The sequence below is a fragment of the Arthrobacter sp. TRD_SC_6 genome (assembly GCF_055361185.1).
Window position 1 is genome coordinate 730,691 of the sequence record NZ_CM143953.1, and the last position, 115,343, is coordinate 846,033.

105 protein-coding genes, 2 pseudogenes and 2 riboswitches (2 of these 109 running past the window's edge) are annotated in these 115,343 nt (G+C 62.7%); of the genes and pseudogenes, 31 read left to right on the forward strand and 76 right to left on the reverse strand.

The window, feature by feature from the left end; all coding sequences use genetic code 11:
• Positions 1-261: the 3' end of an MFS transporter gene (locus ACWA1U_RS03585; RefSeq protein ID WP_463723982.1), read on the forward strand. The gene continues 1,269 nt to the left of window position 1, outside the view; the window shows 261 of its 1,530 coding nt (coding positions 1,270-1,530); its start codon lies off the left edge, out of view; the stop codon is at positions 259-261.
• 45 nt (positions 262-306) lie between these two features.
• On the forward strand, positions 307-1,053 hold the full coding sequence (locus ACWA1U_RS03590; RefSeq protein ID WP_463723983.1) for a copper homeostasis protein CutC: 747 nt from the start codon (positions 307-309) through the stop codon (positions 1,051-1,053).
• Positions 1,054-1,074: 21 nt separating this feature from the next.
• On the opposite strand, the gene ACWA1U_RS03595 is transcribed toward ACWA1U_RS03590, so the two are convergent.
• Positions 1,075-1,719, reverse strand: a complete 645-nt coding sequence (locus ACWA1U_RS03595; protein WP_463723984.1) for a DUF3105 domain-containing protein — start codon at positions 1,717-1,719, stop codon at positions 1,075-1,077.
• 58 nt (positions 1,720-1,777) lie between these two features.
• The gene (locus ACWA1U_RS03600; RefSeq protein ID WP_463723985.1) at positions 1,778-2,437 is read right to left on the reverse strand and encodes a DUF305 domain-containing protein; all 660 of its coding nucleotides are present in this window, start codon (positions 2,435-2,437) and stop codon (positions 1,778-1,780) included.
• Between the two features lie 129 nt (positions 2,438-2,566).
• Between ACWA1U_RS03600 and ACWA1U_RS03605 the strand changes: the two genes are divergently transcribed.
• Genes ACWA1U_RS03605 through ACWA1U_RS03615 form a run of 3 tightly spaced genes read left to right on the forward strand, consistent with a single transcriptional unit; the run spans position 2,567 to position 5,474 of the window.
• Entirely contained in the window at positions 2,567-2,878 is a 312-nt protein-coding gene (locus ACWA1U_RS03605) for a metal-sensitive transcriptional regulator (RefSeq protein ID WP_463723986.1), read from the forward strand.
• Positions 2,879-2,918: 40 nt separating this feature from the next.
• Positions 2,919-3,143 (forward strand): heavy-metal-associated domain-containing protein, encoded by a 225-nt coding sequence (locus ACWA1U_RS03610; RefSeq protein ID WP_463723987.1) that lies wholly within the window; start codon positions 2,919-2,921, stop codon positions 3,141-3,143.
• 42 nt (positions 3,144-3,185) lie between these two features.
• The gene (locus ACWA1U_RS03615) at positions 3,186-5,474 is read left to right on the forward strand and encodes a heavy metal translocating P-type ATPase (protein ID WP_463723988.1); all 2,289 of its coding nucleotides are present in this window, start codon (positions 3,186-3,188) and stop codon (positions 5,472-5,474) included.
• Between the two features lie 3 nt (positions 5,475-5,477).
• Here ACWA1U_RS03615 and ACWA1U_RS03620 read toward each other — a convergent pair whose 3' ends face one another.
• From ACWA1U_RS03620 to ACWA1U_RS03635, 4 genes are all read right to left on the reverse strand, one after another.
• Complete coding sequence (locus ACWA1U_RS03620) at positions 5,478-6,527, reverse strand: LacI family DNA-binding transcriptional regulator (protein ID WP_463723989.1); 1,050 nt, start codon at positions 6,525-6,527, stop codon at positions 5,478-5,480.
• A 26-nt stretch (positions 6,528-6,553) separates the two neighbouring features.
• Complete coding sequence (locus ACWA1U_RS03625) at positions 6,554-7,375, reverse strand: carbohydrate ABC transporter permease (protein ID WP_463724937.1); 822 nt, start codon at positions 7,373-7,375, stop codon at positions 6,554-6,556.
• A gap of 79 nt (positions 7,376-7,454) precedes the next feature.
• Complete coding sequence (locus tag ACWA1U_RS03630; protein WP_463723990.1) at positions 7,455-8,408, reverse strand: carbohydrate ABC transporter permease; 954 nt, start codon at positions 8,406-8,408, stop codon at positions 7,455-7,457.
• Between the two features lie 52 nt (positions 8,409-8,460).
• Positions 8,461-9,771 carry an ABC transporter substrate-binding protein gene (locus tag ACWA1U_RS03635; protein WP_463723991.1) on the reverse strand — a complete coding sequence of 437 codons (1,311 nt, stop codon included), beginning with the start codon at positions 9,769-9,771 and terminating at the stop codon, positions 8,461-8,463.
• A gap of 200 nt (positions 9,772-9,971) precedes the next feature.
• Here ACWA1U_RS03635 and ACWA1U_RS03640 point away from each other — a divergent pair, with 200 nt between their 5' ends.
• Positions 9,972-12,074, forward strand: a complete 2,103-nt coding sequence (locus tag ACWA1U_RS03640) for a beta-galactosidase (RefSeq protein WP_463723992.1) — start codon at positions 9,972-9,974, stop codon at positions 12,072-12,074.
• A 63-nt stretch (positions 12,075-12,137) separates the two neighbouring features.
• On the forward strand, positions 12,138-13,757 hold the full coding sequence (locus tag ACWA1U_RS03645; protein WP_463723993.1) for a glycoside hydrolase family 53 protein: 1,620 nt from the start codon (positions 12,138-12,140) through the stop codon (positions 13,755-13,757).
• A gap of 46 nt (positions 13,758-13,803) precedes the next feature.
• On the opposite strand, the gene ACWA1U_RS03650 is transcribed toward ACWA1U_RS03645, so the two are convergent.
• The 9 genes from ACWA1U_RS03650 to ACWA1U_RS03690 form a co-directional block, all read right to left on the reverse strand.
• The gene (locus ACWA1U_RS03650) at positions 13,804-14,781 is read right to left on the reverse strand and encodes an EamA family transporter (RefSeq protein WP_463723994.1); all 978 of its coding nucleotides are present in this window, start codon (positions 14,779-14,781) and stop codon (positions 13,804-13,806) included.
• A gap of 106 nt (positions 14,782-14,887) precedes the next feature.
• A complete protein-coding gene (locus ACWA1U_RS03655) occupies positions 14,888-15,463 on the reverse strand; it encodes an HhH-GPD-type base excision DNA repair protein (RefSeq protein ID WP_463723995.1) in 576 nt (191 codons plus the stop codon).
• 31 nt (positions 15,464-15,494) lie between these two features.
• On the reverse strand, positions 15,495-15,926 hold the full coding sequence (locus tag ACWA1U_RS03660) for a DUF1761 domain-containing protein (protein ID WP_463723996.1): 432 nt from the start codon (positions 15,924-15,926) through the stop codon (positions 15,495-15,497).
• A gap of 177 nt (positions 15,927-16,103) precedes the next feature.
• Positions 16,104-17,552: an aldehyde dehydrogenase (NADP(+)) gene (locus ACWA1U_RS03665; protein ID WP_463723997.1), complete on the reverse strand. Its 1,449-nt coding sequence runs from the start codon at positions 17,550-17,552 to the stop codon at positions 16,104-16,106.
• 6 nt (positions 17,553-17,558) lie between these two features.
• Positions 17,559-19,022 (reverse strand): FAD/NAD(P)-dependent oxidoreductase, encoded by a 1,464-nt coding sequence (locus ACWA1U_RS03670; RefSeq protein ID WP_463723998.1) that lies wholly within the window; start codon positions 19,020-19,022, stop codon positions 17,559-17,561.
• Positions 19,012-19,314, reverse strand: a complete 303-nt coding sequence (locus ACWA1U_RS03675; RefSeq protein WP_463723999.1) for a (2Fe-2S)-binding protein — start codon at positions 19,312-19,314, stop codon at positions 19,012-19,014. The genes ACWA1U_RS03670 and ACWA1U_RS03675 overlap by 11 nt, the downstream gene beginning before the upstream one ends.
• On the reverse strand, positions 19,311-20,456 hold the full coding sequence (locus ACWA1U_RS03680) for an NAD(P)/FAD-dependent oxidoreductase (RefSeq protein WP_463724000.1): 1,146 nt from the start codon (positions 20,454-20,456) through the stop codon (positions 19,311-19,313). Before ACWA1U_RS03680 ends, ACWA1U_RS03675 begins: the two co-directional genes overlap by 4 nt.
• On the reverse strand, positions 20,453-21,415 hold the full coding sequence (locus ACWA1U_RS03685) for an ornithine cyclodeaminase family protein (protein WP_463724001.1): 963 nt from the start codon (positions 21,413-21,415) through the stop codon (positions 20,453-20,455). Before ACWA1U_RS03685 ends, ACWA1U_RS03680 begins: the two co-directional genes overlap by 4 nt.
• A complete protein-coding gene (locus tag ACWA1U_RS03690; RefSeq protein WP_463724002.1) occupies positions 21,412-22,413 on the reverse strand; it encodes a proline racemase family protein in 1,002 nt (333 codons plus the stop codon). The genes ACWA1U_RS03685 and ACWA1U_RS03690 overlap by 4 nt, the downstream gene beginning before the upstream one ends.
• A gap of 131 nt (positions 22,414-22,544) precedes the next feature.
• Between ACWA1U_RS03690 and ACWA1U_RS03695 the strand changes: the two genes are divergently transcribed.
• On the forward strand, positions 22,545-23,501 hold the full coding sequence (locus tag ACWA1U_RS03695) for a dihydrodipicolinate synthase family protein (RefSeq protein ID WP_463724003.1): 957 nt from the start codon (positions 22,545-22,547) through the stop codon (positions 23,499-23,501).
• Positions 23,502-23,677: 176 nt separating this feature from the next.
• Here ACWA1U_RS03695 and ACWA1U_RS03700 read toward each other — a convergent pair whose 3' ends face one another.
• From ACWA1U_RS03700 to ACWA1U_RS03715, 4 genes are all read right to left on the reverse strand, one after another.
• Positions 23,678-24,370: a GntR family transcriptional regulator gene (locus ACWA1U_RS03700; RefSeq protein WP_463724004.1), complete on the reverse strand. Its 693-nt coding sequence runs from the start codon at positions 24,368-24,370 to the stop codon at positions 23,678-23,680.
• A 140-nt stretch (positions 24,371-24,510) separates the two neighbouring features.
• The gene (locus ACWA1U_RS03705; RefSeq protein ID WP_463724005.1) at positions 24,511-24,852 is read right to left on the reverse strand and encodes a hypothetical protein; all 342 of its coding nucleotides are present in this window, start codon (positions 24,850-24,852) and stop codon (positions 24,511-24,513) included.
• 36 nt (positions 24,853-24,888) lie between these two features.
• The gene (locus tag ACWA1U_RS03710) at positions 24,889-25,479 is read right to left on the reverse strand and encodes a hypothetical protein (RefSeq protein WP_463724006.1); all 591 of its coding nucleotides are present in this window, start codon (positions 25,477-25,479) and stop codon (positions 24,889-24,891) included.
• Between the two features lie 64 nt (positions 25,480-25,543).
• Positions 25,544-26,881: an MATE family efflux transporter gene (locus tag ACWA1U_RS03715; RefSeq protein WP_463724007.1), complete on the reverse strand. Its 1,338-nt coding sequence runs from the start codon at positions 26,879-26,881 to the stop codon at positions 25,544-25,546.
• 79 nt (positions 26,882-26,960) lie between these two features.
• Here ACWA1U_RS03715 and ACWA1U_RS03720 point away from each other — a divergent pair, with 79 nt between their 5' ends.
• The gene (locus ACWA1U_RS03720) at positions 26,961-27,314 is read left to right on the forward strand and encodes a hypothetical protein (RefSeq protein ID WP_463724008.1); all 354 of its coding nucleotides are present in this window, start codon (positions 26,961-26,963) and stop codon (positions 27,312-27,314) included.
• A gap of 2,046 nt (positions 27,315-29,360) precedes the next feature.
• On the opposite strand, the gene ACWA1U_RS03725 is transcribed toward ACWA1U_RS03720, so the two are convergent.
• The 5 genes and pseudogenes from ACWA1U_RS03725 to ACWA1U_RS03745 all read right to left on the reverse strand — a co-directional run bounded on the left by ACWA1U_RS03725 (position 29,361) and on the right by ACWA1U_RS03745 (position 34,918).
• The gene (locus ACWA1U_RS03725) at positions 29,361-29,600 is read right to left on the reverse strand and encodes a hypothetical protein (protein WP_463724009.1); all 240 of its coding nucleotides are present in this window, start codon (positions 29,598-29,600) and stop codon (positions 29,361-29,363) included.
• Positions 29,601-29,874: 274 nt separating this feature from the next.
• Entirely contained in the window at positions 29,875-30,030 is a 156-nt protein-coding gene (locus ACWA1U_RS03730) for a hypothetical protein (protein ID WP_463724010.1), read from the reverse strand.
• Between the two features lie 205 nt (positions 30,031-30,235).
• A pseudogene (locus tag ACWA1U_RS03735) lies at positions 30,236-30,733 on the reverse strand (RHS repeat protein); the annotation flags it as partial.
• Between the two features lie 563 nt (positions 30,734-31,296).
• Positions 31,297-33,786 (reverse strand): RHS repeat domain-containing protein, encoded by a 2,490-nt coding sequence (locus tag ACWA1U_RS03740; RefSeq protein WP_463724011.1) that lies wholly within the window; start codon positions 33,784-33,786, stop codon positions 31,297-31,299.
• Positions 33,787-34,291: 505 nt separating this feature from the next.
• Complete coding sequence (locus ACWA1U_RS03745) at positions 34,292-34,918, reverse strand: TetR/AcrR family transcriptional regulator (protein WP_463724012.1); 627 nt, start codon at positions 34,916-34,918, stop codon at positions 34,292-34,294.
• A gap of 92 nt (positions 34,919-35,010) precedes the next feature.
• On the opposite strand from ACWA1U_RS03745, the gene ACWA1U_RS03750 reads away from it, so the two are divergent.
• Complete coding sequence (locus ACWA1U_RS03750) at positions 35,011-35,460, forward strand: GNAT family N-acetyltransferase (RefSeq protein WP_463724013.1); 450 nt, start codon at positions 35,011-35,013, stop codon at positions 35,458-35,460.
• A 41-nt stretch (positions 35,461-35,501) separates the two neighbouring features.
• Here ACWA1U_RS03750 and ACWA1U_RS03755 read toward each other — a convergent pair whose 3' ends face one another.
• From ACWA1U_RS03755 to ACWA1U_RS03765, 3 genes are all read right to left on the reverse strand, one after another.
• A complete protein-coding gene (locus ACWA1U_RS03755; protein WP_463724014.1) occupies positions 35,502-36,347 on the reverse strand; it encodes a Fic family protein in 846 nt (281 codons plus the stop codon).
• A gap of 2 nt (positions 36,348-36,349) precedes the next feature.
• Positions 36,350-37,087 carry a helix-turn-helix domain-containing protein gene (locus tag ACWA1U_RS03760; protein WP_463724015.1) on the reverse strand — a complete coding sequence of 246 codons (738 nt, stop codon included), beginning with the start codon at positions 37,085-37,087 and terminating at the stop codon, positions 36,350-36,352.
• 123 nt (positions 37,088-37,210) lie between these two features.
• Positions 37,211-38,092: a DUF4031 domain-containing protein gene (locus ACWA1U_RS03765; RefSeq protein WP_463724016.1), complete on the reverse strand. Its 882-nt coding sequence runs from the start codon at positions 38,090-38,092 to the stop codon at positions 37,211-37,213.
• Between the two features lie 153 nt (positions 38,093-38,245).
• On the opposite strand from ACWA1U_RS03765, the gene ACWA1U_RS03770 reads away from it, so the two are divergent.
• Genes ACWA1U_RS03770 through ACWA1U_RS03780 form a run of 3 tightly spaced genes read left to right on the forward strand, consistent with a single transcriptional unit; the run spans position 38,246 to position 40,251 of the window.
• Positions 38,246-39,352, forward strand: a complete 1,107-nt coding sequence (locus ACWA1U_RS03770) for a WD40/YVTN/BNR-like repeat-containing protein (RefSeq protein ID WP_463724017.1) — start codon at positions 38,246-38,248, stop codon at positions 39,350-39,352.
• The gene (locus ACWA1U_RS03775) at positions 39,352-39,639 is read left to right on the forward strand and encodes a MoaD/ThiS family protein (protein ID WP_463724018.1); all 288 of its coding nucleotides are present in this window, start codon (positions 39,352-39,354) and stop codon (positions 39,637-39,639) included. The genes ACWA1U_RS03770 and ACWA1U_RS03775 overlap by 1 nt, the downstream gene beginning before the upstream one ends.
• A gap of 42 nt (positions 39,640-39,681) precedes the next feature.
• The gene (locus ACWA1U_RS03780) at positions 39,682-40,251 is read left to right on the forward strand and encodes an MOSC domain-containing protein (RefSeq protein WP_463724019.1); all 570 of its coding nucleotides are present in this window, start codon (positions 39,682-39,684) and stop codon (positions 40,249-40,251) included.
• A 19-nt stretch (positions 40,252-40,270) separates the two neighbouring features.
• On the opposite strand, the gene dnaB is transcribed toward ACWA1U_RS03780, so the two are convergent.
• From dnaB to ACWA1U_RS03855, 15 genes are all read right to left on the reverse strand, one after another.
• Positions 40,271-42,886, reverse strand: coding sequence for a replicative DNA helicase (gene dnaB / locus ACWA1U_RS03785; protein ID WP_463724020.1), 2,616 nt, complete (start codon positions 42,884-42,886; stop codon positions 40,271-40,273).
• 513 nt (positions 42,887-43,399) lie between these two features.
• Positions 43,400-43,801, reverse strand: coding sequence for a TFIIB-type zinc ribbon-containing protein (locus ACWA1U_RS03790; RefSeq protein ID WP_463724021.1), 402 nt, complete (start codon positions 43,799-43,801; stop codon positions 43,400-43,402).
• A gap of 309 nt (positions 43,802-44,110) precedes the next feature.
• Entirely contained in the window at positions 44,111-44,560 is a 450-nt protein-coding gene (gene rplI, locus ACWA1U_RS03795; RefSeq protein WP_463724022.1) for a 50S ribosomal protein L9, read from the reverse strand.
• Positions 44,561-44,574: 14 nt separating this feature from the next.
• A complete protein-coding gene (rpsR, locus tag ACWA1U_RS03800; RefSeq protein ID WP_005273147.1) occupies positions 44,575-44,814 on the reverse strand; it encodes a 30S ribosomal protein S18 in 240 nt (79 codons plus the stop codon).
• Between the two features lie 100 nt (positions 44,815-44,914).
• Entirely contained in the window at positions 44,915-45,472 is a 558-nt protein-coding gene (locus ACWA1U_RS03805) for a single-stranded DNA-binding protein (RefSeq protein WP_463724023.1), read from the reverse strand.
• A 53-nt stretch (positions 45,473-45,525) separates the two neighbouring features.
• On the reverse strand, positions 45,526-45,831 hold the full coding sequence (rpsF, locus tag ACWA1U_RS03810; protein WP_463724024.1) for a 30S ribosomal protein S6: 306 nt from the start codon (positions 45,829-45,831) through the stop codon (positions 45,526-45,528).
• Between the two features lie 167 nt (positions 45,832-45,998).
• Positions 45,999-47,300, reverse strand: a complete 1,302-nt coding sequence (locus ACWA1U_RS03815; protein ID WP_463724025.1) for a M18 family aminopeptidase — start codon at positions 47,298-47,300, stop codon at positions 45,999-46,001.
• Between the two features lie 13 nt (positions 47,301-47,313).
• Positions 47,314-47,997, reverse strand: coding sequence for a response regulator (locus ACWA1U_RS03820; RefSeq protein WP_463724026.1), 684 nt, complete (start codon positions 47,995-47,997; stop codon positions 47,314-47,316).
• Positions 47,994-49,250, reverse strand: coding sequence for a sensor histidine kinase (locus tag ACWA1U_RS03825; RefSeq protein WP_463724027.1), 1,257 nt, complete (start codon positions 49,248-49,250; stop codon positions 47,994-47,996). Before ACWA1U_RS03825 ends, ACWA1U_RS03820 begins: the two co-directional genes overlap by 4 nt.
• Positions 49,251-49,274: 24 nt before the next feature.
• Positions 49,275-50,171 (reverse strand): ABC-2 transporter permease, encoded by an 897-nt coding sequence (locus tag ACWA1U_RS03830; RefSeq protein WP_463724028.1) that lies wholly within the window; start codon positions 50,169-50,171, stop codon positions 49,275-49,277.
• Between the two features lie 2 nt (positions 50,172-50,173).
• Positions 50,174-51,121, reverse strand: a complete 948-nt coding sequence (locus tag ACWA1U_RS03835) for an ABC transporter ATP-binding protein (protein WP_463724029.1) — start codon at positions 51,119-51,121, stop codon at positions 50,174-50,176.
• A gap of 307 nt (positions 51,122-51,428) precedes the next feature.
• The gene (locus tag ACWA1U_RS03840) at positions 51,429-51,932 is read right to left on the reverse strand and encodes an endonuclease domain-containing protein (RefSeq protein ID WP_463724030.1); all 504 of its coding nucleotides are present in this window, start codon (positions 51,930-51,932) and stop codon (positions 51,429-51,431) included.
• 278 nt (positions 51,933-52,210) lie between these two features.
• Positions 52,211-53,377, reverse strand: coding sequence for a YncE family protein (locus ACWA1U_RS03845; RefSeq protein ID WP_463724031.1), 1,167 nt, complete (start codon positions 53,375-53,377; stop codon positions 52,211-52,213).
• Between the two features lie 87 nt (positions 53,378-53,464).
• The gene (locus tag ACWA1U_RS03850) at positions 53,465-54,307 is read right to left on the reverse strand and encodes an ABC transporter permease (protein ID WP_463724032.1); all 843 of its coding nucleotides are present in this window, start codon (positions 54,305-54,307) and stop codon (positions 53,465-53,467) included.
• On the reverse strand, positions 54,304-55,308 hold the full coding sequence (locus ACWA1U_RS03855; protein ID WP_463724033.1) for an ATP-binding cassette domain-containing protein: 1,005 nt from the start codon (positions 55,306-55,308) through the stop codon (positions 54,304-54,306). Before ACWA1U_RS03855 ends, ACWA1U_RS03850 begins: the two co-directional genes overlap by 4 nt.
• 344 nt (positions 55,309-55,652) lie before the next feature.
• On the opposite strand from ACWA1U_RS03855, the gene ACWA1U_RS03860 reads away from it, so the two are divergent.
• Positions 55,653-56,426, forward strand: a complete 774-nt coding sequence (locus tag ACWA1U_RS03860) for a hypothetical protein (RefSeq protein WP_463724034.1) — start codon at positions 55,653-55,655, stop codon at positions 56,424-56,426.
• 22 nt (positions 56,427-56,448) lie between these two features.
• Here ACWA1U_RS03860 and ACWA1U_RS03865 read toward each other — a convergent pair whose 3' ends face one another.
• Positions 56,449-57,414 (reverse strand): acyl-CoA thioesterase, encoded by a 966-nt coding sequence (locus ACWA1U_RS03865; RefSeq protein WP_463724035.1) that lies wholly within the window; start codon positions 57,412-57,414, stop codon positions 56,449-56,451.
• Positions 57,415-57,417: 3 nt separating this feature from the next.
• On the reverse strand, positions 57,418-58,026 hold the full coding sequence (locus ACWA1U_RS03870) for an LURP-one-related family protein (RefSeq protein ID WP_463724036.1): 609 nt from the start codon (positions 58,024-58,026) through the stop codon (positions 57,418-57,420).
• A gap of 205 nt (positions 58,027-58,231) precedes the next feature.
• On the opposite strand from ACWA1U_RS03870, the gene ACWA1U_RS03875 reads away from it, so the two are divergent.
• On the forward strand, positions 58,232-58,651 hold the full coding sequence (locus ACWA1U_RS03875; protein ID WP_463724037.1) for a hypothetical protein: 420 nt from the start codon (positions 58,232-58,234) through the stop codon (positions 58,649-58,651).
• Positions 58,652-58,751: 100 nt separating this feature from the next.
• Here the strand turns inward: ACWA1U_RS03875 and ACWA1U_RS03880 are convergent, their stop codons facing one another.
• From ACWA1U_RS03880 to ACWA1U_RS03900, 5 genes are all read right to left on the reverse strand, one after another.
• A complete protein-coding gene (locus tag ACWA1U_RS03880) occupies positions 58,752-59,930 on the reverse strand; it encodes an MFS transporter (protein ID WP_463724938.1) in 1,179 nt (392 codons plus the stop codon).
• Positions 59,931-60,021: 91 nt separating this feature from the next.
• Positions 60,022-62,898 carry an FAD-binding and (Fe-S)-binding domain-containing protein gene (locus tag ACWA1U_RS03885; RefSeq protein ID WP_463724038.1) on the reverse strand — a complete coding sequence of 959 codons (2,877 nt, stop codon included), beginning with the start codon at positions 62,896-62,898 and terminating at the stop codon, positions 60,022-60,024.
• Positions 62,899-62,904: 6 nt separating this feature from the next.
• Positions 62,905-63,819 (reverse strand): N-acetylmuramic acid 6-phosphate etherase, encoded by a 915-nt coding sequence (murQ, locus tag ACWA1U_RS03890; RefSeq protein ID WP_463724039.1) that lies wholly within the window; start codon positions 63,817-63,819, stop codon positions 62,905-62,907.
• Positions 63,812-64,714 carry a MurR/RpiR family transcriptional regulator gene (locus tag ACWA1U_RS03895; RefSeq protein WP_463724040.1) on the reverse strand — a complete coding sequence of 301 codons (903 nt, stop codon included), beginning with the start codon at positions 64,712-64,714 and terminating at the stop codon, positions 63,812-63,814. The genes murQ and ACWA1U_RS03895 overlap by 8 nt, the downstream gene beginning before the upstream one ends.
• A 252-nt stretch (positions 64,715-64,966) precedes the next feature.
• Entirely contained in the window at positions 64,967-66,649 is a 1,683-nt protein-coding gene (locus tag ACWA1U_RS03900; protein WP_463724041.1) for an ABC-F family ATP-binding cassette domain-containing protein, read from the reverse strand.
• A gap of 94 nt (positions 66,650-66,743) precedes the next feature.
• On the opposite strand from ACWA1U_RS03900, the gene ACWA1U_RS03905 reads away from it, so the two are divergent.
• The 3 genes from ACWA1U_RS03905 to ACWA1U_RS03915 all read left to right on the forward strand — a co-directional run bounded on the left by ACWA1U_RS03905 (position 66,744) and on the right by ACWA1U_RS03915 (position 69,914).
• Positions 66,744-67,274, forward strand: a complete 531-nt coding sequence (locus ACWA1U_RS03905; protein ID WP_463724042.1) for a P-loop NTPase family protein — start codon at positions 66,744-66,746, stop codon at positions 67,272-67,274.
• 561 nt (positions 67,275-67,835) lie between these two features.
• Positions 67,836-69,005: an RtcB family protein gene (locus ACWA1U_RS03910; RefSeq protein WP_463724043.1), complete on the forward strand. Its 1,170-nt coding sequence runs from the start codon at positions 67,836-67,838 to the stop codon at positions 69,003-69,005.
• A 123-nt stretch (positions 69,006-69,128) separates the two neighbouring features.
• A complete protein-coding gene (locus ACWA1U_RS03915) occupies positions 69,129-69,914 on the forward strand; it encodes an SDR family oxidoreductase (RefSeq protein ID WP_463724044.1) in 786 nt (261 codons plus the stop codon).
• A gap of 124 nt (positions 69,915-70,038) precedes the next feature.
• Here ACWA1U_RS03915 and ACWA1U_RS03920 read toward each other — a convergent pair whose 3' ends face one another.
• The 10 genes from ACWA1U_RS03920 to ACWA1U_RS03965 all read right to left on the reverse strand — a co-directional run bounded on the left by ACWA1U_RS03920 (position 70,039) and on the right by ACWA1U_RS03965 (position 83,245).
• Positions 70,039-70,818: a methylenetetrahydrofolate reductase gene (locus ACWA1U_RS03920; RefSeq protein WP_463724045.1), complete on the reverse strand. Its 780-nt coding sequence runs from the start codon at positions 70,816-70,818 to the stop codon at positions 70,039-70,041.
• A complete protein-coding gene (locus ACWA1U_RS03925; RefSeq protein WP_463724046.1) occupies positions 70,819-72,192 on the reverse strand; it encodes an L-serine ammonia-lyase in 1,374 nt (457 codons plus the stop codon).
• Complete coding sequence (gene gcvT, locus ACWA1U_RS03930) at positions 72,189-73,298, reverse strand: glycine cleavage system aminomethyltransferase GcvT (protein ID WP_463724047.1); 1,110 nt, start codon at positions 73,296-73,298, stop codon at positions 72,189-72,191. The genes ACWA1U_RS03925 and gcvT overlap by 4 nt, the downstream gene beginning before the upstream one ends.
• A gap of 8 nt (positions 73,299-73,306) precedes the next feature.
• The gene (gene gcvP / locus ACWA1U_RS03935; RefSeq protein ID WP_463724048.1) at positions 73,307-76,120 is read right to left on the reverse strand and encodes an aminomethyl-transferring glycine dehydrogenase; all 2,814 of its coding nucleotides are present in this window, start codon (positions 76,118-76,120) and stop codon (positions 73,307-73,309) included.
• A 50-nt stretch (positions 76,121-76,170) separates the two neighbouring features.
• Positions 76,171-76,275: riboswitch (glycine riboswitch) on the reverse strand.
• A 1-nt stretch (position 76,276) separates the two neighbouring features.
• Positions 76,277-76,379: riboswitch (glycine riboswitch) on the reverse strand.
• A gap of 77 nt (positions 76,380-76,456) precedes the next feature.
• Positions 76,457-77,518 carry an FAD-dependent oxidoreductase gene (locus ACWA1U_RS03940; RefSeq protein ID WP_463724049.1) on the reverse strand — a complete coding sequence of 354 codons (1,062 nt, stop codon included), beginning with the start codon at positions 77,516-77,518 and terminating at the stop codon, positions 76,457-76,459.
• A 61-nt stretch (positions 77,519-77,579) separates the two neighbouring features.
• On the reverse strand, positions 77,580-78,482 hold the full coding sequence (locus ACWA1U_RS03945; RefSeq protein ID WP_463724050.1) for a DNA/RNA non-specific endonuclease: 903 nt from the start codon (positions 78,480-78,482) through the stop codon (positions 77,580-77,582).
• 375 nt (positions 78,483-78,857) lie between these two features.
• Positions 78,858-79,136 (reverse strand): NUDIX domain-containing protein, encoded by a 279-nt coding sequence (locus ACWA1U_RS03950; protein WP_463724051.1) that lies wholly within the window; start codon positions 79,134-79,136, stop codon positions 78,858-78,860.
• A 94-nt stretch (positions 79,137-79,230) separates the two neighbouring features.
• The gene (locus ACWA1U_RS03955) at positions 79,231-80,685 is read right to left on the reverse strand and encodes a phytoene desaturase family protein (protein ID WP_463724052.1); all 1,455 of its coding nucleotides are present in this window, start codon (positions 80,683-80,685) and stop codon (positions 79,231-79,233) included.
• A 2-nt stretch (positions 80,686-80,687) separates the two neighbouring features.
• On the reverse strand, positions 80,688-81,782 hold the full coding sequence (locus tag ACWA1U_RS03960) for a lipid II:glycine glycyltransferase FemX (protein WP_463724053.1): 1,095 nt from the start codon (positions 81,780-81,782) through the stop codon (positions 80,688-80,690).
• Positions 81,779-83,245 carry a hypothetical protein gene (locus tag ACWA1U_RS03965; RefSeq protein ID WP_463724054.1) on the reverse strand — a complete coding sequence of 489 codons (1,467 nt, stop codon included), beginning with the start codon at positions 83,243-83,245 and terminating at the stop codon, positions 81,779-81,781. Before ACWA1U_RS03965 ends, ACWA1U_RS03960 begins: the two co-directional genes overlap by 4 nt.
• Before the next feature lie 178 nt (positions 83,246-83,423).
• Between ACWA1U_RS03965 and ACWA1U_RS03970 the strand changes: the two genes are divergently transcribed.
• Positions 83,424-84,509 carry an inositol-3-phosphate synthase gene (locus ACWA1U_RS03970; RefSeq protein ID WP_463724055.1) on the forward strand — a complete coding sequence of 362 codons (1,086 nt, stop codon included), beginning with the start codon at positions 83,424-83,426 and terminating at the stop codon, positions 84,507-84,509.
• A gap of 100 nt (positions 84,510-84,609) precedes the next feature.
• Here the strand turns inward: ACWA1U_RS03970 and ACWA1U_RS03975 are convergent, their stop codons facing one another.
• Entirely contained in the window at positions 84,610-85,224 is a 615-nt protein-coding gene (locus tag ACWA1U_RS03975; RefSeq protein WP_463724056.1) for a MerR family transcriptional regulator, read from the reverse strand.
• Positions 85,225-85,303: 79 nt separating this feature from the next.
• Between ACWA1U_RS03975 and ACWA1U_RS03980 the strand changes: the two genes are divergently transcribed.
• Positions 85,304-85,792, forward strand: a complete 489-nt coding sequence (locus ACWA1U_RS03980) for a DUF2306 domain-containing protein (RefSeq protein WP_463724057.1) — start codon at positions 85,304-85,306, stop codon at positions 85,790-85,792.
• 4 nt (positions 85,793-85,796) lie between these two features.
• Here ACWA1U_RS03980 and ACWA1U_RS03985 read toward each other — a convergent pair whose 3' ends face one another.
• The 6 genes from ACWA1U_RS03985 to ACWA1U_RS04010 form a co-directional block, all read right to left on the reverse strand.
• On the reverse strand, positions 85,797-86,990 hold the full coding sequence (locus tag ACWA1U_RS03985) for a glycine C-acetyltransferase (protein ID WP_463724058.1): 1,194 nt from the start codon (positions 86,988-86,990) through the stop codon (positions 85,797-85,799).
• 11 nt (positions 86,991-87,001) lie between these two features.
• The gene (gene tdh, locus ACWA1U_RS03990) at positions 87,002-88,045 is read right to left on the reverse strand and encodes an L-threonine 3-dehydrogenase (protein WP_463724059.1); all 1,044 of its coding nucleotides are present in this window, start codon (positions 88,043-88,045) and stop codon (positions 87,002-87,004) included.
• A gap of 107 nt (positions 88,046-88,152) precedes the next feature.
• A complete protein-coding gene (locus tag ACWA1U_RS03995; RefSeq protein WP_463724060.1) occupies positions 88,153-89,841 on the reverse strand; it encodes a formate--tetrahydrofolate ligase in 1,689 nt (562 codons plus the stop codon).
• Positions 89,842-89,949: 108 nt separating this feature from the next.
• Positions 89,950-90,726 carry a phosphatase gene (locus ACWA1U_RS04000; protein ID WP_463724061.1) on the reverse strand — a complete coding sequence of 259 codons (777 nt, stop codon included), beginning with the start codon at positions 90,724-90,726 and terminating at the stop codon, positions 89,950-89,952.
• A gap of 36 nt (positions 90,727-90,762) precedes the next feature.
• Positions 90,763-92,010 carry a D-inositol-3-phosphate glycosyltransferase gene (gene mshA / locus ACWA1U_RS04005; RefSeq protein ID WP_463724062.1) on the reverse strand — a complete coding sequence of 416 codons (1,248 nt, stop codon included), beginning with the start codon at positions 92,008-92,010 and terminating at the stop codon, positions 90,763-90,765.
• A 257-nt stretch (positions 92,011-92,267) separates the two neighbouring features.
• On the reverse strand, positions 92,268-92,582 hold the full coding sequence (locus ACWA1U_RS04010) for a hypothetical protein (RefSeq protein WP_463724063.1): 315 nt from the start codon (positions 92,580-92,582) through the stop codon (positions 92,268-92,270).
• A gap of 470 nt (positions 92,583-93,052) precedes the next feature.
• Here ACWA1U_RS04010 and ACWA1U_RS04015 point away from each other — a divergent pair, with 470 nt between their 5' ends.
• Positions 93,053-94,213 (forward strand): DUF418 domain-containing protein, encoded by a 1,161-nt coding sequence (locus ACWA1U_RS04015; protein ID WP_463724064.1) that lies wholly within the window; start codon positions 93,053-93,055, stop codon positions 94,211-94,213.
• Here the strand turns inward: ACWA1U_RS04015 and ACWA1U_RS04020 are convergent.
• A complete protein-coding gene (locus ACWA1U_RS04020; protein ID WP_463724065.1) occupies positions 94,191-94,838 on the reverse strand; it encodes a histidine phosphatase family protein in 648 nt (215 codons plus the stop codon). The genes ACWA1U_RS04015 and ACWA1U_RS04020 overlap by 23 nt on opposite strands.
• The gene (locus ACWA1U_RS04025) at positions 94,835-96,283 is read right to left on the reverse strand and encodes a CCA tRNA nucleotidyltransferase (protein ID WP_463724066.1); all 1,449 of its coding nucleotides are present in this window, start codon (positions 96,281-96,283) and stop codon (positions 94,835-94,837) included. Before ACWA1U_RS04025 ends, ACWA1U_RS04020 begins: the two co-directional genes overlap by 4 nt.
• A 149-nt stretch (positions 96,284-96,432) precedes the next feature.
• Between ACWA1U_RS04025 and ACWA1U_RS04030 the strand changes: the two genes are divergently transcribed.
• The 5 genes from ACWA1U_RS04030 to trxA all read left to right on the forward strand — a co-directional run bounded on the left by ACWA1U_RS04030 (position 96,433) and on the right by trxA (position 101,855).
• Positions 96,433-96,963, forward strand: a complete 531-nt coding sequence (locus ACWA1U_RS04030) for an NUDIX hydrolase (protein WP_463724067.1) — start codon at positions 96,433-96,435, stop codon at positions 96,961-96,963.
• A 49-nt stretch (positions 96,964-97,012) separates the two neighbouring features.
• Positions 97,013-98,752 carry a murein biosynthesis integral membrane protein MurJ gene (gene murJ / locus ACWA1U_RS04035; protein ID WP_463724068.1) on the forward strand — a complete coding sequence of 580 codons (1,740 nt, stop codon included), beginning with the start codon at positions 97,013-97,015 and terminating at the stop codon, positions 98,750-98,752.
• A 90-nt stretch (positions 98,753-98,842) separates the two neighbouring features.
• Positions 98,843-100,366, forward strand: coding sequence for an ABC transporter substrate-binding protein (locus tag ACWA1U_RS04040; protein ID WP_463724069.1), 1,524 nt, complete (start codon positions 98,843-98,845; stop codon positions 100,364-100,366).
• 114 nt (positions 100,367-100,480) lie between these two features.
• Positions 100,481-101,515: a thioredoxin-disulfide reductase gene (gene trxB / locus ACWA1U_RS04045; RefSeq protein WP_463724070.1), complete on the forward strand. Its 1,035-nt coding sequence runs from the start codon at positions 100,481-100,483 to the stop codon at positions 101,513-101,515.
• Positions 101,516-101,531: 16 nt separating this feature from the next.
• Positions 101,532-101,855 (forward strand): thioredoxin, encoded by a 324-nt coding sequence (gene trxA / locus ACWA1U_RS04050; RefSeq protein WP_463724071.1) that lies wholly within the window; start codon positions 101,532-101,534, stop codon positions 101,853-101,855.
• A gap of 1,871 nt (positions 101,856-103,726) precedes the next feature.
• Here the strand turns inward: trxA and ACWA1U_RS04055 are convergent.
• From ACWA1U_RS04055 to rpmH, 8 genes and pseudogenes are all read right to left on the reverse strand, one after another.
• Positions 103,727-105,046, reverse strand: a complete 1,320-nt coding sequence (locus ACWA1U_RS04055; protein WP_463724072.1) for a ParB/RepB/Spo0J family partition protein — start codon at positions 105,044-105,046, stop codon at positions 103,727-103,729.
• A gap of 93 nt (positions 105,047-105,139) precedes the next feature.
• Positions 105,140-106,153, reverse strand: coding sequence for a ParA family protein (locus ACWA1U_RS04060; RefSeq protein WP_463724939.1), 1,014 nt, complete (start codon positions 106,151-106,153; stop codon positions 105,140-105,142).
• Between the two features lie 180 nt (positions 106,154-106,333).
• Entirely contained in the window at positions 106,334-106,987 is a 654-nt protein-coding gene (gene rsmG, locus ACWA1U_RS04065) for a 16S rRNA (guanine(527)-N(7))-methyltransferase RsmG (RefSeq protein ID WP_463724073.1), read from the reverse strand.
• A 36-nt stretch (positions 106,988-107,023) separates the two neighbouring features.
• A complete protein-coding gene (locus ACWA1U_RS04070; protein ID WP_463724074.1) occupies positions 107,024-107,578 on the reverse strand; it encodes a Jag family protein in 555 nt (184 codons plus the stop codon).
• Between the two features lie 62 nt (positions 107,579-107,640).
• A pseudogene (gene yidC, locus ACWA1U_RS04075) lies at positions 107,641-108,576 on the reverse strand (membrane protein insertase YidC); the annotation flags it as partial.
• Positions 108,551-108,904, reverse strand: a complete 354-nt coding sequence (gene yidD, locus ACWA1U_RS04080; RefSeq protein WP_463724075.1) for a membrane protein insertion efficiency factor YidD — start codon at positions 108,902-108,904, stop codon at positions 108,551-108,553. The pseudogene yidC and the gene yidD, both read right to left, overlap by 26 nt.
• Positions 108,901-109,275 (reverse strand): ribonuclease P protein component, encoded by a 375-nt coding sequence (gene rnpA, locus ACWA1U_RS04085; protein ID WP_463724076.1) that lies wholly within the window; start codon positions 109,273-109,275, stop codon positions 108,901-108,903. Before rnpA ends, yidD begins: the two co-directional genes overlap by 4 nt.
• 66 nt (positions 109,276-109,341) lie before the next feature.
• Positions 109,342-109,479: a 50S ribosomal protein L34 gene (gene rpmH, locus ACWA1U_RS04090; protein WP_022892375.1), complete on the reverse strand. Its 138-nt coding sequence runs from the start codon at positions 109,477-109,479 to the stop codon at positions 109,342-109,344.
• A 456-nt stretch (positions 109,480-109,935) separates the two neighbouring features.
• On the opposite strand from rpmH, the gene dnaA reads away from it, so the two are divergent.
• From dnaA to ACWA1U_RS04115, 5 genes are all read left to right on the forward strand, one after another.
• The gene (gene dnaA / locus ACWA1U_RS04095) at positions 109,936-111,351 is read left to right on the forward strand and encodes a chromosomal replication initiator protein DnaA (RefSeq protein WP_463724077.1); all 1,416 of its coding nucleotides are present in this window, start codon (positions 109,936-109,938) and stop codon (positions 111,349-111,351) included.
• Positions 111,352-111,842: 491 nt separating this feature from the next.
• The gene (gene dnaN / locus ACWA1U_RS04100; protein WP_463724078.1) at positions 111,843-112,967 is read left to right on the forward strand and encodes a DNA polymerase III subunit beta; all 1,125 of its coding nucleotides are present in this window, start codon (positions 111,843-111,845) and stop codon (positions 112,965-112,967) included.
• Positions 112,968-113,007: 40 nt separating this feature from the next.
• The gene (gene gnd / locus ACWA1U_RS04105; protein ID WP_463724079.1) at positions 113,008-113,895 is read left to right on the forward strand and encodes a phosphogluconate dehydrogenase (NAD(+)-dependent, decarboxylating); all 888 of its coding nucleotides are present in this window, start codon (positions 113,008-113,010) and stop codon (positions 113,893-113,895) included.
• A gap of 14 nt (positions 113,896-113,909) precedes the next feature.
• Positions 113,910-115,085: a DNA replication/repair protein RecF gene (gene recF, locus ACWA1U_RS04110; RefSeq protein WP_463724080.1), complete on the forward strand. Its 1,176-nt coding sequence runs from the start codon at positions 113,910-113,912 to the stop codon at positions 115,083-115,085.
• Positions 115,069-115,343, forward strand: the beginning of a protein-coding gene (locus tag ACWA1U_RS04115; RefSeq protein ID WP_463724081.1) for a DciA family protein. Its footprint extends 325 nt past the window's final position; only the first 275 of its 600 coding nucleotides appear in the window; it begins with the start codon at positions 115,069-115,071; the stop codon falls past the right edge of the window. The genes recF and ACWA1U_RS04115 overlap by 17 nt, the downstream gene beginning before the upstream one ends.

Sequence of the window (115,343 nt, forward strand, 5' to 3'; positions counted from 1 at the left end):
GGCAGCATCCTCCTCGCCTCCTACCAGCAGAACCTCGCGCTCCCCGCGGGGCTGAGTGCAGAACAGGGCACGACGGCGACAGAAACGCTGGGCGGCGCCGTGAACGTAGCGTCGGAGTTGCCTGCCCAGACCGGATCCGTATTGCTTGAGTCCGCATTCCACGCCTTCGACAGCGGCGTTGTGCTGACCTCGGCGATCGGGGCGGCACTCATGGTGGCCGCAGCGGGGCTCGCCTTCTGGACCCTGCGGACTCCCCGCTAGCGCTGGCAGGCTGGATTTCCCGGCCGACTGCGTACGCTGAAGAGGATGAAGCCAACACTGGAAATAGCAGTCCATGATGCAGCGGGCGCGCGGATCGCCTTGGAGCACGGTGCGGACAGGGTAGAGCTGTGTGCCGCACTCCGCATGGGTGGCCTGACGCCGTCGATCGCCACCATCGAGCAGGCGGTTGCGGTGGGCATTGGGGTGCATGTACTCATCCGCCCCCGCGGCGGCGGATACGTCTACACGCCGGGCGAGGTGGACCTGATGATCGCGGACGTCAGGTACGCCATGCGCGCGGGGGCGGCCGGCGTCGTCGTCGGGGCGTTGACACCTGGGGATCAGTCGCTGGACGTCGAGGTTATTGACCGCCTTCGCGATGCCGCCCGGGCGGAGAATTCTGCGGCCGAGGTCACGGTGCACCGGTGCGTGGACGTTCTCCTGTCCGGAGGTGCCGGTCCCGCTGAGCTGGTAGCGCAGCTGCGCGGGCTGGGCGTCGACCGTGTGCTGACTTCAGGCGGTGCGCCGGCGGCCGGAGAAGGCACCGCCGTGCTGCGGCGGTTGCGGATTCTTGCAGCGGGTTCGCCCCAGATCCAGGCCGGAGGCGGCGTGCGGGTTGCTGACATTCCCGGCTTTGCCGGGCTCGACGGCGTTCACCTCTCAGCCCGTGTATCGCACCTTCAGGGAGGTCCGGCCCCGGCGGCGGCGAAGAGGACTACGACGTCACGAGTGCGGAACTGGTTGCAGAGGCGGCCGCCGCCCTTAAATAGAATCGACTCTCCAATAGATTGAAGAGTCGATTCAGGTGGTTCTCTAGGCGGAAGGGTCTAGCGCCCCACTGCAGGATGCGCCGGGCTCGCGGGTCTGCTCACCCTGGACGTACCTGGCGAGGAACGCGCGCAGGCGGTCATCGTCAGCTGAATCCACGCCCAGCTGCAGACCCCAGGCCGACGCCATGATCGGGGACTCCTGGCCTTCGTACGGGCTCAACAGGACGTACGTCCGGTCACCGACGACGTCAGTCAAGGCATCGATCTCGGACTGAGGGAGGTCGGACTGGTACGTGATCCACACAGCGCCGTGCTCCATCGAGTGCACAGTGTTCTCGTTCGGGATGGGCTGGGTGTAGACGCCACAGTTGGTCCAGATTGCACTGTGGTCGCCGCCGACGGGAGGCGCCTGCTCATACTCCACCGGACCCTCGACGTGGTTGAAGGAAGTGACGTCAATGGTTTCGACACCCTCAATGTCCTGTGATGCGAGCGCGTCGATGCGGTCATTCTCCTGAACCTGCTGCACGATCACCAGGCTCACGGCCACGATGATTGCCACAATGACCAGCGCGATCCCACCGAAGATGAACGAGTTCCGCTTACGATCACTGGCCCGCTGCTTGGACTGAATCTCTGCCAAACGGGACTGCCGGTCCAGGTTCTCCTGTGCTCGCTTCTTGTTCAACGCGCTGATTCCTTCTGTGTCTACGTGGGGTTGGGGTCTAATCTACCGGGCTGGAAGCCTAGAGCTGTTCCAAGAGGCCTTCCATGGCCGTAATCTCCGTGGCCTGACCGGCTGCCATCTTCTCGGCGAGCCCCCGCACTGCCGGGTCCCCCGCCAGGTCGGCTCCCGCCTGCGCCATGTCGACGCCGGCCGTGTGGTGGTCGATCATCAGCTCGAGATAGAGGCGCTCGGCGTCTTCGCCGGTGGCGTCGGAAAGAGCTTCCATCTCCTCGGGAGTGGCCATGCCCGGCATGAGCCCCTCGGAGGTGAGCATGTCCCCTCCTGTACTACCGGCGTCGTTGTCGTTGCTGTGCGCATGCGCACTCCCGGCCATCCATGCCATCCGCTCTGCGTCGCTGCTCTGCGGCAGTCCCCACTCCTCGAGCCAGCCGAACATCTGGCCGATCTGGTGCTGCTGGGTCATGGCGATGTCGTACGCGATGGTGCGGATGACGACGTCGTCGCTTTTGTCCCGTACGATGCGCGACATCTCCACGGCCTGGGAATGGTGCACCTGCATATCGCGGGAAAAGCCTGCGTCAGGGCTGGTGTTGCCCGGGTGCTGCGGTGCCGCTGCTACGCGCCCGGCGGTGAACGCGAGCGCAAAGAGACCGGCGATGGCCAGCAAGCCTAGTACGAGGAGGACGCGCTTTTGCCACGCCTCAAGGTTGAGGGTCATGAGGGAATGCCTTTCGTGTCTTCGTATCTAACGTAAGGCATGCCGCGAATCGTTCCCGCACGATACCCCTAGGGGGTACTTGACTGATACCCCCAAGGGGTATAGGTTAGAGGAGTCGAAGGAGAAATCATGACGCAAACAACCACCGAGCATGGCTACACCGCTGATAAAGAGGCCTATCTCAAACGGCTCAAGCGCATCGAGGGACAGGTGCGCGGAATCGCGCGGATGGTGGAGGAGGACAAATACTGCATCGACGTCCTCACCCAGGTATCCGCTGTCAACAAGGCCCTGCACGCGGTGAGCATCGGGCTCCTTGAGGAGCACATTGCGCACTGCGTTGTCGGCGCCGCAAATGAGTCACAGGCCTCCGGGAACCCCCGGGCGGTCAATGAGAAAGTGCAGGAAGCCTCGGCGGCCATCAGCCGGCTGCTGCGCTGAATCCTTTCGTCGTAATTCACAACCCCATAAGGAGAACACCATGAGCACCACTACCGTCAGCATTTCGGGAATGACCTGCGGCCACTGCGTTGACTCGGTCACTGAGGAAATCAAATCGATCAACGGCGTCCAGGACGTCACCGTGGAACTGAACAAGGGCGGGGTCTCCACCGCAACCGTCACCTCCGAGGGTGACCTTGACTCCGAGCAGATTGGCGAGGCCGTCGCGGAAGCCGGATACCTCGTCGTTTCCAACGACGCGTAAGTAAAGGCGGGCCCAGCCCGCTCATGAGAAGGAAGGACTGCCATGACCACCGAGCCAGCAACAGCGAAAACCACCCGAACCGTGGAACTGAATATCGAGGGCATGACCTGCGCTTCCTGCGTAGGCCGTGTGGAGCGCAAGCTGGGCAAGCTCGACGGCGTTGAGGCCAGTGTGAACCTGCCGCTGGAATCGGCGGTCGTGACAGTTCCGGACCACATCTCCGACCAGGACATCGTGGACACCGTGAACGCCACCGGCTACACGGCGCGCCTGTCGCGTCCACAGCACACCGGCCCGTCGGTCGAGGGCGAGCCTGCCGCGGACGGGCTCGAAGGTGAGCACGGCTCCCACGACCACATGTCCCACGGCGGGACCGCATCGCAGCTCAGGCCGCGGCTGATCACCGCTGCAATCCTTACGGTGCCGGTCTTCCTGATCTCCATGATCCCCGCACTCCAGTTTGCGCACTGGGGTTGGGTGGTTCTCGCACTGACCACGCCGGTGGTCACGTGGTCCGCGTGGTCCTTCCACAAAGCTGCTGCGATCAACGCGCGCCACTTCGCCTCCACCATGGACACGCTCGTGTCGATCGGCGTGACCGCGGCCTACCTGTTCTCGCTGGGTCAGCTGATCGCGGACCCGATGATCACCGCACACGCTGGCATGGACATGGCCGGCATGACCGAGCATTCGCTGTACTTCGAGGTTGCCGCCGTCGTCGTCACCTTCCTGCTCCTCGGACGCTACCTCGAGGCGAACGCCAAGAAGCGTGCCGGGGATGCGCTGAAATCACTCCTTAACCTGGGCGCGAAGGATGCCGCCGTGCTGCGCGAGCAGGACGGCGAGCGCGTCGAGGTCAAGGTGCCGGCGTCGTCGTTGGTCCATGGTGACGAGTTTGTTGTCCGGCCCGGCGAGAAGATCGCGACGGACGGCTTTGTGGTCGAGGGTCGCAGTGCAATCGACACTTCGCTCATCACGGGCGAATCCGTGCCGGTGGAGGTTGGACCGGACAGTACGGTGACGGGCGCCACCATCAACACCTCCGGGCGGCTTGTTGTCCGTGCCACGCGCGTGGGCAGTGAGACCACGCTCGCACAGATGGGCCGGCTGGTCAGCCAGGCCCAGAGTGGCAAGGCACCGATTGCCCGGCTGGCGGACCGCATCAGCGCCGTGTTCGTGCCGGTGGTTCTGGTGATCGCCGTCGTGACTTTCCTCCTGTGGGCTGTGCTCGCCGGTGACATCCAGGCCGCGTTTACCGCCGCCGTCGCCGTGCTGGTGATCGCCTGCCCGTGCGCGCTGGGGCTCGCCACACCTACCGCTCTCCTGACCGGCACGGGCCGTGGAGCCCAGCTGGGCATCCTGATCCGCGGACCGCAGGTCCTCGAGGACACCCGCACCGTCGACACCATCGTGCTGGACAAGACCGGCACGGTGACGAGCGGGCAGCTCGCGGTGACGGACGTCGTCGTACTCGGTTCGCGGAGCCGCGAGGACGTACTCAGCCTCGCTGCCGCCGTCGAGTCCGCGAGCGAGCACCCGATTGCCCACGCCATCGCGGCGGCCGTTCCCGGGCACCCTCCGGTGACCGATTTCGTGAGCTCAGCGGGCGGGGGCGTGCGTGGCGAAGTTGGCGGCGCCGTCGTGCTGGCTGGGCGGGTTGGCTGGCTGGAGGAGAACGACGTCGACATCACCGACGCCCACCGTTCGGCTCTCGCGGCGGAACAGGAAGCGGGCTCCACCGCGATCTGGGTTGCCGTGGACGGCGACGTTGCCGGGCTGATCAGCCTGCAGGACACCGTGAAGGAGTCCTCGGCTGCTGCGATCGCGCGGTTGAAGGAGCTGGGGCTGCGGCCGATGCTCCTCACCGGCGACAACGCGGCCGTTGCGCGGAAGATCGCCGCGGAAGTGGGCATTGCTCCCGAGGACGTGATGGCCGACGTGCTGCCCGAGGGGAAGGTCGACGCCGTGAAGCGGCTTCAGGCCGCGGGCGCCACCGTGGCGATGGCCGGTGACGGCGTGAATGACGCCGCAGCACTGGCCCAGGCGGACCTTGGGATCGCGATGGGATCGGGTACCGACGTCGCCATCGAGGCGGCTGACCTCACCGTGATGGGCAACAGCCTCGAGCAGGTGGCCCAGGCGATTGAGCTGTCCCGTAAGACGCTCGGAACCATCAAGAGCAACCTGTTCTGGGCGTTCTTCTACAACACAATCGGCATCCCGATCGCCGCACTCGGTCTGCTGAACCCGATGGTGGCCGGGGCCGCGATGGCTGCCAGCTCCGTGCTGGTGGTGGCGAACTCGCTGCGGCTGCGGCGGTTTGGGAAGTAGCCCCTACGCCAACTCCCGGATTTGGCGTACGTCCGTCTCGGTAGACTCCCGCACCACCAGCTCCGTCGAGAGGATCATTGCTGCAGGTTTCTCACCAGCAATGACCTTCAGAAGCAGCTGGGCCATCTCGTGGCTGATGCGGTTGAACGGTTGCTGCATGGTGGTGATTGTCGGCGTACTGGAAGTAGCCACCGGTGAGTCATCGAAGCCGGCCACCAGGATGTCGCTCGGTACCCGTCTACCTGATGCGGTAATTGCATCGATTGCTCCTCGGGCCATCAGATCGTTTGCTGCGAAGACGGCATCGATCTGGTGGCCCGTCTCCAGAAGCTCCATCATCGCGGCGTACCCACTCTCACGGCTGTAATCGCCTTGGGCGACCAGGCCCTGGTCGAAGGCATCGCCGAGCTCTTCCTGGTATCCATTCAGCCTGGAGATGCCTCCTGAAGTGTCTTTCGGGCCCGCTATCGTAGCGATTCGGGTGCACCCTGTGCTCTTGAGGTATGCCACCATCTCACGGGCGCCGTTGAAGTCATCTGCCGTGACGTAGCCAATTTTCCGCTCATTACCAAGCGGGACACCACAGGCGATAACGGGCACCCCGGCGAGATAGATGTCGTCCACGAGCGAGTGATCCTGCGAGTGCGAAGACACCAGGAGCACGCCGTCCACGTGTCCCCCGAGGATGAAATCTTTCGCTCTGCGCTGTTCATCCGGTGACCCAGCCATGATCAGCACCAGCGATACATCATTCTCAGCCAGGCTCTTGGCCGCTCCGCGCATGAGAATCGAGAAGTTCGGGTCCTCGAAGAGCCGTTCGTGCGCTTCGCCCAGCAGGAATGCCACGGTGTTGGCTTTACGCGTGGCAAGGCTGCGCGCGTGAGGGTTGGCGCGAAACCCGGTCTTCTTGATCGCCAGGTTCACCGCAGCCTGTGCATCGGGGCTCACCCAATGGCCTCCATTGAGGACACGGGAAACCGTTCCGCGCGAGACTCCTGCCGCCTTCGCGACATCATCGATGGTCGGACGCTTGCGTTCTGTTGCGTTGGACACTTTCACAGCCTAACTTTCCTTCACTGCTAGGCCTTGACGGCGCCAGCGGCAAGATCGACCCGCCAGAACCGCTGAAGCAGCAGGAACATGGCAATCAGTGGAACCACCGAAAGCAGCGCACCCGTGACAACGAGGGTGTAGAGGGCAGGAACTGAGGCGCCCTGATTGAGCAGGCCATTAAGTCCCACAGTGATAGGGAACAGAGTGTCGTTGCCGAGCATGATGTACGGGAGCATGAAATTGTTCCATATCGCCACAAACTGGAAGAGGAAAATGGTGACCAGGCCCGGGAGCATCATTGGCATGGCCACGCGAAGGAAGATCCCCATCTCGCGTGCCCCGTCCGTGCGAGCTGCTTCAACGACGTCGGTGGGGACAGCTGCAGCGGCGTAGATGCGCGCAAGGTAAATACCGTAGGGGCTAATGATCTGAGGCAGCAGCACTGCCCAGTAGGTGTTGGTTAGTCCCACCTGCGCGAGCAGGAAGTATTGCGGGATGGCGAGGATGACGCCGGGAACCAACACTCCCATCAACAAGATATTGAAAACCACGCCTTTTCCAGGGAAGTTGAATTTGGCGAGGACGTAGCCGGTCAACGCGGACACAAAGGTGGAAGCGATGGATCCGACACCCGCATAGAGGGCAGTGTTGAGCATCCAGCGCCAAAAGAGTCCGTCCCGGTAAGCAGTGAGCTCGGCAATGTTGTCGAAGAGGTGCGTGCTAGGGATGAGCGTGAAGGTCGAGAAGAGCTCTGAGGCGTCCTTGGTGGAAGCCATTAGCACCCAGAAAACGGGGAAGAGACAGTAGACGGCCCCAAGTAGCAGGATGAGGGTCGCCAGCGGGCTCATTCTGCTACGGCGCTTACCGGGAGCCGCCTCCTGATCGGGCGCCACCTGCTGCGGGGGATTTATGGTGTTCACGGCCATGTCAGTCTTCCTGTCCGAAGGCGCGCTTTTGGACTACGCGTAGGAATATGAACGAGATGGTGAGGGTTGCAGCGGCGATGATGACCGACGTCGCCGCTGCCGAGTAGATGTCATCGCGAGTGAACGCATCGCGATATACCTTCATCAGCGGGGTCCAGGTGGAGGAGAGGGTGTTGGTCAGTGGCCTGAGCGTGGTTGGCTCGGCAAAGACCTGCAGGGTTGCGACGATGGAGAACAACCCCGTCATGATGAGTGACGGCGTCACGATCGGAATCTTCATACGCAACGCGATCTGGAGGTCGGATGCGCCGTCGAGCTTTGCGGCTTCGTAGATATCCGACGGAATCGCCTTGAGCGAGGTGTAGATGACAATCATGTTGAAGCCCACACCACCCCAAAGCGCGATGTTCGCAATCCCGAAGATCACCAGCTCCGAGGAGAGAATTCTTGGAACTTCCCACCCGAGACGCTCAAAAATGAAGTAGAAGGGGCTGACGGCCGGCAAATACAGGAACCCCCATAGAAGGGAGCTGATGACGGCCGGCACGGCGTAAGGAAGGAAGATGCTGACACGGGAAAATCCGACGGCGCGTGCCCGCCTCGAATCGAGCAGCAGCGCGAAGAGGAGCGCCAGCCCCAGCATGCTGGGGATCAGGATGAGCCCGTACAAAAGAACCCTGCCCACACTGGCAGCGAACTCCGGATCCATTGCCGTCACATAGTTTTCAAAACCCGCAAAAACCTGTTTGCGGGAGTTGGAACCAAGGCCCAGTCCGGACACCTCGGTTTTCTGGAAGCTCAGGTACACCGTGTAAATAATCGGTGCGGCCATGAAGAGAACGAACAGTATGATCCCCGGTGCGAGCATGAGGTAAGGCGTGGTCACCCGCGTTCGGAAGTTGTTCGACCGGCGTGATGCCCGCTGTGCCGCTTTCTTCCCAGTCACCATTGTCATGGAATGAACCTTTCAGGAGGCGCCGCAGCTTCCGCTGCGGCGCCCGAGCGAATTACTTGACGTTGAAGCCGGCGTCTTTCAGATCATTGATGGTGATCTCCTGCATCGCCTTGACAGCGTCGAGGAACGCGGACTGCTTCTTGGCGTCTGCTGCTTTAGCGAACTCGTCGTTGTAGGCGCTGAAGGCTACGTTGACGTTTGGGCCGTAGGTGAACGGCTGCACCGCCTCGGATGCTGCAGCGGCGATCTCGTAGTAGTCGTCCTGGTTACTGAAAAACTCAGGTGATTCGGACAGCGCGGCCTCGGCCTGCTCGGTAGCTGCCGGATAGACGCCCACTTCACCGGCGAGGGCCTCAACAGCCTCGGGAGCAGTATTGAGCCATACCGCGAACTCCGTCGCTGCTTCCTGGTTCTCCGACTGCGAGGTGACGGCGGTGGATGAGCCACCCCACGAACCATTGGCAGCTGCGCCTTCCTCCCATTGAGGCATGGGGGCTGCGCGCCACAGTCCGGCGGTGTCAGCCGCATTGCCGCCAAGCACGCCTGGAGCCCAGACAGCGCCGAGCCAGCCAACTTGTGAGCCGTCATTGAGCCCAGCATTCCACTCGGGGGTGTACATAGGCTTGTTGTCGATGACACCCTCTTCGACCAACCCGCCCCAGTACTCGGCTACCTTATTTGTGGGTTCTGCATCCACGTTGACGCCCCACGCGTCGCCGTCAATCTCCCACCAGGAGGCGCCGGCCTGCTGTGAAAGCCCGGTGAACCACCCTGCGTCGGCGGCGGAGAAGGTGCCCAGGAACCGCGACGGATCCGATTCGTTGACTGCGCGTGCCACCTCTGCGTACTCGTCCCAGGTGGTGGGAGCTTCAAGTCCGAGCTCCTCGAAGATGTCTTCGCGGTAAAAGAACATCATGGGTCCCGCATCCTGCGGGACGGCGTAGACGGCTTCGGAGCCGAGGGTGACCGAAGACCAAAGACCTTCCGGGAACTCCGTGGCGGCCTCACTTGCACCAGCTGAAATATCTGCCAGCGCATCGGATGAAACCAGGGTGGGAATCTTCTGGTACTCCGCCTGGATCAGGTCAGGGGCACCGCTGCCCGCGTTAATCGCCGTGAGGAGCTTCGTGATCACGGGATCGCCGCCGTCCTGCTTCGCGACGGTTACCTGAACGTCCGGATTCTCGTCGTTCCAGATTTCAACGACTTTCTCAATGTTTGGGGCCCATGCCCAGAACGTGAGCTCAACGGGCCCGGATGCCTCGCCCCCGCCTCCCCCATCGCTTGAAGCACCGCATCCAGTGGTCAGTAGTGCTATTGCTGCTGCGAGAGCGGCTGCCCCTGCGCGAAATGGCTTGCGCATTTCGTCCTCCTTGTCGAAAAGCCTGGGTGTTGCACGCTCATGCCGACACCGGCGTCCGCTGTACAACTACTGTGAGCGGTTCCAGTAAGACACGTCCCTGCAGCTCATGTCAACAGCTGATATTGAGTGTTTCGGGTCTTCCGGTGGCAGTCGTGCGTGTGCTACAACTGGGAGCGCACACAGTCGAAGGGGATTTATTCATGTCGCTAGATCAACGAGCCGAGACGGACGCACCATTGCGGCCTTCGACCGAGCGCGCAGCCGGCCAGCACGCTCGTGTTGAACCCAACCCGGAACTACAGGAACGCACCTGGCCGGCCGGCTCCAAGGCTCTTCGCTATGGTGGCGACTACAATCCCGAGCAGTGGCCGCGGGAGACCTGGCTGGAGGACATCGCTCTCATGCAGGACGCGGGAATCAACCTCGTCAGCATTGGAATCTTCTCCTGGGTACTCCTGGAACCCCGCGAGGGCGAGTTTGACTTCAGCCTCCTCGACGACCTTATGGGCCTTCTCGAGGCGGCTGGCATCGACGTCGACCTCGGAACGCCCACCGCGGCGCCACCCGCATGGTTCTGGAGAAAGTATCCGCAAGCGCGCCCGGTTACTCGAGACGGCGTGCCCCTGGGACATGGTTCCCGTGGCATGGGCAGTCCCAGTTCCCCTGAATATCGGAAGTGCGCAGCCCGCATCACCACCGAGTTGGCCCGCCGTTATGCCAACCACCCAGCCCTCCGGATGTGGCACGTACACAACGAGTACGGTGCACCCGTCAGTGAGTGCTACTCGGAACACTCAGCAGCAGCTTTCCGGGTTTGGCTCCAGACACGCTACGGCACTCTCACCGACCTCAACGCGGCATGGGGTACCACCTTCTGGGGCCAGCGGTATGGCGAATGGGATGAAATCGACGCCCCACGCACTTCCGCTTCAGTGGTCAACCCCGCGCAACGGCTCGACTTCAAACGCTTCACCTCCGATGCCCTGCTGGACTGCTTCGTGATGGAGCGTGACATCATCAGGTCGTTCTGCCCGGACAAGCCCATCACCACCAACTTCATGGCCAGCAACTGCCCGTCGGTGGACTACTGGAAGTGGGCACGGGAGGTCGACATCGTCGCCAACGACCACTATCTCCTAGCCGAAAGCACCGAAAACCACATTCTGCTGGCCCTCGACGCAGACCTCACCCGCTCCCTTGCCCGCAACAACCCGTGGATGCTCCTGGAGCACTCCACCTCGGCCGTGAATTGGCAGCCTCGCAACGTTGCCAAACAAGACGGTGAGATGGCGCGCAACAGTTTCAGCCATGTGGCGCGTGGAGCAGATGCCATCATGTTCTTCCAGTTCCGGGCTTCGCGCTTCGGTGCTGAGAAGTTCCATTCGGCAATGCTGCCCCATGACGGAACCTCCTCCCGCATCTGGCGTGAGGTGACCCAGCTCGGCGAATCACTGGCATCACTCTCCGAGGTTCGAGCCTCACGGGTGCGCGCCAAGGTCGCAATCCTCTGGGACATCGAGTCCTTCTGGGCGCAGGACCTTGAGTGGCGTCCATCCGTAGACCTGAATCACCGTGAACGCATTGAGGCGTTCCACAGAGTGCTATGGAATCAGGGAGTCACGACTGACTTCGCGCATCCCGAGCAGGATCTTTCCGGCTACGACCTTGTTCTGGCACCAGCCAGTTATGCCATCTCTGACACTGCCAAGGCCAACCTGGAACGGTATGTCTCCTCTGGCGGGAACCTGGTGGTCTCCTACTTCTCGGGAGTGGTCGATCACCAGGAAACCGTTCCCCTAGGTGGCTACCCTGGGCAGTTGCGCGACCTGCTCGGCTTGACCGTCTCTGAGTGGCTGCCGCTGCGCGAAGGTGAATCCACCCGTCTCACTAATGGGGCAACAGCTGATGCGTGGACAGAGGACATTGTGCTGAACGGTGCGGAAGTACAAGCGCACTACGTGGACGGTCCGGCCGCAGGAAAGCCCGCGTTGACCCATCACCTCTTTGGCATTGGATCCACTTGGTACATCTCCACCCGGCTTGACCCTGAGGCCCTGGCTGAACACCTGGGTGAAATCCTGGGCACCCTCGGAATCCACCCCGATTTCGAACTTCCTGCCGGCGTCGAAACGGTCACACGCTCCAACGACACCGATTGCTTCAGCTTCTTCATAAACCACCTGGATGAAGAAGTAGCGCTGCCTCTCACCGGACACGACCTGCTCCGCGGGACAGCAGTTTCCGGCAACGGCACCGTGGAACCGGGCGGCGTCACCATCATTCGCCACCCGCGCACCGTCTGACCCACCCGAGGTCAGCCAAATCCAAAAACAGCACCACAAAGCAGCACCGTCAAGGAGGACGAAATGCAGAACCCATCACCATCCCTTACACGCCCCACCGCAATATTAGGTGCGTGCGCGCTCGCCGCAGTAGCGGTAACCGGGGGTACGGCGCTTGCCGCCGCTGCGCCCACCCAGGCGGCTGACGCCGTCGTCGTGAATTCCGGCTTTGAAGCGGGGTTGGAAGCCTGGCGCACTACGGGGCGCCCCGGCACCACCAAGATCGAAACCGACGACGACGGCACCCACCTCACGCAGTGGCTGGAAAAGAAGGGAAGCGCGACGACGTCACAGCGCCTCACGAACGTTGGGAAGGGCTGGTGGACAGTCTCAGCACGCGTGAAGTCGGGCGGAGGGCTCGAGTCCTCCCGGATCGGGTTGCGCAATTGCGGCACCGACGGTGAAACAGTCATTCCCTCCACGGTGCAGGACAACGGCTGGCTCCACATCGCTGCAGACGCATACGTCACCAAACCGAACTGTGAAATTTTTGTTGAAACCAGGGGTCCTGCCGGCTCCTGGGTGAACGTCGACGACGTCACGCTCACCTCCGGCGAGGTCGAGCGAACCATCCGGGGCGCCGACTTGTCGGGACTGGCGAAAAACGAGGACTTTGGCGCGCAGTACTTCGTCAAGGGAAAGTCGGTTGACGCCGTTACGGCCTTCGCTGATGCAGGAGCCAATATGGTGCGTCTGAAAGTCTGGGTCGATCCGGCCGACGGCTACAACACCACACCGCAGGTTGTCGCTTCCGCGAAACGCGCAAAAGCAGCCGGCATGCAGGTCCTCATCGACTTCCACTACAGCGACCGCTGGACTGATCCCGGCGCACAGGGAATCCCCTCCGCGTGGGTTGGCCTGACACCCGCGGCAGTCTCGGAGAAACTGTACGACCACACACATGACGTACTGACCGCCCTCAAGGACGCTGGCGTCACCGCTGACGCAGTCCAGGTGGGCAACGAGATCAATCCGGGAATGCTCTGGCCGCTGGGACAGACCTGGGATGTGTTCCCTGACGACGGTGTCAACGGCGCCCAGTGGGATAACCTGGCAGACTTCCTGTCGGCCGGTGCCCGGGCGGTGAAGGATGTTGACCCGTCCACCGATGTAATCCTGCACCTCACCAATATCAACAACGGGCTGGGCAGCCTGACGTGGTGGTTTGACGAAGTCACTGCGCGCGGCGTCGAGTTCGACACCATTGGCCTTTCCTACTACGGCTTCTGGCACGGGTCCATGGCCGACCTGCAGGGTGCCATCACCGGATTGTCCAGCCGCTACGACAAGGATGTGCTGGTGGTCGAAAACTCCTACCCATTCACGCTGGAAGACGATGCGGTGGATCCGTGGGAAAACGTCATCGATCTGGAGAGCGAATTGATTCCGGGCTACCCCGCCACGCCGGAAGGGCAGGCAGCGAACTTCCGTGCGGTGCAGGACGTCGTGGCGTCGGCCCCAGGCGGGCGAGGGGTTGGCGTGGTGGCCTGGGAGCCGGCGTGGACAGCGGTTCCCGGTAGCGGCTGGGACCCGGCCGATCCCACAACCGGCAATGCCTGGGAGAACCAGGCGATGTTCGACTTTGACGGGCGGGCTCTTCCTGCGCTTGACGAGTACGCTCCGGACGCCGACAGGCGCCATTAAAGTGGTGCGGGACCGGCGTGTTGACGCCGCCGGTCCTGCACTCCCATCAGCTGCGGTGGATTGTGGGCAGGGGCTCGACGACGTTGGGCTGGTCGATCGGGTCGGCTGCCTCCGGCGCGCGTCGGAGCTCATCAACGCGAACCAGGATCACTCCCCCGACGATCAGCGCTCCGCCGAGCAGCTGCACAGGCGAGGGCAGTTCGCCAAGAATCAGCCACGATGCGAGGACGGCAAACATCACCTCGGTGAGTCCCACGAAGGATGCCACCTTCGACCCCAGGCCGCGCGCCGCGAAGATCCCGGTCACATAGGACAGCACTGTGGAAATCAGGACCAGCCCGAGCACCGGAACGAGCCAATGCAGTTCCCAACCGGCGAGGGTGACATCCCGGAACTCGAAGGTGAAGGGCATGACGCCTACCAGCCCGAAGAGCAGGATGGTCAGCGCGCCGACCACCATGCCTCCGCCGGCCATGATGAGGGGCGGCAGGTCGTCGTCGGCTTTGGCGGACATGATGAAGAAGACGGCAAGGCAGACGGCGGCGCCCAGCCCGTAGAGGACGCCAATCGGGTCGAGCCGCTGGTCGCCGGTGAGGTCGAGCACCAGAAGGAGGCCGAGCATCGCGACTACTGATCCGATGGTAGTGAGCCTGCTCGGCGCCTTGCGGGACCGGAACCACAGCCAGCCAACGATCAGCACAGGGGCGAGGTATTCCAGCAGGAGGGATACGCCGACCGACATCCGCTGCACAGCGTTGAAGTAGAGGAACTGGCAGAGGGCAATGGCCGTTGCGCCGTAGATGACGAGCGTCCAGCCGTTGCGGCGCAGCGTCCCCCAGCGCCCTCGCAGGCTGAGCAGCACCGGGATGAGCAGCACGAGCGCCGCGCCACCGATCCTCAGTCCAACAGCGGCGCCGGGGCTCCAGCCGATCTCCAGAAGCGACTTCGCGAAGGGACCGGAGACTCCAAACGCTGCCGCCGAGAGGATAGCGAACCAGAGTCCGGTGGCTGTTCCGCGTCGCATTGCCAAGCTCCTACTGTCATAACCAAAACATGATGATGGTAATGACGATAGATCCAGCAGGCGTTATGGGTCAAGATGCACTTAGCTCATTACGCGCTGAATCGAGTTACTTGGCCTTCGCAGCAGCCTTCGCGGCGCGCTTGGTCTCGCGCACCTTGCCCAGCGACTCCGGATCGACGATGTCCGCCACCGACCGGTAGCTGCCCTCCTCGCCGTACGCCCCAGCGGCCTCCCGCCAGCCGTCACCGTTGAATCCGTACCGTTTGCCGAGCAGGGCCACGAAGATCTTCGCCTTCTGCTCACCGAACCCGGGAAGTGCCTTCAACCGCTTGAGCACCTCGCCGCCGTCGGGCTCGCCGCGGGTCCAGAGTGCAGAGGCGTCGCCGTCGTACTCGTCGACGACGGCCCTGCAGAGTGCCTGCACGCGCGCCGCCATATTGCCCGGATACCGGTGCACGGCGGGAGGGGTGCGGCACAGTTCGACGAAGGCGTCGGCGTCGTGCTCGGCAATGGCCTCAGCGTCGAAGCTACCGAGCCGCGCCTTGATCTTTCCGGGGCCCGCGAAGGCTGTTTCCATGGCCACCTGCTGGTCCAGGAGCATGCCGATCAGGAGCGCGAGGGGGTCATTGGACAGCAGCTGGTCGGCGTCGCTGTCGCCGGTGATGTTCACTGTGGGAGCCATGGCATCAATGCTAGCGACACGGCCGCTCAGGCTACGCTCCGCTGATGCCGAACAGCCCGATGATGAGGGCCATCACGAGGTACGTGACAAGCTCGTGGGCGCAGTTCAGGACCGTGAGACCGGCGGGCCGGCCCTCAAAGGCGTCGTGTGTGATGAACCGCGACGCCGTGAAGCCCGCCCACAGGATCACCGCCGTGACGAGCGTGTTGACCAGGAAGTTGCCACCATAGAACTCCTGCGCGATTGCAGCACCGCCAGCCAGCACCCACGCGCTGACGAAGCTGACAACCAGCGTGATGAGGATGGGGCGGATGGCGTCCTTCGAGTTGCCGCTCGGATTCACCTTCGCGACGCGCATCCAGTAGTTGCCGAACACCTTCGGCGTGTACCAAACGGCACCGACCACCATCGTGGACAGGGTAGCCAGCAGAACGGCGAGGACATTGATTTCGGGGACGGCCACGGTGCCTCCTTGGGCTTGGAACAGTACTTACGCGAAGTGTAGCCCCGGCGAAATAACGACGACGACGGCACGTCGCCTCAGCGCATTGGGCCGAGCCACGCGTTGCGGACACATGACAGAGTCGTTGCGGTGTCATGTGTCCGGAACGCGTTGGTTTGACCGGAAGGCGTCGCTAAATCAGAGCTGCCCGTTGATCCGCTGCGGGACGCCGACCGGGTTGGCATCCTGCAGCGCTTCGGGCAGCAGGTGCTGAGGGAAACCCTGGTAGGCGACCGGCCGCAGGAAGCGGTTGATCGCCGCCGTACCGACGGAGGTTGAGCCGGGTGAAGTGGTCGCGGGGTACGGGCCACCGTGCTGCTGGGCGTAGGTGACGGACACGCCGGTTGGCCACTGGTTCCACAACACCCGGCCCGCTTTTTTGGCGAGCAGGCGGACCAGTTCGGCGACGTCGTCGTCCTCTTCGCCCTGGATTGTGGCAGTCAGCTGGCCCTCAAGCACCCGCGCGGCTTCGAGCAACTGCGCTTCGTCGTCGTAGGAGACAACCAGTGCCGTTGGGCCGAAGCACTCCGCAAGCAGCGCTTCAGGCTGCTCGATCAGGGCGCTGACGCTGGTGTGGAGCAGCGTCGGAGCGGGCGGATCGGCCACGGCGTCCTCCGCGCGGACCAGGGCCTGAACCGAGGTATGACCTGCAAGCCCTTCCAAAACCTTCACGTAACCGGACTGGATGCGGTCATTCAGGAGCTTCGCGGGTGCCGGAAGTTCTGACTGGCTCAGCCGCTCGGCAATGCCGGAATCGGCCGGCACCAGCAGCACCCCGGGCTTGGTGCAGAACTGGCCGGCGCCCATGGTGAAGGACCCGGCGAAGCCGGTGGCGATCTCCTCAGCCCGTGCGGATGCGGCCGCACGCGTCACGAACGTGGGGTTCACGCTGCCCAGCTCGCCAAAGAACGGGATGGGCTCGGGACGGGAATTCGCGAGGTCGAAAAGCGCACGGCCACCGGGAATGGAGCCGGTGAACGAGCCCGCCTTCACGCGCGGATCAAGCAGCGCGTCGCGACCTGCATCGATACCGTGAATGATCGAGAACAGGCCGTTAGGCGCGCCGGCGGCTTCAAGAGCACCGATGACGACGTCGGCCGTGGCAGCCGAGAGCGCCGGATGCCCCGGGTGGGCCTTGAGAATCACGGAACAGCCCGCTGCGAGCGCCGACGCGGTGTCCCCACCGGCGACGCTGAAGGCGAAGGGGAAGTTGCTTGCCGCGAAGACCACCACGGGACCGAGCGGCTCGAGCTGGCGGCGCAGGTCCGGGCGGGGTGCTCCCATCGGCCACTCGGGGTCGGCATGGTCGATGCGGGCGTCCAGATAGGTGCCCTCCGCAAGAACTTCCGCGAAGAGCCGAAGCTGGAAGGTGGTGCGCTTCAGTTCACCCCGAAGGCGTGCTTCCGCGAGGTGGGTTTCCTCCTGCGCCAGCGGTACGAGCTGCTCGACGGCGGCATCGAGCGCGTCGGCGACAGCGTTCAGGGCAGCGCCCCGGGTTGCAGCAGCTGTAGCTCCCCACAGGTCCGAGGCCGCAGCTGAGTCCGAAATCAGGGCCTCCAGCTGGCCAGTTGTGGTGTCCGATGTCATCGTCGTTTACCCTTCCGTTCGAAGTTCTTCGGTCAAATCAAGCGCGGCGAGGTCCGCGAGCGATGCCGGCGCCGCCATCGTCCGCTTGCCAAGGGCCCGGAGGTCCGCCGCCGTCGTTTCCCGCCCGCACAGCCCCGCCGTGATACCCGCGACCGCATAACCACAAACGCGTCCCTGGCACCATCCCATTCCCGGGCGGGCCAGCAGTTTCATGGTTCGTGGGTCCTGTGCTCCCAGTTCCCGCTGCGCGTGGGCGAGGTCGCCGTAGGAGACTTCCTCGCACCGGCATACGGTGGTTTCCGGAGTCAACCACTCGGTCCAGTCTGCAGGAACCGGATGCGCGGAGTGCATCGCTGACGCGAAATTGCGGAAACGTGCTATTTTTCGCTGGAGTCGGGTGACGGCTGCGGCTGAAACCGTCCGGCCGGCGTCGTTTGCGGCGCTCAAACCCGCCAGCCGCCCCTCGGCCACGGCCATCAGGGCGCCCCCGACGCCCGTCGCCTCGCCAGCAAGGTACACGCGCTCGACGTCGGCGCGCTGGCGATCGTCAGCCACCGCCACGAGTGAACCGTCAACATCCTTGCGCGTCCCCGAACCGACCATCAGCGGCAGCTCGAGCGACGGCGTGAAGCCCCAGCCCAGCGCTACCAGATCCACGTCGAGCCTGCGTTCGCCGCCCGTCATTACGCGTCCGGTCGAATCCACCCGTGCGATCGTCACGGCTTCCACGGCATTTTCCCCGTGGATGGCGGTGATGGCGGTGCGCATGCGGTGACGGATCCGGTGCCTGGCCAGCAGTGCGGCGTACTGCGCACCCTCTATCCCCTTTGAGGGCACCCGCGCGGCCGAGCCAATGTGCGGCAGCCACCCTGTCAACGACCCCGCCTCAAGGATTCCGACGACGGCGGCGCCCGCCTCAGCAAGGCCCGTCGCCACGGGAAGCAGGAACGGGCCGGTTCCGGCGACGACGGCGTGGCGCCCCGCGAGCGTGTTGCTCCCCTTGAGCAGCGCCTGCACTCCGCCGGCGGCCATCACGCCCGGCAGGTCCCAGCCCGGGATGGGCAACTGGCGGTCATACCCGCCCGGGCACAGCACCAGTCGTTCAACGCGTACGACGCCGGCACCCACCTCGGGCACCGAGGCGTGCGTGGCGTTGGTACGCAGGTTGAAACCCTCCGCCGCCCGGTCGATGAGCCATACCTGCGTGTTGGTCAGATACCTTGTCCGTCCGGCATCCCGGTCAGCGTAGAGGCTCGCCCGGAGCTTCTCGAACGTCTTCCAGTCGTGGTGACCCGCGTGGTCCGCATCAGGAACCTGCTGCTCGTCGGCGTGACGCCAGTACTGGCCGCCCGGCTGGGAAGATGCGTCGATCAGGACCACTGAGAGACCGGCTTCGGCTGCGGTGACCGCAGCGGCAAGGCCTGCCGGGCCGGCGCCTATCACGCCGACGTCGTACTGTTCAGCGCCCATCGCCCTCCCCCTCTCCCGGGTCGGAAACGGCTTCTAAGTCAGGGACAGCGCAGCCGTCTGATTCGAGCGCCATACCGTCCCGGGCAGGGACCAGACAGGCCCGCTGGTTGGGTTCTCCGTCGACCGTGATCAGGCAGTCAAAACACACGCCGATGCCACAGAACAGCCCGCGCGGCCGGCCCTCCTTGCGGGTGGTACGCCAGGAGGTGATCCCGGCACCAACCAGGGCCGCTCCGGCGGTCTGGCCCGGTTCAGCCTTGATCGGCCGGCCGTTGTAGGTCAGTTGGCTCATACCCGTGCCTCCTCAAAACGCTCCGGTGCGAACGGCGGCAGCGGCAGCCCCGGCGTCGTGCCGATCAGCGCCTCGGCAATGAGTTTCCCGGTGCCGGCGGACAGCCCGATGCCGGCGCCTTCGTGCCCGGCGGCATGCCACAGGCCCGGGGCGCGGGGATCAGGACCGATCACGGGCAGGTGATCCGGGCAGTACGGCCGGAACCCGTGATAATGGCGCATAACCTTCACACCGGCGAGCATCGGGAACAGCGCGATGGCTCTGGCTGCGAGCGCCTGGAGCACCGCCACCGACACCTCGGAGTTGAACCCGACGCGCTCCCGTGAGGAGCCGATCAGCACCGTCCCGCTGTCGGTACCCTCGACCACAGGCGAGGTCTGCAGGGCGGCGTCGGAACTGGCGACATTCTCAACGTACTCGGCGGCGTAGACCTTGTGCCGGATAACCAGCGGCAACGGCTCGGTCACCAGCACAAATCCGCGCCGCGGCAGGACCGGGAGCACGACGCCGGCCAGTTCAGCCACAGCCCCGGCCCAGGTTCCAGCGGCGTTCAGGACGGCCCCGGCGCTGACGTCACCTTTCGTCGTGCGGACGCCTGTGACGGTGCTGCCACTGCGCAGGAACCCGGTGACCTCAACGCCCGTGCGCACTTCGGCGCCGAGGCCCTGTGCGAGCCGAAGCAGGTGGGCGACCATAAGCATCGGCTGGACCTGTGCATCCTGCGGATAGAAGGCGCCGCCGGTGAGGTCGCGGGAGAGGTGAGGTTCATAGCCGCGCAGGGACCCGGCGTCGACGTCGGTCACTTCAATGCCGCTGGCACGCTGGCGTTGGGTCAGCTCCTTCAGGGAAGCGGAGCCGTTGCTTGTCGCGGCGACCACCAGCCCGCCCTTGGACTCGAACTCCCAGGACGCGGCGAACTCAGCCAGGTCCTCGCGCCAGACCTGCTGAGAATAAAGCGAGAGGTCCAGTTCGGGACCGGCTTCCTTGTCCGACACCAGGATGTTTCCTTCACCGGCGCTCGAAGTTCCACCGGCGATTGCCCCGCGTTCCAGCACAAGAACCTTCAGACCGGCTTTCGCAGTGAAGTACGCGCTGGCGGCTCCCACAGCGCCCGCACCAATGATGACGAGGTCGGCGTTCATGACATGCCCAGATGGTTTTCGTAGATGGCGATTGCAACGGCGAGGTCCTGCCAGGACATCCCGACGCCAGTAAACAGTGCCGGCCGGTTTGCACGCCGGGTGAACTCGCCGCGCACCAACTCCGCAAGGTTGGCGAGCCCGTGCTGCTCCCATTCCTCGGCGGTGCGCGCGGGAATGAGGTCGCCGGATTCCCGCATCGCCGACGCACGGCCCTCAACAACGACGTCGGCGCGCCTCGCGAGCGCGGGGTCGATCTCACGTGCGTTCAGCCCATGGAAACCAACGGCCGCAACCACGGTGTGCGGCTGCACCAGGCCGCCGTCGAACAGTGGCTCGGATGAGGAGGAAACGCAGAGAGCGACGTCGGCACTTGCCACATCGGTGATGCTTCCAGCGCGTGCCTCCAGCCCGCGGTCAAGGCAGAGCCGGACGAGCGCATCCGTCATTTCGGTACGCCTTCCGATGACAACCACGCGGTCTATCGGGGCAACAGCGTCAACGGTCAGGATGTGGCGCCACGCCTGCGGTCCCGTTCCGAAGACCACGAGGGTGCCCGCACGCAGTGGCGCATCGCTGCCTTTCCTCCTTGGGTCAGCCGCGAGGAGCTGGCTGATGGCCAGTGCCGTCGTCGCCGGTGTGCGGAGCAGGGTCAGCTCGGCGCCGTCCATGAGTATCAGCGGAGTCAGCGTGCTGGAGTCGAAAAGCATGTAGACACCCTGGAATTTCGGCTTCCCGACAGCCGGGTTTCCGGGTGCGATGGTAGCCACCTTGACTCCCGAATAGCGTTTCCCACCCGTCGGCATGAGCAGGAATTCCCCAGCAGGTGCGTCGCTGAAGAGGCGTGGGCTGTCGATCTCGGGGTCAACCTCGGTGAGCAGGGCCTGTTCAAGGACGGCTACGGCCTGCCGTTCACTGATCGCTGCGCTGAGCGCTGCCGCGTCAAGGTATTCCAGGGTCACAGGAGGAACCCCGCAGGGAAGGGATCGCGTGGGTCCAGGAAGTACTGGGCGGTTCCGGTGATCCACGCGCGGCCGGTGATGGTGGGGACGACCGCCTTGAACGGACCGACAGTCGTCTCTTCGACCAAACGGCCAATGAACTGTGTGCCGATGTAGGACTCGTTCACGAAATCCGTGTGGAGCGCGAGCTCTCCCCGGGCGTGCAGCTGGGCCATCCGGGCGCTGGTTCCCGTACCGCAGGGTGAGCGATCAAACCACCCAGGGTAAATCGCCATGGCATGCCGCGAATACTGGGCCGTGGAGCCGGGAGCCTTGAGGTAGACGTGATGACAGCCCACAATGTCCGGACGTTCCGGGTGCACCGGAGGCGCCTGCATGTTGATGGCGTCCATGATGCGCAGCCCCGCGTCGAGCAGTTCACCTTTGGCTTCCCTGTCGAACGGCAGGCCCAGCTTTTCAAGGTCCACGATCGCGTAAAAGTTGCCTCCGAATGCGACGTCGTAACTTACGTCGCCGAGGCCGTCCACCGACACGCACTGGTCCAGGGCCAGGGAGAAGGACGGCACGTTGCGGATGGTCACAGAGGTGGCGGCGCCGTCGTCGACCGCTACGTCCGCCACTACGAGGCCGGCGGGCGTGTCGAGCCGGATGGTGGTGACGGGCTCGGTGACCTCGACCATGCCCGTTTCAACCAGCACTGTCGCTACGCCGATGGTTCCGTGGCCGCACATGGGGAGCAGCCCGGAAACCTCAATGAACAGGACGCCGTAGTCGGCGTCGGGCCGGGTCGGCGGCTGCAGGATGGCACCGCTCATGGACGCGTGACCGCGGGGCTCGTACATCAGGAGTGTGCGGAGGGAATCGCTGTTGTCCATGAACCACTGGCGGCGTTCAGCCATGGTGGCGCCCGGGATAGTTCCCACTCCGCCGGTGATCACGCGCGTGGGCATACCCTCGGTATGTGAATCAACGGCGTGGTAGACGCGACTGGTCCTCATCGATCAACCTTTCCGTACTTTGGCATGCTGCGGCCAATCCACATAGTAGACGACAACACCGTGCTTGTGCCATGTGAAATTGTACTGATACGCTAGATACATATCTGTGAATTTTTGAGGAGAGGCGCATCATGACCACCAGCTCGGCCAACCGCATCCAGCCGTGGCACGGCGTAATCGTTGCCACCACCCTGCCATTCCGCCAGGCGGATACCGGTGAGCTGGAGGTGGATCTTGAGACCTACGGTAAGCACGTTGCTTGGCTTGCCGCGAACGGGTGCGACGGCGTTGCGCCCAACGGCTCCCTCGGCGAGTACCAGAACCTCTCCGACGCTGAGCGCGCCGCCGTCGTCGAGACCGCTGTCGCCAATGCGCCGGAAGGCTTCACCGTAATGCCCGGCGTTGCCGCGTACGGCGCACACCAGGCCAGGCGCTGGGCGGATCAGGCTGCTGAAGCCGGCGCCCAGACCGTCATGCTGCTGCCTCCCAATACTTACCGCGCTGAGCCGCGCGCCGTCGTCGACCACTACCGTGAAGTTGCCAAGGCCGGCCTGCCGATCTGCGCGTACAACAACCCGATCGACACTAAGGTTGACCTGGTTCCTGAGCTCCTTGCCGAGCTGTACAACGAGGGCTTGATTGTCGCAGTCAAGGAATTCACCGGAGACGTCCGCCGTTCCTACCAGATCGCTGAAGCCGCACCCGGCCTGGAGATCATGGTGGGCTCCGATGACGTGCTGCTGGAAGGCGCTATCGCCGGTGCAGTCGGCTGGCTTTCCGGCTACCCGAACGCCATCCCCCGTGAGTCAGTAGAGCTCTACAACGCTGCCGTGGCCGGTGACCTGAAGACCGCGGTTCCGCTGTACCGCCTGATGCACCGGCTCCTCCGCTGGGACTCCAAAACCGAGTTCGTCCAGTCGATCAAGCTCTCGATGGACATCGCAGGGCAGTACGGGGGACCCTCCCGGGCACCGCGCCTTCCGTTGCGTGAGGATCAGCACGAGCAGGTCACCGCGGACACCGAGTTCGTTCTCGCTGAGCTGGACAAGCTTGCTGCCGAGGGAAAGATCGAGCGCAGCACGCGCTAGTTTCACTTCCTCCAGTTTTTGTCGCCTACTTGCTCCCTAAACGCCTTCTGGACAGCAACTAGGCGACAAAAAGTTCCAGGTTGACGGGCTTAACCCATGATGTTGCCGCCCTGGATGACCCTCCGGGGCCGGAATTCGTCCCACAGCACTGCGGGATCCTCGAACGGGTTTCGTGATTAGGACGTTGCGTCCGTGGCATCGGGCCTTGCCCACAGGCCACGCACATGGGTGATGTGCTTCCGCATCAGGGCCTCAAGCTCTTCCGCCTGGCGCGCCTCGATGAGGTCCACCATGGTGAGGTGCTCCTCGGCAGACTGCCGCAGCGTACCCTGCTCCGAGAGATTGGTGAGCCCGAGCAGGCGGCTGTGCGACCGCAGGTCTGAGATCAGCTCGACCAAGCGGGTATTCCCGCTGTACTCGAGCAAACGGATATGGAACTCGCGGTCTGCATCCATGTACGCCACGAGATCGCCCTCAGTACCGCGGTCCACGATCTCCTGCGCCATTGCACGCAGCATGGGGAAGTCGGACTCCGGGATGATCGGGGTGACGTCGCGAACGACAGGGGGTTCAAGGAGGATCCGGATCTGCGCCATATGGTCAAGGTCGTCGTCGGAGACCTCGGTAACACGGAATCCCTTGTTCGGCTCGACCGTGACGAGGTTCTCGCGGACCAGGTCAAGCATGGCCTCGCGCACTGGGGTCGCGGATACACCGAAGCGTGCCCCCAGGCTTGGAGCCGAGTAGACAATTCCGGGGGTCATCTCGCCCGAGATAATCGCAGCCCTCAGAGCGCGGGCAACGGTCTCCCGGAGGCTCGTTTTCCTGATTGTCTGAATGTCAGACTTCTTCTCTACCGGCACCGACACAACGCCTCCATGGGAAATCCCCCGACCCGGGATGCGGGAGAACAAGTAACGTATGACATTCTAGGCTCCCACCGAGACTTGTACCGTGCGAGGCTGCCCGTTTTGCAGGGTTGTGCACAGGGCGCGCGTGCAGGGCTCGCTTAGCCCGTGGCGCCGTTGTCGTTCTTGGCCTGACCACTCTGGGTGCCCGCGCCATTGGCTCCATTTCGGCCCGCTGGACCGCCGCGCGGTTTGGCGGAGGAGCGGTTGACGCCGGTGCCCTTCCCGAGGTGTTCGGCGTTGGGCTTCGCGGTCATCAGGAGCATGGCGCTGATGACCAGGCACACGATGAACGCGATCCCGCCAGCGGTAAGGCCGAGGTCAACCCGGAGTTCACGGGTGCCGCCGCCGGTGGAGAAGACCATGGTCGCGACGCCTGCGACCACGCCCAGGATCGCCGAGAAGGCGAGAGGCCCCTTGACCCCATTGGCCTGCTTGGACAATGTTCCTTCTCCTCAAATTCTACGATTGGTAGAACCCTAGTTTACGGGTTGCTGCGGGGTTGCGGAGTTCAGCGCCTGGCGGGCATCATGCCGGTAGCTCAGCGCTGCGAGGGCCAGTACGACGGCGGTGATCACCGCGCCGCCGCCGGACACCCCGAGGAGGGCGTGAGCGCCCAACGATTGGAAGAGCGGGAGCAGAGCTCCGGTGAGGACGGAAACCGCGCCGACGAGCAGGAAGTCCCGTGCTGCGGCATGCCTGCGGCGGTTTCTGATCCCGACAAAGAGCTCCGCAGCTCCGGACGCGATCAGCGCTACCGCCCCGGTCAGCGCGAACATGCTGTCCGAATGGAGGATGAGGTTCAGCAGGCCAGCCGCGGCGAGGAGCACTGCCGGCGCGGCGGCAATCGGTGCAGGGGCGGCGCGCTGCTCAGCGACGCTCCGCCCGGCGAGGAAAACGGTGGCGGCTAGGCCGAAGAAGTAGAGACCGCCCGCTACGGACATCACATGAACCGAGGGGCTCCCCCAGAAAATGGTGAGCAGCCCGAAGGCACCCGCTACTGCGGCGCGGAGCAGGAAAGCCCGCCACAGGGTCGGGGATGCGGAAGTGCCGATGGGATCCTCGGTCATTTCCTGCCTCTCTCTGGCATTTCGCACTTCTGGCGTCGCTTTTCAGGACGTAGCAAGTGTAGTCCTAGGCAACACCGGTAACCATCCAGCGGTCCGTTCGCACACGCCAGCCCAGCGTGAGTGCACGCGCAGCCATGTAGCCGACGCCGAAGGCCGCCCACATCCAGACAATCCCGGTCACGCCCGTCAGGCCCGCCGAGAAGACGATCGCCAGCAGTGGCAGGTAGAGGACCAGATTGACGACGCCGGCGAGCGCCAGATACTTGGCGTCGCCTGCACCGATGAGGACGCCGTCGAGCACGAACACGTAGCCACAGAGCGGCTGCGCGGCCGCGAGCACCCAGAGTCCGGCGGCGAAGGCCGCCTGCACGGTTTGGTCGGAGGTGAAGATCCAGCCGGAGAACGGGGCAACTATTGCGAGTAGGACGCCGGTGATCACTCCGAAGCCGATGCCCCAGCGGATCATTGTGCGGGTCAGCGCGTGTGCCAGCGGTTTGTTTCCAGCGCCGAGCTCCTTGCCGATCAGGGCCTGCGCGGCGATGGCAAGGGCGTCGAGGGCGAAGGCCAGGAAGGCGAAGACGGTCATGACCAGCTGGTGCGCAGCGAGCGATACTGCGCCCTGCGAGGTAGCGACGATCACTGTGGCCAGGATGGCGAACCGGAGGCTGGCGGTCCGCAGCATGAGCCAGGAACCCACGCGCGCTGTCGCCCTGACTCCCCGCCACGTGGGCCGGAGCGTCACGGTGTGCTGCCTGGAGAACCGGAAGATGATCACGAGGTAGACGGTGGCCATCCACCACTGGGCGATGCTGGTTCCCAGGGCTGACCCGGCGACTGAGAGCCCGAACCCGTAGACCAGGATGAAGTTGAGCACTATGTTGGCTCCGAAACCTGCTCCCGCGACGATCAGCGGCGTCCGGGTGTCCTGAAGGCCGCGCAGCACTCCCGTTGCAGCGAGGACTATCAGCATGGCCGTCAGTCCTGGCATGGAGAACCGCAGGTAGTCGACGGCGTACCGGTGCACCTCACCCTCGGCGCCCATGACCGTCGCGAGCGACGGCGCGAAGATCCAGCCGAGCACCGACAGGGCGACGCCGAGCAGCAGCGCCAGCCCGACGCCGTCGCGCCCTGCTGCGAGGGCGTCCTGCATGCGCCCGGCGCCGAGGAAGCGGGCCACCGCAGGGGTGGTCGAGTAGGCCAGAAAGACCATGAGCCCGACGGCGGTCTGAAGCACGGTGGCGGCGAGGCCCACGCCAGCGAGTTCGCTGACGCCAAGGTGCCCCACGATGGCCGAGTCCGCCAGGAGGAAGAGCGGCTCGGCGATGAGCGCGCCGAGTGCCGGGACCGCAAGCCGAAGGATGGAGCGGCTGAGCTGGCGGCGGTCGGGGACGGTGGTTGTCACGGAATCAAGCCTAGGGGTTTCTCTTCTGCGATCTGCCCTTATCGGTAGGCTGGAAGCCGGACTGTGCTTTGGAGGCACCATGAAGGTTGGCGTCAAACATTTCATCATCGCGGGTGGGCTGGTGATCCTCAGCACCTTCTTCGTGCCGCAGGGTATTTCCGGTTATGCGACGGCGGCTGCACGTGATGTGCCCGTGCCGTCAGGATCGGGCGTGCTGTTGGCCATCGGCGCGGTGATGGTGGTGACCGCCGTCGTGCTCTTCGCCCGTGGCCATGTACTGCGCTACCGCTACCGCAACTCGGTCCAGACCTGGGAGAACCGGGAAGAAGAGGACGTTACGGCGTCCCGCCCGGGACAGTTTTCCGACAGGCCGGGATGGATGGACCGGCCGGGCAACCACATGGGAGATAACACCGGGCACAAGCGGGACTAGGGTTCTGGCGGGTTGGGGGCCCGGAGCCGGGCCTTGACGAGCGGACTATCGACGGTGAGGACCGCTCACTCAGGCGAGGACGGGAGCGGAAACATGCTGTCGAAGTCGTCGACGGGCCAGCAGACACGCCAGTATGTTTGGAGCAGAGGCGCCCGGAGCGATCCTAGGGGTTGTGAACAGGTCCTCCGTGCTGAAGCTGACCAGGTTAAAGTGCGTTCGAGAGAGTCCGACTCCCTTCGTGATGATAAGCGCGGCAGCGCAGTCCCGGCACGCTGAACAGGCCCCCGAAGGCGAACTATAGACACAAAAGTGGATGAGCCGCGCGATCCGCCAGCTCATCCTCTCGACTTCGTGTTTTGACTACTGCCAGTGGTCTCCGAGACCACGACCTGCCCTATTGCTCCCATCATCGCGTCATTAATTCTAAGTTGATGTATGGCTTTGAACAGTGATCAAAAGTCCCTTATCGTCCGATTTCATGTAATCGCTTGGTTTGTTGGAGTCTTCCTAGTCTCCGCTATTGGTGCCGTGTGGGGAGCAGCCACGGGGTTATCTCCCTGGGTAACGTATGGCGTTCCTTTCATCCTTCTCTTCCTCTGCACACTAGCCGCGGCTCGCGTCCTTCGCCGTGGAAAGAAGAACCAGGGGTAAAGCATTCCCGAACCGCAGTAATTCGTGCTGGACCAAAGCGAGCAGTTTGTGCTAGATGCCCGGTTTTCTTATCCGAAGAAGGGTGAGTTGATTGATTGCGAGTGACTAGCACGTTCCAAAAGGCTCTTCATACACAGATTCGATAGGGTAAAAGAAGCTCCCATCGCCTAGTAGTGTGCCTGCTAAGCTCACCACGAGACCCGCTGGGAGCTCCTGTGAATGGGCAGAAGATCCGGGAAGATCCGTCTTAGCAGGCAACCAATCAGCTTCTATTCTCTACAGTAGATGAGGCCGCTAATGAAGCCTCCGGCAAGACCTGTGAACGCACCGCCAATAGCGCCCAATGTACCTCCGAGAAGGCCTCCTCCTAGAGCCCCGAAGGTGGTCATCCCAGCGAGAGACAATTTTATGCCCGCGCCGCAACCGAAGCGCATTGACCTCTCCGAGTAGATCGCGTATCTGGCCGACCACGTCAACCTGAATGTGCGTCTAACGATCACCGTTTCGTCGGCGTCATGCCCGAAATGGACCTTAGTTGTCTTATCGCGGCCAAATGAAGGGTTAACTTTTTAACCTATACCGAGTTCTGCGCTGGCTCCCGAAATTCTTTTGGGTCCATTACACGGAGCGAAGCGTCATTCCTTCAGATCGACCATCGTGAGCCGCAGGGCAGATGGGCTCCCGATTAAGATGAAGACCGCTTTCAGGTGACGACCGCAGCCATCACGAGTATTCCGCCCGGGATGAAAAGACCCAAGATCGCGACTACGTAACGAGGTTGGTGATTCCTCGCCACAATGGCGCTCCTCCTAACGACCAGATAAAGGGAGACAAAGACAGCAATCACCATACATGTAAGACCAACCGCCATAATTGAGAGTTGCAACGCGGTCATTTCGCCACCTTCTAATCTGTCACTAGCTTTTTGGCCTTGAGGAAGCCGCCGGTTATTCCGCCGGTGAGACCGGCCAACCCGACGAGGATGGCGCCATCTCGAGTGCTTTCAATTCGTTCTTCTTGATCTTTGCCATCAATGCTTGCGGCAAGCCCGCCTCCGGCGCCACCGGCGACAGCACCGCCCACAGCGCCAGCTACGGCACATCCAACGCCACCAGTAGCTTCCGCCCAAGGCAATCGGCGCGGTTCCAAGTGAAACTTACCGCCCGATCAGGGAAGGTCCGCTAGTACTTCACTGAGTGATTTCTCGACGGGGCTCGCACTATTGCATAACCTCTTAATCAACCGGCTAACTTCTTCGGGACCAGCTCAAATTCGTCCGCCATCCGAGTGCAGCAGCACGAGCTCGATCTCGTGCGCGAATCGAGAACCGGTCTCTGAAAACGTCCTTCTCACCAGCAAAATCGAAGGAAACTGCCGAGGGCTCCCTCTTGACGTTTATGCTTCCTTGTCATTCCCGCTTTTGCGTTGGGCAAGCCACTCTTCGCGATAGGCATCTACCTTATGAGCCTTCTTGTTGCCGAAATAGCCTCCGATCATCGGACCTAGTCCTGCGCAGAGCCCGATAATGGAGTACTGCCAACCGAAGACGACACCGAGCACAACTGCGAGCACTACGGCTAGACCGGCAAAGAAGAGAACGGCCTTCCCGGTGATTGTCTTCTTACGTTCTGCCACAGCAGCTCTTCCTACTTTGTGGACTGAGCCTTATCCGTTTGAGATGAGGCCTAGAACTATTGCCACGCAGCCAGCGATGACAAGAGCTGCTCCAAGGAAGGGTATGAACCCCTTGCCCGGAGCCGTTCCTGCATGACTGTCGCTTGTGTTCACCTTCTGATAACGGGAAGTAACTACAGTATGGGCTTTACTTCGAAACGTTAGAACGAGCGCCCCCAGCACTATGAAGACTGCTCCCATGATGACGACCGGTAGGTACATAATTGTTACCCGCCTACCAGTCCAGGCCGCTCATGGAAAGCACGATCCCCACAACACCAATCGCTGAGATGATGATGCCCGTTGTGAGCACGTGTTTGGGTGTAGAGGACTGTGCGACTCGCTCGCCGCTGTTCCCGAACGTCGCACGATGTACGTCTGAAGCGCTCACGAGTATTTTGTCGATATTACTAGCGCTATTCCTGCGAGAAGCGAGGAAACGATTGATCCAACCAGAAACTTCCGTCGGCGCCAACTTTTATCATTTTTTTCGAAGCGGAGGGCATAGATAAAGAGTAGCCAGAAGGCCACCGCGACGGCGATTCCTGCGGATGCAAGCAAGACGATGAACAAACTTTTCCTTTCCAGTCCACTTTTCAGTTCTTCTTGGCACTCGCGCTTGCGACGCCTTTACCAATAACCCCTCCGAGGAGGAATGAGGCAGCTCCGAATCCGCACGCCCCACCCAAGTCCTCGACGGAAGTGCTTTCACCATCTATTCCATTGCCTATAGCCTCACCCAGCGCTCCGCCGGCACAACTCGCGAATGCCCCTCCGATTAGAGTAGGGGGATTCGATTTAGCTGCTAAGGACAGCCCGATTCCGACCGAGGCTACTGCTGCATTGAAGAGCCCACCAATACCATCCCCGATACTGAAGAGACCAGAGGGGTCGGTTCTGTTGACAGGGTTGGCTGCCGCGTAGAGGTATGCGTTGGCTTCTTGTCCGGAGGGGTCTGGTTGGGTGAATCGGCCGGTGGTGGGGTCGTAGTAGCGGGCACCGAACTTGGTGTACCCGGTTTCGGTGTCTTTATAGCCGGCGACGTATTGCCAAGGGTTGGCTGCGGCTTGGGTTCCTGTGGCTGTGGTGTTGCCCCAGGAGTCGTAGGTGTAGGTGGCTGCTTTGGCTTAGTTGGTGTCAGTAAGCAGGATGACTGAGCCGAGTGCGTCGGTTGTGTCGTAAAAGGACGCCCCAGTGCTGGTGCGCGCCCGTTATCGAGACAGATAAATAGGTCACGGGAAACGAGACAGAATCTATCGGTGTGTCCTGTCTCAGTCGCCGACGTCGCGCATCAGGAGGAGTCCGGGTTCAATGCTTCTCTTGTGTTGTTCCTACTCGTCAGTGGATGACGGTTTGGGCTTATTTCGCTTTTGTTTCCTGTGCCCGTGAAGGATAAACCAAACCAAACCGAGATAGAGAAAACCCCCTACGAGGATGCCTGGTAACAGCCCCGCCAACTCATAGACGATCCAGGCAAAGGGCGGAGGAAAAATCAACAAAACCAATCGCCACGTACTCAGCTCGCGTCCGGTCACGTTCAGTAGCCCTGATTCTTGCTGAAGATACTGAGCGACCTTTCCTGGCGGCTGAGAATTGCGGGACCGAGGCTTCTCCATAATATTTCTCCTCCACTGCGCGAAATCTTGGGTAAGTTCAACTATCGCAACCACTCGAGGCTATCCGGGAGTGGGATGCGACAGAGGATGTTTCCTGAGACAACACCGTTCAAAGCTCCTCGGGTACCTCCAATTGCGGCACCCCCAATTGCACCCCCGATAGCGCCGAAAATCGCTCCAACACCGCCCGCTGGGAGCCCCAATATTGCACCCGTAACTCCGCCTACGACCGCTCCAATACCGCCGTACAGTAGGGAGCTGCCGACAATCTTGTCCTGGACACAATCATCGACAGCGGCCAGCCCCGTGGGATCTGTATACGTACACGGATTGTTCATTGCGTAGGTGTAGTGGGGGTCTTGTCCGGAGGGGTCGAGTTGGGTGAAGCGGCCTATGGTGGGGTCGTAGTAGCGGGCACCGAATTTGGTGTACCCGGTTTCGGTGTCCTTATAGCCGGCAACGTATTGCCAGGGGTTGGCTGCGGCTTGGGTTCCGGTGGCTGTGGTGTTGCCCCAGGAATCGTAGGTGTAGGTCGCTGCTTTCGCTTGATTGGTGTCGGTGAGCAGGATGACCGATCCCAGTGCGTCGGTTGTGTAGTAGAAGGACGCCCCCGTGCTGGTGCGCATACTGATCAACGCGCCTTGCGGGTCGCGGATGAACGAGGTGGTGGCCCCTCCCGTGGTTTCAGTGGTGATTCCGAGGGAGCCGTTGAGGAAACTGGTGTTTCCCGCATTGGTGCGTTCATTGTTGCGCAGCCCGGCATAAGCGAAGCTGGTGGTGACACCGGATCCGGAGACGGCGCTGGAGATGAACTGATCGAACACGTTATAGCCCTGGGCAACGTTACTGTTGCGGGTGGTGTTGCCATTCGTGTCGTATGAGTAAGTCCTAGCTGACGCTGGAATCGTTCCGCACGTGCCGGTACTCGCCGAGGTCCAGCACAGCTGGTCAGCTGCGTTGTACGTCGAGTGGAGAGTCGTGGCACCTGTTTTAGTTGCGCTGGTACGGTTGCCGTTCTTGTCGTACTGCCACGACTCGGTCACAGACCCCAGGGCTGCACTGGTCAGACGGTTCAAGACGTCATACCCGTAGGTGGTAACTGCACCGGTTTCGGTGGTCATCGTTTTACGCAGCGAACCATCCTTGCCTGTGCCCCCTGACGTGTACGTGTAGGCGCGCTTGGCCAGGGCGGTACCGCCGGTGTTGGTGGCGGTGATGCTGCCGGTCTTACCGGCGTTGTCGAACACGGTGGTGTTCTTCACCCCGTTGGGATACTTGGTGACCGTGCGGCGGTTGTTCTTGTCGTAATCGAAGGCCACGCATTTGGTGGTGTTCGGGAAGGCCGGCGTCGCCGGGCACGAACCACCGGGTTCAGCCATCGCTGCCAGCCGGTTCGCGGGATCGTACCTGTAGGTGATGGTTCCCGTCGGGTCGTTGAACGTGAGAATGTTCGAAGCCCCATCGTAGGTAAGCGTTGTTGTCACCCCGCCCGCCGCCTTGGTGGTAGCCCTGTTCTGGGCGTCGTACCCGTAAGTAGTTGTCCCGGAAGCGTCGTTGCGTTCCTGAAGGTTCCCGTTCCCGTCATAGGCGTAACTCACGCACGTGGCCGGTACGCAGGTGAGGCCCTCACGGACTTCGAGGATCCGGTCGTTGTTGTCGTACGTGTAGCTCAGGGTCTGGTCCTTACCGTCCGTGACCGCGCTGACCCTTCCATCTTCAAACCCCGGGACACCACTGCACTTCCGCGGCGGTGCTGTTACCGGTGTTGGTACCAACCCCGCAGGATACGGGTATAAGGTCGGCGTCGGGCTATCAGGGTCACCGCTGATCACGATCACGTTCGCGAAGACGGCCCCAGCAGTATCCGGAATTCCCACCACGTTCTTCAGGTTCACGGTGTGAACTTCCTTGTTCGCCCACTGACCCGCCGGCGTACCAGTCCCATCACGGGTATCAACAACCCGCTTACTCTGGATCGGCACATACCCACCAGGCGCCGGAGTGTTACCAGCGGTGAAGTAACCCTGCAACTCGATCACATAGTGCTGGGACGCTGAAGTCCGCAACGCGATCTTCCCATCCGAACCGATCGGCACAATCGCGGTGTTCGAGGTGATATCGCCGCTACCAGCGTGCAGGTTAGTGGTCTGCTCGGTTGGTCGATCGGTATTTGAAGCCAGCTGGGTCCAACTATCCGACGGGGTGGACGGGGCGATAGCCGTCAGGGTCACCACAATTGCACTCGCACCCGTTGTCGGGACACCGGCCCTTCCCGATGCCTGGATGGGTGTCCAGGTGTTCGCGGCGACCGGTCCGGTCACCCCGCCGGTGCCGTCCCTGGTGTCGACCAGGCGACCCTGCGTCGGTACGAAAACCCCGGACTCAGTGGCTGCGGCCGTCGAGGTCGCCGGAAGCATCGCCGGAACTGCCGCAACAGGCCGCACCATAGACGGTTGCACACCCGAAACGGGCGCAGCACTGGCCGGAACGGTGAGGCCATACGCGGAAATAGCAACCGCTAACGCACCCACCAAAGACGCCTTACCGGCCGGTGCAAGAAGGGAAGAAATACTGGAAAATGGGCGTACAAAAGCCCGGCGGAGACCAATCATGTGTGTACTGCGCTTCCTAATAAAGGCGATAAAGGAAGCGGCTTACCCCATGCCCCCGACATCAACTAAGAGTGATGAAAGGAGCATAAGCATGCTAATCAGTCCACGGCAAGAGCAATTCGTTCGAATGGACAAACTGACTTCTTGAAGTCACCAAAAACAGTCACTACGCAATCCAGCGCAAAGGGTAAGGCCGATTGGGTGCGCAGGCGCCAAGCGCCAGGCGGCGGTCGAGGGACACAGGTGGCAGAGGTCTCTTCTTCCCCTGCGACGCTGCGGAGAGCCACTGGATGCCAAGCTCAGCCTGAAAGCCGTGAAGACGGTAGGCCGCTCCGCAGAAGAGGTCACCTTGGTTGGCCTCGACGGCAGGCTTGTGGGCCACAGAACCCCTCACGAAGAGGCTCCCCCGAGAAGGACGCCTGACTTACAGCCCCTTCTCCACCATCTCCAGCAACCGCTGTGCCGCAAATGCCCGCTGATTCGGGTCCAGCCCACGCAACGGGCCGTCGATCACCAGCATCGCCAGGCCGTGTACCGCGGACCACGCTAGGAACTCCGCGCCCAGCCGCCGCTCCTCAGGAAGTACGCCCGCCTCCATCAGCCCGTCCAGCGAAGCCGAAAGCAGTTGAAACGGAGTTAGCCCGCTTGCACCGGCCGAGTCGGCCGTTCCCGCGTCCCTCAGATCGAAGTGCCCTGCGAATGCGGTCCGGAACAGTCCGGGCTGAGTCTGCGCGAACCGCAGGTACCCGGCACCCACGGCGCGCAACCGCGCCTGGGCGATGGCGCCGTCGTCGTCGGTTGGTTCGATCCCCGCCTGCTCGTCCTCGATGGCGCACGCAAGTTCAGCCTGGGCGGCCATCGATACCGCGTGAAGCAGCGCCTGCTTGTCCGCAAAGTGGCGGTACGCGGCATTGGGGGTGACTCCCGTGCGGCGGGTGACTTCACGAAGGACGACGGCGGACGGCCCGCCCTCACGCGCAAGCTCCGTGCCAGCCTCGATGAGCGCCCGTCGCAGGTCACCGTGCCGGTAGGTGCTGCGCTTCTGCGTCAAGCTGCCTCCTGTTTTGCCCCTGCGAACCGGTGCCGACCAATACGAACGCGGCTAGATGTTTACACTGTCGACAATTGTGCCACGATGATCCCATGCTCCGAATCCTGACCCTCACGCCGGAACAGCTGCGGACGCCGTCGCTCCTTTCCCTCCTGCGGGATGCCGCGGGCCAGGAAGACGCGGAACTTCGGCGGCTCATTGCCGAGGTACTGCCTGGTATGTCCGTGATCGGGCTCAGTGATTCGGTCAACGTCACCGCATTCGCCGCCTTCGAGGTCAAGGACGAACGTGTCGTTCTTGAGTACATCGCCGTTGACGCTGCGGCCCGCGGAGGCGGAGTGGGGCGTGCGCTGGTGCAATACATCCGGCGGGAGCACGCGGCCTCCAAACTGGTTGCCGAGACCGACGACGACGCTTTTCGCTTCTATCGCCGGCTCGGCTTCAAAGTCGAAGCGGCGCCTACCGACCCGAGGTGGCCGGACCGCCGTCGTTATCGGTGCACGCTGCCGCCGCTCAACGCAGAGCAGCCAACTCCGCGGTGAGGTTTTCGCGCGCCTGCGCTAGCCCGTTCTCTCTTTCCCCATCATGCTTGGGCACAGCTGGCGAGGAAGGCCATCAGGCGTGTTCCGTCAGCCTCTGTAAATAGTGTGTCCAGAGCGACGTTGAACTCCAGCTTGCGAGCGAAGGGAACATTCACTGCGTCGTATCCATGACTGAGCAGTTCGCCGGTCATCACCAGCCGGGCCGATCGCTTGTTGCCGTCGAAATAGAACTGACGGCGGGTGGCGGCAGCAAAGTATGCGAGGGCTCGTTCGCGGGGGTCTTCGACGCTCTCTAGGTACTCCAGAATCGCATCCATTTCCTCAATGAGGTTTGCTCCGCCCTCGCTTGGTTCAGTCGGGGAGTAGAGGCCTCCATTGGAAAGTCGGACGTGCCCGCCACCGGGGACAGCTCCTTCGCCTCGAAAGTGCCCGCTCTCGATGGCTTCGTGGCGGGCCACCAGGCCGTGAAGTTGGTCAGAGACCTGTTTTGACAGCGTATATTCACCGTCTCTAACCAGCTCGTCCACCCTGGAGTAACCCTCACTCAGGGCGAGAATTTGCTTCGCGTCCTCCAGCGACTTCCCACCGACGGTCACCCCGTCCAGGAGAGTCCTGACTTCGGGCAGGGTGAAGTTGTTGCCTTCCAGTGCTGCGGCGTTCCAGATGTGGTCTGGCAGTGACGAGCGGAATCTGGCCCGTGCTTTGTCAGTCCCTACGCGACGGATTCGTGAGATGTCGACGGCGGAGGAATCCCAGCTGAAGCCGCAGAGTCGCAGCCTCGCTGAGTCACTGGACAGTGCTGTTCGGACGCCCGGATAGGCGCCATCGGTGGACTGTTCTTTCAGATATTGGTTGGCTCCGGGAGCCCACTTGCGTTGCTTGGGCACGCTCACCACCCCCTTGCGATTGTTTGGGCGACCTCGGCGAGATTGCCCCCTAATGAGAATCCGTCAATGAGAGCCTGAATTGGGGCGACGAAGTTGATTCCTCGGTGCGTGAACGAGCCTTGAAAAACTGCTGGTGTGGCCTTGGCAATGACAACAGTCGAGGTTTGAGGTGATCGGGCGATCTTCATGGTGTCACCAAGGAGGGTCGCTACTAACTGCGGGTCCTCAGCCCACAGCACATCAACCCCGTCGAGTGCGTGCCCGATGCCTAGTTGCAGGTGGGTTCGACCTGAAAGAGCCCAAGGAGCACCCGAAGCGTCTGCGGCGGATGCCAGGCGCAGGTCATCGACCTCGCCTCGCAGGTAGACACTCGGCTTGCGCAGGTGAAGGAGCCCTGAGGCCCGCCCGGCGTATTCAGCAATCGCGACAGGATCCTCAAGGCCAACCCTTTCAAATCTGTTGACCCATTGGCCTACCTGATGAGGGTTATCTGGGGTGAAGCCATCTTCTAGGATGAATCTGGCCGCTTGTGCGGCGAGTGGATCAGACAGTCGACGAAATTGGACGTCCAACTCGTAGCCACAGGCTATGGCTAATTCTCGAAGAGTGCCGATCGAGGGATCAGTATCACCGTGTTGGATACGGTGAATCGAGGATCGGGACACGCCTGAGGCGGCTGAGACGTAGGACTTACTCAGCCCAGACTCTCGAATCCACTCATCCAGAGGTGTATGTCCCATATACGGAACGTTATCATTTGCTGTTCCATATACGGAACAGCAAAGTCGCTAAGTTGACAACAGCGGCGCCTACCGACGCGCGGTGGCCGGACCGCCGTCGTTACCGGTGCACACTGCCCCCGCTCAACGCAGAGCAGCCAACTCCGCGGTGAGGTTTTCGCGCGCCTGCGCCAGCCACCGATCCTTGGCGCGGTCGGTCCGGTAAAGCGGGTCGAGCGAGAGTAAACGCCCGACGACGGCCGCGCGCCCCGCCTGGAACTGGGCGTCAGGGACATGCGCGTACTCGTCGCGAACGGCTTTCACGTAGCGTCCGTAACCTGCAGGCGGCCTGCCGAGAACGGCGAGGTCGGCATCGCAAAGAAGCTCACCCGCCCGGTCCCCTACGTCCGGGGAGTGTGACGCCGTCAAACGGACGAGCCGTGCCACCTCGCGGGCGTCTTCGACCATCCGCTCGAGACGGGATTCGGCGAGCGCCGCTGAGGCTTCCTCGTCCTCGCCAGCCTTGCCCTCATACACCGCGTCGTGAAACCAGGCGGCGAGCCGGACGTCGCGGCGGGTGGCGTCGTCATCGTCGTCGTTCTCGAAGATCAGGTCGAGCGCCTCAAGCACTTCGAGCAGGTGCTCCGGCGTGTGATAGCGGCGGTGCGGTTCGGCCCAGCGCTCCAGCAACTCGGCGCCGAGCGCGGGCGCGTCCGGGAGCACCTGGCCCCAGCGGGTCAGGAGTGCGCGTTGGATGCGTTCGGGCCGTCGTCGTGCTGGAACCCTCAGTCCGCTCGCGATGAGGATGCGCACGAGCGTTCCGCCGTCCACTTCCTGCGCGCCTTGGTTCACGAGCTGGCGGTAGCGGCGGGAGGGAACGTCGTAGTGGTCGACGTCGAAGGCACGCCCGGGAATGCCGGCCTGCGCCGCGAATTCGTGTAGCTCAGCGAGCGATTCGTCGGAAATTAGGTGAGAGAAGTGGGTGCCGTGCGCGGGCCAGAGCGGCGGATCTATAAACACGGCCATGGGAACCAAGCGTATCGGCATGTCCGGGTCAGGTAGCTCCGGGCGGGGGATGTACAGGACGGATCGCCTGTGCCATTGTTTACAGTGTCTACATGCGGTGCCGGGTGTGATTTCCGGTTGCCGCGCGAGCTGCTTTGAGCGAATCGAGGACCCATGGAAACCACCGTCCTGGCCATTGGCACCAAGAAGGGTTTGTGGCTGGCCACCAGCACCGACCGCCAGAGTTGGACGCTCTCCCAACCGCACCACCTGATGACCGAGATTCCGAGCGTCGGCATCGACACGCGTGAGGGGCGGACGCGCATCCTGGTCGGGATGATGGACTGGCATTGGGGACCCACGGTTGTCTACTCGGACGATCTCGGCGCCACTTGGTCCGAACCCGAGCAGGGCGCCATCAAGTTCGCGGAGTCCGATGAAACTGCCCTTGGGCGCATCTGGCAGCTGCAGCCTGACTCGGAGGACCGGCCGGGCGTAGTGTGGGCCGGCTGTGAGCCCATCTCGGTGTGGAAATCCACCGACGGCGGGCAACACTTCGAGCTGAACCGTGGCCTCTGGGACCACCCGCACCGCTCCGAGTGGGGCGCCGGTTTCGGTGGCGCGGCAGCTCACACCGTAGCCCCAAGCCCGGTCGACGACACCGTCCACGTGGCCATGAGCACCGGCGGGGTCTACCGCTCCACAGACGGTGGCGAGTCCTGGGAGCCAAAGAATAAGGGGATTTCGGCCTACTTCATGCCGGATCCGAACCCTGAGTTTGGGCAGTGCGTCCACAAGATCGCGCGCGATTCGCAGGACCCCCAGCGTCTGTACGCGCAGAACCACCACGGTGTGTACCGGTCCGACGACGGCGCCGAAACCTGGGATTCGATTGCTGAGGGACTCCCTGCGGACTTCGGATTTGTCATGCTTTCCCACCCGCGGCGCGGCGGCACCGCCTGGGTGATCCCACTGAAGGCCGACGGCGAACGCATCCCACCGGACGCCCGGCTGGCCGTGCACCGGACCGACGACGCCGGCAGCACCTGGACGCGGCTCGACAACGGGTTGCCGAACGGCGAATACAACGCGGTCCTTCGGGATGCTGCCGGTGTGGATAACGCCGAACCGGTGGGCGTGTACTTCGGCACCCGCGGCGGAACAGTGTATGCCAGCGCTGACGAGGGCGCGACTTTCAGCCAGGTGGCAGTGAACCTGCCGGATGTGCTCTGCGTGCGTGCCGCCGTCGTCGTCGGTACTGCAGCTCCCGTTAGCGCCTGATGAGCCCCGTGACCGTCCTGATTCCAACACTGCTGAGGCCGCTTGTGGAGGACAAGTCCTCGGTTGAGCTCGAGCTGGAATCATCTGCGCCGGTTTCTGCGGTGTTGGACACTTTGGTCGATGGCCGTCCTGTTTTGGCGCGGCGGATCAGGGATGAGACTGGATCCCTTCGCCGTTACGTGAACGTGTACGTAGACGGCGAGGACGTGCGGCGGATTGACGGATTGGGGACCGCTGTGTCGCCCGGCTCGGAGGTGATGATCATCCAGTCCGTGGCCGGCGGGTAGGTTCAACCGACGCTTGGTTTAGCGGGCCGCTACCGTGGAAGTATGGACAGCTTCCGGTACGACGTCGAGATCCTGCACCTTCTGGTGTCGCCGCAGCACGCGTATTTTGGGCGTGCGCGGGACGGTGCGGCGGATGTTCCCACCGCAGACGCCGACCGCGCGGAGATAGTTGCCGGTAAAGGGGTGGTGGGTGACCGCTTCTTCGGAAAGGCTGCGCACATGGACGCGGCGGTGACGGTGTTTGCGGTGGAGGCGTTGGAAGCCATCGCGGCTGAGCTCGGTGCCGGGCCGTTCGATCCGTTGTTGACGCGGCGCAACGTGATTGTGCGGGGTGCGGAACTGGCTCCACTCATAGGCCGTGAGTTCGCGCTTGAATCGGGCGGGGAACCGGTTCTGTTCCGTGCAGGCCGGCCGGCCCATCCATGTGCGTGGATGGACCGGATGCTCGCGCCAGGTGCTCACGCGGCGATGCGCGGACGGGGTGGCATACGGTGCCAGCCGCTGTCCTCAGGTTGGCTTCACCAGGGACCGGCTGTGCTGGTCAGTCCGGTCGAGCTCGATTCTCACCAGGCTGGCGTCGCGCACGTTCTGCGCCCGAGCCGATTGCCCTGACCTAAGCTCTGAGTTGGGCCTAGAAACCGCCGGTGTCTGCAGCCATATTGTTGAAGCGCGAATAGTGTCCCTGGAAGCCAACGACCATCGTTTTGGTGGGACCGTTACGGTGCTTGGCCACGATGACGTCGGCCTCGCCGGCGCGTGGTGACTCTTTGTCGTAGACGTCGTCGCGGTGGAGAAGGATCACCATATCCGCATCCTGTTCTATTGATCCCGATTCGCGAAGGTCGGAGACCATCGGGCGTTTGTCGGTTCGCTGCTCCGAACCACGGTTGAGCTGTGAAAGGGCGACGACGGGAACGTTCAGTTCCTTGGCGAGCAGCTTCAGCGCTCGAGAGAACTCCGATACCTCCTGCTGGCGGGATTCCACCCGTTTTCCCGATGACATCAGCTGCAGGTAGTCGAGTACCACGAGCTTCAGGTCGTGGCGCTGCTTGAGGCGGCGGCACTTGGCTCTGATCTCCATCAGGGACATGTTCGGGCTGTCATCGATGAACAAGGGAGCGTCGTTCATGCGACCCATCGTGGTAGCGATCTTCCCCCACTGCTCGTCCTTGACAGTGCCCTTGCGTAGATCCTGCAGGCCGATAGTTGCTTCCGCAGACAACAGACGCATTGCGATCTCATTCCGGCCCATTTCGAGCGAAAAGAAGACCGTGGTCATGTTGTGCTTGATCGCCGCGGAGCGCGCCCAGTCCAAAGCGAAGGTCGAGTTGTGGGTGGGAATGAAGGAACGCCCAGCGAGGTACATGTGCTCACTGTTCGCCACTTGGATGCACCGGACAGGGACGGATTCGACCGGTTTCACCGAAGTGATGAACCGTTGCGTGCGCTTTGGTGTCGCACGGCAATCCCTCTCCTTGTGGAGGATCTGTTTGCGGGTAAGGCCAAACACTGTGTCATCGGTCGAGAAGGTGATGACAAAGCACGTGGACGAGGACGCGCGCCTACCCTTAACTTGTTTCTCCCACCAGCCGGTCCGATAGCCGAGACTGAGAGCAAGCTCGCGAAAATCCTTGGCCAGCTGCTCGTGGGTAACAGCGAACTGGACGCATCCGTTTGCTGTGACGGTGCCATCAGAATCGAGCAGGCCTGCCAGAAGCGCGCGACGCTGTGCTTCGCTCGCCCGAAGGTACTGGACCGGTATGTGCTTATTGCCCAATACGCCTAACGTTCGCAATTGTGCCTGGAAGGAACCGTTCGAATTACGACATGGCATGCATCGGAGACCGCCACTGCATGGACGCCCGCAATCGACGCATACGGTTTGCGGGACGGGCGCCGAAACAGCACTCGCTCGCGCCCCGCAGGTTCGAGAGCACGTGCGGACGTGTCTTACCCTGTTCTCGAAGGGCTGCTGGCACACCACGCACGTCCCGTAGAAAACATACTGCTCGCGAAGACGAACCGAGTAGGTGATGCCGGCCACCCTGGCAGTTTCATAACCCTCTCCCCCGATGCGGAGCAGAACCTCCTCATCGGCGGTGGTGACTCTGGCCGCCATTGAAGCCCCATCACCAAGCCAGGCGCCTAGCGTGTACGGACCAATTGGCAGGTCAGCGGCGGGAAGTGCGAGAGGGCGAGTGTTGCGGACCGAGTGATTCAGCCTCTGGTCTTTGGTCTCGCAGCGGAGGGTACGCGCTATCTCCCCGGTGGTTCGAACAGCTGCAAACGTTCGCTGATTGCGACATCCGCTGCTCTGGGCAGCAGCCGCCTGGGCTGACCTGCGGGAAGCCCTCGTCTCCGTGAGCCATTGATGTTCCTCATCAGCGATCATCGCAGAGCCGTCGTCGAAGGTCACCTCATAACAGGGTCGGCCAGCCATGGTTTCGGTGGCCGCCACAACCTCGGTCGGAGTCCCATCCGCTGCCAGCACTTGATCGCCCACCGACACCTCGCCCATGGTGGTCCAGCCATCCGGAGTGGGCAGCAGTGTATCGAGCGCCAAGGCTTTGCCCATAGCCGGTCTGGCCGCGATCACGATCATCTGCCCACCATGGAGGCCCTGCGTCAGTTCGTCGAACTCGTAGAAACCCGTAGGCACGCCGGTCATGCCTTCACCGCGGTGCCCGGCCGATTCAATTTCGTCGACCGTGCCCTCGATGATGTCTTTCAGCGGCACGTAATCCTCAGCCGTACGCCGCTCGGCGACCGCGTAGACCTCTGCCTGGGCCGCGTTGACGATGTCGTCAACCTCGCCGTCGTTCGAGTAACCCAACTGCACAATTTTGGTGCCGGCGTCCACCAATCGCCTGAGCACTGCCCGCTCACGGACGATTTCCGCATAGAAGCCCGCATTGGCCGCGGTAGGAACTGACTGGATAAGGGTGTGAAGATAAGCCGGACCGCCGATGCGGGAGATTTCACCGCGCTTGGTCAGCTCATCAGAAACGGTGACCGCATCAGCGGGCTCACCCCGGCCGTAGAGGTCGATGATGGCTTCGTAGATGCTCTCGTGGGCGGGGCGGTAGAAATCGACCCCGCGCAGCACCTCCACGCAGTCAGCGATGGCATCCTTAGAAAGCATCATTCCGCCGAGTACAGACTGCTCAGCGACCAAGTCTTGGGGCGGTGTACGGGCGAACTCCGGTGAACGAGTTTCTGATGACGAATCCGCATGAGCCAAAGACACGTGTGCGGCCTTTCTTGCCGTAGCTACCCCGAATTCCCAAGCCGAGCGCCCACAAGACGGTCTGGAACTTCAAGCTGATAGATCACAACTACCAGCTGCTACTGACAGTCCTGCGGTGTGGGATACCCCGCCACGCTAGTCGCCGAAGCGCCTCCCGCCAAGTGACTTATCCACAGGGGGTGTGTATAAACGGTCGATCGACCGGCGTGTTGTGTGTATGGGCTGGGGACAACACTGTGGATTCAAAAGAAGTTAGACCGCTAACCGCGCTCTGACTAGGCAAAATACCGAAAACGGCCTGTGGAGAAAAAGTTTCTGACCATCAACATTCACCCCCAGCTTGCATGTTGACAGAAGCCAAATTCGGCCCTATGGGGGTGCGTTATGCACCCCCTATCCACAACTAAATTCAAAACGAGTGTGTTGTGCATCACACCTAATATGCGCGTGACGGCCCCTTATTCCCATAGATGGATGAATGAGGCGGTTGAGCATGCTGCTACGGGCATGCGCCTAGAAGTCGAACATCTCTCCCAGCCAGTTGTCCTTCTTCTTCCGGTACTGCTTTTGACGCCCGTCGTATCCTCGCCCATCCGAACCCCGGTAGCTGTCTTCCCGACGTTCATCCCGCCCGTAGGGGCGATCGTATGAGTCGCGGCGATCGTCGTCATACCGTCCGTAACCCCGGTCCGTCCGTGTGGGCTGATTCAACAAAGGTGACGGGAGCGGCGGGGCAACGGGTGGCGCCGTAGCCGCATGTGGCCTCGCAGGCCCTCCCATCGACGCCGCGCGGTCGAGGATCTTGTCCAGCTCACCGCGGTCCAGCCATACCCCGCGGCAGGTGGGGCAGTAGTCAATCTCTACCCCACTTCGTTCGGACATCACCAAGTCAATATTGTCGACGGGACACTTCATTGCGCTCCTCACGATGGGTTCCAGGTGGCCAAGGATCACCGCTGGCCGTCGAGCCACGGCACCAGCGATACTGCCCTATGGCCGAGAACAAGACTATGCCCACCGACGTGTCCCCGCGGGAGTTCGTGGCCTTCGTTTCAAACGAACGACGCCAGCCTATACATTAACCGACTGGACGACGTCGACGTAAGCGTCCTGGAGGACCTCACCCGCCTCGGCCACGCCTACATGGTCAGCGGGAACTTGACGGCTGGTTAAACAGGTAAGCCCCCGCTCAACCGAGCGAGGGCTTACTGCTTGCTGCTGGTGCTACGCGCTAACGACCTCAAGGTCGATAACAGCGGCTACGTCCTCATGGAGACGGACGTTCGCCTGGTAGCTGCCAACCGACTTGATGTGGGCGGGCAGTTCAACCTTGCGCTTGTCGATTGAGCCGAGGCCGGCTGCTTCAACAGCCTTGGCGACGTCATCGGCCTTGACGGTACCGAAGAGACGACCGGACTCGCCGGCCTTGACCGTCAGCTTCACGGGCTTGGCCTGCAGTGCGGCAGCCTGGCGCTGTGCGTCCTCAAGCGAGGCGTGCTCGCGTGCGGTACGCGCAGCCTTGATCGACTCGACCTGCTTCTCGCCACCCTTGGTCCAGGTGAGGGCGAAGCCGCGGGGCAGAAGGTAGTTACGTGCGTAACCGTTCTTCACCTCGACAACATCTCCCGCAGTTCCGAGACCGGTGACTTCCTGGGTCAGAATAAGCTTTGCCATTTTGTTCCCTTTCCTTAACCGCGGCCTGCGCCGGAGTAAGGCAGGAGGGCAACTTCGCGGGCGTTCTTGATTGCCTGTGCGATCTTGCGCTGTTCCTGCACGGTGACGCCGGTTACGCGGCGTGCACGGATCTTTCCGCGGTCGGAAATGAACTTACGCAGCAGTGCTACGTCCTTGTAGTCGATGACGGTGACGTCAGCGGCCTTCAAGGGGTTTGACTTTGGTTTGGGCTTACGAAGTTCAGCCTTAGCCATCGTGGTGCTCCTTATGTCTGGTGGAGCCCGCAGAACGGTTCTGCGGGATGGGAATTACTAGTCGAACGCGGCCGTTGCGGCAGCGTTCCACGTTGAGTGGTTAGAACGGGGGCTCGGAGGAATCCGGGCCGTTGCCCCAACCGGACGAGTTGCCACCGGCAGGTGCGCCCCATGGATCCTGGGCGGGCTTGCTCTGCTGGCCGCCGCCGTTCCAACCCTGGTTGGAACCGCCACCGCCACCATTGGAGCCGCCTCCGCTGTCTCCACCGAATCCGCCACCACCACCGCCGGAGCGCTGGGTGCGGCTGACCTTGGCCGAGGCGTAGCGCAGGGATGGACCGATTTCGTCCACCTCAAGCTCCATTACGGTGCGCTTCTCGCCCTCTTTGGTGTCATACGAGCGTGACTTGAGGCGGCCCTGTGCAACAACGCGGGTTCCCTTGGTGAGGGTTTCCGCGACGTTCTCAGCCGCTTCACGCCAGACCGACGCGCGAAGGAACAGCGTTTCGCCGTCCTTCCACTCATTGGACTGACGGTCGAAGGTCCGCGGCGTCGACGCAATGGTGAAGTTCGCCACTGCCGAGCCTGACGGGGTGAAACGAAGTTCCGGGTCGCTGGTGAGATTACCGACGACCGTGATTGTGGTCTCGCCTGCCATGGTGCCTCCTACGGTCACTGGTCCACCGGGGTGGACCTGGTTAGAAGCCGAAATTACTCGGCGGAAACCTTCTGCTCCTCGGGGCGGATGATCTTGGTGCGCATGATGGTCTCGTTGAGACCAAGCTGGCGGTCAAGTTCAGCTGCGATAGCCGGGGTAGCGGTGAAGTTGACGACGGCGTAAATGCCTTCGGCCTTCTTCTTGATTTCGTAAGCCAGGCGGCGACGTCCCCAGATGTCTACCTTGTCTACGGTTCCTTCACCGTTGCGAACAACGTTCAGGAACTTCTCGAGTGTTGGCTCAACGGTACGTTCCTCGACATCGGGGTCGATGATTACCATCAGTTCATAAGCACGCATTTGTGAACCCACCTCCTCTGGGCTAAACGGTCGCGGTCCTTCCGCAACAGGAGGTTCTTGTGCGTTGCCTCGTGCGCCTGATCCCGCGTACTGACAGCGGTCCCACAACGGCACGGACTCATCAATAGTACCGGACCACGGTGGGCCGATCGAACCGCTGTGGACAACTACGCGGCGGTCGAGAAGAACCTCTCGGCGACCCTCGTCAACTGATACGGATCCTCCACCCCGCACAGTTCCCGGGCCGAGTGCATCGACAACAGGGGAACGCCGACATCGACAGTACGGATTCCAAGGCGCGTGGCGGTTAGCGGGCCGATCGTGGAACCACACGGCATCACGTTGTTGGACACGAATTCCTGGTACGGCGCTCCGGCGTCACGGCACAACCGGGCCCAGTAGGCAGCCCCTGGAGCGTCGGTACTGTAGCGCTGGTTCGCGTTGATCTTGAGCAGCGGCCCCCCATTGAGGATGGGGTGGTTGGTGGGATCGTGGCGCTCGGCGTAATTGGGATGGACTGCGTGTCCGGCGTCGGCAGAAACACAGAACGACGACGCCAGCGCCCGCCTGCGCGCTTCGGCGTCAGCTCCCAACCCGGCCGAGATCCGGTACAGGATGTCCTCAAGGATCGGTCCGCTCGCGCCTGAGCGGGAGCCGCTGCCCACTTCTTCGTGGTCGAAGGCAGCCAGCACAGCGGTGGGCGCTGCTGGCGACCCGTCGTCGTCGTTCTGTGCCCTTTCCGACGCGTTGATAAGTGCGGTAAGCCCGGAGTGCACCGACGAAAGGTTGTCCAACCGGCCGGAGGCGAAGAACTCTCCGTCCGCACCGAATACGCGCGGGGCCTGCGTATCAGCAATGACCACCTCGAAGCCGCCGATGTCCCGCGCCTCAAGGCCGGCGTCGCCTGCGAGCAGTTGCAGGAGGTCCGCCTGAGCCGGGTCGCCAATCCCCCAGACAGGATTCATGTGCTGCTGCTTGTCGAGCTTCAGGCTCTCGTTGACAGCGCGGTCAAGGTGGATTGCGAGCTGCGGGAAACGCAGCAGGGGGCCGGTGTGCACAAGGTGCTCCGCGCCGTCGTGCGTCACAAGCCTGCCGGCCAGGGCGAGTTCCCGGTCAAGCCAGGAGTTGAGCAGCGGTCCGCCGTAAACCTCGACGCCGGCCTGCAGCCAGCCGTGCCGGCCGATAGTCGGCTTAGGCTTCAGCTTGAACGTTGGCGAGTCTGTGTGCGCACCGAGGATGTGAAAGCCGGTGGTTCCCGTGGCGTTCGCGGGCGTGTGCCAGGCGATCAGCGCTCCGTCCCGGATCACGTAGAACCGGCCGGGGCCACCATTCCAGGCATCTTCCTCGAACAAGCGGGTGAACCCCGCGGCCTGGAGGCGTGCGCCTCCCTCGTGGGCGGCGTGGAAACTGGACGGTGAAGCGCTGACGTAGGCTCCGAGATCAGCGATGTGGGCGTGAGCGGCAGTCATGGTCCCAGCCTACTTAGAAATCCAACCCCTGGCTTGGCGTGACCAGCCCGGTCTCATAGGCATACACGACGGCCTGCACGCGGTCGCGAAGGTGCAGTTTGGTGAGGATGCGCCGCACGTGAGTCTTCACGGTTGCTTCCGAGAGGAAGAACTTGTGAGCCAGTTCAGCGTTGGAAAGGCCCTCCGCGATGGCTTCGAGGACTTCCAGTTCCCGTGGCGTGAGGTCGCCGAGGAGCGGATCCCGCGGCGGCTTGGGGGCTTCCGGCCTGGAACGCACATACGTTTCCAGCAGCCGCTGCGTGATGCGGGGCGCGACGACGGCGTCACCGCTCGCGACCACGCGCACCGCATGGACCAGCTCGTCCGGCGCAACGTCCTTCAGGAGGAACGCCGAGGCGCCCGCCTGCAAACCTGCGAAAGCGTACTCGTCGAGGTCGAAAGTGGTCAGGATGATGATCCGCGCGCACGCCCCGGATTCGGTGATGCGGCGGGTCGCTTCAATGCCGTCAAGCACCGGCATGCGGACGTCCATCAGAATGACGTCCGGAGCCAGGCTTTCAACAAGCCGCACCCCATCAGCACCGTCTGACGCCTCCCCCACGATGAGCATGTCCTCCTCGCCCTCGAGGATGAGCCGGAAGCCCATGCGCAGGAGGGGTTGGTCATCGACCAGGAGCACTTTGATCGGTTCGCTCACGCGGATTTATCCTGTCGGTTTTCATGGGGGATTTGGAGATCGGCGACCACAACCCAGCCGCCGGATGGCACCGGCCCGTACTTCACGGATCCACCGTAGATGGCGGCGCGTTCGCGCATACCCGCAATTCCCTGCCCCGACCCGATCGACGCGGTGGGCTCCATGGCGGCCCGGCCGTCGTCGGACACCCGGATCCGCACAGCGTCGCCCCGGCGCATGATTGCGATATCGACCCGCGTCACCGCCTTGCCGTAGCGAAGCACGTTGGTCAGCGATTCCTGGATGATGCGGTAAATGGTCAGTTCGAATGCGGGGTCGCCGGGAATCCCGGGTCCGCTGAGCTGGACCTTGATGGGAAGTCCTGCTGCACGGAACCCGTCGAGCAGGCTTGCCAGCGAACCCGTGGCGGGAAGCGGTTCGAGCGGTGCGTTGTCCGGCCCTTCGCGCAAAACACCAAGCACGCGGCGCATGTCGGCGAGCGCCGTACGGCCGGTGGCTGAAAGCTCCGAGAGGACTTCGCGGGAACGTTCCTGATCCCGTTTCATGACGACGGCGGCACCATCGGAGAGCGCCACCATCACCGAAAGTGAGTGCGCGACGACGTCGTGCATCTCGCGCGCGATCCGGTTTCTTTCATTGGCGGAGGCCAGGTCTGCGTTGCGGTCAGCCCATTCCCGCAGTTCCACTTCGTGAGCACGTTCGCGGCGGATGGACACGCCGACGCCTACTGCAACGGCGTACCACATCAGGATGAATCCCATCACGATCCAGACGAGGAAGGGCGCTTCCGGCGGCACCATGTCCGGCAGATAGAAGAGCGGGGCGATGGAAAAGGCTGCGGCAACAACGAGTGCGATCAGCGCGGTCCTTACGCTGTGCGCGACCGCCACCGCGTAGAGCGCAAACCAGATGGCGATTCCCCCACTGGACCGTCCTTCGGACAGAATCAGCGCGACCGGCTCGACCAGGCAGAGCAGCGCCAGGACCAACAGCGGCTTGCTGCGCCGGAACGCGAGGATCAGTGCTGCCGCTCCCAGGACTGCCAGGCTCCACCAGCCGATGGGAGTTTCCGCGGCGAAGAAAACGTTGGGCACGCTCGCCAGCAGAAACAGCACGACGACGACCGCGTCCATCATCCGCGGATGGTTCCGGAAGTAGCGGCGGAGAGGGCCGAGGCGCCGTGCGTTGATCTCGGTGAAGGAGACTGCGCCCGTTCGTTCCGCCGCCCCCTTCACCGAGGCTTTTTCACTCATGGAGTGAGCTTATTGTGCGCGCGCCTAGACGTCGCGCTTCTTGGTGACGATCAGGGAAATCACCAGGAGAACCAGCGCCCAGCCGCCGAGTACCAGGGCACCTTGCCACTGGTTGAAGGAACCCTCGGCGATATCGATGGCCAGCATCTGTGTGGCGCCAGCATCAGGGAGGAAGCGGGCAGCGTCGGGGATCCAGTCAGCAAGACCGGAAAGCAGGGTCAGGACGAGGATCGGTACCACGAACAACAGTCCGACAATTGTGACAATTGCGCCGGCGGTATTGCGCAGCAGAGTGCCAATGGACATGGCGAGCACCGCCACCAGAGCAAGCGCCGCACCTGTGTTGAAGATGCTGAGCAGAACGCCGTCAGTGGAGAGGGAAAAGTCCAGACTTTCGCCCGCAAGGATCGGCTGCGCAACGAAGTACGAGATGAAGGCAGCCGCTGTCCCCAGCACGAAGGCAATCAACGCGATGACCAGGTTCTTCGCCAGCAGGGCCGGGATGCGCTTTGGTACAGCAACCATGGTGGAACGGATCATTCCGGTTGCCCATTCAGAAGCGATCAGGACTACAGCAAGGGATGCGATCAGCAACTGCCCGAAGACGAAACCCGAGGTAGGCATGGTGAGCGCGGCCGCTGACATTCCGCCGTCGGCCTGCATCTGCGCTGCAGCGGCAGGATCCTCCTGTGCCATGGAGTCCATGGAGCCTTGAAGGCTTGTGATACCCCAGGCACCGAGCGCGGCCAGGCCAACCATGACGATGAGGGTGATGGACAGCAGGATGACCGTTGAGGGCACCGTGGTGATCTTGATCCATTCGGATTTCAGGACGCGGCCGAAATTTACTCCCGAACCCGTGGTTTGGCGTTGGATTGGTGCCGATGCTTGCGGCGTGGCTGCCGTAGCTGTGTGTGACATGGTTACTTGCCTCCCTGGGCGCCGGCTCCGACGGGAGCCTGTGAAAGATCATGTGAATGGTATTCAACGGCGTCGCTGGTGAGCTCCATGTAAGCCTCTTCGAGCGATGCCTGGAGTGGCGTGAGTTCGTAGACGAGCACCTGGTTGGCGAGCGCAACCTGCGCAATGTGCCGCGGCTCGGCCCCGGTGATTTCGAACAGGCCGCCGTCGAGCTGCTGCGTGGTCACGCCCTCAGCTGCGAGTGCTGGAATGAGGGTTTCAGCCTGGTCGGTGCGGACGCGGGTTCGGGCCTGGCCCTGACCTGCGATGATGTCCGCGATGGGGGCGTCAGCGATGATGCGTCCCCGCCCGATCACAATGAGGTGGTCAGCGGTGAGGGCCATCTCGGACATGAGGTGCGAGGACAGGAACACCGTGCGGCCTTCTGCTGCCAGTCCCTTGACGAGGTGGCGGACCCACTGGACGCCTTCGGGGTCGAGGCCGTTGACCGGCTCGTCGAGAATGACGGTGTGTGGATCGCCCAGCAATGCTGCCGCGATTCCGAGCCGCTGGCCCATGCCGAGTGAAAAGCCGCCGACACGCTTTTTGGCCACGGAACCAAGGCCGGTCATGTCGATGACCTCCTTGACCCGGCTGTTGGGGATTCCGTGCGTCGCGGCCATTGCGCGGAGGTGGTTGTAGGCGCTGCGCTTGGTGTGGACTGCCTTCGCGTCGAGCAGTGCGCCGACTTCGCGGAGCGGGGCCGCGTGCTGGGCGTAGTGCTTGCCGTTGACCCGGACATCACCGCCTGACGGACGGTCGAGGCCCACGATCATGCGCATGGTGGTCGATTTTCCGGCGCCGTTGGGGCCGAGGAAGCCGGTGACTTGCCCGGGCTTCACGGTGAAGGAAATGCGATCTACGGCTGTTTTAGCGCCATAGCGCTTGGCCAGCTCTACTGCCTCAATCATTGTGAGCGTCCTTGGGGAAGAGGTTTTTGGGAGTACCTCAAGCCTACGGATCGGGCCCCCGCTGGGCGCCGACCGGAGGGATGATCTTCACCGTGGACGCGGTACGTCAAAAGGATGACCGGACCTTCTGAGTTTTTGTCGCCTACTTGAGGCCTGCGCGCGGTTCGGACAGCAAGTAGGCGACAAAACCTTCAAGGAACGACGGCGGGTGCCTCCCTGTTAGCCTGACCACCCCTGACTGCGCAGTGCGCGGCGTACTAACGCGACTACCCACGGCTCACCCCGCCGAAGGTCCAGCTTGTTCAGCTCACTTGTGCCCAACCCGCTTCGCGGGTGCGCTGTCCCGTCGGGCATCGTATTGCTGCTGTTCGGGCGTGAGGTGATGGCCGCCGTCGTACTCTATGCACGTCTTGAACTCAGGGCACCCGAGGTCGGACCAGACCGGAAACCCCTTCTCCGCACCAACGGGACAATTCGGCGTGAACTCGGGCAGCCCGGCGCGTCCGAGCATGAGGCGGACCTTCGTCTCCGGTGGCGAATCCACGCCGGGCACAATCAGGTCGAGCACAAGCCGTGCAGCGCGGACGCCATGAAGTTTCTTGGTTTCTTCGACCCGTCGTCGCAGCTCATCCAACTGAGTCATCGGTAGACGCGGCTCCCCGAAGTGGCGGTTGTGTTCGCTCACGATCGAATCGCCGGCGGCAACCAGGTCGTCCAGGTGCAGAATGGTTCCGAGGTCTACGAAGGTGCGGAAGATACTGCTAACCGGTAATCCGTTCACGGTGGTGATGTCCTCGGGCCTGGACGCCAATCGGTGACTGATACCCCGTCGCGCCTGGTTAGCGCGAGCCCAGCCGGGCGGGAAAGATGCAGGAGCGACTCCGCACTGTGAGGAACTGCGATTCCGTGCAGTCTTGCGGCGCTAAGGTGGCTTATCCGTGAGCCGCGATTCAACTGAATGTAGGTTCGGGCCCGGCCCAACTCGTCATCGTCGATATTCGCCGGAACGCGTACGCCTCTGGTCGGCGTGCTCAGGTCCCCGACTTGCGCCCTTTGAGCGTGTCTGGCCTCAGGTAGGCGACAAAAACTTCACGGGGTGAACGGGGCCAGGGATTGCGGCCGGCCTGGGACAGCGAGTTCGTGCTGCTCAAGGGTCTCAAGATTGACGGCGGTGATCCCCGGCCAGGACCCGTCCCGGGTGTAGCCGCCGGAAAGCAGCGCGTACTGCGCGCCCGCCGCATCGGTCCACGGCACCACCGTTTCATGCAGCCGATCCAGCGGGACCACCTGCTCTTCACCGGTCGCCGTATCGCGGATGGTCAGGTTCGGCTGGCCGGTCGCGTTGCCGAACGCGCCCGTGCCGATCCCCAGCAGCAAGCCGTCAACGTACGCCGCCCCGTGCTGGTGGGAGTTCGCGGTCATCTCCTCCACAGCCACCGAGCCATCGGACGGGTCGACGACGGCGAGCGCCAGTCCCTGGTAGGGCAGGAGGAGGTTGCCGTCGTCGTCGATTGCTCCGTAGTGCGGCTTCTCCCACGAGGCCAGTCCGCCGTCGGTGCCGAAGGGCGCCACCTCAATACGCCGGGCAGTCAGTTCAGCTACGTCGACAACGTGGACCGAGAAGGAGTCGTGATCGATCGTGTAGACCTCCGATCCATCATTTGACAGCAGGATGTCGAAGGGCCGCAGGCCAACGTCCACGCTGCCCACTACGCGTTCCGCGCCGACGTCCATCTTCTCCAGTACTGACGTCCCGTCGGCCAACAGCACTGCAACGTAGGCGGTGGTGCCGTCAGCGCTCGCGACAATTCCGGTGCCGCCGGGCCGGTACTCACCGAAGCTGGTTTCACCCACCGGGGCGGCGTACGGGATCAGCGCGGTGCGGACCCGCTGGTCCAGATCGACCACCGCAACGCCTTCAGCCGTCGAGACGAATGCCCGCTCAGCCACCACATACACGTCCCACGGCGCGGCTCCCACGGCGATGGCCTCTTGTACAGGGGCCTCGCGGTCGGCAGGGTCGATGAGGAGAAGATCGCCGCTGGACGCGTCAGTCGCGAGGACCAGACTGGCATCCGGTGCCGGTGTTGCCCTGACGACGCCGGGCGTCTGGACGGAGACCGGCGGGTCCGTGAGCGGCGGTCTTGAGATTTCGACGGAGACGGAAGGTTCAGCTGGCTCCGGAGACTCAGGCGGCGCGGCAGTACAAGCTGTTACCAACAGCGAAAGAATAACGACGACGGCGCGGCGGAGCATGCTTCCATTGTCGCGCCTGACAGACGACGACGGCGGCACAAGGTCTTCCGTTCCAGCCCTTGGTGCCGCCGTCGTACAGGGTTTCTTCTAGCGGGAGCTTATCGACTTGAATTTGTTGATCGACAGCGGGACGAAAATGACCAGCATCACCACAATTCCGAGGATCACAGTGATCACCGGGTTCTGGAGCGTCCAGGCGGTTGGCTCCGGGAACTCCGGGTTGGTGTTGCCGAACAGAAGCCGTGCAGACTCCACGAGCGCCGAGACGGGGTTCCATTCCGCGATGTTCTTGAGCACCTCGGGCATGGTGTGGATGGGCACGAACGCGTTCGAGATGAACGTCAGCGGGAAGAGGATCATGAAGGACGCGTTGTTGATCACCTCGGGGCTGCGGACGCTCATGCCGAGCAGCGCCATGACCCAGCTGAAGGCGTAGGAGAACATGAGCAGGATTGCCACTCCTCCCAGGAACCCCCAGAACGAGGTTGTCACGCGCCACCCTACAAGCCAGCCGGTTCCCATCATGATCAGCATCGAGATGCTGTTGATGACCAGGTCCCCGTTGGTGCGACCAATCAACACAGCTGCGGGGTTCATGGGCAGGCTCCGGAACCTGTCGATGATCCCGTCCTTCAGGTCCTGGGCCATAGCCGCGCCGGAGAAGGTCGATCCAAAGATCACCGTCTGGGCAAAGATGCCCGCCATGAGGAACTGCGTGTAGTTGTTCACGTTCATGGCACCGCCATAAACCTGGCTGAACAACAGGACGAACATGATGGGCTGCAGGATGGTGAAGACCAGGATCTCGGGAACGCGCTTGATCTTGATCAGGTTGCGTCGGGTGGCGATCCAACCATCCGACATAAGCTGCCCGACCGGCGATCCGACGCCCTCATAGGACGTTTGCGGTTGGCTGACGACGGCGGTCATTGGGCTCGCTCCATTTCGACTCTGGTTTCTGTACTTTCCGAGGTTTCACCAGCGGCATCTTCGGCTTTGTGGCCTGTCAGCTTGAGGAAGACGTCGTCCAGTGTGGGGCGCCGCATCCCGGCGTCGTGCAACTGGATTCCGGCCTGGCCGAGGTCTGCCAGCACGTACTGCAGAGCACGCGGACCGTCGGTGACGGCAACTTCGACAGTGCGCCCATCGACGGAAGGCTCACCGTCACCATGGCGGCCGAGAACTTCACGGGCACTGCCGGCGTCGGCCTCATTCACCAGGGCAACCACCACACGGTGCCCGCCAATCTGCGCCTTCAGCTGGTCTGAGGTGCCTTCGGCGATGACCTTGCCGCCGTCGATCACTGCGATGTCGTCGGACAGGTGGTCAGCTTCCTCTAGGTACTGCGTGGTCAGCAACAGCGTGGTGCCCTCATTGACCAGGTTGGTGATGATCTCCCACAGCGCGAGCCTGCTCCGAGGGTCAAGCCCCGTGGTGGGCTCGTCCAGGAAGAGGATTTTGGGATTGATCACCAAAGCGCCTGCGAGGTCGATCCGACGCCGCATGCCGCCCGAGAAACCCTTGACTGGGCGGTTCATCGCCTCGGTGAGTTCGAACTGATCGATCAGCTCCTTCGCACGATTGCGGGCGGTCCTGGCGCCCAGGTGGTAGAGCCTGCCCACCATCTCGAGGTTCTCGAATCCGGTCAGGTTCTCGTCCACCGCGGCATACTGGCCGGACGCACCGATGATGCGGCGGGCAGCCTGTGGATTGCGAAGGACATCGATCCCGTCAATGCGCGCCGACCCTTCGTCCGGTTTGATCAGTGTGGTCAGCACCTTCACCGCGGTTGTCTTGCCCGCGCCATTGGGCCCGAGCAGGGCTTTCACGGTTCCCTGCGGGACCGAAAGGTTTAGGCCCGACAGCGCATGCACCGGACCACTCTTTGATTTGTAGGTCTTCTTCAGACCCTCGGCCTGGATGATTGTCATGGGTTAACCCTAGATTTCGTCGATGGCGGGAGTAAGGCGATTGCGGACAGCTTCTGTCCGCTGGTTCGGGCGGTTACGGAGTGTGGCGCCTTCGCAGCTTAGCCAACTGATTGGGATTATTCAATCAGTCTTCCATGCTCGTTGATTTCTTGGTGTGGACGGTAATGTTCACACTGTATACATCGCGCCCGTTCGCCGCAACGGTTTTTAGTTCTGCTTACTAGAGCGGGCCGCAGCCGGCTCGAACAAGCCACCGGCGACTGGGACCGCTTCTCTGGGGCGGTCTCCGCCCTGCTGGCAAAGGGGCCACTCGACCGGGGGCCGCACATTACAAGGGGGAACACATGAACACACAGGGGAATGAACGACGACGGTACGCACTTGAGCACGCACTCGCGCCAGCCGTCGGGGAAGCCTGGGCAGAACAGCTCATACTCGAACTTCGATTTTTAGGTGTTGACGGCGACCACATCGGCAGCGCGCTGGCGGAAGCAAACTCACATTGTGCGGAGAGCGGCCAGACCGCGGAGGAGGCGTTCGGGGATCCCATCGAGTATGCGCGGTCGCTGGATCTACCCACGGAGGACAACCAACTTCAGGGGATTGTCCGGGTGGTCCTTCCCATACTCGTTCAGCTCGCGGGCATGAATGTCCTTCTCGCCGGCCTGACAACCGTGAACTCAGGCGAGCCGGTGAATTTCACGCTGGGGAACGCCGTCGTCGCCGTGCTGTTGCTTTGCGCGTTCGCGCTCCTGGTGCTCCGGGCGGAGAAAGTCCTCAGAGCCTTCCTGGAACATCCGGTCATTGCCGTGGTGGGCATGCTGGGTTTCTGCGCGACGCACGTTGCCGCGCTTCTTGCTTTCCAGGCTTACACGGTTGCCGAGGTGGCGGGGCCGCCTACCCTTTCCATTGGCGCTGCGCTTCTGATCACCGGCGTCCTATGGCAGCTGATCATCTCGCGGGAGGGCAGCACTGGGGCGGAGGATCCGGTGACGTCTCCGCTGTCTCAATCCCAGTTACAGGAAAGCAAGCGTGAGCGGCTTCTCGGCTTCGTGCTCTCCTACTCGGTTCCGTTGTTTACGGTCGTCGCGGTGTTGTTCATTACCACGACGGGCTAGGCACCAGCCGGGAAGGGAGGCGCTACCCGGTGAGGTGGTTCGGCAGGCTGCTTCCCGGCGCGCGGCCACGGATTTCCAGCAACTCCCGTGCATGGGCTGCAAGGCGCTTGTCTTCGTCCGAGTGGGGTATCCAGCTCGGGACGGGTACTGCGGTGCCTGTGTCATCCCTGGCGACCATCACGGTGAGGCAGTATGTGGTGAGCTGCATGTCCCGCCCGGTAGGCCTGCCGGAACGCACGTGCACAGCAATGTGCATGCCCTTGTTGCCCGTGTAGACCAGGCGCGCCTCCACCTCGACCAAATCTCCGATCAGCAACGGCCGGTAGAACCTGACCCCGCCGGAGAATACCGCCACCGTGTCCCGGCCACAGTAACGCGTGGCGCACACGTAGGCCGCTTCGTCGATCCAGTCCATGACCGTTCCGCCGTGTACCTTGCCGCCCCAATTCACGTCTGTGGGCGCGGCGAGAAAGCGGAGGGTTACCCGCTCGGCTGTGCCGTCGTCGGTGTATTCCTGCCCGCTCATGGCAGCAACGATGGCGTCCCGCACCTCAATCCGCGCCACTGCCTGGTCACGGAGTTCAACCTCCTCCGGCGTCTCAGGCTCGAACTGCGGCACCTGCACCGGTTTACCGTCCGAGCCCACCGCAACGAAGATCACCAGGCACTGGCTGCGCATGTTTGCCTCACCAGTCTGGACGTCCCCCGACGACACCACTGTGCTGATGTGCAGGGAGGATCTGCCGGTGTACACAATGCTTGCTTCGACCTCAACCAGATCGCCGACGTTGACCGGGTCCGCGAAGTGGATGTTGCCTACGTACGCCGTTACGCAGTAACCCTTGGCCCAGCCAACCGCAGCAGCATACGCCGCCTTATCCACCCATTCGAGTACCGTTCCGGCATCGACTGAACCGCTGTGTCCGAGGTCCGTGGGCGCAGCGAGGAACCGAAGCGTTACTGTCTTCGGATTTGGTCGGTCACCCATGTGCTAGCGGGACTGCAGTGCATCGAGGGCCACAGCCATCGAGGCAGCCACCCTCCAGTCGAGCCGGGCGCCCGGCACTGTGATGCTGTAACGGTCGCGCAGCGAGCGGCCACGCTCGGAAGTCATGACCGGCGTGCCGGTCGCGTCAACAAAGTCGAAGTGGAACAGGAACGGCGCGGGAATGGCTTCAAGGAACGGCACTATTTCCCACAGCCGGCGGGCGATGGCCACTCCCTGACTCCGCTCGCTGCCGGTTGCCTGGATGCCGGGGGCTTCCAGGTTCCAGCTCGAACGCAGCAACGAAGCGCCGAAGTTCTTCTTGAAGCTGCCCAGCGCGTTGCCGTGGGTGTCCAGAACGTCATACGTTGCACCGAGGTCGAGCCGCTGGCGTGCCTTGAAGGAGAACAGCAGGTTCTGCTTCGACTCGTCAGAGAAGAACCTCACCTCTTCCTTGAACGCGGCGCGCTTCTGCTGTGCGAGTGCGAGGAGCTGTGCGGGCTTCCCCTCGGCGTCCACTCCCCGGATCTCGTAGCGGTTCACCATCATGGTGATCTTCTGGGCGACCGTGAATTGCTCCACTCCCTGTACTGCGTTTCCCTGTGCTTCGTCCACGGTGTCTCCTCTAATGGGGATGTGTCTTCTTCACGGAAGCCTACGCAATTGACCGCCTAACGCGGAGGATGTCCTTGACGACCCTCATGTAGAGGTCGAGAGTAGCTACAACGATGTCCATTCGGACCTCGCCTGCTCGCCGGCCAATTCAGTACCCAAGATGACAGACAGCGAGTGGGAGCCCTCAGACGAAAGGCGCAGGCAGATGGAACCAATGACGTTGACGTGGATCATTATTGGAGTTGTTGTCCTGCTCATCATCATCGGCCTGGTGGTGTTCCTCGGCAAGAAGCGCAAGAGCGCGCACGATGAGGAGCAGCGCCGCCACGACCACGAGCGCGCCAATGAAATCCGTGAGGAGGCGCAGACGAAGGACCTTGAGGCCCGGGAGCGGGAGGCCCGCGCAGGCAGGGCTGAAGCTGACGCCCTGCAGGCTGAAGTCGACGCCGAGCGGTTGCGCAAGGAGGCACAGCACCGGCAGGCGGACGCCCAGGGGCTTCGCCAGGAGACCCAGGAACACACGCGGCGGGCGGACGAACTCGATCCCAACGTGGATACAACAGACAGCAACCGCGACGGCACCAACCCGGACGACACAAAACGGGACCAAGGGCGCCGCGCCTGACCACCACCTGACCACCACCACAGCTCCCCGTGGGGGATGCGAATCACGCGGCGGCGTTGCGAGGTGGCGAGTCACGACGACGGCGCCACGTGCGTTCGCGTCAAGACGCGGCGCGCGAGCGTTCCGGCTCCTCGACCGGGCGCTCCGCGGCGGCCGGTGCGACGATGAAGGACGCCAGGACCGCGACACCAACCGCAAGCAGCGCGTTCCGGATGCCGACCTGATCGCCGAGGAAGCCTAGCAGCGGCGGGCCAGCAAGGAAGGCCGTGTACCCGATCGTCGAGACAACAGATACCCGTGCTGCCGCGTACCGGGGATCGTCAGCGGCGGCTGACATGCCCATCGGGAAGCCTAGCGCCGCACCGGTTCCCCACAGCACGGCTCCAAAACCGGCGAGGACCACGTTGGGTGCAAAGACGAAAATCACCAGACCCACCAGGGAGGATGCAAGGCTGAACTGCAGCACCTTGACCCGGCCAAAGCGGTCGATCAGCCCGCCGCCAACAAACCGGAACAGCGTCATCGACGCAACGAAGACACCGAACATGAGCGCGCCGACGGCTTCGGATGTGCCAAGCCCGTCCACGCTTGCCTTGGCAACCCAATCGTTCGCAGCGCCTTCGGTGAGCGCGGCACCCAGGACAACCAGCCCGATCAACAGCGTGCGTGGCTCTTTCCACGCGCTGAAACGGCTGCGTGGGGCGTCGCCGTCGTCGTCGTGCGCTTCTGTCTGCGACTCCTCCGGCAGGAAGTAGCGCGGGATCCAGAGCGAAATCACGAAGACCAGCACCGCTACACCGACCAGGTGCGTCGACAGGTCGATGCGAAGGGCGGCGAGGCCGGCCCCGGCCATCGCACCAATGAATGCGCCGCCGCTGAAGGCTGCGTGGAATTTCGGCATGATGGTGCGCTTGAGGCGGCGCTCGACGTCGGCTCCCTCAAGGTTCTGGGCGACGTCCCACAAGCCGATCCCGCCGCCGAAGATGAACAGGCCCACGGCCGCGACCGGCACCGAACCCATCGCCAAGCCACTGGAAATGGTCAGCGCGGCGACAGTCGACGCAATTCCGCCGACCCGCACCGTGTTCGCGGTGCCGATCCGCGCGGCAATCCCGCCTGCGAGTGGAAGCGAGATCAGCGATCCGATGGCCGCGACCAGCAGCAGCGCTCCGGTTTGTCCATCACTGAGGCCCAGGGAATCCGAGGCGGCGGGAATTCTCGCAGCCCAGCTGGCGAACACCAGACCGTTGAGGCCGAAGATCGCGAAGGTTGCCCACATGGCTGGATTGACTTTGCTTTGCACCTGTAAACCGTATGTGAATCGTTATGTATGGTCCACACGTACCGTCAAGTGTGATGGACGTTACTCATCAGCCGTACGCGTTCGCGACCAGTTCGATGACGTGCCGGTAGTCCTCCCCGGTTGCCCGGCTCATGCCCAGCTCGCACGTCCGGTTGCATGAAACGAAGGCGTCCCCGTCGAGCGCCTGCACCTGCCTAGCTTCGGGTTCGGTGGCTGACGCAGTGAGTTCGGGGTGAAGCATCCCGCGGTCGCCAGCGAAACCGCAGCAGCCCCAATCGTCGGGGACGGTGACGGTATCAGCCACTGATTCGGCGAGCGCCACCAGGTCACCCGTCACGCCCAGGTGGGTGGACGAGCAGGTGGGATGAACCACAACACGGCCCACCTTCGACGCTGGAGGCGGCAGCTCCGGCAGGACGCGCGTGCGGGTGAACGTGACGGCGTCGAGGATCTGCAGCCGTGCGAACCGGGAGGCGTTCTCCGAGGTCAGCGCGCCGGCGAGGCCGTGCAGCCCGTGGGTGCAGGAGGAGGCATCGACGACCACCGGCAGCGCGCCTTTCAGGGTGTCTTCCCAGAGCGAGGCCACCGTTTTGTTCGCGATGTGCCGGTAGCCGTCGGTGAGGCCCTTGGATTGCCACGGTGTTCCGCAGCACAGCGACCCGGCGTCCTTGGCGAGGCGGAGCGGAGCGCCCGCCAGGGCTGCCAGCTTCAGCATTGCCGGCACGACGCCGGTGCCACCGTCCGAGTCCGGCGTCTCACCGAAAATCCCGGAGATACACGAGGGGAACAGGATTCCCGCCGGTTGAGCACCGGGTTGGGCGCCCAGTTGAGGACCGGGTTGGGCGCCCGCGAGCGCCTGCAATTTCGTCCCGGGCCCCGGAAGGTCAGCGCCCGCCAAGGGTACGACGTCGTCGCCCAGCAGCGCGCGGCCTGCCCGGGAGGCTCCGGTGACCAGTGGTGTAGGCAGCGCTGCCGCGATCCCCAACCCGGCTCTTGCCACGGCCCCGACACCACCCCAGTGCTTCGCCGCGGCTTTCCCCACCTTTTGGCCGAGAGCGGGCATCTGCTCCGAGCGGAGCCGCTTCATGAGGGATCCGGTGTCGATGTTCACCGGGCAGGACACCGCGCACAGGCCGTCGGCGGCGCAGGTGTCGATGGCTTCGTACTCGTAATCCCGTTCCAATTCGGCCCTGAGCTCCGGCGGCGCTACCGCCATCTCGCGGCGCAGGACAATCCGCTGGCGGGGGGTCGTCGTCAGGTTCCGGCTGGGGCACACGGTTTCGCAGTAGCCGCACTCGACGCAGCGGTCCACCTCGGCGTCGATGGTGGGTGCGGACTTGAGGTTTTGCATGTGTCCGCGGGGATCCTCGTCCAGCAACACACCCGGGTTGAGCACTCCGGAGGGGTCGAAGAGTTGCTTGATTTCCCGCATCACTTCGTAGAGTCCGTCGCCGAACTGACGCCGGACGTAGGGCGCCATGATGCGGCCGGTTCCATGCTCGGCCTTGAGCGATCCGCCGTGCGCGAGGACCAGGTCAACTAGGTCCTCGGTGAACCGCTCGTACTTGTCGAGCTCCGCTGGATCGTCCAGTCTCGGTGTGATCATGAAGTGTAGGTTGGCGTCCTTGGCATGGCCGAAAATCACCGCCTCAGAGTACCCGTAGCGCTCCAGCAGGGCGACCAGTTCGCTCACCGTGGCGGTGAGCTCGGGCATGGGAACCACGATGTCCTCAAGCAACGCTGTGGTTCCGGACGCCCTCGCGCCGGCAACGGCGGTGTAGAGGCCTTTCCTGATGACCCAAAGCCGGGCGCGCTGCGCCGCGTCGGTGGTCAGCTCAACCGGAGCTGCAAGCGGCAGCTGGGAGAGGAGTTCGACGCCGGCACTCGTCAGCTCGGCGAGCTCAGCCTCGTCCGCTGCCCGGTACTCGATCAGCAGCGCTGTGTGATCAGCAACCTCGAGGTTCCGCAGCACTGCGTCGGCCTCCGGGAGCTGTTGGGCGACGCGAAGCGCGGCAGCGTCAAGGAGTTCAAGCGTGCGTGCACCCGAGTCGATGAGGGCTGGAAGGGCGTCGGTGGCGTCCACGATTCCGGGGAACACGGCCAGGCAGGAGGCCGCTAGGGGCTGGACCTCGACCGTCCGCATGACCACCTCGGGGACAAACCCGAGGGTCCCTTCGCTCCCTACGAGCAGGTGGGTCAGGATGTCCAGAGGCGTGCTGAAGTCAGTGAACGCGTTGAGCGAGTAACCCATAGTGTTCTTCATCGAGAACTGCCGGTCCACCTCCGCGGCGAAGGCGGGGTTCCCGGTGATCCGGCGCTGAAGGCGCTGTAGACCCTCGTAAAGCGTCGGTTCACGCTCGGCCAGGAGGGCGTCGGCGCCGTCGTCCGCTGTGTCGATCACTGTGCCGGAGGGCAGCACCACGGTCATCGACTCGATGGTTCGGTAGGAATTGGTGGTGGTCCCGCACGCCATACCGCTCGAGTTGTTGGCGACCACACCGCCCAGGGTGCAGGCGATCTCACTGGCGGGGTCCGGGCCCAGCGCCCGGGAGTACCGGGCAAGCCTGGTGTTGATCTGGCGGATCGTTGCGCCGCACCCTGCACGGACGCTTCGCCCGCCGTCGAGCACTTCAATGCCCTTGAAGTGCCGACGGATGTCCATGAGCAGTCCACCACCCGAGGCCTGCCCCGACAGGCTGGTTCCCCCGCTCCTGAAGGTCACCGGAACGCCGGCCTGCGCGGCAACGGGCAGCAGCGCCGCCACTTCCTGGGCTGATTCCGGCGTGAGGACCGCCTGCGGAACCAGCAGGTAGTGCGAGCCGTCGTGTGCCATGGCCAGGCGGTCGATACTGCGCGTCCGCACACCGTCCGTGCAGATGGACTGCAACCGGCCCAGTAGTTCGTGGTCCAGTGCGGGCCGATCCGCTGGGGTCTCAAGTGACATGCCGTCCTATCGTGTGCTGGTTTGGTGCGCCTGGAGCGCGCCGCGGACCTGGCCCCGTGCGGTGTCCAGCAGGGCAACGGCTTCGTCGGCGCCGCAGCCGGTTTCGAGCATCACAATGGCCGTTTTCGCGTGTCCGCCTGAGGCTTCGAGTGCCCGCACGATGTCCGTGTTGTCCGCTCCGGTTGCCTCTCCGACAATCCGCTGGGCGCGGTCCACCAGCTTGGCGTTGGTCGGCTGTAGGTCCACCATGAGGTTTCCGTAGGCTTTGCCCGTGCGCACCATCGTGGCGGTTGAGAGCATGTTGCAGACCATCTTCTGGGCCGTTCCAGCCTTGAGCCGGGTGGAACCGGTCAGCACTTCGGGCCCGGTGTGAACCTCGACGGCGATCTCCGCATGCCGGCTGATTTCCGCGTTCCGGTTGCAGGCGACCGAGACAGTGCCGGCGCCAACCGACCGGGCATAGTCCAGCGCACCGACGACGTACGGCGTCCGTCCGCTGGCGGCAAGCCCGACGACGACGTCCCGCTCCCCGAGCCCGAGGTCCACCAGATCCTGGCGTCCAATTTCCACGCTGTCCTCGGCACCCTCAACCGCCTTGGTGAACGCGGCGTCACCGCCGGCAATCACCCCGACGACCTCCTCGGGTGCGATTCCGAACGTCGGCGGGCATTCGACTGCATCAAGCACGCCGAGGCGACCGCTGGTCCCCGCACCCACATAGATCAGGCGGCCACCTTGCTGCCTGGAGGTGATGATGCGCTCGACTGCGCTGGTGATCTGCGGGAGCGCCTCGCGCACGGCCTCGGCTACGGTTGCGTCCTCGCGGTTCATGGCCGCGACGATCTCGGCTGCGGACATGGTGTCCAGCTGCGCCGTTGCCGGGTTGCGGGATTCTGTGCCGAGCGTTCTGAGGTCAGTCATGGGGTTCCTTTCTGGTGAGTCGTCCACGTTGTGACTTGATGACATCGTGTGTCTTCCTGAGCGCCTCACGTGCGGAACTTGTGCGTTGGGCGATGGCCACGAAAAGGCAGTCAACCAGGAGCAGCTGACTGGTGCGGCTGGCCATTGCCGCAGATCTGAATCCCATCTCACGCCCGGCGGTCAGGAGGGTGTGCTCAGCCACCTGCGCGAGAACTGAACCCTTGGCGCCGGTCACGGCTACCGCCGTCGCACCCCCTTCCTGGGCACGCCGCAGCGGGAGAAGGGCTCCCGGCGTGGCGCCCGAGTGTGAGATGGCAAGCCCGACGTCGCCCGGCCCCAGCAGCGAGGCACTCACCAGCCCCGCTTCCTGTTCGGTATGGGCGATGCAGTAAAGACCGATGCGGCGAAGCTTCTGGGACAGGTCCAGCGCGACCAGGCCCGACGCCCCAATACCGTAGATGTCCAACCGGCGGGCGTTCACCATCGCTTCGACGACAGCCTCAAGGCTTGAGCTGTCGGCCAGTTCCGCTGTCGCGCGGATGGCGTCTCGTTCGAAGGCAGCGAGCTTCAACAGGACGATCGCCGGACTGTCGCTGGCTTCGACGTCGGCAGCCAGGGAAGGTTCTTGCCCGGCGGCGACCTCGTGTGCGGCGGAGGCAAGGCGGAGCTGTTGATAGCCGGGGTATCCCAGGCTACGGGCGGTCCGGACAACGGTGGCCGTGCTGGTTCCAGCCTCGGTGGCCAGTTCCTCGATGGAGCGTTGCGCAGTGGTTTGCGGGTCACCTGCGATGAACTCGGCCACCTTCCTCTCCATCGGGGAGAGGGTAGGCAGCAGGGTATGGATCCTTGCCATGATTCCGGCGTTGGACGGCAACGACGACGTCGGGATGGTCACTGCCGCACCTCCGCCCCTGCGAGACGCAGGGCAACCGGCGAAGTGTCAGATTGGACGGCCGTCTGAAATTTACGTGATGTACTCACTGGTGCGTCCTCCTAATTGACTGACGGCCGGGTATCCGCTATGAATATTAGTTTCAGGAATACCGGTCCATTTGTCAACAAGTTTCATGGTGGTCGCACCGGTAACGGGTTACGGGCGCCGTGGTGCCGCTTTTTCTTGCGAAGGGCCAGCCCTGGGGATAGACCACTACCGTGCCCGCTGCACCCGCCCCTCGTCCCACACCGGCGTCTCCGATTCGTAGACCTTGCCGTCCTCACCGAACACCAGAAACCGGTCAAAACTCCGGGCGAACCAACGGTCGTGGGTCACCGCGAGCACGGTTCCCTCGAAGCCGTCGATCGCGCGTTCAAGTGCTTCGGCAGAGTGCAGGTCGAGGTTGTCGGTTGGCTCGTCCAACAGGAGCAGGGTGGCGCCGGAAAGTTCGAGCAGCAGGATCTGCAGGCGCGCCTGCTGCCCACCGGACAGCGAGTCATACAGCTGTTCCGACTGCCCGGCCAGGCCATAACGGTCAAGCACTCCCGACGCCGCTTCCCTCCCCAGCCCGGAACGGTGGTCATCGCCGCGATGCAGGATGTCCAGCAGCGTGCGGCCCAGCAGGTCCGGCCGCACGTGTGTCTGCGCGAAGAAGCCGGGGCGGATGCGCGCACCCAACTTCACGACGCCGTCGTGCGGCACGGGCGCGATGCTCACCTCGGATACCGGCTCGTGCTCCTTCTCAGGATCGGTGCCTCCCGCTGCGAGCAGCCTGAGGAAGTGGGATTTCCCTGAACCGTTCGAGCCCAGCACGCCCACGCGGTCACCGAACCAGATCTCAGCGCTGAACGGCTTCATCAACCCGGTGAGTTCGAGCTTCTGCGCGACAACAGCACGCTTGGCCGTGCGCCCACCCTTGAGCCGCATGTGCACGTTCTGCTCGATCGGAATGGCTTCGGGCGGCCCAGCTTCAAGGAATTTAGCGAGGCGGGTCTGCGCAGCGTGGTACCGGTTGGCCATGTCCGAGCGGAACGCGGCCTTGTTCTTGTACATGTTCACGAGTTCTTTGAGCTTGATGTGCTCCTCGTCCCAGCGCCGACGCAGTTCCTCGAAGCGCGCGTTGCGGTCGGTGCGCGCCTGCAGGTAGGTGCTGAACCCGCCGCCGTGCACCCAGCTCGAAGCACCGAGCGCTCCCGGTTCCAGCGTCACTATGCGCGTGGCAGCGTTGTCGAGCAGTTCCCTGTCGTGGCTGACGAACAGCACGGACTTGCTGGACTCGTTGAGCTTCGCTTCGAGCCAGCGCTTCCCGGGAACGTCGAGGTAGTTGTCCGGTTCGTCTAGGAGGAGGAGTTCATCCGGGCCCGAGAACAAAGCCTCGAGCACCAACCGCTTCTGCTCGCCTCCGGATAACGACGACGCCGCGCGGTACTGCGCGCGGTCAAAGGGCATCCCGAGTGCGGCCATGGTGACCTCGTCCCAGGTGGTCTCGAGCTCATAGCCTCCGGCGTCCCCCCAGTCGGCAATTGCTTGGGCGTAGCGCATCTGGGTGGGCTCGTCGTCGTGCTCCATCATGGCGAGTTCCGCCGTGTCGATGCGCTTCGCTGCCGCTGCGAGCGCTGGCGGCGCAACCGAGATCAGGAGGTCGCGGACCGTGGTGTCATCCCGGACCTGGCCCACGAACTGGCGCATGATCCCCATGCTCCCGGACCGGGTGATGGCGCCTTCGTCTGCGGTGATGTCGCCGGAGACGATCCTCAGGAGCGTGGTCTTTCCGGTTCCGTTCGGGCCGATAAGGGCAGTCTTGTGCCCTTCACCCACCTTGAATGTCACCCCGTTCAGCAGCTGGCGGCCGTCGGAGAGGAAGTAGTCAATGTTGGAAACGTCAAGGTGTGCCACGCTTCCAGTGTTCCACCCCCATCGAGTCAGCAGAAATAACGGGTTCCGCGAGAATTCGTGGTCATTACTGCTGACTGGATGGAAGGATGGACGCGTGATCCCAGACCGGCCCCAACGAGTTGTATTCTTCGGCGTCACGGGCTCCGGCAAGTCGACGGCGGCAAAACGGTACGCAGCCGCTACCGGGATTCCTTTGGTCGACGTGGACACGGACATCGGCTGGCTACCCGGTTGGGTTGAGCGCGACCTGTGCGACCAGCGTCGCATCGTCGACGAACTGGCCACCCGCCAACAGTGGGTTTTCGACAGCTTCTACAGCAAGTGGGCCGACCGTCTCCTCCCACGTGCAGATGCCATCGTGGCACTCGACTACCCCCGTTGGATTTCACTTTCGCGCCTGGTACGCAGGACCGTTCGACGCGCGCTTCTCCGCGAGCGGGTGTGCAACGGGAACACGGAAGGTTTCTGGAGGGTATTCACCGGCGACTCGATCATCCGGTGGCATTTCACATCCTTCCAAAGCAAGAAGACACGGATCCGCGCTTATCAGGACGCAGGGCTGCCCGTGCTGCGTTTCACCCGGCCCGGGCAGTTGGAGCAGTGGCTACGGACCCACGGGTCCTGATTCCCGCACGACCAGCTGTCGATATCGATCAATAACGTCAATCGCGCGACATGTTCTGGTGAACACGTAGATTTCGATCGAAATGGCAGCGAGGAATGACAGCGAGGAGCTTAGGCACTCCGTGACCGTCCTGCAGGTGTTGCTTGTTGTGCTGATTCTTCTCACCTGCGCAGCGTCGACGTCCACGCCTCAGCACTCATTGGGTTTTCCCAATCAGTATGCTAGGGTCGCCTCATGGACACTGCGGGTAGGCCGGTCTTCGGCCTCGACAACGGAAGCGAACGGTATCTGAAACCGTTTGCCGCTTCTGTGCGTCCACAACCATTTTTCGGCGAGTTACTCAGCCCCAAGTTGCGCAGCAAGCGCAGAGGCAGTGAGCACCTCAGCCGGCTCCCGGGCAAACGACAGCGCTGAGCTCCGCTCCCCCTTCGCACGCTTAGCCACGCAGGAAAGCGGCGGCACAACCGCGCGCAAACCCACGCAGAAGCGGCTACCTCGCTTCACCGGCCTCGACGGTCACCCTTCCCAACACACGCATAACGCACAACCATTGGATCAATCATGGAAAAGGTCAGCTCCACCTACATAAACTTCGCCAGCATTCTTGATGAGAAGACCCGCGAACAGAACCTCAAGACGGCGTCGATGCCGTTCATCTTCCCGCACCTGGCGAGCATGCCGGATGCGCACCTTGGCAAGGGTGCTGCGGTCGGTTCGGTCATCCCTACGGTCGGGGCGATCATCCCCGCGGCCGTAGGCGTTGACATCGGCTGCGGCATGATCGCGGTGCGGACGCAGTTCTCGGCCGGCGACCTTGAAGGTCTGGACCGTAAGGTGCTGCGCCAGTCAATTGAGCGGTCCATCCCGCTCTCTGCTGGCCATAGCAACCGGAAGATCGTCGCGACGGCCGAGCCCCGGGTTGAGCAGCTGCTGCGTGAGGCGGAGCAGGCCGGCTTCGACCCGGCGTCGTACACCGGACAGTGGGCGCACCAGCTTGGCACGCTCGGGTCCGGCAACCACTTCATCGAGGTCAGCCTGGACGAGGACGACGGCGTGTGGCTCTTTCTCCACAGCGGCTCGCGCGGCGTGGGGAACAAGATCGCGCAGCGGCACATCAGGGTCGCTCTCGAGCAGTGCCGCAAGCGTTACATCAACCTGCCCGACGACGACCTCGCCTACCTGGTGCAGGGCGACGACGAGTTCTGGCACTACATCCGCGAACTGCGGTGGGCGCAGAACTTCGCGCTGCTCAACCGTGAGGAGATGATGGACCGGGTTATCAAGGACCTGACCCACTGGACGGGCACGGAGGTGCAGGAGCAGGAGCGCATCAACTGCCACCACAACTACACGGCCCAGGAAAAGCACTACGGCAAGACGGTGTGGCTCAGCAGGAAGGGCGCGATCGACGCGTCCCCCGGTCGGCCGGGCCTGATTCCGGGGTCCATGGGAACGGCGTCATACGTGGTTGAGGGGCTGGGTTTCCCGCCGTCGCTGAACTCTGCGCCGCACGGAGCCGGGCGTGAGTACAGCCGGACCGCGGCCCGCAAGGCCTTCACCCACGAGCAGCTGCGGAATGCGATGCACGGCATCGAGTACCGCGACACGGATGCCTTCATCGACGAGATCCCCTCGGCGTACAAGGACATCGATGTGGTCATGGAGGACGCCCGGAACCTCGTCAAGATCAGGCATACCCTGCGCCAGATCGTCAACGTGAAGGGCGACTGAGCTGCGCTAACAGGTAAACAGGATCACGACGACGACGGGTCCCGGCGGGCCCGTCGTCGTCGTGCTTTCCGTTCGCAGAGTCCACCCCGGCGTCGCGCACAGCTTGAGGCGTAGGCTTCCCTCATGCCTCACATACTCGTCATTGGAGCGACCGGCCTCGCCGGCCGCGAAGTAGTCAGCGAGTGCGTCCGCCGGGGGTTGCGAGTGCGCGGCCTCAGCCGTCATCCCGGTGCGTCCAAGGCCCGGCACGACGGCGTCGAGTACGTTGCCGGGGACGCCTCGACCGGCGCGGGGTTGGCGGAAGCGATGACCGGCGTCGACGTCGTCATCGACGCTATAGACGGCAAGTTCGGGAAAGCGCAGAAGCAGTTGCCCGATACCGCGCGGCAGATTACCCGTGCCGCTCTCGCTGCAAGTGTGCCGCGCGCCGTCGTGCTTTCAATCGTGAACGTGGACCAGGTTGAATTCGGCTACTACCAGGCGAAGACAGCACAGGAACAGGTCTACAGGAAGTCCGAAGTGGAGGCGGTTGTAGTCCGGGCGACACAGTTCCACGACCTCGTCACCGGGATCTTCGACGGCGGCCGAAGAATTGGTGTCATACCCGTTTTAGCCGGTGCCGGTTTCCAGACCATCGCCACCGCGGATGCCGCGAAAGCACTCGTCAAAGCGGCTCTGACAGACCAACCCGTGGACACAACGGTGGGCGGGCCGGAACAACTCGACATGGCCGTCATGGCACGCATCTACCGCCAGGTCACGGGCGCGAGGGGGATCACGATTCCCCTGCCGGCACCGGGTGCGCTCGGACGGTATTGGCGCAGCGGTCAGAACCTTGCGCCGGACGGCGTCACGCAGGGGACCACGTATGCGCAGTGGCTTGAGGACCGGGAGCGAGCTCGTCTTTAATGGCGTTCCAGCGCCCAGAGCCCGCCGTCGTCGTGCACGGGTGGATCAGGCGGACCCGGGTGCTGACCGCGCCGCATTCCCGCCCCCAACCCTCACCGCAAGGACCGGTGAGCCGCGCCTGTACTTAGATGACGCTCACACCTAGCCGCTCGACGTCGTTGAAGCTGTACACGTGGAGCCCGGCGAATACGCCAGCGTGCTCGACGGACCTGGTGAGCTTGCTGGGATCGTAGGACGACGGCGCGAGCACGTTACGCAACAGCGATCCGCTGCGCTGCGCAAACTTCAGTGACGGCCCGACGCCGATGCGTCCGGCAAGGGAAATTAGCCGCGTCCGGCGGACCCGCCCAGGCACGCCGGCCCACACGGGCAAGGTGACGCCGTCAGCCCTCAGGCGGTTGACGTACTCCCCCAGCAACGGTCCGGAGAAGCACATCTGCGTTACCGCCCAGCCCGCCAGTTCCTGTTTCTTCAGGAGCAGTTCGGTGAGCTCGGGCTCAGGAACCGTGGGGTGGCCTTCGGGGTAGGCGGCCACCCCCAGTTCGAAACCGCCGATACCGGCCAGTTCCTCCAGCAGCGGCATGCTCCAGGCATAGGGCCCCGCGGGATCCCGCGCATCTCCGGCGATGACGAAGATGTCATGCACGCCGGCGCCGGCAAGGCGCCCCGTGAATTCCTGGAGTTGGGCCCGGGACTCGATCGACCGCGCGGCGAGGTGCGGCACAGCACGATACCCGAGGGCAGCAAGCTCAACCGCCAACTCAACCGTCTTGGCTGGACCGTGGTGCGGCAGGCAAGTAACGGTAACCGTTGACCCTGCCGGGACGCACCGTTGCAGCCGGGAGACAATGTCCCCGCCGGGGATGATTTCGACACGTACGGGCAGGTTAGTGGAAGCCCTCACTCAACATTCCACAACGTTGAGCGCCAGCCCGCCGCGGGCGGTCTCCTTGTACTTGTCCATCATGTCGGCGCCGGTTTCGCGCATCGTCTTGATGGCAGCGTCAAGGGAGACAAAGTGTTGTCCATCACCGCGGACAGCCATGCGGGCTGCAGTGATTGCCTTCATCGCGCCGACGGCGTTCCGTTCGATGCACGGGATCTGCACCAGCCCCCCGACGGGGTCGCAGGTCAGCCCGAGGTTGTGTTCAATCCCGATCTCGGCTGCGTTCTCCACCTGCTCCGGAGTTCCGCCGAGCACCTCGGCCAGGCCGCCGGCGGCCATGGCACACGCGGAACCAACTTCACCCTGGCAACCGACTTCCGCTCCCGAGATAGAGGCGTTCTTCTTGAACAGTGCCCCCACCGCGGTGGCGGCGAGCAGGAAGCGGATGACGCCGTCGTCGTCGGCTCCTGGAACGAAGTCCGTGTAGTACTTGAGGACGGCGGGGATGATCCCTGCCGCACCGTTGGTGGGAGCCGTCACGACCCGCCCGCCGGCCGCGTTTTCCTCGTTCACCGCAAGAGCGAACAGAGTGACCCATTCCATGGTGCTCAGGTGGTCGTTGGGGTCCGATTCCTTAAGCAGCAGCTCTAGCTGGCGTGCTGCGCGGCGGCGGACGTTGAGGCCGCCCGGGAGCACCCCGCTGTTGTTGGAGCCGCGCTTGATGGTGTCCTGCATGACCTCCCAGATCTCGAGAAGACCGTTGCGGACTTCATCCTCTGAACGGAATACAAGTTCATTCGCCATGACAATCTCGGAGAAGGACTTCCCTGTTGCCTTCGCGATGCCCAGCAACTGCTCGCCGGAATCGAACGGATACGGCACGGCCAGCGGTGCGGAGCTGGAGAGATCCGCGCCGATCTGGTCCTCGTCCAGGACAAAGCCACCACCCACGGAGTAGTACTCGCGGGAGAAAATGATTATGCCATCTTCGGAATATGCCGCAAAGCGCATGCCATTGGTGTGGTAGTCCAATCGCTGGCGGCGGTGCAGGATGAGGTCAGACTCCACATCGAACGGAATCTCGTGTGAACCTGCCAGTCGGAGCACCTTCGTTGCCGAGATCTCCTCCACACGGGGTTCTGCCCGTTCCGGGTTGGTGAGGTGGGGTTGCTCGCCCTCCAGTCCCAGAATGACGGCTTTCACTGTGCCATGACCGTGCCCGGTGACCCCCAGGGAACCGAAGAGCTCAGCCTTGACCCGCCGGGTCTGGTTCAGAAGCGCCTGGTCCCGCAGGATCTGCGTGAAGAGGAAGGCAGCCGTCATTGGCCCACCGGTGTGCGAGCTTGATGGGCCGATCCCGATCTTGAACAGGTCGAAGGCGCTGATGGTCATGAACGGCCCAGGCGCTTGTAGAACGGGGTCTCGACGACGGTGAAGCCCTCGGGACGTCCGCGCAGGTCAACCTGAAGCTCGGTACCGGGTTCGGCGAGCGCCGCCTCAACATAGGCGAGCGCTACCGGGTAACCGAGGGTGGGGCTGGGAAGCCCGGAGGTCACCGTGCCCACCGTGCGGCCGTCGACGACGACGTCGTACCCGGCACGTGCCGAGCGGCGGCCGGTGCCGCGCAGGCCGACGAGCTTGCGGTCGGTCGGTTCCCCCTTGAGCGGTTCGAGAACGCTGCGGCCGACGAAGTTGTCGGTCTTCTTCAGGCTGACGACGCCGCCCAGCCCGGCTTCGAACGGGTTGGTGTCCAGTCCCAGCTCGTGGCCGTAGAGCGGCATGCCCGCTTCGAGGCGGAGGGAGTCGCGGGAAGCGAGTCCGCAGGGTGCCAGCCCGTGGTCCGCACCGGCCTCGGCGACGGCTTTCCAGAGCTGTTCGGCCTGGCTGTTGTCGATGAACAGTTCGAAGCCGTCCTCGCCGGTGTACCCGGTGCGGGCCAGCAGGACTGACAAACCGGCGAGCTCAACCTGCACAGCGGCGTAGTACTTGAGTGATGTGATGGCGTCCTGATGACCGGCGGCAGCAATGCCGAGCAGGATCGCCTCGGCGTTGGGGCCCTGGACGGCGATCAGCGACGTCTGTTCGGACTGGTCCTCCACAGCCACATCAAAGCTTGCGGACCGCTTCACCAACTCGGCTGCGACGGTGTCCGAGTTGGAGGCATTCGGTACCACCAGGAACCGGTCCTCAGCGAGCCGGTAGGTGATGAGGTCATCGATCACGCCGCCGTCCTCGTTGCAGATCAGTGAGTACTTGGCCTTCCCGACCGCGATGACCGCGAGGTTGCTGACCAGCGCGTAGTTGAGGAATTCAGCCGCCTGCGGTCCGCTGACCATCACCTCACCCATGTGGGAGAGGTCGAAGAGCCCGGCGGTCTTGCGCACCGTGTGGTGCTCGTCGAGTTCGCTGCGGTATTTGAGGGGCATCTGCCAGCCACCGAAGTCGGTGAAGGCCGCGCCGAGTTCCTGATGCTGGGCGTAAAGCGCTGTCTGCTTCATGGGAATCCTTAGTCTTCGAAGTCTTCGATTGGTGGGCACGAGCACACAAGGTTCCGGTCACCATGTGCGCCGTCAATGCGCCGGACTGGCGGGAAGTACTTGTCGTGGCGGAGTGTCCGCAACGGGAAGGCTGCCAGCTCACGTGGGTAGGCCTGCGCCCAGTCGTCACTGATAACCGATTGCGCCGTGTGCGGCGCCTGGCGAAGCGGGCTCTCCTCGAGGCTCCACTCGCCCGCTTCGACCTGGTCAATCTCGCCCTTGATGGCGACCATCGCGTCGACGAAGCGGTCCAGCTCGGCCAGGTCTTCGGATTCGGTCGGTTCGACCATCAGCGTGCCGGCCACCGGGAAGCTGAGCGTCGGAGCGTGGAAGCCGTAGTCGATCAGCCGCTTGGCAACGTCCTCTGCCGTGACACCGGTTTTCGCGGTCAGTGCGCGGAGGTCGAGGATGCATTCGTGGGCAACCAGACCGTTCTCGCCTGAGTAGAGAACCGGGAAGTGCTCGTTCAGCCGGGCCGCTACGTAATTGGCGGCAAGCAGTGCGGACTTGGTCGCAGCGGTCAGCCCTTCTCCGCCCATGAGCGCAACGTACGCCCAGGAGATCGGGAGTACTCCGGCGGATCCGTAGCGTGAAGCGGAGATCGGGGCGCCGGCCTGATTGGCGTCACCGTTGTTGGCGTCCCCTGGGAGGAACGGAACGAGGTGCTCTGCTACCGCAACGGGCCCGACGCCGGGGCCGCCGCCGCCGTGCGGGATGCAGAAAGTCTTGTGGAGGTTCAGGTGGGAAACGTCGCCGCCGAACTCTCCCGGCTTGGCCAGCCCGACCAGCGCGTTGAGGTTGGCGCCGTCGATGTAAACCTGCCCGCCGGCGTCGTGCACCTGGTCGCAGACCCAGCGGACGTCCTCTTCGAACACGCCGTGGGTAGAGGGGTAGGTGATCATGATCGCGGAGAGCGCGTCCCGGTTGGCTTCGATCTTGGCCTTGAGGTCATCGTGATCGATGTTGCCGTTCCCGGCGGTCTTCACCACGACTACCTTCATGCCCGCCAGAACCGCTGACGCAGCGTTGGTGCCATGCGCCGAGGAAGGGATGAGGCACACGTTGCGCGCCTCGTCACCGCGGGAGAGGTGGTAGTTGCGGATCGCCAGCAGGCCGGCAAGCTCACCCTGCGAACCGGCGTTCGGCTGGATGGAAACGCCCGCATAGCCCGTGATCTCGGCCAGGCGCGCTTCGAGGTCCTCGATCAGCTGCCGCCAGCCCTCGGTCTGGTTCTTGGGAGCGAACGGGTGGATGGTGGCGAACTCCGGCCAGGAGATCGGCTCCATTTCCACGGTGGCGTTGAGCTTCATGGTGCAGGAACCCAGCGGAATCATGGTCCGGTCCAGCGCCAGGTCGCGGTCCGAAAGACGACGCAGATAGCGCAGCATCTGCGTTTCGGAGCGGTGGATGGCGAACACCGGGTGCGTCATGTACGACGACGTCCGCTGCAGTTCCGCGGGGATCGCCCCCTCGGCTTCGGTCCCCAGTTCGACGCCGAACACCTCGGCGAGGGCCTGCAGGTGAGCGTCAGTGGTGGTCTCATCACAGGAAATGCCAACGAGACCCTCGCCGGCGGCGCGCAGGTTGATGCCACGCTCCTCTGCCTTCGCGATGACCTCGGCAGCGTTGTCCGTCACTACCAACAGGGTGTCGAAGAACTCCCGGTGCACAACGCCGGGAAGCACCTTGGCCAGCTTCACAGCGTTAAGGTGTACCCGCTCGGCGATCGCCTTCAGCCCGTCGGGGCCGTGGTAAACGCCGTACATGCTTGCAACGATGGCGAGCAGCGCCTGTGCGGTGCAGATGTTGGAGGTCGCCTTCTCGCGGCGGATGTGCTGTTCGCGGGTCTGCAGCGCCAGACGGTAGGCAGGGGCGTTGTCGGAATCCTTGGACACACCGACCAATCGGCCGGGCAGCATGCGCTCGAGACCCTTGCGCACTGCCATGAAAGCGGCGTGCGGGCCGCCGAAGAACAGCGGGACGCCGAAGCGCTGTGCGGAGCCGACGGCGATGTCCGCCCCCTGCTCGCCGGGAGGCGTTATCAGCGTGAGCGCGAGGAGGTCAGCGGCAACCGTGACCAGCGCGCCGCCGTCGTGCGCTGCAGTAATGACGTCGGCGTGGTTGCGGAGGGCGCCGGACGTGCCGGGCTGCTGGAGCACGACGCCGTTGATGTCGCCGTCGGGCAGGCCCTTGGAGAGGTCAGCGATTTCGACCTCGAAGCCGAGCGCTTCGGCACGGCCCTGCACGACGGCGATCGTCTGCGGCAGGCAGTCGGCGTCGAGGACCGTGCGGCCCTTGTTCTTTCCGGAACGGCGCATGAGGAGGACGGCTTCGGCCACGGCGGAGGCTTCGTCAAGCAGTGAAGCGTTGGCGATGGGAAGACTGGTGAGGTCCTGGACCATGGTCTGGAAGTTGAGGAGGGCTTCGAGGCGGCCCTGGGAGATTTCCGGCTGATACGGGGTGTAAGCGGTGTACCAGCCCGGCGACTCGAGGACGTTGCGGCGGATCACGGGCGGAGTCACAGTGTCGTAATAGCCCTGGCCGATCATCTGGACCGCCGTCTTGTTCTTCGAGGCGATCTTGCGGAGTTCAGCGAGGACTTCAGACTCACTCAGCGCTGTTGGCAGGTCCAGTGCCTCGGTGGAACGGATGCTCGCGGGCACCGCCACGTCGGTGAGCTTGTCCAGGCTCGGGTAGCCCAGGACTTTGAGCATCTGCTCAGAACCGCCCAGGCGTGGGCCGATGTGGCGGTCGGAGAAGGTAGTTTCCGTGTGCGAGGTCATGAGGAACTCCGTAGATCAGGCCCGTGCGGTGCACGGGCTGCGGTCGAGTTCCTCCCCGCTCTGTATTGGACCTGAGAGATTCAGCGAATTGTGGCGTTCGCATTGCACCGTCGGTGAGCAGGGCTGTGGTGCGGCCGTGCTGCTTTCCAGAGTTGCCTTTCCGCTGCGGTGCTGGGCCTGAGAGATTCCTGGGGAGGATTTGCTCCTACGGCGCCTACCGGATGTCTTGTCAACGGCAGAACTCTCCCGCTGCGGGTCAATGGCTTTGAAGAAGTTATGAAATTGTGGGTGGATCGTGACCAAGCTTACTCGCCTGAGACTCGACACTGAAAATAGTCAGCCCGCGAGCGCCAGGTTCTCATTCAACTGGCGGACCGCCTGTACTGCGGCGGCGCGGCCGGCGCGGGTCGCTCCAAGGGTCGACGCCGAAGCACCGTACCCAACGAGCAACACTCTGCGGTCCCTCAGCACTTTTACGCCGTCCATGCGGATACCGCCGCCCGGTTCGCGCAGCTTCAACGGAGCAAGGTGGTCAAGTGCCGCCCTGAAGCCCGTGGCCCAAAGGATGGCACCGGCTGGGACAGTTGTGCCGCCGTCGAGCACTATGCCTGTGCTGGTGATGCTCTGCATCGAGCCAGCGGACCGCAGGGTCCCGGCGGCGATCCCGGCCTGGTACTGGTCCGTCAGCGGGAGGCCGGTGGTCGAAACCACGCTCGACGGCGGCAGGCCGGCCCGGGTGCGTTCGTTAACGCGGCGTTCGACGTCGCGTCCCCATTCGGCGTCGAACTCCCTCGCTGTGAACTGTGGCGGGCGGCGGGTCACCCACGTTGTGGTGGCACCGGCGTCGTTCAGTTGGAGAAGGAACTGGACGGCCGAGGTGCCTGCACCAACGACGACGACGTGCTGGCCCGCGAATTCAGCGGCGCTGACGAAATCATGGGTGTGGAGCTGGCGGCCTTCGAACACCTCCCTGCCCGGGTAATGCGGCCAGTACGGGCGGTCCCACGTGCCGGTTGCGTTGATGAGGAGTTGGGTGGTGAAAGTGCCGTCGTCGGTTTGGACCTGTAGTGGTCCCTGCTGGTCTTCCACGGTCCGAACTCTCAGCGGGCGGCGGACCTGCAGGTTGAATTCGTGCTCATAGCTGCCGTAGTAGCGTTCGACCACCTTCGACGCCGGCTCTCGCGGATCAGGGGTCCCAAGCGGCATGCCGGGGAGGTCGTGGATGTTGTGTGCGGTGCCGAAAGTCAGGGAATCCCAGCGGTGGCGCCACGCTCCGCCCGGGCCGTCATTCGAATCGAGGACGATGAAGTCCTGGCCCGGTTCCAGGCCTTGGCGCTTGAGATAGTAGGCAGCGGAAAGACCAGCTTGACCCGCGCCGATGACGATGACTTTGAACATTCGCTGCCTCCTCCCGGGTTCAACACCGCTAGGTGAACGGATGTTCCGTGGGGGTATCTCCTCAGTCTTTGAGGTCGAAGTCCAGGTCAAGGCTTTCGGCGCTGGTGAGCTCGCGCCAGGCCGAGGTGACTCCAGCTGTCGGCAGTTGGGTGGCGATGGGCATGCGGTCCGCGGCGGTCAGTTGTGCGAGGTCCAGTTCGGTGAGAAGGGCGATGTCGCGGATGGGCACCTGGAAGGTGCGGAAGGGGCCCAGCGGAGGTGCGTCGCCGTCTTCGGTTGCTCCCGGTTGTGGCACCTCGGGGAGCCTCTCCAGTTCGGGTGTCTGATCAACCACGTATCCAGTGGCGGCGAGGTCGCCGTCCTGGAGGAAGACGGCAACCTTGAAGTACCGCAGGGGGATTTCCACTCCCCGGTATACAGGGTCGAGATCGCTGAAGATTGGGCCGGTGAAGACAATCAGACGCCGGGCGTAGTCTGCGGCGTTCTCGAGCAGGTACGTCTCCAGGCCTAGCCAGAGCTCGAGGCTTTGGTTGAAGGTCGCCGCCTGTGGAGCGGCGTTGGTGTAGTGGAAGGTGTCCTCGTTGGCCTGTGAAGCTTCGGCGACGGTGTCGCCCCAGACAGCGGACGCACGCCGGACAAGGTGGCCTCGGTCAATGTCATTTTGGGCGTAGACCCGCTCACCGGTTTGCTGGTCTTCGTTCAGCCGCGGATCGAGCCGCCAGTCGATTCCGGACCGGTCCAGATCCATGAGCTTTCCGCCGTCGATTCCCAGCGCGGTGATCGCTGCCAGACGCTTGTCAGGGCGCATCAGGACCGAGAAATTTCTGTAGGCCAGCAGAATCGTGTCGACGCCGCTAAGGGTGGGCACGGGAACGGACTTGCCGAGGAACTCCTCGTCGAAACCGGTGCGGTCGGAGAGATTCTCAGCGCCGTTGGTGCGCAGTTCGGGCAGCAGCTCATTCATGCGTGGACGGTAGCAGCAGCAGGTGACAGGACGGTGAACGGCCGGGTTGGTTCTGGGGTGTTTACGGTCCGGTACGGCTGACTGTCCGCTTGGCCGTGCGGATGTCGGGCCCAACAGCGACCCTTTCGTTTCAATGCCAGGATCCGGCGGCACTAGGGTTCGACTGATTCGGCCGAAAACGCTGAAAGGCCAAGCCGAGTGGTGCTGGAGTAGGCACCTGATGGTATGTACAAGACCAACGGTGACTGGAGCTACCGCCAGGACCAACCAGGCGTCATCACTGCAACCTCACCGGCGGGGCAGACCTACACCACCCAGCCGCCGCCGTTCCAATGTTGAGGGCTGAGGCCCGTAGGTTTGAAAGCACCGCGCGGATCAATTGGAGCCAGGGTGGGCTAGATCAAGTCGCCGCGCTTCACCGGCGGAGACCCAGCGCAATTCGTCGTGCTCATCGGGGGCGGTGTTGCGCACAGCGCCCTCCCAACGCTCGATCAGAAAGACGTGCCCCTCAAGATCACCCGGATCCTCACCGCTGAAAGACCAGAAAGCCTTTGCAGGAACCACGGGATCGATGCCAAGTTCTTCGGCCAACTCCCTCCGGAGCGCCTCGCCAGGGGTCTCCCCTTCTTCAACGTGCCCCCGGGAAAGTCCCACACCCCGGGATACCAACGCTTCGACTCACTCCGGAGCGCTACCAGCACGCGCCCGGCAGACACGAGAATACCCACCGCAACAATGTGCGGCGCCGTCATGAAGCAAAGCGGGACGGTGCCAGTCCCGGCATTCCAAGCCCGAACACGTCCTTCAACGCCAACCGCGCGGCGTGATATCCACCCATCCCGTGAACTCCAGGCCCCGGCGGCGTGGACGCTGAACATAGGTACACACCTTTCACCGGTGTCCGCCACGGGTTCGGCCCGAAAGAAGGCCGCGCAAGCAACTGCGGAATTGTCACGGCACCGCCGCTGAAGTCACCGCCCACATAGTTGGCGTTGTGGCGCTCCATCTCTGCCGCCGTCGTCGTGTGGGTTTGTACGACGACGTCCCGGAACCCGGGCGCGAACCTCTCGATCTGCCGCACCACCGCTTCAGTCATGTCCTGGGTGGAGCCGTTGGGGACATGGCAGTAAGTCCAGAGGATGTGGCGTCCGTCAGGTGCGCGGCTGGAATCGAACACCGACGGTTGCGACACCAGCGCGTACGGATTCTCGGGGTGACGCCCAGCCGCCACCTCAGCTTCGGACGCCGCTACCTCAGCCCTTGATCCACCTGCATGTACCGTTCCGGCGGCACCCACTTCGGGGTTCGCCCACGGGACAGGACCCGAAAGAATGAAATCGACCTTGCAGGCGCCATCCCCGAACTTGAACCGCTCAAGCTCGGCAGCGTACCGCGTGGGCAATCGGCCCGCCGCAAGGGCCACCAGCGCCGGCGGGGACACATCGAGCAGGACGGCCCGTGCGCCGTCGAGCTCACCCAGCGACTCAATCCGGTGTCCGGCATGAATCTCCCCACCGTGTGCACGGATGTCGTCGGCCATCGCAGTGACCAGCGACTGCGAACCGCCCACGGGGATCGGCCAACCCACCGCATGGGCCAGTGCCCCGAGCGTCAGGCCGGCTCCCGCCGATGCGAGCGTGGGCAGCGACGCCACCGCATGGGCTGCAACACCCGTGAAGAGCGCAGCCGCTTCATCAGTGGAGAACCGAAGATTCCATAGCGGCGACCCCTGCTCCAGCGTCGCCAAGCCCAGGAAAGCAGCCGCAATTGGGTGAGACGGCACCCGCAGGAACTGGTTCAGGCCTGTCGCAACCACGCCGTCGATGTGCTGGACCAACGGGCGCATCAGCCTGCGCCAGGCCGTCCCATCCCGTCCAAGGCCCAGCGCCGTCCGCCCAAGATCCCGGTACGCCAGCGCAGCCCTCCCGCCATCCAGCGGGTTGGCGTAGGAAAGCTCCGGAACCACAAACTGCACCCGGTCCACAATGCCGAACTCCCGAAAGAACGGAGATGCCAACGCCATCGGATGCACGGCTGAACAAATGTCGTGCAGGTGACCGGGTTCGAGCAGCTCCATGGTCCGCGAACCGCCGCCAATGGTCCGCTCCGCCTCGAAGATCTCGACGCTGAGCCCAGCCCTGGCCATCACGACGCCGGCCGCCAACCCGTTCGGTCCGGCACCAACAATCGCGACGTCAGCCATGGCTAGCTCCGATCTCCCGAACGGCGGGCGCGCAGTTTGGATAACGAGGACGCCGCCCCCATCAGCAGTGCACGCACCTTCCCCGGGCCTGTCCTTCGAGCCTTCAGGAGCGAGGACACCAGGAAATACTTTGTCGAGTTGAGCGGCACGTCATACGTGGTTGGGATGTGCACCACGTTCTTGGAGAAGTTCCGCTTGAAGGTGGTCACGTTGATCAACTGCGGGTAGTTCTCACTGACTATCCCGGTCAGCCCACAGGCCGTGTTGCCAGCGGCCCTGAGTACCTTGAACGCCTCCCACAGCAGCAGATAGGGAGCGAACGTCTTGCGGGCCTCGTGGGAGCTGCCTGCGAAGTAGTACACCGAGTAGCCGCGGAATTCGGTGGTGATCAGCCAACTCACGGCCAGGCCGTCCGCATAGGCGACCATCAGCCGGAGGTGGTCGCCGAGCTGCTCAAGCAGTTTCTCGTAGTACTCCGGAGCGAAGCTGGAGAATCCGTCCCTTTCGGCAGTTTCCTGCAGGATCGGGTAAAGCTCCCGCCGGAAGGTACCTACCCAGTCAGCTCGCCCGATCTCACGGACCTCTACGCCGGACTTCTGTGCGCGCCGGATACTGTTCCGGGCGTTAGGGCGGAATGACTTGAAGATCGCGTCTTCGGTCGGCGTGAGGTCGACGACAATCTCCCGCTCATACCACCCGTGCTCAATGGGCCCTTCGGCAGGCAGTTGAGGGTACTGAACCTGCATGCGGACGTACAGCGGGTGAGTTCCCGGATCACGGGAGAACTGGTCCTGCACAGTGCGCATAAGGCGAACTTCGGCGTCGGCAGTTCGGTCGCTGATCCACACCGGGCCGTTGACCGCCACGAGTGACTCCCGGAACCTGCGGCGAACCCGAAGGAGGCTCATGAGCGCAACCGGCTTGCCGCCGTCGTCGTAATAGGCCCAGATCCCGTACGGCTCACGCCCGAGGCTCCGCTCGAAATCAGCCCACTGCGGCGTCTGCTCCAGGGGGATCACGACGTCGGGATGTTCCGACGCCAGCGCCTCAAAGGCCTCGCGGGTGAGACGCTCGCTGCGGAGGACGGGAAGGGTCACGTGGGATCTTTCGGTGCGGGTTCTTCCGTGCCGGAAGTTGACGATTTCAACCCTACCGGAGGGGCCAGCGGCTGGTCGGGCGCGCCGTTGAAAGGTCCACCCGCCGGATCGTCAATGCCGAGCCTGCGGACCGGATCCAACGCCGGCTCAAGGATGTGGTCCACCGCCCGGTACAAGAGATAACCGGTAACAGCGAGACGGACCAGGATGGCGGCCGCGTAGTACGGGGAGTCGATGTTGTTCTCAACTGCGCCCGAGGACGCCTGCCGCGCGATGTACATCCAGTACGCCCACCAGTGAAGCACCTCGGCGAGCTGCCACACCAGAAACATTCTCCAGTCGACATACGAGAGTGCCAGTAATGGCAGGAGCCACAACGCGAACTCCGGCCGGTAGTCCGGCAAAACCAAAACCAGAACGCCGACCAACAGGAGGGCCACTTGCGGGAGGCGCGGCCGCGTAGGTGCCTTCGTGACCAGCAGCGCCAACAACACAGCAAGAACCACAAAGGCGACGACGGCGGAAATGCCCACCGCTTCCGTGGTCAGAACAGGCGCTCCCACCCGCTCGGCAAGGATGTTGTAGGCCGCCCACACCGATGAAGATACATCTATGCGCGCCGGGTCATATTCCCACGGCAGACCGCCCCAGGGCCCGAGAGTGACGGTAACTAACAGGCCAACCGATCCAACGCCGGCTCCAGCAAGCAACGCCGCCCGCCAGGAGCCCGTCCGCGCCGCAAGCAAAAGGATGGCGGCGAAAATCAGGAGAACATGAACGCTGAAACCACTGCCCAGACCCAACAGCACCCCGGCAAGGACCGGTCGGCGCTTCGCGAAGGCAAGCATCCCGGTCGCTCCCAGCACCACGGCGACCATTGCCCACCCGGAGGGGGCGGCAAGGATTGCAATAGGAGCGACGGCCACCACTGCTGCGTCCCATGGACGCCGGCTCGCCAGCCGGGCGGTTGCGACGACGGTGCCTATCCAGGCGATCGCCATCAGCACCGCATTCACATCGAAATACCGCACTACGGCCGCTGACTGCACCACCTCCGAATCAGCGCCGGGCACCACCAGGGCAGTCAGCCCAGCCAGCAACCCCAACAGCACCGGCCCGTCGAAAGTCGACGCTGAGTCCAGCACGGGGAAGACTCCGGTGCCAAGGCCCTGGAACTGAAAAGCCTCGGTCCAGTCCGAGTAGCAGGCCCGGTAGAACTGCACTGGCGTCACCCAGCCATCCACTCGGCACTGGTTCTTGACCAATACTGCGAGGAGTGCCGCCGCAATCGTGAGCAAAACAAGAACCCGGTCGACTGTGAACGGGCCCACCCTCACCATCCCGGGTGCGGCGTACCTCCCGAGGGGACCGCCTACCCCCTCGGTGAGCCGACTAAGCAGGGGATCCTTGCGGGTGGGCACTGAGATACCCACAGGACGGCGGCTGCTTTCCTCGTGCTCCATAGTCGTCAGCGTAGACGGCCACTGCGAAGTTTGGCAGACGCACAGGGAATGGGCAGGACTCCGCAGGCGTTCCCAATTGCAAGTAGACTGTGTTAGCTGTGGATTCGCCGGAGGCAGGGGCCATGTCACAAGCTCCGGGGCTTGAACAGCCATAAATTGTGTGTAAATGAGGAGAACAGTGGGAACTAACCCCATACGGGTAGCCATCGTCGGAGTAGGGAACTGCGCAGCATCCCTGGTGCAGGGCGTTCAGTACTACAAGGATGCAGACCCAGCGGCCACCATTCCTGGTCTTATGCATGTGGCATTCGGCAAGTACCACGTCAATGACGTCCAGTTCGTGGCGGCATTCGACGTCGACGGCAAGAAGGTTGGACTCGACCTCGCCGATGCGATCGGGGCCAGTGAGAACAACACCATCAAGATCGCCGATGTCCCGCCCAGCGGAATCAAAGTGCAGCGCGGCCACACCCTCGACGGCCTGGGCAAGTACTACCGCGAAACCATCGTCGAGTCAGATGCTGAGCCCGTGGACATCGTCGCCGAGCTGAAAGCCGCACAGGTAGACGTCATGGTCTGCTACCTGCCGGTCGGCTCTGACGCCGCGGCCAAGTTCTACGCACAGTGCGCCATCGACGCGAAGGTTGCCTTCGTCAATGCGCTCCCCGTTTTCATTGCGGGCACCAAGGAATGGGCCGACAAGTTCACAGCAGCTGGCGTCCCGATCGTTGGCGATGACATCAAGAGCCAGATCGGTGCCACCATCACCCACCGCGTGATGGCCAAGCTGTTCGAAGACCGCGGCGTCACCCTGGACCGCACATACCAGTTGAACGTCGGCGGAAACATGGACTTCAAGAACATGCTTGAGCGCGAACGCCTCGAGTCGAAGAAGATCTCCAAAACGCAGGCCGTCACGTCGAACGTTTCTGCAGAAATGCACGCCGATGATGTCCACATCGGCCCTTCCGACTACGTTGCATGGCTTGATGACCGCAAATGGGCATTCGTTCGCCTCGAGGGCCGCAACTTCGGAGACGCCCCCGTCTCCCTCGAGTACAAGCTCGAGGTGTGGGATTCCCCCAACTCGGCCGGCGTGATCATCGACGCGATCCGAGCCGCCAAGATCGCCACTGATCGCGGCATCGGTGGGCCACTCCTCTCAGCATCGAGCTACTTCATGAAGTCCCCACCAGAGCAGTACAACGACGACATCGCCAAGGAAAAGGTCGAAGCCTTCATCCGCGGCGACATTGAGCGGTAGTCCCAGAACCGTTGACACGGCGCCCCCTGGCAAAAAGGCCGGGGAGGCGCCGTCGTCGTTTGCGGCGCCAACCAACTCACGACGGCGGCCCCCGCGGAAATCAGTCCCCGCCACTGAGCCGGCGGATACTGTGCGATGCCTGCGCCAACGCCACCAGGCTGGCCAACAGTTTGCTGTAGGCGCGGACACCAACAGCCACAATCAAAACCGACTCGTCCCTGCTCTCCGCCGAACCCAGCGTGCCGAGGTCCTGCCTCGCCACGAGGTCGGCTGCCTGCGCGTAACCACGCACGACGTCGGCGCTCGCTGGTTGTCCCATCGCCTCCAGGTCGCTGAGGGTCGCGTTGACGAGGTTGCGGGCGTCTGTGTGCTCATCCGGCCAACCCTGTGCCGCAATCAGTTCAGCGATGACAGGGTGATCGGGCAGGGCCGCGGCGGGCGCCCCGAGCACCATCGCGTGGGTCCGGCTCAGCAGCTCAAGCTGCGGGACCGAGGGGTCATCAATCAGGCCTGCCAACACCTTGATCTGCGCTAGGCTCAGGCCGACAACCGATCGCAGCCCCGCTATCAGCTTCAACCGCTCAACGTGGCGGGGACCGTACTCGGCACGAGTGGCATGCACTTCATCGCCTTTGGGCAGAAGGCCTTCCCGGAGATAGAACTTGATGCTTGCAGCGCTCACTTCGCTGAGTTCGCACAGCTCCTTCAACTGCATGGGCGGGCCTCCCTCGGATAGCGCAGCGGCCGGAACTATCTTGATATACAGAAATGGATAGTCGTCCTATCCTAAGGGCATGGAATGGAGCCCGCTTATCGTCGCCCACGTGATTGCCGCGCTGTACGTGTTGGTCCTTGGGCCGCTCAACATCTTCCGGCGGCGGCGGGACCGTACCCACCGAATCATCGGCTACACCTGGGTCATCGCCATGTACTTCGTCTGTGTCAGCAGCTTCTGGATTGTCACCGACGGCCAGTTCAGCTGGCTGCACGGGTTGTCCGCTTTCACCATTGTTACTGTGACCCTCGGGCTGATTTCAGCGATCCGCCGCAACATCGTCGCCCACAGGGCCAACATGATCGGCAGCTACATCGGCATAGCCATAGCGTTCGCTTTCGCGGCAACCGCGCCCGGCCGGGCCATTCCGCGACTGCTCGCAGATAACCCGGCCACCGCCGTCGTCGTCTCCGTCCTCGTGCTCCTTACCGCCGGCGCACTGTACCTGGCCGTCAGGCCGCAGGGCAGGAAGACCCCAAAAGTGGAGACTTCCAAAGTGCAGGCCTGAAAGGCTAGGACACCGCATCCCGTGCGGCAACGAACGCCGCAACACAGGCTTCTACGTTCTCCGCACTGTGCGCCGCCGAGAGTTGGACGCGAATCCGCGCTGCACCCTTGGGCACCACCGGATAGCTGAACGCCACAACGTACACGCCATGCTCCAGCATGACGTCGGCAACTTTCCCTGCGACCACGGCATCACCGAACATCACCGGGATGATCGCGTGCTCGCCCTCGAGAAGGTCAAAACCCTCCTCGGTCATGCGGCGGCGGAACAGCGCTGCATTTTCGCCCAGCTTTGCCCGCAGCTCAGCGCTGTTCTGCACCAGGTCAAGAGCGGTGAGCGTCGCGGCCACAATCGACGGCGCGAGCGAGTTCGAGAACAGGTACGGCCTTGCACGCTGCCTCAGCACCTCGACGATCTCACGACGCCCGGATACGTACCCGCCCGATGCGCCGCCGAGCGCCTTGCCGAAGGTGCCCGTGTAGATGTCCACGCGGTCGGATACCCCAGCGTGCTCCGGCGTGCCGGCCCCAGTGGAACCCATGAAACCGACCGCGTGCGAGTCATCCACCATCACCATGGCGTTGTACCGCTCGGCCAGGTCGCAGATCTCCTTCAGCGGAGCGAGGTACCCGTCCATCGAGAACACGCCGTCGGTCACCACCAGACGACGGCGGGCGCCGGACGCCTCCTGCAACTTCGCTTCGAGGTCCGCCATGTCCCGGTTTGCGTAGCGGAAGCGCTGCGCCTTGCTCAACCGGATACCGTCGATGATCGAGGCGTGGTTCAGCGCGTCGGAAATGACCGCGTCCTCAGCGGTGAGAAGGGACTCGAACACCCCGCCGTTCGCGTCAAAGCAGGAGGAGAAAAGGATGGTGTCCTCAGCGCCCAGGAACTCCGAGACCCGCCGCTCGAGTTCCAGATGGAGGTCCTGGGTGCCACAGATGAACCGGACCGAGGCCATGCCGAAGCCGCGCTCGTCCAGCGCACTCTTGGCAGCCTGAATGATGTCAGGATGGTCAGCCAGTCCAAGATAGTTGTTGGCGCAGAAGTTGAGCACCTCGGCGCCTTCCCCGCCGCCAACGGCCGCACGGATCGAATTGGCCTGCGGCGAAGAGATGGTGCGCTCCCGCTTGTAAAGGCCGGCCTCCCGGATCTCCTGCAGTTCGGACTGAAGCTGATCCCTTACTGATGCAAACATGCGTTCCTCCTCTAAATTGCAGTCCAGTCAAGGACAACTTTGCCGCTGCGTCCGTCACGCGCGGTGTCGAAGCCCTTCTTCCAGTCCGACGCCGGCAGGACGTCAGTGACGACGCTCGCCACGGCGTCGCGCAGGGCACGGTTGGACTGGAGCATGGCGCTCATTGCGTACCAGGTCTCGAACATCTCGCGTCCGTAGATACCCTTAAGGGTGAGCATGTGCGTGACCACCTTGCCCCAGTCGATGGTGATGTCCTGCGAGGGCAGGCCAAGCATGGCGATCCGCCCGCCGTGATTCATGTTGTCAATCATTTCGGGCAGCGCTGTGGGGTGGCCGGACATCTCGAGCCCAATGTCGAACCCTTCCCGCATGTTCAGTTCGCGCTGAGCCTCGTCAATGCGCATCTTGCTCACGTCAATCGCCAGGTCCACGCCGATCGCCCTCGCCAGTTCGAGCCTCGGCTGGGAAACGTCGGTGATCGCGATTTTTCTGGCACCAGCGTGACGGGCGACGGCGATGGCCATCAGCCCGATCGGGCCAGCTCCGGTGATCAACACATCTTCACCGACCAGCGGGAAGCTCAACGCGGTATGGACCGCGTTACCGAACGGGTCGAAAATGGCACCGAGCTCAGGCGTGACGCCGTTCGAGTGGACCCACACGTTCGTCTCGGGGATCACCACGTATTCGGCGAATGCACCGTCACGCTGGACACCGACGCTCACCGTCCGGATGCACATCTGACGCCGCCCCGCACGGCAGTTGCGGCAGATCCCGCAGACAATGTGACCCTCACCCGACACGCGGTCGCCGACGCGCACATCATGAACGCCCTCGCCGAGCTCCACCACTTCCCCGTAAAACTCATGCCCTGGAATCAGCGGCGCCTCAATGATCCCGGCCGCCCAGGCATCCCAGGATTCGATGTGGAGGTCCGTACCGCAGATCCCGGTGGTCATGACCCGGATCTTCACCTCACCCAGGCCAGGGTTCGGTTCGGGCCGTTCCACCAGTTCGAAGCCTGCCTGCGGCCCCGGCTTGTAAAGCGCCTTCACGCATTGTCCCTTCAGTGGTGCGGTGTCAGTCGTGCGGTGTCAGGTCGTTCAATGTCAGTAGTGCAATGGCACAGATCAGTATAGGTCGGCGCGCGCGAGCGAGCGGATCAAAACAGCCCGACAGCGCCGCCGTCGTCGTCGACGTCCATCCGCAGGGCCGCCGGTTCCTTCGGCAGTCCGGGCATGGTCATGACAGCCCCCGTGAGTGCGACGATGAACCCTGCCCCGGTCTTGGGAATCAGGTCCCGCACGTGAATGGTGAACCCCTTCGGCGCACCGAGGCGTGAGGCGTCATCGGTGAACGAGTACTGCGTCTTGGCCATGCACACCGGAAGCCGGTCCCAGCCGTTGGCCCGGATCTCGGCGAGCCGGCGTTGCGCAGGAACCGAGAACTCCACACCGTCTGCCCCGTAGATTTCCTGGACAATGGTGCGGATCTTCTCCTCCACAGGCAGCTCAAGCGGGTACAGATGCCTGAACTGCCGCGGCGCGTCCAGAGCAGAAAGCACTGCAGCAGCCAGGTCATCACCGCCGTCGCCACCGCCACCTTTCCCCCACACGTCAGCGACGGCGGCGCTGATCCCCTCACCCGCACACCACTGGAGCAGCCACGCGAGTTCTTCTTCCGTGTCCGTGGTGAACCGGTTGATCGCCACCACCGGCGTAATTCCGAACTTCTCGACGTTGCGTACGTGGCGGCTGAGGTTTGCCACCCCCGCCTCGAGTGCCCCGACGTCGGGCTCGCGGAGGTTCTCCTTGGCGACCCCTCCGTGCATCTTCAGCGCGCGGATGGTGGCGACCACGACGACGGCGTCTGGAGCGAGGTCCGCATACCTCGCCTTGATGTCCATGAACTTCTCGGCACCCAGGTCGGCTCCAAAGCCCGCTTCAGTCACGACGACGTCGGCAAGCCGGGCAGCGGTCTGAGTTGCGATGATCGAGTTGCAGCCGTGGGCGATGTTCGCGAATGGGCCGCCATGAACCAGCGCCGGAGTGCCCGCAATGCTCTGGACGAGGTTCGGTTTGATGGCGTCCTTCAGCAGGAGGGTGAGCGCACCCTCAACCCGAAGGTCGCCAACGGTCACAGGCTTCCTGTCGTAGGTGTAGCCGATGGTGATCTGCGCAAGCCGTTCCTTGAGGTCAAACAAACCCGTCGAAAGGCAGAAGACCGCCATCACCTCGGAGGCAACCGTGATGTCGAACCCGTCCTGGCGGGGAGTGCCCTGAGTCGGCCCACCGAGCCCGATCACCACTTCGCGCAGGGCGCGGTCGTTGACGTCGAGGACCCGCTTGACGGTGATCCGCCGCGGGTCGATATTGAGCTCGTTGCCCTGGTAGATGTGGTTGTCCACCAGCGCCATCAGGGTGTTGTTCGCGCTGGTGATGGCGTGGAAGTCACCGGTGAAGTGAAGGTTGATGTCTTCCATGGGCAGCACCTGGGAGTAACCGCCTCCGGTGGCTCCGCCCTTCATGCCTAGGATTGGGCCGAGTGAGGGTTCGCGCAGTGCGATCATCACGCGCTGGCCGGCCCGGGCCAAAGAATCGGCCAGGCCAACCGTGCAGGTGGACTTTCCTTCACCGGCCGGAGTGGGGCTCATCGCGCTGACCAGCACAACCTTGCCGGCTGGCCGCTGAGTCTCGGGCAACCGCGCGACGTCGATCTTGGCCTTGTACCGGCCGTATAGCTCAAGCGCCTCGAGAGGGATGCCGGCCGTCGCGGCGATCTCCTCAATGGGACGAATGTTTGCCGCCCGGGCAATGTCGAGGTCGGAAACTGGAGTAGGGGCAGACGTCATTGTCTTCGATCCCTCCGATGGTGGTGGCTGGACTGCGAGCGGCCCTGGTCTGGGCCCAACCTCAATCTACCAGCGCACACGGAAGGCCCGCGGTGGGGCCAACGGGGTCTAGGCAAGCCCCGCCCGGCCCAGGATGTAGCGCGTCATCGGCTCATACAGCCCCGGGCAAACGTTGTCATCCAGCGGCACCGCGACCTCAAGCTGCCCCTGGGCTTCGGAGACAAACAGTCCCGGATCATTGCAGTCCGCGAATCCCACAGTGGGTATGCCCGCCGAAGCTGCCTGACCCGCCCAACCATGGTCAGCGACAACCAGTTCGGGCAGCGAATCCTGCGCAGCGAGCAGTTCAAGGCTGAGGCGCATGGGTTCCGGGTAATGGGTGTGCCTCAGGTTGCCGTGCTCATGCCAGGCCAGAACACCGAAAAGCTGCCGGATATCTCCCTCGCGGAACCGCTGGCCTTCGGGCACGCGGACCACAGTGGCCCCGGAACGCTCGGCCGCAGCAGCAAGCGCGGCGTGCACGGGGAGCAGGCCGGCGGGGTGTCCCGTCGCGAAGAGTATCCGCCGCCGCGCGCGAACTGCCTCACCCAAAACACCGGCCAGCCGGTCGAGTGCCGCCACACATTTGTGCGCATCGATAGTGTCCTGGCCCTCCAGCAGCTCAGGATCAGGGCTGGTTCCCACCCGCTCGTGCATCAGGGCGAAAACTTCATCGAACGTCCACTCGCGCGTCAACTGCACGCCGAATTCAAGGTGCTCATTTCCCTCGAGGAACAGGCGCATATGGCGAAGGTTGTCCTGCCGCGGAGTGGCAACATCTCCCGTAATACCTACTGAATCAAGGTATGCGGCAAGTTCTTCGGCTGTCGGGATGGCAGGAGTCACCAGCCCATACTATGCAGACTCCCAGGCCTGAAAATGCTAGAGCGCCGGCGCCGGCTGGAACTGCTCGACGGCGGTCCGGTAGGTCTGCGCGGTGAACAGCGCGGTGCGCTGCCAACCGAAGGCGAGGGCATGGACAGCGGCCTTGGAGCCGAGCGCCCTCCGCATGCCGCCGTCGTCGTGCAGTGCTTCCAGCGCAGCTGACCACAACCCCGCCCCGTGCCCATCGACAAGGATGCCGGTGCGCCCGTTGCTGATGGCCTGCGGCAGTCCGCCCACATTGGCGGCGAGCACGGGAGTCCCGCAGGCCTGTGCTTCCAGGGCCACCAGGCCGAAAGACTCGCTATAGGAAGGCATGACGACGACGTCGGCCGCCCGGAACCAGTGCGCGAGTTGCGCCGGGAGGACGGGCGGATAGAGCCGCACCCTGTCGTGAAGTCCAAGCCGGTTGATCAGCGGCTGCAGTTCGAGTGCCTCGGAACCACTGCCGGAACCGATAATGCTGACCTGGAACGGGATGTCGGGACGGCGGGCACGCAGCTCGGCAACCGCTTCAACCAGCACATGCGGGCCCTTGAGTTTCTGGATCCTGCCCGCGAACACAATATGGAAGGCATGCCGGGGGAAACCCAACCGTTTGCGCGAGCGCGTCCGGTCCAGGGAGTTGAACGTTCCCAGGTCGACGCCGGGTGCCACTACGTCCACGCGCTCGGGATGCGCACCGTAGAGGGATTCAAGTTCGGCGGCCTCGGTACTGGTGTTGGCGATCAGCCGGGCGGCGCCGTCGACGATGGACTGCTCACCCTCGACGCGTTCGGCGGGCTCCGGGGTGCCGCCGGCGTGAAGGCTGAGGTTCTTGACCTTGGCCATGGTGTGCATCGAGTGCACCAGAGGAAGGTTGAGCGATCTGGCGACCGTGAGGCCAACTATTCCCGAAACCCAGTAGTGGGAGTGGATGATGTCGAAGTGACCCTCGGCCAGGAGGTCGGTAACGTCGCCGATGGCATCCGCAAAGTCGTCGGACAGGCGGGGAAGTACTTCCTTGGGGACCCTCCGCGTGGGGCCTGCGATGATGTGGCGCACCAGAACACCAGGCCCAAGAGCCTCGGTGTGGGGTTGGTCATCCGCAGCGGCGCGGGTGAAGATTTCGACGTCGATCCCCACCTTCGCGAGCTCGAGAGCCGCTGACCGGACGTAAACGTTCATTCCCCCGGCATCGCCGCCGCCGGGCTGGTCGAAGGGAGACGTATGAAGCGAGAGCATTGCCACACGTTTCACGGGCGCCACGGCCGCTCCCTTCAGCTTTATTGTTGCGGGCTCGTTCTGCGGTTGCCCGTTGACCACTTTCGACCATATAACGCGTAGAACAGCCTCTGCATTCCGTGAACCCCCTCCAGCGGTCCACCCGTTAAAGGCGGAAGCCCGCGCTGGGAAGCGCGGGCTTCTCTGTTGGTGGGCGTGATGACTTGCATCAGGTCCTCCTCGCGGTCGATTGGAAACGGCGGTTCTGATCTTTCACTGCCGCTGATTGCTGAGCTGACCTGCTACTTGATGAACAGATGATGTTGGGGCAATGCATACGACTGGGCGTTATCCCAGGCGTTATCGACGCGGGACTCCTGTATTCGTTTCCAGAAGGAAACGCTGTCTCTGAGTTTCTGGATCATGGTGTGCACCTCCTCTCGCTGCATGAAGTCAGGCATCACCGCTGCAGGATCGACGGGCTCCAAGACGGAGCCGTCAAGGCGGGTGAGGTTGCCGGACATGATGAATTCCCCGTGCGAACGCGGCTGTGCATCGACCTTGGCCGAGGTGCGCTCGTTGGAAATGGGGGCGGAAAGCACCTGCAGATCAGGCATGGGTATCTCCTGGGTTTGTGTTGAATGGGTTGAAACAAGCCGGGATTCGACCCGGATCTCGAGCGCAGGGCGCACGACAACAAAAGGCGGTTCCGCCTGACACACAAAGTGGTGAAAGAGAGACTTATCCCAGGAAAAACTAAAGGGAGAGAGTCAGTTTCAGCAGGAAATCAATGCGCGAAAACGACGGAGGCTGGGTAGGTTCGCTTGGGCTTCTTGCCGCTGAGCAAAAGATTAATCACTTATCCCACCTCCGTTTCTACGTTGCGCTGAACCTGGACCGTGCAGACATTTGAAGATTGAGATCTCCCAATGGCACAGATCAAAGCTACCCCACCGAAGTCGCCATCGCCTAGCCGATTTTCGAAAATATCCTGAGAAATTTTACGAACCGGGAATATCGTCCTTCCGGTGGACAGGGAAAGGCGATGCCACCGACTAGTCTGACCTCGATCCAAGGAGAGGAAACTGTGGGCCAGGGAAGACTGAAAGAGCTCGACGCACTCCGGGCTTTTGCCCTCGGCGGCATCCTGCTGGTGAACATCTGGTACCTCGCGGATCCGTTCACCCTTGCCAGCGCAATAAGCCCGGACCACAGCACCCCTGGCGACCTCGCGGTCCGCTTTACGGTCGCTGCTCTTTTCGAGGCGAAGTTCTACCTGTTGTTCTCGTTCCTGTTCGGCTATAGCTTTGTGCTTCAGTGGCAGGCAGCGCACATAGCGGGCGCGTCGGTCGCACACAGGATGGTCCGCCGTCTGGGCGCCCTGTTCATCCTCGGTTTTCTGCATGGGCTCCTGATCTTCTTCGGTGACATCCTGCTCACCTACGCGCTCATGGGATTGATCCTGCTCGCAACGCGAGCGGCACGTCCAACCGCATCAGTGGTGGCCGGCAGCATTATCATCGGGGTGATCGGGCTGCTGATGCTCCTCATCGGGGTGCTTGTCGCCGTCTCACCGCCTGAACTCATGGCACTGGACGTGGACCCGACGGCCACCACCTCCAGCCCCAGCTCAGCCTTCGAAGCCAATGCCGCAAACTTCCTCGGCAACGTGGCGGGAGTGGTCTTTCTCCAGGGGCCGCTGTCGCTCGCAATGTTCTACTTCGGCATGGCAGCCGCAAAGGTGCGGCTTCTGGAAACGCGCCCCTCAACCAAACTGCTGACGACGACGGCGGCAACCTGCCTCCCGCTCGGTCTCACCGCGGGCATCGTGCAGGCTTACCTGACCACCTACGTGGACCGCGAACAGTTCAGCATCCTGGCCCTCGGCATCTCGACCCTGACCGCACCGCTCCAGACGGCGGGTTATGTGAGCGTCCTCCTGCTCGCGTTCCGCACGCGCGCAGGCCGGGCTGTCCAGAATCTCCTCGCTCCGGCAGGGCGCATGGCATTGACCAACTACCTCGTGCAGTCCGTGGTGATGGTGCTCATCTTCACGGCGTTCGGACTTGGGCTGGCGAATCGACTGCCGGCCGCCGCGGTGGCGGGGATCGCCGTCGTCATCTTCGCCGCTCAGCTGGTGCTGAGCCGGGTCCTCCTGCTGCGCTTCCAGCAGGGGCCGGTCGAGTCACTCCTGCGCCGCGTCACGTACGGGAGCTCGACGGCGCCTAGGCGTTCCAGCGGAGGATAGCCGGTGTGTGCTTGTCCCAGCCGAGCGCACACACCGCTGCGGTACCGAGCACAAAACGCCTGCCTTCCACCGCATCGAATTCGAGCCACCTGGCGGTAACCACCCGAAGGAAATGTCCGTGGGCCACGAGCAGCGCATTGCGGACCGGCGTCGTGCCCGGTGACTGGTCGGCGGGTGTGCCGCACCCGGCCTGGACACTGGCGATCACCCGGTCAGCGCGGGCGGACACCTGGTCGAGTGTCTCTCCGTTGGGAGCACCGTCCTTCCAGATCAGGTACCCGGGGTTCTCCTCGCGAACCGTGGCGCTGTTGCGGCCCTCGTTGTCCCCGTAGTCCCACTCGTGGGCGTAGGGGAGAACTTCGGCGTCCGGGAAACCGGCGAGTTCGGCAGTGCGGCGTGCGCGCTGGAGCGGCGAAGTGAACACAAGGTCGAAGTCGACGCCGGCCAGGTGGCTGGCAGCTTCCCTCGCCTGCTCCTCACCGGCCGCCGTCAGCGGAAGGTCGGTCAGCCCGGTGTAGTTGCCGTCACGGGACCATTCGGTCTCCCCATGGCGCATGAGCCATAACTGCGGCAACGGCGTTCCAGCTGCCGTCAGATCCGCAGCAGCGGCACCCGACTGGCTCATGCGTTTTCCCCGGCAGCGGACTCCGGTTGTTCCGACCACCAGGCACGCAGCTTGGTTTCCGCTTCCTCGGATGTGTGCGGGCCGTGTTCCATGCGTTCCTCCAGAAGGTAGCGGTACGCCCGGCCGACCACAGGTCCAGGCTTGATGCCAAGCAGTGCCATGATGCTCGCACCGTCGAGGTCCGGGCGGATGGACGCGAGCTCTTCCTGCTCGGCAAGCGCTGCGATCCGGGTCTCAAGGTCGTCGTATGCGAAGGCGAGCCGCTCGGCCTTGCGGCGGTTCCGGGTGGTTACGTCGGAGCGTGTCAGCCGGTGGAGCCGCTCAAGCAGCGGGCCGGCGTCGTTCACGTAACGCCGCACGGCGGAATCGGTCCAGCCGGCCTCGCCGTAGCCGTAGAAGCGCATGTGCAATTCGACCAGCCTGGCGACGGCCTTGATGGTGTCATTGTCGAACCGCAACGCCTTCATCCGCTTCGCCGTGAGCTTCGCGCCCACCATGTCGTGGTGCCGGAAGCTCACCGCGCCGGAGGGTTCAAATTTCCGCGTCGCCGGCTTGCCGACGTCGTGCATGAGCGCCGCGAACCGCAGCACGAAGTCGGGGGCGGGCACCGCACCGTCGTCGTCGGTTTCAAGACCACAGGCCTGCTCCATAACCGTGAGGGAGTGCTGGTACACGTCCTTATGCCGGTGGTGCTCATCGGTCTCGAGGCGCAGGGCTGGAACCTCGGGAAGCACATGGTCGGCGAGGCCGGTCTGCACCATCAGGTCAACGCCGAGGCGCGGTTGCGCCCCGTTGATGAGTTTGGTCAGTTCATCGCGGACCCGTTCGGCGGAAATGATGGTAATCCGCTCGGCCATCGCAGTCATGGCCTCGAGCACCTCGGGCGCCACCTCGACGCCGAGCTGGGACGCGAAGCGTGCGGCGCGCATCATCCGCAGCGGGTCATCAGAGAACGACGACGACGGCGCCCCCGGTGTCCGCAGCACGCTTGAGTGCAGGTCCTTCACACCACCGAAAGGGTCAATCAGTTCGAGGGACGGAAGGCGGAGGGCCATCGCGTTGATGGTGAAGTCGCGGCGGAAGAGATCATCTTCGAGGCTGCTCCCGAAGGCCACAGCGGGCTTGCGGGAGGAAGGATCGTAGGCTTCGGCCCGGTACGTGGTGATCTCGATGGTGAATGGGCCCTTACGGAGGCCAATGGTCCCGAACTCGCGCCCGATCTCCCAGAAGGTGTCCGCCCATCGCTTGATCACGGCGATGGTTTGGTCAGGGTCTGCGTCAGTGGTGAAATCCAGGTCCGGTGAGACCCTTCCGAGGAACAGGTCCCGGACCGGACCGCCAACCAGTGAGAGTTCGTGTCCGGCACTGGCGAAGAGCCCGCCCAGCTCCGGAACGACGGGCGGAAGCGGTGCGGTGAGGGAGGAATCCTGCAGGAGGTGCGCCATAGTCCTTTAAGCGTGCCAGAGATCGCGTCAAACACCATTACGGGAGCATCGATGGTGGTCACGGGCACAACACGCCGGTGCTCCTGCACCGCAGCGCGGTTGTCGGCGGGCGGTCATCATCGGTGGGGAAAGGTCGTTAGAGTGGGGATATGGACCGCCCTGTTCCAAGCGCACCCAAGCGCACCCCATTGACTGCGTCAATGGGCCGAACCAGTGCGCCTATGATCCACCAATCGCTTCCCACGGTGGAGGAAGTATCTGCCGGCGGGATCGTCGTCGACGCCTCCACCAACCTGCTGAATGTGGCGATCATCGCGCGGTTGAACCGCGGCGGGCGCCTGGAGTGGTGCCTTCCCAAAGGTCACCCCGAAAACCAGGAAAACAACGAGCAGGCGGCCATCCGGGAAATCGAGGAAGAGACCGGCATCCAGGGCCGCGTCCTTGCAGCCCTGGGAAGCATCGACTACTGGTTCACGGTAAGCGGCCACCGGGTCCACAAGACCGTCCACCACTTCCTCCTGCTTTCCACCGGCGGTCACCTCACCATCGAGAATGACCCTGACCATGAGGCCGTTGACGTCGCCTGGGTGCCGCTGGCAGATCTCGGGAAGAAGCTGTCCTTCCCGAATGAGCGCCGCATCGCGGACCTCGCACGCGAAGTGCTGCCGCAGTACCTCTAACACCGCCCCTTACCGGAAACGGGACTTATGGGTGAGAGCATAAGAAGCGATGTCTGAAACCAATACCTCCTCGATCCCGGTCCAGGACGCCGGCGTGCTGCCCCGCCGTCGTGCCCTTCCCGCCGGTAATGCGTCAACCGCCGACTCCACCGACACCACCGCGCGCTCGAGTGCGATCATGGCCGCAGGAACACTGGTGTCTCGCATTCTCGGGCTGGTCCGCGTGGCGCTGCTTGCGACGGCGATCGGTACTTTCGGCGCCGTTTCCGACCTTTTTCCTGCGGCCAACAACCTGCCGACCTACATCTTCCTGATGATTGCCGGCGGTGTCTTCAACGCCGTCCTGGTTCCGCAGATCATTCGGGCCAGCCAGCGCCCGGACCGCGGGGCTGACTACGTGAGCCGGCTGATTACCCTGTCGGTGACGGTCCTGCTGGTGCTGACGGTGCTGATCACGCTGGCCGCCCCGTTCATCGCAGACCTGCTCACCAATGTCAGCGGCGATGCCCTGGCGCTCACTACCGTGTTCGCGTACTGGTGCCTGCCTCAGATCTTCTTTTACGGCCTGTACTCCATTATCGGGCAGGTGCTGAACGCCAACGGCTCCTTCGGTCCTTATATGTGGGCGCCGGTTGCCAATAACGTCGTGTCGATCGGCTTCCTGATCGCGTTCATCTCGATCCTCGGGGCCGAAAAAACTGCCGCCCATTCTCCCGACTCCTGGACGCTGACGCACACCCTTCTTCTGGCAGGCGGGACTACGCTCGGCATCATCGTTCAGGCGCTGGTGCTCATTCTTCCCCTGCGGCGCCTGGGGTTGGGGCTGCGGCCAAAGTTTGGCTGGCGTGGTGTGGGTCTCGGCCAGACAGGCCGATTGGCCTCTATCACCATAGTGACCATGCTCGTGGGCAACGGCCTCTACATGGTCAACCAGTGGGTTGCCACCATCGCTACCGAGGCCCGCACAAATCGGCCAGATAACTCCTATATAGCGGGCCTGTTCAATCTTGAGACCGGGTCGCTGGTGTACGTGCTGCCCCATTCAGTTATCGCTTTGTCCATCGCGACCGTCATGTTCAACCGCCTTGCAACCGCACATGCCGAGAACGACATCGATACCACCAAGGAAACGCTTTCGCTCGGGCTCCGGACCATTGGCGTCGCCACCGTTTTCGGATCAGCGGCCCTCCTCGCGCTGGCTGTGCCGCTCGGAATGCTGTTCTCCGGCGGCATTACGGAGGGTGGTGCGCTCAACGCGCTCATCATTTCCCTTCTCGCCGTCGGCGCACCTTTCCTCAGCGCCAACTTCTTCCTCAACCGGGTGTTCTACGCTGCGGAAGATGCGCTCACCCCGCTGAAGATCCAGCTCATCCTTTCCGCAATCGGCGTCGCGCTTGCTGTCGGTGCAAGCCTGTTCGAGCCAAGCCTTATTGTGCCGATGCTCGCGCTGAGCTTCACGGTCGGGAACATCATCGCCGTCGGTGTGAGCCATCGGTTCCTCGTTCGCAAGATCGGTCCGTACGGCGCCGGGCACATCTACGACATTCACGTCCGCCTGACCGTCGCGGGCCTGGTTGCCGCTGCAGCCGGGGCGGGCATTCTCTGGTTCTTTGGAGCGTATGAACCGGGAGGGTTCGTCTGGCAGTCCCAGGTGAGTGCCGCCGTCGTACTCCTTGTTGCCGGGCCAGCCATGATTCTGGTCTACGTGCTGATGCTCAAGGCCTTGCATGTGCGGGAACTGCGGGACTTCCTCGCGCCCCTTCTTGCGAAGCTGCGCCGGCGGGCCTAGCTTCCTGTTGCGCAGTGCGGCTCGGTGCCGGGCCGTGCCGGCGTTCACCGGTAGCATGGGTTCAAACTATCCACATTCCGGGAGGAACTCGTGCCACAGGCAGTAGACGTCGGTTCAGTACTTGGCGGCCGGTATAAGGTCACCGCTTATGTACTGGCCTCTGCTGAGAAGGACCTTGTGCTCGACGGCATGGATCAGGTTCTGAACCGTGCAGTGAGCATCCTCGTGGCATCGCCGGAGAACGCCAGCCAGGTGGCGACCAGCGCCCGTGAAGTCGCTACAGGCGAACGCGCGGGGAACATCCAGGTACTGGACCTTGGGATCACCGACGCCGGTACCTACCTCGTAACCAATCGGGCGCAGGCCGCTGACCTGCTGGACCTTGTGATTCAGCGGGAGGCAGTCCCGTACATCGAGCCCTTCTTTACGGATACGCTCGGCTCGGAGATTTTCGGGGTTCCCCGGTCCACCGAGCCTGAGACGTACGAAGATGATGAGTACGACGACTACGAAGAGCGCGAACCCCGCCGCTCCCGCATCCCTAAAGCACGGATGCCCCGCTTCGGTCGGGGTGCGGGTGCTGCTGGCGCTGCGGCGGGTGCTGGCGCTGCGGGTGCAGCGGCTGCGGGTGCAGCGGCTGCCTCCGGCCAATCCTCTCCCGGTACGGCTCCACAAAGCATTCCGCCCCGGCCTTCTGGCGGGAACGCCAATGTGCCCCCGCCGCCTTCCGCACCGCCGAGGGTAGCCGCGGGTGACCGCCAGGACCGGCCGAAGGTTTCGGAGTGGACCGAGGATGAATACGACGACGGTCGCAGTGACTCGCGCACAGGACGCCCGGCTTCGCGTTTCCCGGCGGCCGCCGCGGGCAGTCACTCGGTCGCGGAATCAAATTATGACGGCGGCGGCTCCTACGACGATTATGACGACGACGACCGCGAGAACAACCCGCGCTTCACCAGAGTGCTGGTAGGTGTTGTCCTGGCACTGGTTATTATTGGTGCCGTGGTGCTGGCGGTCACTCAACTCAGCCCGATTTTCAGTCCTCCGGTAGCAAACGAGCAGACAACGCCTGAGGAGACTACTGAGGCTAGCGAGGGGCCGTCCTCTGAAACTCCCGCAGAGGAGCCTTCCACCCCCGCCGAGGAACTGATCCCACCGGTGGCCACCAGCGTGACGCGCCTTGTGCCGGGGAATCCTGAGCTGAATGCGCAGACTGACGGGGAGCTCGGTTCCATCATTGACGACAATCCGGCCAGCTTCTGGAGCAGTCTTGTCTATGCCAACGACACCTTTGGTGGTTTGGCGCAGAACCTGGCTCTCGTCGTCGAGCTCGAGGCGTCGTCGAGTATCACGCAGATCCAGATAGAGCAGTTGAACAGTTCCGGCGGCAGCTTCACCGTCGCCCTGAATGATCAACCCAGCCTTGAGGGCGCAACTCAGGTGGCACAGTCTGGTTTCACCGGTCCGTCCGTAACCTTCAGCGTTCCAGAGGTGGACGGTGCCGCCCCGAAGGCACAGTACGTGATCGTAAACTTCACCCAGTTGCCGCGTCTGTCGAACGTGCAGGCTCAGTACCCTTGGGGCATGCGCATCGCGGAGATCAACGTCTCCTGACGCAGGGCCTCCAGTGAACCGGAATAACCGCTTGGACCGCACTGTTATTGCAATTGATCGTCTCCCGGCCGAGTGGCCTGAAGACTCTCACCCACAGGAAGGTTGTTTGTACCCGTGAGTACCCAGACACACGAAAGCCAGGCTGAGTCCAGCGAAATCCGGGACGTGATCATCGTCGGATCCGGTCCTGCAGGCTACACGGCCGCCGTGTACACCGCGAGGGCCAACCTTTCGCCACTGCTGATAGCCAGCTCGGTGACTGCCGGTGGTGAACTGATGAACACCACCGAGGTGGAGAATTATCCTGGGTTCCCGGAAGGCGTCATGGGCCCGGACCTGATGGAGCACTTCGAGAAGCAAGCAGCTCGCTTCGGCACGGAGATCCTTTTTGAGGACGTAACTTCCGTCGACCTGGCCGGTGAGGTCAAGTCTGTGACTATCGGTACGGGTGAGGTTTTCCGTTCCCGTGCAGTTATTATCTCGACCGGATCTGCGTACCGCGAACTGGGCCTCGAAGACGAGAAGCGGCTCTCGGGCCACGGTGTGAGTTGGTGCGCGACGTGCGACGGCTTCTTCTTCAAGGACCAGGACATCGCAGTGGTTGGTGGCGGCGACTCGGCAATGGAGGAGGCTCTCTTCCTCACCAAGTTCGCTCGCTCCGTTACGGTGGTCCACCGTCGGGACTCGCTTCGGGCGTCAAAGATCATGCAGGACCGCGCTCTCGCCCACGAGAAGATCCGCTTCGAGTGGAATGCAGAAGTGGTCGGCATCACAGGGACTGACAAGGTCACAGGATTGGTGCTCAGTAACACTGTCGACGGGTCTTCGAAGGACCTTGCCGTGACCGGTGTTTTCGTTGCCATCGGCAACGATCCCCGAGTGGACCTGATCCGCGACCAACTGTCGCTCACTGAAGAGGGCACCATCGCCGTAAAGGGACGCACTTCGAAGACTTCGTTGCCGGGAGTCTTCGCTGCCGGCGACGTCATCGACCCTACCTACCGTCAGGCGATCACAGCATCCGGTTCAGGGTGTGTAGCCGCGATTGACGTGGAGCACTACCTTGCTGACCTTGGTGACTCGATCGCAACGGCCGCTGAAGTGCCCACTCCGCAGGCTGAACGAGTTTCCGAATCCGCAACGGTCTAATTAAGGAGCAACCGTTATGAGCAATGCCAAAGAAGTAACCGATAGCTCGTTCGAGAGCGACGTCCTGCAGGCCACCAAACCGGTAATGGTTGATTTTTGGGCCGAGTGGTGCGGTCCATGCCGCAAGCTCTCACCAATCCTCGACGACATCGCGTCCGAGCATTCCGAGAAGATCGACGTTGTGAAACTCAACGTTGACGACAACCCTGCAACCGCTGCAAAGTACGGCATCACATCAATTCCTGCTGTGTACGTATTCAAGGATGGCGAGGTTGCTGCTACCTCGATCGGCGCCAAGCCCAAGCAGGTTCTTGAGCAGGAGTTCGCGCAGTTCCTCTAGAGTTCTGATAAGAGAGCCCGCGCATCGTGATGCGCGGGCTCTTTTGTGCTTGAAGTGAGGCCGGGCAAGCCTCACACTGGGTTTGTCCATGCGCCATGGGTACCCGTTTCACGTGAAACGGCACCTTGTTCACACAACTCGACGATACGGACCCACGCCGGAGACACTCAGGTGAATGCCTACGATTCCCGAATTTTTCTCAGTCTCGTACTCGGGCGAAGTTTCACGTGAAACACACAGACCATTGGCAATCACTGACAGGGCTCCGATTTCTGGCCCGTCGATGAGTCGTTGCCGTAGACCCGTGATCCCCGATCCGGGATCTTCAGAACGCGAGCGGTAAGCCCGATAGGCAAAGCCAGGCGTGCACCGTCGATCGGCGGTTCTAGCCGAGCGGAGATGCTCGATGACAGCCTCGCACCAGCTGAAGCGTGCATGCCCTGGTGACACCAGGATAGGCAACTCGAACCTCCGAGAGCGCACGAAGCATTCGGGCGCTCCAGGTTATTTCGGTGGTGCCACGTACAGCGCGGCTACGTAGGCTGCGTACGGGCAGCGACTCGCCGCGCAATCTGCGGGCTGCCAAGCTGCCGACCTGTCCATCAAACGACCCTGAGCTGACTGTTACCTACATTCACTCGAGAATGGCGAATATCGGTTAGCGTTCAAGACTTGGGCCTGTGGACCGTATGGGAAGTGTCAGAAAGTGCCGGCGGCTCCTGACGTACATGCAGTGTAAAGGCCTTGTACTGAACCCAGGGCACAATAGCGACAATGGTATCTGTCCAGACGGAAGGCAAGGCGACTCGATCGGAGTCTCTACCTCGGGGACGAATGTTTCACGTGAAACTATGAATCGCGCGCACCCCAGCCCGAGGGAGACATGGCCTTCGAACACGGGGGTGGCCAATGGGGATTCCCACTCGCGGCACCGTCGTTGCGACCCATTACTCCGCACTCTGACTGGCAGCACACCGTAGCACGGCGCTCCAGCAGCGAACAAGACTGGGGAGGAGCAATCCCACCGTAGCTCACCTTTCACTGGATGATTTTCTCACGATGACCACGGGGGCTTGCGCACTTGAGATCTGCTAGAGAAGCGTCACAATCTCCTACAGTTGCACGCGTCCCAACTCTGTCCTTTACGTTTCACGTGAAACATCACCCCACGAAATGGCCAGGCCCCACAGTTCTCGCAGTGTGTCTACCGATCGGAATCAGCTTCATCCTTGCGGGTGTTTGAGGCGGTCGGTGTTGTGGATCGATATGACCCTGCCGTGGACGCTTTAGCACAAGCAGCGTGGCACGCTGGACCGCGGCCAGCTACAGCTACAGCTACAGCTACAGCTACAGCTGAACCACGAGCCCCAAGGCGAGAGGAAAGCTAACTGTTCGCGCCCGCACCCCATGAGCAGATCCGATTCACCGTTGACACAGATTTGGCGGAACCCGTCCGACGATTGACCCTCGCGTGGCCTGGAAACTCGAACTACCGGTTGCCAGGTGGCCAAAGAGTGAATCATGTATCAATGTTTCACGTGAAACCGCACAGCTATCACCCCTCACGCCGACAACTAGCGGGCTGTGACGCCACCTTCTGGTTCTTTGAAAGACCGAGCGCAAGCGGTCCGCCCGTGGGTGTCGGGTTTGACTACGCCGCGAACCTAAAGTCGCTCGCGTCAAGTCAACACAAGCGTTCAGACGGCGTATCCCAAGGGGTGGAGGAATCGGGATAGCCAACGTAATTCGATCATCCGTCTCACCTCGACCATCCGGAAGTGCTCGGGCTACCGCTACGATACTCCGCCTACAACAAGTGGCGCCGTTTCACGTGAAACGGCGCCTCTTGCGGGAGAGCTAGGAGACCAGTACTAGCCGGGCGCCAGCACTCCCATGATCCGGTTCAAGTCGTCGACACTAGCGAACTCGATACTAACCCGTCCCTTCTTTGCACCCAGGGTAATCTTGACGCTCGTATCGAGTCGATCAGACAAGGACGTGGCCAAGTAGTCCAAGCGCTCGTGGCGCGCCCCGGCCCGTGGGGTACTCGGCTTCGGGGGACGTCGGAGCCCATCACTCATCGCAACGATCTCTTCTGTTGATCGCACAGAGAGGCCCTCCGCGACAATGCGCTGGGCGAGCTTCTCCATCTCCGCCTGATCGGACAAGCCAAGGAGTGCCCTCGCGTGGCCGGCACTGAGAACACCAGCGGCCAGCCGCCGCTGCACCAGAGGAGGAAGTTTCATCAGCCGAAGAGTGTTCGAAATCTGCGGACGTGATCTGCCGATGCGCGCTCCCAGTTCCTCTTGAGAGCACCCGAAGTCGTCCAGCAGTTGCTGGTACGCAGCCGCTTCCTCAAGCGGATTGAGTTGACTGCGGTGCAAGTTCTCCAACAGAGCATCCCTAAGCAGGTCGTCATCCGCGGTGTCACGAATGATCGCGGGAACAGTCTCCAGACCAGCAGCCTTACTCGCCCGCCACCGACGCTCACCCATAACAAGCTCATACTGATGTTCAGTGCCCTCGTTGGATGCCCGGACCACGATGGGTTGCAGGACCCCGATTTCTCGGACGGAGTGGACGAGCTCAGCCATCTCGTCCTCGTCGAACACTGTTCTTGGCTGCTTGCGGTTCGCGTGGATTGAATCTACTGGGAGCTCTGCAAATCGAGCCCCTGGCACCTCCTGCAGAGTTTCACGTGAAACATCGTTAGCGGGTGGAGCTAGACGTCCTGCATCAGATCCGTCGGTAGCCTCTAGACGGGATTCAGTTCCCGACTCGGGCGCGATCCCACTCGGCCCACGGGAAGCGGCACCCTCTTTGAGAGCCGCACGCTCGGGCGCCGCCTCCGAAGTAAAAGGGGCTTTCCTGCGATGGCCATCGCCAGCAGTTTGCTTACCCGCTGCAGCCTTTCGTGAGGGTGCCTGGGTCCGGCCACCTGATCGGGGGGCAGGAGCAGTCAGAGCGTCTTTGTTGATGGTCGCGCGGAGCCTTGCAGGGCCATCGGTGCTCTTCGCTTCACCCGGGTCCTGTGAGTCGACTTCAGCCTGGCCGTCCTTCGAGGGGAAAAAGAGGTCGGAAGGGCGGCCCGCATTGCGCCCGGTTGAACCGACCGACGCTACTTCCTGCTCAACGCTGCTCGGAATGAGCGCGCCGAGTCCTCGGCCTAGCCCTCTACGCTTCTCAGGCATCTACAAGTTCCTCTCGAACGAGAGCAGACAAACTGCACGAATTGATATTGCGTTCAGTCTACGGGTAGAGCACTCTCTGAGAGCGTTGCGACGCTACGCGCGCTCAGCTATTTCAGCTGCCGCTTCAAGATAGGAGAGCGCCCCACTCGATGAAGGATCGTAGGTCAGCACCGTTTGCTGGTAGCTGGGTGCTTCTGAGATGCGAACCGACCGCGGAACTACTGCCTTGAGGACCTGCTGCGGGAAGTGCTCACGTACCTCCGCCGCCACTTGAGCAGCCAAATTGGTGCGTCCGTCGTACATCGTTAGAAGTATGGTCGACACAACAAGCTCTGCGTTGAGATGCTTCTGAATCATCTCGATGTTCTTAAGCAGCTGACTCAACCCTTCCAACGCGTAATACTCGCACTGGATGGGTATAAGAACCTCCCGCGCAGCGACGAATGCATTTACGGTCAGTAGCCCGAGGCTCGGTGGGCAATCAATGAAGATGTAATCCAGGCGCTCCTCACCATGGTCCTCGCGGTGCGCCGCATACAGATCGATTGCCCGGCGCAGGCGCTGCTCCCTGGCGACCAGGGACACCAGTTCAATCTCGGCACCGGCCAAGTGAATGGTTGCGGGAGCACAGATCAGATTGGGGATATCCGGGCAACGGGCCACAACGCTCGAAAGCGGAAGGTCGTCAATGAGCACGTCGTAAATGCTGTCGACCTCGGCATGATGTTCAATCCCTAGTGCGGTCGACGCATTCCCTTGGGGATCGATATCGATGACCAGAACATTCAGCCCGGCCAAAGCGAGGCCGGCCGCCAGGTTGACGGTGGTGGTTGTCTTCCCAACGCCGCCCTTCTGATTGCTGACGGTCAGGATCCTGGTCTTCGCAGGCCTGGGCAACTCCCGCCCGAGAAGCTTCTCCCGTCGCTTCGTTTCGCTCGCTAGTTCTCTCGCCAGGGGCGTGCTGTCATCCATCACGTCCATAACGTTCCTGGAACCTCCCTGATTGGAACCGCGTTCAGTGGTTTTGTTATCGGAGGACGGTGAGCCGCCCGTTTCACGTGAAACAATTCCGGTATTGCTCGGGTTTGAAAACACTTCGGGTTGAATACTAGCGATGCTGACCGCGAGAGAAGACGTCACCAGCGATTCAAGCTGTTCGCGCGCCGGGGCCGGATCTTTCGTTGTCACGAGGGTCTCGCTCACTTTCATGTACCGGGAAGGTCCACTCTAGGTTAGCCGGTAGCGAGCGTGACTCCTTGCTGCCTGAGCCGGTGTCCGCCAAGTGAACTAGTTGTTTTTCGCTTTACGATTGACCACGATCCGCACGACGGTAGTCGGCGATTCGAGAAGGGAGCCGCCAACCGTCTCGACGGTGGTTTGCTGACCGCCCAATCGCTTGATTACCTTGGCCGCCTTTTCAACTTCCTCAGAAGCACTTCGACCCTTGATCGCAAGTACAACCCCCGTCTTCCCAAGCAACGGAATGGTGATGGTCGCCAGACCCGAGAGGGCCGATACAGCCCGCGCTGTTACCACGTCCACTTCAATTTCCCCTGCAGCCTGCTCTGCGCGCCCACGGAAGATCTCCACGTTGTCCAGCTCCAGGTCTTCAGTGACCTCCCGCAGCCAATTGACCCTTCGCTCCAGCGGTTCAATCAACACAAACCGAGCGTCCTTGCGCGCGATAGCCAGAGCCAGGCCCGGCAAACCCGCGCCGCTACCGACATCAGCCACACTGGCGCCCTGGTCAATCAACTCGCCCACTACAGCGCAGTTCAGGACGTGACGGTCCCACAGGCGGGGTAGTTCGCGGGGGCCGAGGAGTCCACGCTCCAGACCGGAGGTGGCCAGATGCTCCACAAAGCGCTCAGCCAACGGCAGCCGATCGCCGAAGATTTCCTGAGCCGCAGCCTGCTCCTTGATTCCTATGACAACTGTCAAGGGGTCCACCACCTTTGAAGTTAAACGAGCGGTGCGCTAGGCACCAGCAGAAACGACGATGTGCCGGTTCGACCCTTCCCCTTCAGACTCGCTGACCATACCCAACTCAGCAACGACGTCGTGAACGATCTTGCGCTCGTACGCAGACATGGGTTTGAGCGCGATCTCTTCACCGTTCTGTTTCAATTCGTTAACCGCGCTTTCAGCAATCTCACGGAGTTCCTTACCCCTGGCGTCTCTGAATCCATCGATGTCGAGGACCAGCCGCGAGCGGCTTTCGGTGGAAGTCAGAACCGAGAGGCGGGTGAGTTCCTGAAGTGCTTCTAGGACTTCTCCATCCGCACCAACGAGGGACTGTAGGCCGCGTGAATCAGCATCCTCGGACACGATGGAGATGTAGGTACGACCATTTCTGACCTCGATGTCGATGTCTCCATCAAGGTCAGCTATGTCGAGAAGTTCCTCCAGGTAATCCGCGGCTACATCGCCTTCGTCTTCGCCAGTTGAGTCTTCATCTTCGACAGTCGAGTCTTCATTGGAACCTTCTTCAAGGACCTCAAGGGTTTCATCCTGCATGTGATCTGTGCTCATTTGCGTTTCCTGTTCTTGCGCTGCGGCTGTACACGTTGTGCCTTCGGCTCTACTACGGCTTCAACAGCCGGTTCGGTCTTTCGCTCGCCCAGAAGTGGGATCATCGGCAGACCCTTCTTCGCCCGCCGTTCAGCGAGGGCTTTCGCGGCTGGGGAACCGGGGGTGGGCATGCGCCGAATGACGTAGAACTGCTGAACCATCGTCCAAAGGTTGGTTGTGGTCCAGTAAATGAGAACACCGATCGGGAAGTTGATGCCACCGATGCCAAAGACGAGCGGAAGGATGTAGAGCATGATCTTCTGCTGACGCATGAACGGACTCTGCATGGCCTCTTCGGACATGTTCTTGGCCATGATCTGCTTCTGCGTGATGAACTGTGAAGCCGTCATTGCAAGGATCATAATGATTGAAAGAACCGCCACGGAGCCGTGGCCCGGAGTACCCCAGCCGTGAAGCAAGGACGAAGAGAGGGGGGCGCCGAAGATCTCGGCAGCATCGAACTGACGAACGTCGTCAGCGTTCAGGGCGCCTATCCCCTCGCCCTCCCTGCTCGCCGTCGAAACCCCGTTCAAGACTGTGAACAGAGCGAAGAAGAACGGCATCTGAATCAGGATCGGCAAACAAGCCGCAAACGGATTCGTTCCATGCTTCTTGTATAGGGCCATCTGTTCCTGCGTCATTGCCTGACGGGAGAGCTGGTCGGTCTTGCCCTTGTACTTCTGCTGCAGCTTGCGGAGATCCGGCTGAAGGGCCTGCATTCCGCGCTGCGCCTTGATCTGCTTGACGAATACCGGAATCAAGGCGGCACGAATGACCACCACGAGGCCCACGATGGACAGAGTCCAGGTCCAGCCCGAGGTCTCCTCCATTCCAAGGAAGGTGAATCCTTCGTGGAATGCCCACATGACCCAGGACACCAGCCATCGGAACGGCAGGAGAATCGTCTCGAAGAAATCCATAATCTGTTGCTCCTCAGGCCGCTGGGCGGCTTTCCTCATCTGCAGGTATCACGGGGTGGTTCAGCACTAAAATTCGCGGCTCATGACCGGGCGCGAAGGTGCGCCCGCCAGATGGGACGTGGTCGACGCCGCCATCGTTCCATGGATGACAACGACCCAACCGCCGGGTTGCCAGCCAGCTTCCCTTCAGCGCACCATGCACAACTACTGCCTCGAGCGCATACGCCGAACAGGAGGGGAAAAAGCGGCACACCTGTCCATAAAGCGGGGAGATGAGCCGCCGATAGGAAACCAGCACGCCAACCAGAATCGAGCGGGGTAGTGCCCGGATTGCCCCGGGGGCGAACGGCACATGAACCGTGGTCATCTGCCGTCTCCCTTTCCTGAACTCTCTTTGGCCAGCCGTTTGACGCTGGTGGCCAGGCAACGTTCGAAATCTGAGCTTAACTCTGCCCATTCTGTCCCTGCCGCGGGCGGAAGGGAACGGACAACCACATCCAAACCAGCAGGACGGACAGCCAGGGCCGCCGCAGCCGCTTCTCTCAGTCTCCTCTTAACGAGATTGCGGGTAACAGCGTTCCCCACTGCTTTCGACACTATGAAGCCGAATCTTGAAGGTTTGTCCACGCTGGTTGCCACCGCATATAACACCAAGTTCCGGCACCCAGAGCGGGTACCGGAACGGACGGTATAAGAGAAATCCGATGCCGTGCGGACTCGATGGGTTGTAGACAACACCTGGAGCTCCGAACGGTCAGGGCGCCATCCGCAGATGGGCGACGCCGGCGGACGGGTTATGTAGTGCTAGGCCGAAAGCTCGGTACGTCCCTTGCCGCGGCGCGCTGAAAGGATGGCGCGGCCGGCGCGGGTGCGCATCCGAAGGCGGAAGCCGTGCTTCTTAGCACGACGGCGGTTATTCGGCTGAAAGGTCCGCTTGCTCACTGTGATACTCCAGAACGTTCTTGGCATGCGCTGCCGTTGCAACAAGGGGGAAGAACGGACCGGCGCGATGAAGTTGTACATCCACTCTGCGCACCTACCTGGAACCTAACAGCGAAGATGTTAGGGCATGGAGGCATGCGAAATGCAGACATATTGGACTACCTAACGTTAGGGCACCACCGCTATAGGGGTCAAACCGGATATCCCTGGTTGCAGCAGCGGACACGGAACCCTCTTTCACCACGAGCGGGGCGCAGGATGTGGACAAGTTACTCCGGGGAGGTCAATAGGGGGAGATCCGGCCTGCTAATCAGCGCTTATCCACAAGCTGAATCCCGGCTATCTTCCATAGTTTTCATCGTCTAGTGTTGCCGGGTGGTCGATTTATCCACCAGCTGTGCATAACTCTGTGGATTGGCGGCGAATACAGCCATACCGGCACCTTCTTAGACACCGATGAGGACACCAGTGAGTACCGACGAAATCAACGATGTAGGCAGCTCCTGGCGCAAGGTGATCCGCACCCTTGAACGTGACGAACGAATCTCCCCACGCCAGCGTGGTTTCGTAGTGCTCGCTCAGGCCCAAGGTCTGATCGGAACCACACTGCTTGTTGCGGTCCCCAATGAGCTGACACGCGAAGTCCTTCAAAGCCAGGTGAAGGGCCCACTCAATGACGCCCTTCACGAAGTATTCCGCGAGGAAATACAGTGCGCATTCGTGATCGACCCGGATCTGACACCGGTCGCCGAGGAGAAGCCTGAAGAAGTCGAGGAAGAAACTTCCCAGCGTGAACTCGCTCCATCTCCCACCCCACCTAGCAATTCACACGAGTTCGGTCGCCTGAACCCCAAGTATATTTTCGACACTTTCGTCATCGGCTCATCGAACCGTTTCGCTCACGCAGCCGCCGTAGCTGTGGCGGAAGCTCCGGCGAAGGCCTATAACCCACTCTTCATCTACGGTGATTCCGGTCTGGGTAAAACCCATCTACTTCACGCCATAGGCCACTATGCCCGCCACCTCTACACCGGGATCCGGGTCCGTTACGTGAATTCAGAGGAGTTCACCAACGACTTCATCAACTCCATCCGTGATGACGAAGGCACCAGCTTCAAGCAGACCTACCGCAACGTGGACATCCTTCTGATCGATGACATTCAGTTCCTCTCAGGCAAGGACCGTACCCAGGAGGAGTTCTTCCACACATTCAACGCACTTCACAACCACAGCAAACAAGTGGTCATCACCTCGGACCTTCCCCCGAAACAGCTTTCCGGATTTGAAGAACGAATGAGGTCCAGGTTCGAGTGGGGTCTCCTGACCGATATCCAGCCTCCTGAACTTGAGACCCGCATCGCAATCCTGCGCAAGAAGGCGATCAGCGAAGGAATGAGCGCACCCGACGAAGTCCTCGAATACATCGCTTCGAAGATCTCGACGAACATCCGGGAACTGGAAGGGGCGTTGATCCGTGTGACCGCCTTTGCCAGCCTTAACCGGCAGGCGGTCGACGAAAATCTTGCGGAGATCGTACTCAAGGATCTAATCACCGACGACGGCGCCCAGGAGATCACCTCGGCGTTGATCATGGCGCAGACCGCGGAGTACTTCAACATCACGCTCGAGGAGTTGTGCAGCAAGTCCCGGACCAGGACGCTCGTAACTGCAAGGCAGATCGCCATGTACCTGTGCAGGGAGCTGACCGACATGTCATTGCCGAAGATCGGTCAGGAGCTCGGAGGCCGCGACCACACCACGGTCATCCACGCGGATCGAAAAATCCGCGAACTGATGGCCGAGCGCCGCGCCATCTATAACCAGGTCACCGAACTAACCAACCGGATCAAGCACTCCCGGAAGGACAGTTAGGCCACCGCTTCGCCACGGGTGAGCCAGAGCCTGGTGCTCTTCCCCCGCTGACCTGGGGAACCACACGGTTGAAATTAACAACTGTGGAAAGAACTGTGGATAACCCGCCCAGTACATGAGCCTCACTGAGGACAACTTGCATGCTCCCTGTGGATTGGGAGAACACCCGTACTTTCGTGCACATGCTGCCCGGTTGAACACGGTGCTTCATACACAACCTATCAACAGCCCAAAGACCCCGGAATGAACCGAAAGGACGGGTTATCCACAGAATCCACAGCAGTTATTAACACTACTGACCCTTAATCCATGGATCCTTTCCAAATAACATTTCCCCTCAACCCGACCGGCCAAGCGATCAAGTGTGTCGCGCTAAGCTGTGAATCAGTAGAGTTGTCATTTGCTCACGCATCCTCATTCGCCAGCTGGGTTTTCCCTGCAGCTGAGGATCAGTAGCTTCCCCTGTACCTCGCGAAAGGCGGCACCCTTCAGTGAAATTTCGAGTCGAGCGCGATGTTCTGGCCGAAGCCGTAACCTGGACCGCACGATCACTCTCCCCACGGCCTCCTGTGCCAGTGCTTTCGGGTCTGCTGATCAAGGCGGGTGCAGGAACGCTGAGTCTTGCCAGTTTCGACTACGAGATTTCTGCCCGGTTGGAAATCGCAGCGGATGTTGCCGAAGAAGGAACAATCCTCGTCTCGGGCCGCTTGCTCGCTGATATTTGCCGCAGCCTGCCGTCTGCACCGGTGGAAGTGGAGACCGACGGATCCAAGGTCACACTCACTTGCCGCAACAGCCGATTCAATCTGGCAACCATGCCCGAAGGTGAGTACCCGGAACTTCCGAGCCTCCCCGACGTCAGTGGCGTTGTTGATGGAGAGGCGTTCGCTGAGGCAGTTTCGCAGGTCATCATCGCGGCAAGCCGGGACGACACCCTACCCATCCTTACGGGCGTCCGGATGGAGATCGAGGAAGACCTCATCACCTTCCTGGCAACCGATCGCTACAGGCTTGCACTCCGCGAGCTTTCCTGGAAACCAACCAACCCAGGAATCTCAACCAGCGCGCTGGTCAAGGCCAAGACTCTCAGTGAAGTCGCGAAAACCCTGGGCGGCGCCGGAGACCTCAAGATCGCCCTGTCCGACAACAGCGAGCTGATCGGCTTCGAAAGCGGTGGTCGCCGCACTACGTCGCTGCTTGTCGACGGCGATTACCCAAAGATCCGCTCACTCTTCCCCGAGAACACCCCAATTCACGCGACAGTGGAGACCAACCAGTTGGTCGAGGCTGTTCGCCGTGTTTCCCTCGTTGCCGAACGTAATACCCCCGTACGGTTGGCCTTCAGCCAGGGACAAGTAGTGCTCGACGCCGGTACCGGAGAAGATGCGCAGGCTTCGGAAGCCATCGAGGCAACACTCGACGGCGACGACATCACAGTTGCGTTCAATCCGCACTACCTCAGTGAAGGACTCAGTGCCTTCAGCAGCCGTTTTGTCCGCTTTTCCTTCACCACGCCACCCAAGCCAGCAGTGATCTCCGCCCAGGAGGACGCCACTGGAGCAGATCGCGAAGATTACCGATACCTGCTCATGCCGGTAAGGCTGCCCAACCAGTAACAGCCTTATTAGCCCATCCCACCCGAACCCTGGAGGACACATGCACATTGGCCTGATCGGACTCGGAAAAATGGGCTTCAACATGCGGAAACGGTTGCGTTCCGCGGGTATTGAGGTCACAGGCTTCGATCGCAACCCAGAGGTCTCCGACGTTGCAACGCTCGAGGAACTCCTCCAAAAGGTGCCGGCTCCCCGGGTCATCTGGGTCATGGTGCCGGCCGGGGCTGTTACCGCAGAGGTAGTTCAGGAGCTTGGCGAGAAACTGGCGGAAGGTGATCTTGTCATCGATGGTGGCAACAGCAAGTTCAGCACCGACCAGGAACACAGTGAGGCCCTTGCTGCGCGAGGGATCTCCTTTCTTGACTGCGGTGTTTCCGGAGGCGTCTGGGGATTGGAAAACGGCTACGGGCTCATGGTCGGAGGCCCGGAAGACGCCGTCGAACGTGTAATGCCGGTTTTTGATGCACTCCGTCCAGAAGGCAAGCGCGAGGAGAGCTTCGTTCATGTCGGTGACACGGGTGCTGGTCATTACGCCAAAATGGTCCACAACGGAATCGAGTACGGTCTCATGCAGGCCTACGCGGAAGGGTACGAACTGCTGGAAGCCAAAGACATCATCAAGGATGTCCACGGCACTTTCAGGGCGTGGCAAAAAGGAACGGTAGTCCGCTCCTGGTTGTTGGACCTCCTCGTTAAAGCGCTTGAGGAAGATCCGAAGCTCACCAATATCGGTGCGTTCGTCGAGGATTCAGGCGAAGGCCGCTGGACGGTGGAGCAGGCTATTGCGAATGAAGTTGCAGCACCGGTGATTACCGCCGCACTCTTTGCCCGCTTCAGTTCCAGGCAGGAAGACGCTCCTTCGCTGAAGATGGTGGCGGCGCTGCGCAACCAGTTCGGTGGTCACGCCGTTCGACCGCCGCGCAGTTGATCCTCTGATCAGCGGTGTATGTTCAGCATCTGTCCCTCACGGACTTCCGTAGCTACGCGCAGCTCGAGGTCCCCCTCGAGCCTGGTGTAACTCTCTTCGTGGGTTCGAACGGAGTAGGGAAAACCAACATTGTCGAGGCAATTGGGTACCTGGCATCGCTGTCCTCACACCGTGTCAGCTCCGACAAGCCACTGATCGCCTTCGATGCCGAGAGGGCACTCGTTCGGGGGCGGTTGGTCCGGGGTGAGCAAGCCACGAGCGTCGAATTGGAAATCAACCCTGATCGCGCAAACCGGGCAAGGATTAACAGGGCCAATCCGGTCCGGGCCAGGGATGCAGCCGGTATTCTCCGCACAGTTCTTTTTGCCCCAGAAGACCTGGCACTGGTCAAGGGAGATCCCGCGAACCGCCGCCGGTTCCTCGATGACCTGATGGTTCAACTCGTGCCGCACCATGCCGGAATTCGTGCTGACTATGAGCGGGTACTCAAACAGCGCAATGCCCTTTTGAAATCCCTACGCGGTGGCCGTCTCACAGCGGCGCACGAAGCAACTTTGGAGGTGTGGGACCAGCATCTGGCAGCTGTCGGGTCCCAGCTGCTTCACGCACGGCTCGGGGTCTTGACCAAGTTGGTTCCGCACATCCAGAGGGCTTATGGGGAACTGACGGACGGGTCCAAGGCGGCGAACGCCCTCTATCGCTCTTCCCTGGTCAGTCCGCTGACGGATGACGACACCGGCACGGAACCATCCGAGGACTTGTCAGGCCTCGGCGTTCCCGAGCTAACCGAGCGGTTCCTGAAAGTTATCGGCGAGCAGCGGCGCCGGGAGACTGAACGCGGAATTTCGCTGATTGGTCCCCACCGGGACGAAGTGGAGCTGACGCTGGGCCGAGCATTGGTCAAAGGATATGCCTCCCATGGTGAGACCTGGTCCATGGCGTTGGCTCTACGCCTTGGTTCCTATTATTTGCTCACCGAAGACGACGCAACACCGGGATCAACTCCCGTCCTCATCCTCGATGATGTTTTTGCCGAATTGGATGTGGACCGGCGGGACCGGCTTGCCACTATCGTCGTGGGGGCCGAGCAGGTACTGGTAACCGCCGCCGTGGGAGAGGACGTCCCTTCCCAACTTGAGGGCCGTCATTACCAGGTTGTTCCCGGAGGCTTCCATGAAACATCGGCCTGAGGAAAAGGACGACGACGGCTCTGGTCCGGGTGGCTCCAATCCGGACACACCGCCACAGAACGTAACGGCTTCCGAGAACGCACCTAGCCAGGATGCACCAAGGATCCTATTGAACCGGCTTCGTGACGCGTCGGTCGCCAGGGGCGAGGCCCGTGCCCCAGCTGCGGCCCGTCGTCGTCGTTCCGGCGGTTCTGCCCGTCCGGCAATCCCTGGAGAATCCTATGCCGGACGGGACCCACAGGGGCTCGGCACTGTGTT

Bases quoted from the DNA above. Each gene is read 5' to 3' on its own strand.
- ACWA1U_RS03780 (WP_463724019.1), top strand. From the start codon at position 39,682: ATGGACAGCTTCCGGTACGACGTCGAGATCCTGCACCTTCTGGTGTCG.
- ACWA1U_RS03850 (WP_463724032.1), bottom strand. From the start codon at position 54,307: ATGACCGCCGTCGTCAGCCAACCGCAAACGTCCTATGAGGGCGTCGGA.
- ACWA1U_RS03790 (WP_463724021.1), bottom strand. From the start codon at position 43,801: ATGAAGTGTCCCGTCGACAATATTGACTTGGTGATGTCCGAACGAAGT.
- ACWA1U_RS03995 (WP_463724060.1), bottom strand. From the start codon at position 89,841: ATGACGTCTGCCCCTACTCCAGTTTCCGACCTCGACATTGCCCGGGCG.
- ACWA1U_RS03845 (WP_463724031.1), bottom strand. From the start codon at position 53,377: ATGCTCCGCCGCGCCGTCGTCGTTATTCTTTCGCTGTTGGTAACAGCT.
- ACWA1U_RS03640 (WP_463723992.1), top strand. From the start codon at position 9,972: ATGTCGCTAGATCAACGAGCCGAGACGGACGCACCATTGCGGCCTTCG.
- ACWA1U_RS03655 (WP_463723995.1), bottom strand. From the start codon at position 15,463: ATGGCTCCCACAGTGAACATCACCGGCGACAGCGACGCCGACCAGCTG.
- ACWA1U_RS03690 (WP_463724002.1), bottom strand. From the start codon at position 22,413: ATGAGGACCAGTCGCGTCTACCACGCCGTTGATTCACATACCGAGGGT.
- ACWA1U_RS03825 (WP_463724027.1), bottom strand. From the start codon at position 49,250: ATGAGTGAAAAAGCCTCGGTGAAGGGGGCGGCGGAACGAACGGGCGCA.
- ACWA1U_RS03865 (WP_463724035.1), bottom strand. From the start codon at position 57,414: ATGGGTGACCGACCAAATCCGAAGACAGTAACGCTTCGGTTCCTCGCT.
- ACWA1U_RS03635 (WP_463723991.1), bottom strand. From the start codon at position 9,771: ATGCGCAAGCCATTTCGCGCAGGGGCAGCCGCTCTCGCAGCAGCAATA.
- gcvP (WP_463724048.1), bottom strand. From the start codon at position 76,120: ATGACCTCGCACACGGAAACTACCTTCTCCGACCGCCACATCGGCCCA.
- ACWA1U_RS03600 (WP_463723985.1), bottom strand. From the start codon at position 2,437: ATGACCCTCAACCTTGAGGCGTGGCAAAAGCGCGTCCTCCTCGTACTA.
- ACWA1U_RS03760 (WP_463724015.1), bottom strand. From the start codon at position 37,087: ATGGGACATACACCTCTGGATGAGTGGATTCGAGAGTCTGGGCTGAGT.
- ACWA1U_RS03720 (WP_463724008.1), top strand. From the start codon at position 26,961: ATGAAGGTTGGCGTCAAACATTTCATCATCGCGGGTGGGCTGGTGATC.
- ACWA1U_RS03590 (WP_463723983.1), top strand. From the start codon at position 307: ATGAAGCCAACACTGGAAATAGCAGTCCATGATGCAGCGGGCGCGCGG.
- ACWA1U_RS03835 (WP_463724029.1), bottom strand. From the start codon at position 51,121: ATGATTGAGGCAGTAGAGCTGGCCAAGCGCTATGGCGCTAAAACAGCC.
- ACWA1U_RS03770 (WP_463724017.1), top strand. From the start codon at position 38,246: ATGGAAACCACCGTCCTGGCCATTGGCACCAAGAAGGGTTTGTGGCTG.
- ACWA1U_RS04070 (WP_463724074.1), bottom strand. From the start codon at position 107,578: ATGAGCACAGATCACATGCAGGATGAAACCCTTGAGGTCCTTGAAGAA.
- ACWA1U_RS03910 (WP_463724043.1), top strand. From the start codon at position 67,836: ATGGAAAAGGTCAGCTCCACCTACATAAACTTCGCCAGCATTCTTGAT.
- ACWA1U_RS03675 (WP_463723999.1), bottom strand. From the start codon at position 19,314: ATGAGCCAACTGACCTACAACGGCCGGCCGATCAAGGCTGAACCGGGC.
- ACWA1U_RS03680 (WP_463724000.1), bottom strand. From the start codon at position 20,456: ATGAACGCCGACCTCGTCATCATTGGTGCGGGCGCTGTGGGAGCCGCC.
- ACWA1U_RS03940 (WP_463724049.1), bottom strand. From the start codon at position 77,518: ATGTTCAAAGTCATCGTCATCGGCGCGGGTCAAGCTGGTCTTTCCGCT.
- murQ (WP_463724039.1), bottom strand. From the start codon at position 63,819: ATGACTGACCTCAGAACGCTCGGCACAGAATCCCGCAACCCGGCAACG.
- ACWA1U_RS03875 (WP_463724037.1), top strand. From the start codon at position 58,232: ATGGAACCAATGACGTTGACGTGGATCATTATTGGAGTTGTTGTCCTG.
- ACWA1U_RS03980 (WP_463724057.1), top strand. From the start codon at position 85,304: ATGGAATGGAGCCCGCTTATCGTCGCCCACGTGATTGCCGCGCTGTAC.
- ACWA1U_RS03665 (WP_463723997.1), bottom strand. From the start codon at position 17,552: ATGACATCGGACACCACAACTGGCCAGCTGGAGGCCCTGATTTCGGAC.
- ACWA1U_RS03855 (WP_463724033.1), bottom strand. From the start codon at position 55,308: ATGACAATCATCCAGGCCGAGGGTCTGAAGAAGACCTACAAATCAAAG.
- ACWA1U_RS04025 (WP_463724066.1), bottom strand. From the start codon at position 96,283: ATGGCGCACCTCCTGCAGGATTCCTCCCTCACCGCACCGCTTCCGCCC.
- ACWA1U_RS03975 (WP_463724056.1), bottom strand. From the start codon at position 85,224: ATGCAGTTGAAGGAGCTGTGCGAACTCAGCGAAGTGAGCGCTGCAAGC.
- ACWA1U_RS03955 (WP_463724052.1), bottom strand. From the start codon at position 80,685: ATGGCTGACGTCGCGATTGTTGGTGCCGGACCGAACGGGTTGGCGGCC.
- murJ (WP_463724068.1), top strand. From the start codon at position 97,013: ATGTCTGAAACCAATACCTCCTCGATCCCGGTCCAGGACGCCGGCGTG.
- ACWA1U_RS03750 (WP_463724013.1), top strand. From the start codon at position 35,011: ATGCTCCGAATCCTGACCCTCACGCCGGAACAGCTGCGGACGCCGTCG.
- ACWA1U_RS03965 (WP_463724054.1), bottom strand. From the start codon at position 83,245: ATGGAGCACGAGGAAAGCAGCCGCCGTCCTGTGGGTATCTCAGTGCCC.
- ACWA1U_RS03645 (WP_463723993.1), top strand. From the start codon at position 12,138: ATGCAGAACCCATCACCATCCCTTACACGCCCCACCGCAATATTAGGT.
- ACWA1U_RS03625 (WP_463724937.1), bottom strand. From the start codon at position 7,375: ATGAGCCCGCTGGCGACCCTCATCCTGCTACTTGGGGCCGTCTACTGT.
- ACWA1U_RS03710 (WP_463724006.1), bottom strand. From the start codon at position 25,479: ATGACCGAGGATCCCATCGGCACTTCCGCATCCCCGACCCTGTGGCGG.
- ACWA1U_RS03630 (WP_463723990.1), bottom strand. From the start codon at position 8,408: ATGACAATGGTGACTGGGAAGAAAGCGGCACAGCGGGCATCACGCCGG.
- gcvT (WP_463724047.1), bottom strand. From the start codon at position 73,298: ATGAAGCAGACAGCGCTTTACGCCCAGCATCAGGAACTCGGCGCGGCC.
- ACWA1U_RS03885 (WP_463724038.1), bottom strand. From the start codon at position 62,898: ATGTCACTTGAGACCCCAGCGGATCGGCCCGCACTGGACCACGAACTA.
- rpsR (WP_005273147.1), bottom strand. From the start codon at position 44,814: ATGGCTAAGGCTGAACTTCGTAAGCCCAAACCAAAGTCAAACCCCTTG.
- rplI (WP_463724022.1), bottom strand. From the start codon at position 44,560: ATGGCAAAGCTTATTCTGACCCAGGAAGTCACCGGTCTCGGAACTGCG.
- dnaA (WP_463724077.1), top strand. From the start codon at position 109,936: ATGAGGACACCAGTGAGTACCGACGAAATCAACGATGTAGGCAGCTCC.
- yidD (WP_463724075.1), bottom strand. From the start codon at position 108,904: ATGACCACGGTTCATGTGCCGTTCGCCCCCGGGGCAATCCGGGCACTA.
- ACWA1U_RS03925 (WP_463724046.1), bottom strand. From the start codon at position 72,192: ATGACCATCAGCGCCTTCGACCTGTTCAAGATCGGGATCGGCCCATCA.
- ACWA1U_RS03830 (WP_463724028.1), bottom strand. From the start codon at position 50,171: ATGTCACACACAGCTACGGCAGCCACGCCGCAAGCATCGGCACCAATC.
- ACWA1U_RS04030 (WP_463724067.1), top strand. From the start codon at position 96,433: ATGGACCGCCCTGTTCCAAGCGCACCCAAGCGCACCCCATTGACTGCG.
- ACWA1U_RS03945 (WP_463724050.1), bottom strand. From the start codon at position 78,482: ATGAATGAGCTGCTGCCCGAACTGCGCACCAACGGCGCTGAGAATCTC.
- ACWA1U_RS03695 (WP_463724003.1), top strand. From the start codon at position 22,545: ATGACCACCAGCTCGGCCAACCGCATCCAGCCGTGGCACGGCGTAATC.
- gnd (WP_463724079.1), top strand. From the start codon at position 113,008: ATGCACATTGGCCTGATCGGACTCGGAAAAATGGGCTTCAACATGCGG.
- ACWA1U_RS04010 (WP_463724063.1), bottom strand. From the start codon at position 92,582: ATGCCTGATCTGCAGGTGCTTTCCGCCCCCATTTCCAACGAGCGCACC.
- trxA (WP_463724071.1), top strand. From the start codon at position 101,532: ATGAGCAATGCCAAAGAAGTAACCGATAGCTCGTTCGAGAGCGACGTC.
- ACWA1U_RS03615 (WP_463723988.1), top strand. From the start codon at position 3,186: ATGACCACCGAGCCAGCAACAGCGAAAACCACCCGAACCGTGGAACTG.
- ACWA1U_RS03880 (WP_463724938.1), bottom strand. From the start codon at position 59,930: ATGTGGGCAACCTTCGCGATCTTCGGCCTCAACGGTCTGGTGTTCGCC.
- ACWA1U_RS03775 (WP_463724018.1), top strand. From the start codon at position 39,352: ATGAGCCCCGTGACCGTCCTGATTCCAACACTGCTGAGGCCGCTTGTG.
- ACWA1U_RS03605 (WP_463723986.1), top strand. From the start codon at position 2,567: ATGACGCAAACAACCACCGAGCATGGCTACACCGCTGATAAAGAGGCC.
- ACWA1U_RS03860 (WP_463724034.1), top strand. From the start codon at position 55,653: ATGAACACACAGGGGAATGAACGACGACGGTACGCACTTGAGCACGCA.
- ACWA1U_RS03610 (WP_463723987.1), top strand. From the start codon at position 2,919: ATGAGCACCACTACCGTCAGCATTTCGGGAATGACCTGCGGCCACTGC.
- ACWA1U_RS03815 (WP_463724025.1), bottom strand. From the start codon at position 47,300: ATGACTGCCGCTCACGCCCACATCGCTGATCTCGGAGCCTACGTCAGC.
- ACWA1U_RS03985 (WP_463724058.1), bottom strand. From the start codon at position 86,990: ATGTTTGCATCAGTAAGGGATCAGCTTCAGTCCGAACTGCAGGAGATC.
- ACWA1U_RS03670 (WP_463723998.1), bottom strand. From the start codon at position 19,022: ATGGGCGCTGAACAGTACGACGTCGGCGTGATAGGCGCCGGCCCGGCA.
- ACWA1U_RS04020 (WP_463724065.1), bottom strand. From the start codon at position 94,838: ATGAGCCAGTCGGGTGCCGCTGCTGCGGATCTGACGGCAGCTGGAACG.
- ACWA1U_RS04055 (WP_463724072.1), bottom strand. From the start codon at position 105,046: ATGCCTGAGAAGCGTAGAGGGCTAGGCCGAGGACTCGGCGCGCTCATT.
- rpsF (WP_463724024.1), bottom strand. From the start codon at position 45,831: ATGCGTGCTTATGAACTGATGGTAATCATCGACCCCGATGTCGAGGAA.
- ACWA1U_RS03650 (WP_463723994.1), bottom strand. From the start codon at position 14,781: ATGCGACGCGGAACAGCCACCGGACTCTGGTTCGCTATCCTCTCGGCG.
- ACWA1U_RS03915 (WP_463724044.1), top strand. From the start codon at position 69,129: ATGCCTCACATACTCGTCATTGGAGCGACCGGCCTCGCCGGCCGCGAA.
- ACWA1U_RS03805 (WP_463724023.1), bottom strand. From the start codon at position 45,472: ATGGCAGGCGAGACCACAATCACGGTCGTCGGTAATCTCACCAGCGAC.
- ACWA1U_RS03765 (WP_463724016.1), bottom strand. From the start codon at position 38,092: ATGGCCGTGTTTATAGATCCGCCGCTCTGGCCCGCGCACGGCACCCAC.